Below are 108,123 nucleotides of genomic sequence, written 5' to 3' on the forward strand. Positions count from 1 at the left end.
CGTCGATGATGCCGGCCGCGCGGGCCTTCTTCGGATCGCTCAGTTTGCCTTCCAGCAGGAACGGCGCCGCGACCATCGCGCCCATCTTGCGCACGAGACGGGTGGTGCCGCCCGCGCCCGGGAAGATGCCGACCATGATCTCGGGCAGGCCGATCTTGGCCTTCGGATTGTCGGCGGCGAAGATGCGGTGGGTCGACAGCGGCAGTTCCAGCCCGATGCCAAGCGCGGTGCCCGGCAGCGCCGCGGCGATCGGCTTGCCCCCCTTCAGCGTCTTCGGGTCCATGCCCGCGCGCTCGATCTTGCGCAGGACCTTGTGCATCTGCATCACGCCCTCGAAGATCGCCTGCGCGCCGCCCTCGCGCATCTGCGCGATGACGTTCAGGTCCATGCCGCCGGCAAAGTCCTTCTTGCCCGAGGTGATGACGACGCCCTTCACGGCCGCGTCGGCCAGGGCCGTGTCGATGAAGCTGTCGAGAAGCGCAAAGCCCTCGAGGCTCATCACGTTCATCGACTTGCCGGGCACGTCCCAGGTGATGACGGCGACGCCGTCGGCACCGAGCTCGTAGGTGAAATCAGCCATTTCTCTCTCCCTTCGGCGCGAGGTCGCGGGGGCCCGCCCAATCGCTGCCGTCCTGATAGGTGAAGCGGGCCTTGCCGCCCGCGATGTGGAGTTGCATGTCGACGTCGGAATAGGTGGCGACCTCTTCGGTGGCCTTCGATCCGACGATCAGGAAGCGCGCGGGCGCATCGGAGCGGTTGACGAAACGGTGGCCGTTCGCCACCCCCGCCTTCCACGCCGCGCATTCGCCCGGGCGCATCACGGTCTCGCCCTCGTCCTCGACGAGGATCAGCTCGCCCTCGAGCACCATGCCGAACTCGTCCTCGTTCAGGTGCCAGTGCCGCAGCGAGGCCACGGCCCCCGGCTCGAGCGTGACGATGTTCACGCCGAACTGGGTCAGCCCGGCGAGATCGCCGAGCCGGATCGAGGAACGCCCCGCCATCTGCCCGGCGTAAGGCGCCGGGTAGAGCGAGCCGGTCTTCACCGGCGCCTTGGCAAGGTCGAGCTTCGGCATCAGACGCGCTCGATGATCGTGGCGGCGCCCATGCCGGACGCGATGCACAGCGTGGCAAGGCCGGTCGACAGGTCGCGCCGCTCGAGCTCGTCGAGCACCGTGCCGATGATGATCGCGCCGGTGGCGCCGAGCGGATGGCCAAGCGCCATCGCGCCGCCGTTGACGTTGACCTTGTCGGGCGAGACGTCGAAGGCCTGCATGAAGCGCAGAACCACCGCCGCGAAGGCCTCGTTCACCTCGAAGAGGTCGATGTCCTTGATCGACATGCCGCTCTCGCGCAGGATCTTCTCGGTCACCGGCACCGGGCCCGTGAGCATGATCGTCGGGTCGGTGCCGATCTTCGCCGTGGCGCGGATGCGCGCGCGCGGCTTCAGCCCGTGGGCGATGCCGAATTCCTTGTTGCCGATCAGCACGGCGCCCGCGCCATCGACGATGCCCGAGGAGTTGCCGGCATGGTGGATGTGGTTGACGTGGTCGAGATGCGGATATTTCAGCATCGCGACCTTGTCGAAGCCCGGCATCACCTCGCCCATGTCCTTGAACGAGGCCTTGAGCTTGCCGAGGTCTTCGAGCGTCGTGCCCGGGCGCATGTATTCGTCACGGTCGAGGATGGTGACGCCGTTCTGGTCCTTCACCGGCACGATGGATTTCGCGAACCGGTTCTCGGCCCAGGCCTCGGCGGCGCGGCGCTGGCTCTCGACGGCCAGCGCGTCGGCCTGCTCGCGGGTGAAGCCGTATTCGGTGGCGATGATGTCGGCCGAGATCCCCTGCGGCACGAAATAGGTCTTCATCGCCAGCGAGGGGTCGACGGCGATCGCGGCACCGTCCGAACCCATGGCGACGCGGCCCATCATCTCGACGCCGCCGGCGATATAGGCCTGGCCCGCGCCGCCCTTCACCTGGTTCGCGGCGAGGTTCACCGCCTCCATGCCCGAGGCGCAGAAGCGGTTGATCGCAAGGCCCGGGATCGATTCATCGAGATCCGACAGCAGCACCGCGGACCGCGCCAGGCAGCCGCCCTGCTCGCCGACCTGGGTGACGTTGCCCCAGATCACGTCCTCGACGGCATGGCCCTCGAGCCCGTTGCGTTCCTTGACCGCGTTCAGGAGCCGCGCCGACAGCGCGACCGAGGTCACCTCGTGCAGGCTGCCGTCCGGGCGGCCCTTGCCGCGCGGCGTGCGGCAGGCGTCATAGATATAGGCTTCGGTCATGGTTCCTCCTCAGGCCCGGTCCGCAGGGTTGCCGGGCATCATCTCGTAGGGGTGTTGCCAGCCGGGCAGGGCCGCGATGCGGTCGAGCCAGGCGGAAATCGCGGGGAAACGGTCGCGCTCGAACCCGAAGGGCTCGGGGTAATAGAGGTAGCCGCAGCAGGCGGTGTCGGCGAGGCTGGGGGCATTGCCCGCCATCCAGTCGCGGCCCTCGAGGTGCTGCTCGAGCGTCGTCAGCGCCGCCTGCACCCGGCCCGAGAGCCAGCGGATCGCCTCGGCCGGGCGCTTCTCCTCGGGCAGGAAGTTCATCAGGAAGCGCAGCGTGCCGAATTGCGAACTGCCCTTGTGGTTGTCCCAGAAGAGCCAGCGCAGGATCTCGTCGCGGTCGCCCGTCATCAGCTTGCCGCTGCGCTCGGCGACATGCAGCTGGATCACCGCAGATTGCGTCAGGGTGAGGCCGTCCTCGACGAAGACCGGCACCTCGCCCATCTCGTTCAGCGCCAGGAACTCGGGGCGTCGCGCGCCGCCATGGAAGAAATCGACCCAGACCGGGGTCCAGTCATAGTCCGCAAGGGCCATGGTCAGGGCAGCCTTGTAGGCGTTGCCCGATTCCCCGAAACAATACAGCGTGGCGGTCATCCGATCCCTCCCAAGATCATGGTCATATTGGCAATGAATTGACGTTCGCGTAAGTCCCCGGCCCCGGATGTGGCGCAACGTCACCAGGCCGGGACGCTGCGTCGGGACCGTCGCAGTGAGTATCTAGGCCAAGAAAAAGCGCAGGTCAGGCTTTCTTCAACAGGGTCTGCCACGCTGGTGGTGCGGTACAGGCGGGAGAGCCGATGACCGTCCAGGGAAAAGCCGCCCCGGTCGCGCCGAATGCCCTCAGCGTGGAACTGGACCGATTCCCGTGGCGGGGCGCACAGCCTGCCCCCTGGTGCTTTTCTTGGCCCGAATACGCACCTTCCGACCGTGCCGTGGGCGTGCACTCAGGCCTTGCGATCCTCGAGCTCGGCCTTGAACAGCCGCAGCCGCGCCGTCAGGTTCTCGTGATGGGTGACCGAGCCGAAATGCTCGAACAGGAACACCAGTGCCTCGTCGGGGGTCAGCCCCGCCTCGGCGGCGAAACGGTGCAGCACGCGATAGGCGTCATTCGTCAGCGAGACCGGAAAGCGGCGGGTCAGGCGCAGGCGCTTGGGCATCAGTCTTCCTCGGCTTGGTTCGAGACCACCACGGCGAGCCATTTCTCGCGCGTGGTATGTGCCGGCAGGGTGGGCAGTGTATCGAGCCATTCCAGACGCGACTCGATCCCGCCCTGATCCTGCGGGACGAAGGGGAAGTCGGGGTGCAGGCACCCCGCCATGAACTCGTAGGTGTCGCCGGTGCGCATGTAGAGCGGTGTGCCGCAGGCCCGACAGAAACCGCGGCAGGAGATGTTCGAGCTTGCCCATTCCGCGGCCTGCCCCTGCCAGCTCACGCGGTCGCCCGGCACCTCGTAGAGCGGCGCGAAGGCGTTGCCGGTCGCGCGCTGGCACATCCGGCAATGGCAGATCCCGGTGGCGCCCGGGCCTGCGGAAATCGTGAAGCGCACGGCGCCGCACTGGCAGCCGCCGCGGGCCTCTGGGTAATCGCGTGGGGTCGGGTGCATCGGCGCCTCCTGTCGCGGGCTCGCCCGAGCCTAGAGCGCGCCGTGCCCCGAGACCAGCCCCTTGCGGGGCCGGGGGGCAAGGTCCTATGTCAGGCCCAGGGGCCGCGCCGGCCCGGGGAGACAGGCAATGCGCAACGCGGCCCTGGTGCTGGGCATCATCGGCGGGCTGATCGCCCTGATCGTGGGCTTCTTCGGTTATGGCTACACCGAGGTGGTGCGCAGCCATGCCGAGGTCGGCGAGATGTTCGGCGAGGTGCAGAACCCCGAGCTGATCCGGCTGGCGAGCTTCCTCTCGCCGCTTCTGGCGATCGCCGGCGGCGCGATGGCGAAGATCCGCGCGCTCTGGGGCGGGGTGCTGATGCTTTTGGGCGGCGGGCTGATGTATTACGCCTTCGGCTTCGGCGTTTTCACCATGTTCCCGATCGGGTTCTGTCTGGTGGGCGGGCTGCTCGCGCTCGCCGCGGGCAAGCCGGATGAGCCGAAGGCGCATTTCTGAGAGAGCTTTTCAGGTGGGCGCGGCGGACCTCCGCGGCGCCCGGCGGCGTTCCTCTCAGAGGGGGCGCGTGGTGCTGCCCTCGTCGGTCACTGGCTGCCAGCCGGTCTTGCGACATGCCAGACATTGTTGAACCCGTCCCCGGTGACCTGGTTCGGCTTGCTGTCCTTTGCGAAAGTATACAACGGGCTTCCCTGATAGGCCCATTGCAGGGTCCCGTCCGACCGCCTGAAGATCGAGAACGCGCCCGACGCCTGGTCCGACGGCGCCGCCTTCAGCGGCGGCCACAACGCAGCGCAGCCTCCGTCGCAGACGGAATGATCCGTCGAATCCTTCGAAAACGTGTAGAGCGCCATCCCTTGCGCATTCGTCAGGATCTTCCCCTTGGCGCTGTCGGCAACGGTCGTCGGCTGCGCCAAGGCCGTCAGAGGCGCGGCGAGCGCAAGGGCCGCACCGATTATCAGATTCCGCATCATCCTCTCATCCTCCCCGATGAAATGAATCCTGCTGTGAACGGCATGAATCTGAGCTAGCTCGCCCGGCAGAAAGACAAGCCTGTTCACCGGAATGATACCGGAGCGATCGCCGCGAGAGTGGGGCAAGACGGCACATCCCAGGGGCGTCCCCCAAAATGCAAACGGCGCCCCTTGGGGCGCCGCTCGGATTTCCAGTCCGTCCGTTCTCAGAACTGCTCGGCCGCGAGGCTCATCACCGGGTCGGCGCCGCTTTCGATGCGGGCGAGGTGCATCGCGCAGGCGGGCAGCTGGCGGGCCATGTAGTAGCGGCCCGTGGCGATCTTGCCCTCGTAGAAGGCCTTGTCCGTGGCGCCGCCGTCGAGCGCGGCATAGGCCGCCTGCGCCATCCGGGTCCACATCAGGCCAAGGCAGACGTGCCCCATCAGATGCATGAAGTCATAGCTGCCCGAGAGCGCCGCGTTCGGGTTCTTCATGCCGTTCTGCATGAAGAACATCCCCGCCGCCTGCAGCTGCTTCGAGGCAGCCTTGAGCGCGTCGGTGAAGGGCTTCATCCGCTCGTCGCCGTCATGCGCCTTGCACTCGGCCTTGATCATCTCGAAGAAGGCCATGACGTGCTTGCCGCCGTCCTGCGCCAGCTTGCGACCGACGAGGTCAAGCGCCTGCACGCCGTTCGCACCCTCGTAGATCATCGTGATCCGGGCGTCGCGGGCGAATTGCGACATGCCCCATTCCTCGATGTAGCCGTGGCCGCCATAGACCTGCTGCGCCAGCACCGCGGTCTCGAAGCCCTTGTCGGTGAGGAAGCCCTTGATGACGGGCGTCATCAGCGAGATCAGCCCCTCGGCTTCGGCGTCGCCCGCCTTGTGGGCGCGGTCGATCAGATGCGCGCCCCAGAAGGTGAAGGCGCGGGCGCCCTCGAGGAAGGACTTCTGGTCCATCAGCGAGCGGCGGATGTCAGGGTGCACGATCAGCGGATCGGCGGGGCCGGTCGGGTTGGCGATGCCGGTCACGGCGCGGCCCTGCAGCCGGTCCTTGGCGTAGATCACCGCGTTCTGATAGGCGGCCTCGGCCACGGCATAGCCCTGCAGGCCGACGCCGAGACGGGCCTCGTTCATCATCGTGAACATCGCGCGCATGCCCTTGTGCAGGTCGCCGAGCAGCCAGCCGGTCGCGCCGTCATAGTTCATCACGCAGGTCGAGTTGCCGTGGATGCCCATCTTCTCCTCGATCTTGCCGACCGAGACCGCGTTGCGCGCGCCAAGCGAGCCATCGTCATTGACCAGGAACTTCGGCACGATGAAGAGCGAGATCCCCTTGGTGCCCTCGCCGCCGCCGGGCGCCTTGGCCAGAACCAGGTGGATGATGTTCTCGGCCATGTCATGGTCGCCCGCCGAGATGAAGATCTTCTGGCCGGTGATCTTGTAGGAGCCGTCGTCCTGCGGCTCGGCCTTGGTGCGCATCATGCCCAAATCGGTGCCGCAATGCGGCTCGGTCAGGTTCATCGTGCCGGTCCAGTCGCAGGACACCATCTTCGGCAGGTATTTCGCCTTCTGCTCGGCGGTGCCATGGGCGTGGATCGCCGAATAGGCACCATGCGTCAGGCCCTGATACATGTTGAAGGCCATGTTGGCCGAGACGAACATCTCGCCCACGGCGCAGTTCAGCACATAGGGCATGCCCTGGCCGCCAAAGTCCGGGTCACAGTCGAGCGCGGTCCAGCCGCCCTCCTTCATCGCCTCGAAGGCGGCCTTGAAACCCTTCGGCGTGTGCACCACGCCGTTTTCAAGCACGCAGCCCTCGCTGTCGCCCACGGCGTTCAGCGGCGCGAGAACCTCGGACGAGACCTTGGCCGCAGCGTCGAGCACGGCCTCGGTGAAGTCGCGCTCCATCTCCTCGTAGCCGGGGATCCCCGCTTCCGAGACCTTGAGGACCTCGTGCAGGACGAATTGCATGTCGCGGGTGTTGGCGGTGTAGCTCGGCATCTCTCTCTCCCAAATCTGCCTTACTCTGCGGCGGCCGCTTCCTCCGGACCTTCGTCGGCAAGCTGCTGGTCGCCCCAGGCAATCTGTTCGCTCAGTTCGGCAATCGCCTGACCAAGCTCGTCGCGCTGGCGTTGCATTTCATCGAGCCTCTGACGCGCCAGCTTCAGCGTCTCGGCCAGTTGCGTCTTCTGCTGATCCCCCATGTTGTAGAGGTCGAGCAGCTGACGGATGTCCTCGAGGCTGAACCCGAAACGCTTGCCGCGCAGAATCAGCTTCAGCCGGGCCCGGTCGCGCCGGGTGAACAGCCGCTTCTGGCCTTCGCGGATCGGGAACAGCAGTTCCTTTGCCTCGTAAAAGCGCAAGGTGCGCGGCGTCACGTCGAACGCATCGCACATCTCGCGAATCGTCATCACTTCATCACTCATTCGACCGCCCCTCGCGTTGTCCCTGCGTAATGCGACGCGGCAGATCGAATTTCCGCAACCACATTACAAGTGAAGTTGACGTTTGCGTCACTGTAACGTGGCGTCACGGTGACGCTGACGTAATGTCAGCAAAAAGCCCCACGGGAAAAAGCAATAATCTGTTGGCTGGAAACGACGTCGGGCGGCCGCTAGGGTCGCCCGGCGAACGGTTCGGCTGAACAGATCGAAGCGCTTTGGCGCTCAGGAATCAAGGGATTTCGCGACCTGGTCGCGCAGCTCGCGCAGATCGCCGATGGTCCCGGCAAGTTCGTCATACTGCTCTTGCAGCACCTTGAGCTGACGATCGGCCAGTTCGACCCAGACACGGCTTTGCTCTTCCGTGCCCTTCTTGTCGTAGATGTCGAGCCATTGCCGCAGCTCCTCGAGAGAGAAGCCGAAGCGGCGGCCACGCAGGATCAGCGTCATCCGCGCGACTTCGCGCGGCCCGTAGAAGCGGGCGCGGCCCTCCTTCTGCGGCGACAGCAATTCGATATACTCGTAATAGCGCAATGTGCGGGGCGTCACGTCGAAGCGGGCGCACATTTCCTTGAAGGTCAAAACATCAGGTTCGGGCATAGTGGTCTCCCCTGGCGCGGAAGCTAGCGCCTCGCCGGACGGGCTTCAACCGCGATTGCGCCCTTTCGTGACGCTGCGACCCGGGGGCGGCCGACTTGCGCGGCGGCGCGCGGCGAAGGATAGTCGGCGCAAACGGGAGGAACGGAGATGGCGCAGATGTCGGAAGACGAGGAAAAGCTCGCGCTGGCGCGACGCTTCATCGAGGCGATCCCGCACAGCCGGGCGCTGGCCATGCACCTCGAGGCGATCGGCGGCGGGCATGCGGTGATCTCGATGCCCTGGGACGAGCGGCTGGTGGGCGATCCGCGCACCGGGGTGATCCATGGCGGCGCGGTCTCGGCACTGATGGACACCTGCTGCGGCGCCGCGGTGATGAGCCACCCCGAGGCGCCCGCCGGCACCGCGACGATCGACCTGCGCATCGATTACATGCGCGCGGCGACGCCGCGCCAGCGCATCACCGCGCGCGCCGAGGTCTATCACATCACCCGCACCGTCGCCTTCCTGCGCGCCACCGCGCATGACGAGGAGGCGGGCCTGCCCGTCGCCACCGCGACCGGCGCCTTCACCGTCGAGCGCCCGAAGGGAGAGGCGAAATGACCCGCGCGAAACCGGAACCGATGCAGGTAGTCAAGCAGCGCCGCGACGCCGCGCTGCGTGCGCTCGTGTCGGGCGTGCCCTACATCCGCTTCCTCGGCATCGAGTTCGACCGCCGCGGCGACGAGATCACCGCGACGCTGCCCTTCGACGAGAAGCTGATCGGCAACCCGATGCTGCCCGCGCTGCACGGCGGGGTGACCGCGGCCTTCCTCGAGGTCACGGCGATCGTCGAGCTCAGCTGGGCGACGCTGTGGGAGGATGTCGAGACCGGGAGGATCGATCTGAGCGCGCCCGAGCCGGTGCTGCCGCGGCTGCCGAAGACGATCGACTTCACGGTGGATTACCTGCGCTCGGGTCTGCCGCGCGACGCCTATGCGCGGGCGCGGGTGAACCGCTCGGGCCGGCGCTATGCCTCGGTGCATGTCGAGGCCTGGCAGGACAACCGCACCCGTCTTTACGCGCAGGCCACCGGGCATTTCCTGATGCCCGAGCGGCCGCATGGCTGAGATCAGCCGCGCGCGGGTTCTGAAGATCGCCGCGCCGATCGTGCTGTCGAACGCCACCGTGCCGATCCTCGGCGCGGTCGACACCGGCGTGGTCGGGCAGATCGGCACGGCCGCCCCGATCGGTGCGGTGGGGATCGGTGCGGTGGTGCTGGCCTCGCTTTACTGGATCTTCGGCTTCCTGCGGATGGGCACGACCGGCCTTGTCGCGCAGGCGAAGGGCGAGGGGGACGCGGCCGAGGTCGCCGCCGGGCTGATGCGGGCGCTGATCATCGCCGGCCTCGCCGGGCTCGGCCTTGTCGCGCTGCAATGGCCGCTCTTTTGGGCGGCCTTCCGCATCGCGCCGGCCAGCCCCGAGGTCGAGGCGCTGGCGCGGCAATACCTGGGCGTGCGGATCTGGGGCGCGCCCGCGACGATCTCGCTTTACGCCATCACCGGCTGGCTGATCGCGCTCGAGCGCACGCGGGCGGTGCTGGCGCTGCAGCTGTGGATGAACGGGCTGAACATCGGGCTCGACCTTGCCTTCGTGCTGGGCCTTGGCTGGGGCGTGCGGGGCGTCGCGGCGGCGACGCTGATCGCCGAATGGTCGGGTGTGGCGCTGGCGCTCTGGCTGGCGCGGGGGGCCTTCGCGGCGGGGCTGTCCCGCGCGCTGGTGCTGGCCGCGGGCCCGCTGAAGCGGCTGGCGCGGGTCAATACCGACATCATGATCCGCTCGGTGCTGCTGCAGGCGAGCTTCGCCGCCTTCCTGTTCCTCGGCGCGGGGCAGGGGGATGTGACGCTCGCCGCAAATCAGGTTCTGGTGCAGTTCCTCGAGATCACCGCCTATGCGCTCGACGGCTTTGCCTTCGCCGCCGAAAGCCTCGTCGGGCAGGCGGTCGGCGCGCGGTCGCCCCTGCGGCTGCGCCGCGCGGCCCTGCTCAGCGGCGAATGGGCGGCAGGCGGTGCGCTGCTTCTGGGCGTGGTCTTCTTTCTCGCCGGTCCGGTCATCATCGACACCATGACCACGGCGCCCGAGGTGCGCGCGGCGGCACGGCTTTATCTGCCCTGGCTCGGCCTTGCGCCGCTGATCGGGGTGGCAAGCTGGATGCTCGACGGGATCTTCATCGGCGCGACGCTGACGCGCGAGATGCGCAACGCGATGGCGCTGTCGGTGCTGGTCTATGCCGCGGCGCTGGCGCTGTTGCTGCCCGCCTTCGGCAATCACGGGCTCTGGGCGGCGCTGATGGTGCTGAACCTCGCCCGCGGCACGACGATGGCGCGGCTTTACCCGCGGGCCGAGGCGCGGGCGGCGCCGGGGCAGGGGGGCGCTGCCCCCCTCTGACCTGCGGTCATTCACCCCCCCGGGATATTTGAGGCAATTGGAAGCAGACGAGCCTTTCGCTTCCAATCGCTCCAATGATCCTGCGGGGGTGCGGGAGCGCAAAGCCCCCGCGCGGTGCTTATCGCGCGCGCACCATGCCCATGATGTCGAGCGCGCCTTCGAGGATCGGCTGGGCGATGGCGCGGGCCTGCTCGGCGCCGGCGCCGAGGATCCGGTCGATCTCGGCCGGGTCGTTCATCAGCCGCGACATCTCCGACGAGATCGGCTCGAGCTTGGCGACGGCCAGATCGGCGAGGGCGGGCTTGAACGTGCCCCAGCCCTGACCGCCGAATTCCGCGATCACCGCCTCGGCGTTCCGGTTCGAAAGCGCCGCGTAGATGTTCACGAGGTTGCGCGCCTCGGGCCGCTCGGCCAGCCCCTCGAGGCTTTCGGGCAGCGGCGCGGGGTCGGTCACCGCCTTGCGGAACTTCTTCGCGATGGTGTCGGCATCGTCGGTCAGGTTGATCCGGCTGGCGTCCGAGGGATCGGATTTCGACATCTTCTTGGTGCCGTCGCGCAGGCTCATCACCCGCGTCGCGGTGCCCTCGATCAGCGGTTCGGGCATCGGGAAGAAGTCGGTCTTGTAATCGTGGTTGAACTTCGCCGCGATGTCGCGGGTCAGCTCGACGTGCTGCTTCTGGTCCTCGCCCACCGGCACCATCGTCGCGTGATAGACGAGGATGTCGGCCGCCATCAGCGCCGGATAGGCGAACAGGCCCAGCGACTGCTGTTCGGCGTTCTTGCCCTGGGTCTTGTCCTTCCACTGCGTCATGCGGTTCATCCAGCCCATCCGCGCGACACAGTTGAGAAGCCAGCCCATCTCGGCATGGGCCGAGACCTGGCTCTGGTTGAAGAGCACCGAGCGCGACGGATCGACGCCCGAGGCGATGAAGGCCGCCGCCGCCTCGCGGGTCTGCCGCTTCAGCGCTTCCGGTTCCTGCCAGACCGTGATCGCGTGAAGGTCGACGAGGCAATAGATCGTCTCGATCCCTTCGTCCTGCTTCTCGGCAAAGCGCTTGAGCGCGCCGAGATAGTTCCCGAGCGTCAGGTTCCCCGACGGCTGGATCCCCGAAAACACACGGGGCTTGAACTTGGCGTTGATGGCGGCAGGTTGATCGGTCATGGCAATGCTCCTCAGCCGGGCTGGAAATCGGCTGTGCGAGGGCTTATCGCTAAAGCGCGCGGGGCGTCAACCGGACCCGCCCGAGGGAGGCCTGATGGACCATCGCACGAACGAACACCCGCTGAACCCGCTGCCGCCGGTGGTCTGGCTTCTGGCGGGCCCGATCATCCTCGGCGAGATCCTGTTCGGGATCGGTCATGCCGGGGTGGCGGGGGATGCGGCGCTCGGCTGGCGGCTCGATGCGCTGCAGCGCTTTGCCTTCGACCCGGGCATCCTGCGCCAGATGATCGCGCAGAACGTCTGGCCCTGGCGACAGGTGGCGCGGATCGTCACCTATCCCTTCGTGCACGGCTCGCTCACCCATGCGGCGATGGTGCTGGTGTTCCTGCTGGCGCTTGGCAAGATGGTGGGCGAGATCTTCCGCGGTTGGGCGGTGGCGGCGGTGTTCTTCGGCGCCTCGATCGTCGGCGCGCTGGTCTATACCGCGGTGCCCTTCACCCAGGGCGCGCTCTATGGCGGCTATCCGGGCGCCTATGGGCTGATCGGGGCCTTCACCTGGCTCCTGTGGGTGCGGCTTGGCGCGGCGAATGCGAACCGCACGCGGGCCTTCTCGCTCATCGGCATGCTGATGGCGATCCAGCTGGTCTTTGCCGCGATCTTCGGCGGCACCTCGGACTGGATCGCCGAATTCGCGGGTTTTGCCGCGGGCTTCGGGCTGAGCTTCCTGGTCGCGCCGGGCGGCTGGCGCCACACGCTGGCGCGGCTGCGCAAGCGCTGAGATTGCGCGCCAGGGCCCGGGCAGGCGGGGCTCAGCCCCGCTTGCGCCGCAGCATCGCCTTGAGCTCGCCCGCGCCATAGGCGCCGATCAGCGCGCCAAGGCCGAAGTAGACGGCAATCCCCGAGCCGCACAGGATCGCGAGCGCTCCCCAGCGGGCGCCATGCGCGGCCAGCATCGGCGCCAGTGCGTCGGCGGTGAACCACAGCTGCACCCCCATCACCGCCGAGGCGAGGGCGATGCGCCAGAACCGGCGCCAGAAGCGGGCGTCCGGATGTGCCGCCGCGCCCATGTTGCGCGCCCCCCACCACAGCTGCGCGACCATCACCCAGCCCGAGACGGTGGTGGCGAGCGCCGCCGCCATGAAGCCCATCACCGGCATCATGCCGACGGCAAAGCCCGCGTTGGTGACCATCGAGAAGACCGCGTAATAGAACGGCCTGCGTGTGTCCTCGCGCGCGTAGAACAGCGGTTGCAGCACCTTTTGCAGCACGAAGGCCGGCAGGCCGAGGCCATAGGCGGCAAGGGCGAGGGCCGTCGCCGTGGTGTCCTCGGCCCGCCAGGCGCCGCGGTCGTAGAGCACCGAGATCAGCGGCGTCGCGATCACCACGAGGGCCACCGCGGCGGGCACGGTCAGGAACAGCGCGAATTCCGCGCCGCGCGAGAAGCTGTCGCGCGAGGCCGCCATGTCGCCCGCCCGCAGGTGGCGCGACAGCACCGGCAAGAGCACGGTGCCGATCGCGATGCCGACGACGCCGAGCGGCAGCTGATAGAGCCGGTCGGCATAGCTGAGCCAGGCGACCGCGCCCTCGGTGAAGGAGGCGACCTGACGCCCGACGAGCAGGTTCACCTGCACCACACCGCCCGCCAGCACCGCGGGGCCGGCGATGATCAGGAGCCGTTTCAGCTCGGGCGTTATCCGTGGTCGCCCGGGCCAGAGCGCAAAGCCAAGCCGCTGTGCCGAGACCCAGGTGAAGGCAAACTGCGCGACGCCCGTCACCGGCACAGTCCAGGCGAGCGTCAGGCCCATGTCCCAGCCGGCCTTGTCCGCCATCCACATCGCCACGATGAACATCAGGTTCATCAGCACCGGCACCAGCGAGGCCTCGGTGAAATGGCCAAAGGCGTTCAGCACGCCCGAGAGCAGCGCGACGAGCGAGATGAAGAGGATGTAGGAGAACCCGATCCGGCCATAGAGCACGGCGAGGGTGAACCGCTCGTCGCCGTGAAAGCCCGAGGCCATCGCCCAGACGAGCCAGGGCATGGCGAGCGTGCCGAGCACGGTGAACAGGATCAGCACCGCGGAAAGCCCCGAGAAGGCGTCCTGCGCAAAGCCCTTCGGGTCGTCGCCCGCCTCGAGCTTCTTTGCGAACATCGGCACGAAGGCCATGTTGAACGCGCCCTCGGCGAAGAAGCGGCGGAACATGTTCGGCAGCGAGAAGGAGACGAGGAAGGCCTCGGCCACCGGGCCCGAGCCCAGATAGGCGGCAATCATCATGTCGCGGACGAATCCCAGCAGGCGGGAGCCGAAGGTCCAGCCCCCCACCGTCAGGAATCCGCGCACCAGGCGGACCGGTTTCATGCCGTGGCAGCCCTTTCCGCGCCGCGCGCGATCGCCTCGCGCAGCTTCTTGTCCAGTGCCTCCTGCTTGGTCTTCGACAGCTTCAGCCCGAAGGTGTCCTTGACGTAGAAGCTGTCGACCACCTGCGCGCCATAGGTCGCGATCACCGCCGAGGCGATGTAGATGTTCGACGAGGCCAGCGCGCGGGTCAGGTCGTAAAGCAGCCCCGGCCGGTCGCGGGTGTCGACCTCGACGATGGTGTAGATGTCGGAACCCTCGTTGTCGAAGGTGATATGGGTCGGGAAGCGGAACTCGCGTTCGCGCTTCTTCACCTTGTCGCGGTCCTTCAGCGCGTCGCGGGCCACCACCTCGCCCTTCAGCGTGCGGTCGATCATCTTGCGCAGCCGCGGCAGGCGCGAGGCCTCGTAGGGGTGGCCCTCGGCGTCCTGCACCCAGAAGACGGCGGTCGCATAGCCGTCCTTCGAGGTATAGGTGCGCGCATCGACCACGTTCGCGCCGACAAGCGCCAGCGCGCCGGCAAGCCGCGAGAAGATGCCCGGATGGTCGGCCAGCGCAAAGGCCGCGCGGGTCGCGTCGTGATCGGGGTCGGGGTGCAGGTCGATGCGGATCTCGTCATCGCCGAGATCGCGCAGCAGTTCGGCGAAGATCACCTGGGTCTCGGTCGACAGCCCCTGCCAGTAGGGATCGTAATGCCGGCCCAGCTCGGTGCGCAGGTCCTTCGCGTCCCAGCCCGAGAGCGCCTCGCGCAGCGCACGCTTCGCCTCGCTCGAGCGCTGTTCGCGGTTCAGCGCCTCCATCCCGTGCTCGAGCGCGCGGGCTGTCTCGGAATAGAGCCGGCGCAGCAGCGTCGCCTTCCAGTTGTTCCACACCCCCGGCCCCACGCCGCGGATGTCGCATACGGTGAGCACGGTCAGCAGCTCGAGCCGGCGCTTCGACTTCACCATCTTGGCGAAGTCGCGGATCGTGCGCGGGTCCGACAGGTCGCGTTTCTGCGCCACGTCGGACATCAGCAGGTGATGCCGGATCAGCCATTCGACCGTCTCGCATTCCTCGGCGTTCAGGCCAAGCCGCGGCGCCACCTTGCGCGAGATCTGCGCGCCGAGGATCGAATGGTCCTCGGGCCGGCCCTTGCCGATGTCGTGGAGCAGCAGCGCCACATACATCACCCGCCGGTTGATCCCCTCCTTCAGGATGTGGGAGGACAGCGGCAGCTCCTCGACCAGCTCGCCGCGCTCGATCTGCGCGAGGGTCGAGATCACCTGGATCGTGTGTTCGTCCACGGTGTAGCTGTGATACATGTTGAACTGCATCATCGCCACGATCGGCTCGAACTCGGGGATGAAGGCGGACAGCACGCCGAGTTCGTTCATCCGCCGCAGCGAGCGTTCCGGGTTGCCGTGCTTGAGCAGCAGGTCGAGGAAGATCCGCGACGCCTCGCGGTTCTCGCGCAGCTTGTCGTCGAACAGGTCGAGATGCGCCGAGATCACCCGCATCGCGTCGGGGTGGATCAGCATCCCGGTGCGCAGCGCCTCCTCGAAGATCCGCAGAAGGTTCAGCGGATCGGCGAGGAAGGCGGCGCGGTCGCCGATATTGACCCGGCCGTTGTCATCGATGAGGGGCGCGATCAGCGGCTTGCGGCGCCGGAACAGGCGCTTGTAGATCGGCGGCACGCGCACATGCTGCGCCTCGAGCTTGGTCAGGAAGATGCGGGTGACCTCGCCCACCATCGTGGCGTGGCGGAAGTAGGTCTGCATGAACACCTCGACGCCGCGGCGCCCGGCGGTGTCGGCATAGCCCATGCGCCGCGCCACCTCGACCTGCATGTCGAAGGTGAGCTGGTCCGAGGCGCGCCCGGCGATCAGGTGCAGATGGCAGCGCACCGCCCAGAGGAAATCCTCGGCATCGCGGAAATGCTGGTATTCCTCGGCGGTGAAAACGCCCAGCGGCACCAGCTCGGCCGCCTTGTGCACGCCGTGGATGTATTTCGCGATCCAGTAGAGCGTCTGCAGATCGCGCAGCCCGCCCTTGCCCTCCTTGACGTTCGGCTCGAGCACATAGCGCTGCCCGCCCTGGCGTTTGTGGCGCTCGGCGCGCTCGGCCAGCTTCGCCTCGATGAACTCGGGCCCGGTCGAGCGGAACAGGTCGTTGCGCAGCGTCTCGGTCAGCTGCACGGCGAGGCCCTCGTCGCCGGCGACATGGCGCAGTTCCAGCAGTGCGGTGCGGATCGTCACATCCTCGCGGCCCAGATGCAGGCATTCGTCGATGCTGCGCGAGGCGTGCCCGACCTTCAGCTTCAGGTCCCACAGCATGTAGAGCATCGACTCGATCACGCTTTCCGCCCAGGGGGTGATCTTCCAGGGCGTCAGGAACAGCAGGTCGACATCCGAGGAGGGCGCCATCTCGGCGCGGCCATAGCCCCCCACGGCGAGCACCGAAAGCCGCTCGGCGTCGGACGGGCGGGGGTGGGGATGCAGTCGGCCGGTGGCGACATGCAGCGCCGCGCGCACGATGCCGTCGGTCATCTGGGCATAATGCAGGACGGTCTCGCGCGCAGAGCGGGGATGGCCGGCGAAATCGGCCTCGATCCAGGGCGTCGCCTCCTCGCGCGCGGCGGCGAGGAAGGCCACGGTCTCGGTGCGCAAGGTGCGCTCGTCGCGCGTCTCGGAGAGCGCCGCGTCGAGCGCGGGGATCAGGCGGTCGGGGCTCAGAAGCAAGGGCGCCCCGGCGGCTGCCGGGGCGGAGGTCGGAAGGTCGGTCACTTGGTCGCCATGTCCCGGGTGGGGCCTCTGCTGGAGGGGGCGGGGCCGGCTCAGAAGCCGGCGCCGCCGAAGGATCTCGGGGCCGGGTCGATCACCACGACCTGGTTGTTGCGGATCTCGGCCACGGCCAGACCGCGCTCGTTGCTGCCGTCGGGGCGCAGCCGGAAGATGCCGTTGACGCCGACGAAGCCCGCGGGCTGGGTCAGCGCATTGCGCGAGAGCGCGTCGGCATGGCCCGATTTGACCAGCGCGCCGATCGCCGCGATGCCGTCATAGGCAAGCCCGGCGATCGGATGCGGGGCGGAGCCGAAGGCGGTCTCGTAGCGCGCCTTGAAGCGGGTGTTCAGGTTCGGGTCCGGCAGCGCGAACCAGCCGCCCTGCAGCCCGGGCAGGGCGAGCGTGGCGGGCGGGATGTCCCAGCGGGTCAGGCCGATGAACTTGGTCTGCGCCGGATCGACGCCCTGCTGCGGCAGAAGCTGCGCCAGCAGCGGCAACGCGCCGGCGGTGTCGGCGGTCAGGAACAGCGCATCGACGCCACCGCCCTGCACCTTTGCGGCGATCTGCGGTGCGACATTCGTCACGTCCTGCTGCGAGAACGGGTAGGAGATCTGCCCGGCATTGCTCGCACCGCTGCGCGAGATTGCGGTCTGGATCGCCCGCGCGCCGATCTCTCCTGCGGTGGTCTGGTCGCTGACGGTCAGGATCCGCCGCTTGCCCTGCGCCGCGGCATAGCTGACCAGCCGGTTCGCGGTGTTCGGGAAGGTCGGGCCGAGCACGAAGACGTTGCCGCCGGCGATATCGGTGTTGTTCGAGAAGGACAGCACGTTCACGCCCCGGTCGGCAACGGCAAGGCCCGCGGCATTCGCCGCCTCGGCGAAGACCGGGCCGAGGATGATCTTCGCGCCGGCGTCGACGGCCTGGGTCGCGGCTTCGGCGGCCTGCGCCGGGCTGCCGCCGGTGTTGTAGACGCGCAGATCGATCTTCACCCCGTCGAGGTCGGAAATCGCCAGTTCCGCCGCCTGACGCAGCGATTTCGCCAGCGTCTCGTCGCCCGTCGCGCCCGAGCCGCCGGGCACCAGCAGCGCCACCGGCACCGCCTCGCCCGAGCTCAGCCGCGGTGCCGGCCCGCCGCTGGTGCCGGGCGTGCAGGCCGCGAGCCAGAGCGCCGAGAGCATCGCGCCGACCTTCAGCACGGGGTTGCGGGGGCTACGCAATTTCGCAAACATGTACGACCTCTGTTCCAACGGCAGGGGGACCACGGTCGAACCCTAAGCGTTTCGCCCCGTGAAGTAAACTTTGCAGCAGCGACGAAAGGTGCCGGCGATGGATCTGGAAGAGGAAGGCGGCGAAAGCCTGCCGGCGCGGGAACAGGGTGCGGGCGGACGGGCGCTGGTGCCGGGGCTGCATTTCATCGCGACGCCGATCGGGGCCGCGCGCGACATCACCCTGCGCGCCCTCGACATCTTGCGCGAGGCCGACGTGCTGGCGGCCGAGGATACCCGCACCCTGCGCCACCTGATGGAGATCCACGGCGTGCCGCTCGCCGGGCGAGCGGTCGTCGCCTATCACGACCACAGCGGCGAGGGCGCGCGGGCGCGGCTGTTGCGCGCGCTCGGCGAGGGGCGTTCGGTCGCCTATGCTTCCGAGGCGGGCACGCCGCTCGTCTCGGACCCGGGCTATCACCTCGGCCGCGCCGCGATCGAGGCGGGATATCCGGTCTATGCCGCCCCCGGTCCCTCGGCGGTGCTGGCGGCGCTGACGGTCTCGGGCCTGCCGACCGACCGCTTCCTCTTCGCGGGGTTTCCGCCGAGCAGCGGTTCCGCCCGCCGCAAGTGGCTGCGCGACTTCGCCGCCGTGCCGGCGACGCTGGTGTTCTACGAATCGCCGAAGCGCGTTGGGGAAATGTTAGGGGATCTGGTGACAGAATACGGACCAGATCGCGATGCCGCGGTCTGCCGCGAACTCACCAAGCGATTCGAGGAGGTGCGGCGCGGCACCCTTGCCACCCTCGCCGCTGACTATGCGGCGGTACCGGTGAAGGGGGAGATCGTGGTTCTCGTCGATCGCGCTGCCGAGCGCGTGGTCGGCGCGGAGGAGGTGGAAGCTGCGTTGCGGGAGCGTCTCGCACGCATGAGCGTCAAGGATGCGGCGGCCGAGGTGGCCGGCCTGCTGGGTCTGCCCCGGCGGGAGGTCTATCAGGCCGCGCTGGAGCTGGAGAAGGACAGATGAGCGGAGCGATGTCCTATCATGCCGGCCTTGCGGCCGAGCATCAGGTCGCCGATCACTACCGGCAGGCGGGGCGGCGGATCACCGCGCAGCGCTGGCGCGGCCACTATGGCGGCGAGATCGACCTGATCGCGCGCGAGGGCGACACGGTGATCTTCATCGAGGTGAAGCGGGCACAGACCCATGCCTGGGCGGCCGAGCGGCTGACGGTGCGGCAGATGCGTCGGATCTTCGTCTCGGCCGACGAATTCGTCGCGGGCGCGCCCGATTGCGCCAATCTCGACCGGCGCTTCGATGTGGCGCTGGTCGATGCCGAGGGGCGGATCGAGATTCTCGAGAACGCCTATCACTTCGACTGAGCCGATTGCATCGCGGTCACGGCCGGGGCATCAAGGGCGCAACGAAAGGGGGCGACATGGCCTTGAAAGTTGCGATCCAGATGGACCCGATCGGTGCGATCAACATCGACGCCGACAGCACCTTCCGGCTGGCCGAAGAGGCGCAGGCGCGGGGGCATGAGCTGTTCTATTACACGCCCGACAAGCTGATCTACCGCGAGGGCAGGGTGCTGGCCCGCGGCTGGCCTCTGACCGTGCGCCGCGAGAAGGGCAATCACTTCACCCTTGGCGCCGAGGCCGAGGTCGATCTGTCGGAGTTCGACGTGGTCTGGCTGCGCCAGGATCCGCCCTTCGACATGGGCTATATCACCACGACCCATATCCTCGAGCGCATTCACCCCGCGACGCTGGTCGTCAACGACCCGTTCTGGGTGCGCAACTCGCCCGAGAAGCTTCTGGTGCTGAACTTCCCGGACCTGACGCCGCCGACGCTGATCGCGCGCGACCTGGCCACGATCCGCGACTTCAAGGCGCGCCATGGCGACGTCATCCTGAAGCCGCTTTACGGCAATGGCGGTGCGGGCGTGTTCCGGCTCGATCCGAACGACCGCAATCTCGCCTCGCTGCACGAGCTGTTCACCGGCATCAGCCGCGAGCCGCTGATCGTGCAGAAATACGTGCCCGCCGTGGTCAAGGGCGACAAGCGCATCATCCTGGTCGATGGCGAGCCTGTCGGCGCGATCAACCGGGTGCCGGCCGAGGGCGAGACGCGCTCGAACATGCATGTCGGCGGGCGGCCCGAGCGGGTCGGCCTGACCGAGCGCGATCTCGAGATCTGCGCCCGCATCGGCCCGGTGCTGCGCGAGAAGGGTCAGGTCTTCGTCGGCATCGACGTGATCGGCGACTGGCTGACCGAGATCAACGTCACCTCGCCCACCGGCATCCAGGAACTCGAGCGGTTCGAGGGCACGAACATCGCCGAGAAGATCTGGCAGGTGATCGAGGCGAAGCGGGCAACGCGGTGAGCCTGCGGCTGCGGTTGCTCGGTCGCCTCGCGGGGCTGCTGGCAAAGCCGCAGATGGCGCGGGTGATCGACCCGGATCTGGCGCGGGGCGCGATGGAGCGCGGCGCGGTGCTGTTCTTCCGCATGCCGCCCTTCGTCGCCGCGCTGCCCCTGGTGCTGGGCGGGCGTCCGGCGCTCTCGGTGCGCTCCGGTCCCGCCGCCCGCGGGGCGCTTGTCCTGCATCTGCATGGCGGTGCCCATGTCGCGGGCGGGCCGCGCACGCATCTGGCGATGATGGCGCGATTTGCGCGACTGGCGGGCGTCGAGGTGATCCTGCCCGATCATCGCCTTGCGCCAGAACACCCGCACCCCGCCGCGCTGACCGATTCGCTTGCGGTCTGGGACGATCTGATCGCACGCGGCCATGCGCCGGGGCAGATCGTGCTCTCGGGGGACAGTGCGGGCGGCGGGCTGGCACTGTCGCTGCTGGCGCGGCTGTGCGCACGGGGCACGCCGCCGGCCGGGCTGATCGCCTTTTCGCCCTGGACCGACCTGACCGGTTCGGGGGCCTCGATCCGCGAGAATGCGGCGACCGACCCGATGCTGCCGGCCGAGCGGCTGGACGAGGTGGCGCGGCTGTACCTTGGCCCCCATGCCGCAAACGACCCCGATGCCTCGCCGCTGTTCGCGGCCTTCCCGGGCTGTCCGCCGGTGTTGCTGCACTGTTCGCAAAGCGAGATCCTGCGGGACGACAGCCTGCGCATGGCCGAGCGACTGCGCGGCTTCGGTGCCGAGGTCACGGTGCAGAGCTGGCCCGACGCGCTGCACGTGTGGCATTTCTTCGACGGCTGGGTGCCCGAGGCGCGCGCGGCGCTGAGCGATGCGGCGCGGGCGGCGCGGCGGATGCTCAGCCTGCCGGACCGGCAGTGAGGCGATAGCTGACGGCTTCCGCCAGATGCGGCAGGCGGACCCGGTCTGCCCCGTCGAGGTCGGCGATCGTGCGGGCGGTGCGCAGCACCCGGTGATAGCCGCGGGCGGTCAGCCCGAAGCGCTCGGCGACGCGGCCGAGAAGCGCGCGGCCCTCGGCGTCGGGGGCGGCGATCTCCTCCAGCAGCGCCCCCTCCGCCTCGGCATTCACCCGTACCCCGGGCACCTCGGCAAAGCGGCGCGCCTGCACCGCGCGCGCCGCCGCCACCCGGGCGGCCACCTCGGCCGAGCCCTCGCCCGCGGCGGGCAGCTCGAGCGCGCGCCAGTCGACCGCCGGCACCTCGATGCGCAGATCGAAACGGTCCATCAGCGGTCCCGAGATCCGGCCGAGGTACTCGGCGCCGCAGCCCGGCGCGCGGGCGCAGGCGCGGGCCGGGTCGCCCAGATGGCCGCAGCGGCAGGGGTTCGCCGCCGCGACCAGCAGGAAGCGGCAGGGATAGCGGACATGGGCATTGGCGCGCGCCACCACCACCTCGCCGGTCTCGACCGGCTGGCGCAGGGTCTCGAGGACGGCGCGCGGGAATTCCGGGAATTCGTCCATGAACAGCACGCCGTTATGGGCAAGGCTGACCTCGCCCGGCCGGGCGCCGCGGCCACCGCCGATCATCGCCGCCATCGAGGCGGTGTGATGCGGTTCGCGGAACGGCCGGCTGCGCGAGATGCCGCCGTCGCCAAGCAGCCCCGAAACCGAGTGGATCATCGAGGTCTCGAGCGCCTCGAGCGGCGTCAGATCGGGCAGGATGCCGGGCAGGCGGGCGGCGAGCATCGACTTGCCGGCGCCGGGCGGGCCGACCATCATCAGGTGGTGCCGCCCCGCCGCGGCGATCTCGAGCGCGCGTTTCGCCCGTTCCTGCCCCTTCACGTCGCGCAGATCGCGCGCCGCGGCGGGGGCGGTGACCTCGCCCGGGCGGGCCGGGGGCAGCGGTGCCTGCGTCGTCAGGTGGCGGATCGCGTCGTTCAGCGTGGCCGCCGCAAAGACCGGGGTCGCGGCGACCCAGGCGGCTTCGGCGCCACAGGCGGCGGGGCAGAGAAGCGCGCGGTCCTCCTCGGCCGCGGCCATCGCCGCGGGCAGCGCCCCGGTCACCGCCACCACCCGGCCGTCGAGCGACAGCTCGCCCAGCGAGACCAGCCCCTCGACCTCCTCGGGCGGCACGATGCCGATCGCAGCGAGCAGGCCAAGCGCGATCGGCAGGTCGAAATGCGAGCCCTCCTTCGGCAGGTCGGCGGGCGACAGGTTCACCGTGATCCGCCGCATCGGCAGCGCGATCGACAGCGCCGCCAGCGCTGCGCGCACCCGCTCGCGCGCCTCGCTCACCGCCTTGTCGGGCAGGCCGACGATCGAGAAGGCGGGCATGCCGGCGGCGAGCGCGCATTGCACCTCGACGAGTCGCGCCTCGACCCCCTCGAACGCCACCGTGTAGGTCGTCGCGACCATCGCCCCCTCCGCCAGATCGCTCCAGCCTCGCGCAGCATAGTTGCTGAAACGTTAACGATAACATCCCAATATTTCCTGGCCCTTCGTTGCGTCGAAAACCGCGCCCGGAAATCCTGCATGAAAGACTAAACTTTTTTGTGAGGAACCTTTCGCCGGGCGAGACATTGAGCCGGGGATGGGTCATAGTGTCGGGGCAGAGCACGCCGACAGTTGGGTGGGAGACCCGGGAGACTGGCCATGGCACTCGATGGAATGAACGACGAAACGCTGCCGCGGCAGGCCATGCGCGCGGAGTATCTCGACGCGGAGACCGAAGCGGAACTTGCCCGCGCCTGGCGTGACCGGCGCGACGAGCAGGCGCTGCATCGCCTTGTCACCGCCTACATGCGGCTTGCGATCTCGATGGCGTCGAAGTTCCGGCGCTATGGCGCGCCGATGAACGACCTGATCCAGGAAGCCTCGCTCGGGCTGATGAAGGCGGCCGACAAGTTCGACCCCGAACGCGGCGTGCGTTTCTCGACCTATGCGGTGTGGTGGATCAAGGCCTCGATCCAGGAATTCGTCATGCGCAACTGGTCGATGGTGCGCACCGGCTCGACCAGCTCGCAGAAGTCGCTGTTCTTCAACATGAAGCGCGTGCAGGCGCAGATCGAGCGCGAGGCCGATGCCGAGGGCGTCAGCCTCGACGGCGCACAGCTGCGCGAGCGGGTGGCGGCGGTGATCGGCGTGCCGCTCTCCGATGTCGAGATGATGGAGGGCCGGCTTTCGGGCTCGGACTTCTCGCTCAATGCGATGCAGTCGGGCGACGAGGACGGCCGCGAATGGGTCGACACGCTCGAGGACGACGGCGCAAGCCCGGAAGAGGCGGTGACCGAAAGCCATGACGGCGCGCTGATGCGCGGCTGGCTCGACGAGGCGATGGGGCGGCTGACGCCGCGCGAACGCTACATCGTCACCGAGCGGCGGCTGATCGACGAACCGCGCACGCTTGAAAGCCTGGGCGCCGAGCTCGGCCTCTCGAAGGAGAGAATCCGCCAGCTCGAGGCGCAGGCCTTCGGCAAGATGCGGAAAAGCCTTGAAGGTCACGGGCCGGAGGTTGCAAGTTTCTTCGCATGAAGACACTTGCCCTTTGCCTCGCCCTCCTGGCCGCGCCTGCCGCGGCCGAAGAGATTTCCGCCGACGCACTCGTTGCCCGCATCACGACCGATCCGCCGCAGGTCGCGGTGCTGGGCGAGGTGCATGACAATGCGCTTCACCACCGCACTCAGGCGGCGGCCGTGGCCGCGCTGAAACCCGCCGCGCTGGTGTTCGAGATGCTGAGCCCCGAACAGGCGGCGAAGGTCACGCCCGAGCTGCGCGCCGATCCGGTCGCGCTTGGCAAGGCGCTTGGCTGGGACGCTGCCGGCTGGCCCGATTTCGCGATCTACGCGCCGATCTTCGCGGCGGCCCCCGCGGCGAAGATCTATGGCGCGGCGCTGCCGCGTGACGAGGTGCGCCGCGCGATGACCGAGCCGCTGGCACAGGTCTTCCCGCAGGCGGCGCGCTTCGGCCTCGATCAGCCCTATCCGGCGGCGCTGCAGGCCGACCTGGAAGCCGAGACGCAGGCCGATCACTGCAATGCCCTGCCGGTCGAGATCCTGCCCGGCATGGTCGCGGCGCAGCGGCTGCGCGACGGCGCGTTCGCCGAGACGACGCTGCGCGCGCTGGCCGAGACCGGCGGGCCGGTCGCGCTGATCACCGGTTCGGGCCATGCCCGCACCGACCGCGCCGTGCCCGCACTGATCCGCATGGCCGCGCCCGAGGTGACGCTTCTCGCGCTTGGCCAGATCGAGGCGCCGGCCGAGGGAGCGCAGCCCTTCGATGTCTGGATCGTCACCCCGCCCGCCGACCGCGAAGACCCGTGCAAGGCCTTCCAATAGTTGCGCCCCCGCGACGGCGCGCCTAAAGCTGTGCGAAAGGCGGAGGGGACGATGCTCGCAGGCAAGCGGATACTTCTGATCATCGGCGGCGGCATCGCGGCCTTCAAGGTGCCCGAACTGATCCGGCTGTTGCGCGGGCAGGGGGCGGCGGTGACGCCGGTGCTGACCGCGGCCGGGGCGCAGTTCGTCACCCCGCTCACCGTCTCGACGCTGGCGGGCGAGGCGGCGCATACCGACCTCTTCGATCTGACGCACGAGGCCGAGATCGGCCATATCCAGCTCAGCCGTGCGGCCGATCTGGTCGTGGTGGTGCCGGCGACGGCCGATCTGATGGCGAAGATGGCGGCGGGGCTGGCGAATGACCTGGCCTCGACCCTGCTTCTGGCCACCGACAAGCGGGTGCTGATCGCGCCGGCGATGAACGTGCGGATGTGGAACCACCCCGCGACGCAGCGCAACATCGCGACGCTGCGGGCCGATGGCGTGCTTTTCGCCGGCCCGACCGAGGGCGACATGGCCTGCGGCGAATTCGGTCCGGGCCGGATGGTCGAGCCCGCCATGATCGTCGCGGCGATCGGCCAGGCGCTGGCCACCGGGCCGCTTTCGGGGCGGCATATCCTTGTGACCTCGGGCCCGACGCATGAGCCGATCGATCCGGTGCGCTACATTGCCAACCGCTCCTCGGGGGCGCAGGGAACGGCGCTCGCCGCGGCGCTGCGCGACCTTGGCGCGCGGGTGACCTTCGTCACCGGGCCCGCCACCGTGCCGCCGCCTTCGGGCGTCGAGGTGGTGCGGGTCGAGACCGCGCGCGAGATGCTGGCCGCCGTCGAGACCGCGCTGCCGGCCGAGGCCGCGGTCTTTGCCGCCGCCGTCGCCGACTGGCGGGTGGCGAACGAAAGCGGGCAGAAGATGAAGAAGGACGGCACCGGCCGCGCCCCCGCGCTCGAGTTCTCCGAGAACCCCGACATCCTCGCCACGATCTCGCGCCGCGCCGAGGGGCGGCCGCGCCTTGTCGTGGGCTTTGCCGCCGAGACCCATGACGTGCTGCGCCACGCCACCGAGAAACGCGCCCGCAAGGGCTGTGACTGGATCGTGGCGAATGACGTCAGCCCCGCCACCGGCATCATGGGCGGCAGCGAGAACGCGGTGACGATCATCGACGCCGCGGGCGCCGAAAGCTGGGAGCGGATGGGCAAGGACGCCGTCGCCCGGCGTCTGGCCGCCCGCATTGCCGCCGCGCTGAACGCCGGCTGAGACAGGGAAGGAACGACAGGTGACGCCGATCATCAAGGTGATGCGCGAGGACTGGGCCGATCCCGAGATCGCCCTGCCGCGTTACGAGACCCCGGGCTCGGCGGGGGCCGACATCCGCGCCAACCTGCAGCCTGACGACCGCACGCACGGCTTCACCCTTTATCCGCTGCAGCGCGCCGTGGTGCCCACCGGGCTGCTGGTCGAGATCCCCGAGGGGTTCGAGATGCAGATCCGTCCGCGCTCGGGCCTCGCGCTCAAGCATGGGATCAGCCTGCCGAACACGCCCGGCACCATCGACAGCGACTATCGCGGCCCGCTTGGCGTGCTGCTGATCAACCTCGGCCGCGAGCCCTACACCATCCACCATGGCGAGCGCATCGCCCAGGCGGTGATCGCCCCGGTGCTGCAGGCGCGCTATGAATTCGCCGAGGCGCTGAGCGAGACCGATCGCGGCGCGGGTGGCTTCGGCTCGACCGGCAGGCATTGATGACCGGCCTCGTGCTGCTGGCGGGCGTGATCGCGCTCGGCCTCGTGCTGCGGGTGCCGGGGCGGCTGATCCTCGCCGTGCTGGCGGCGCTCTGGGCGGCCTTCGTGCTGGCCCATCTGATCTTCGCCGAGGGGCATCCGCTGCGCGGTGCGGTCGGCGGCTCGCTTTCGGGCTGGCTGGGCCTTGGTGCTGCGGCCGCGGTGGTGCTGACCTATCGCGCCGGGCTGCGCTGGCTGCGCGCCCATGCGCAGCCGCTGCCGGAACCCGCGCCGCCGCTGCAGCAGGCCGCCGCACCGAAGCCCGGCGCGCTGAGCCCCGAAGAGCTTGAACGCTATGCCCGCCACATCTTCCTGCGCGAAGTGGGCGGCACCGGTCAGCGCCGGCTGAAGGCGGCGAAGGTGCTGGTGGTGGGGGCGGGCGGGCTTGGCTCGCCGGTGCTGCTGTATCTGGCCGCGGCGGGGGTGGGCACGATCGGCGTGGTCGATGACGACACCGTCTCGCTCTCGAACCTGCAGCGCCAGGTGATCCACCGCACGGCCGACATCGGCCGGCCCAAGGTCGCCTCGGCGCGCGACGCGATGCTGGCGCTGAACCCCGACATCGAGGTGCGCACCCACCCCCTGCGCCTGACCGAGGCCGAGGCCGGGGCGCTGATCGCGGACTATGACCTGATCCTCGACGGCTCCGACAATTTCGAGACCCGCCATCTCGTCAATCGCGCCTGCGTCGCCGCCGGCAAGCCGCTTTTGTCGGGCGCGATCGCGCAATGGGAGGGGCAGCTGAGCCTCTTCGACCCGGCCCGCGGCGCGCCCTGCCTTGCCTGCGTCTTTCCGGTGATTCCGGCCGCGGGGCTCGCGCCCAGCTGTGCCGAGGCGGGGGTGGTCGGCGCGCTGCCGGGCGTGATCGGCACGATGATGGCGAGCGAGGCCATCAAGGAAATCACCGGCGCCGGGCAAGGCCTGCGCGGGCGGCTGCTTATCCACGATGCGCTCTGGGGGGAAAGCCGGCAGATCGTGGTGAAACGGCGCAACGACTGCCCGGTTTGCGGGGCGCGGCATGGTGCCCCGCTGGACACCCCGGCGTCCGGCGCATAGCTTTGGCCGCAGTTTTGTCCTGCGGAGTTTCCTCGCAATGAAAGTCGCTTTTCTCCTCGCCACCCTTCTGGCCGCAGTTCCGGCCTTTGCCGAACTGCCCGACCTTGGCGGCAGGTCCGTCACCGTGGTCACGGAGAACACCTATCCGCCGCTGCAATTCCTCGACAAGGAAGGCGTCGCTGTCGGCTGGGAATATGACGCGATGAACGAGATCGCGCGGCGGCTGAACATGCAGGTCGACTATCAACATTCGAGCTGGGACGCGATGATCCCGGCAATCTCCTCGGGTCAGTTCGACATCGGCATGGATGGCATCACCATCCGCGACGACCGCAAGGAATCGGTGGATTTCTCGACCCCCTACATGCGGTCCGAGATGATCATGCTGGTGCGCGGCGACGAGACCCGCTTCACCGACGCGAAGAGCTTTGCCGCCGATCCGAAGCTGCTGATGGCGGCGCAGCCCGGCACCACCCCCTTCTACGTCGGCGTCTACGAGGTGCTCGACGGCAACGAGGCGAACCCGCGCATCAAGATGTTCGAGACCTTCGGCGCCGGGCTCGAGGCGCTGAAGGCGGGCGATGTGGACCTCGTGCTGACCGACAGCGCCGCGGGCGAGGCCTATGCCGCCGCCTCGAACGGCACGCTGAAGATCGTCGGCGGCCGGCTCGGCTCCGAGGATTTCGGCTTCATCTTTCCGAAGGGATCCGAGCTGATCGCCCCGGTCGATGCCGCGATCACGGAAATGAAGTCCGACGGCACCTTCGCGAGGCTGACAAAGAAGTGGTTCGTTGACACCAAGCTCGGGGAATGAGGCGCGACGAAGGCCGTGACTTTCCCTGGTGGCTCGTGGCGCTCGTCGCCGCGGGCCTTGTCGTGGCGGTGACGGTGGCGCGCGACCCGGTCTATGCGCGCATCCTTGTCACGCTGTCGCGCGGCATCGGCCTCACCCTCGCGGTGACGGTCACGGCCTTCCTGGGCGCGATGGTGCTTGGCCTCGCGCTCGCCGTCGCCTCGCTCTCGCGTCACCTCTGGCTGCGGCAACTGGCGCGGCTTTATGTCGAGGTGATGCGCGGCGTGCCGATCATCGTGCTGCTCCTCTACGTCGCCTTCGCGCTGGTGCCGCTGGGCGTCGCCGGCTGGAACGCGCTTGGCCTGCCCGAGGTGCAGACCCGCGCCGTGCCGCTGATCGCGCGGGCGGTCCTTGCCCTGATCCTTGCCTATGCCGCCTTTCTGGCCGAGATCTTCCGCGCCGGCATCCTCTCGGTCGCCGAGGGCCAGATCGAGGCCGCCTCGGCGCTCGGCCTCGGCCCCTGGCTGCGCTTTCGCCTGATCGTCTGGCCGCAGGCGCTGCGCACCATCCTGCCGCCGCTCGGGAATGATTTCATCGCCATGGTCAAGGACAGCTCGCTCGTCTCGGTGCTGGGCGTGGCCGACATCACCCAGCTCGGCAAGGTCGCGGCCTCGGGAAATTTTCGCTACCTCGAGACCTACAACATGGTGGCGCTGCTCTACCTCGCGATGACGGTCACCCTGTCTTTGGCCCTGCGCCGGCTCGAGACCCGGCTGCGCGGGCGCGGCACGACGCGCTGAAAGGCGCCTCCGGCCCTTTCCCTTCGTGCTCCGCGCGCCTAGCTTGAGCGCAAAGGAGACATGCGATGACCAATCCGCTTCTGGCCGGCTGGACCGGCCCGTTCGAGCTTCCCCCCTTCGCCGAGATCCGCGACGAGGACTTCGCCCCCGCCTTCGAGGCGGCGCTGACCGAGGCACGCGCGAATATCGCGACGATCGCCGAAAATCCCGAGGCGCCGAGCTTTGCCAACACGATCGAGGCGATGGAACTGGCCGAGGGGCTGCTCGACCGGGTGGCGGGGGTGTTCTACAACCTCGCCGGCGCCGACAGCACGCCCGCGCGCGAGGCGCTGATGCGCGATCTGGCGCCGAAGATGGCGGGTTTCGCCTCCGAGGTGACGATGAACCGCCCGCTCTTCGCCCGCGTTGCGGCGCTGTGGGAGGGGCGCGAGGGGCTTGCGCTGACGGCCGAGCAGGCCCGGGTGCTGGAGCTTTATTACAAGATGTTCATCCGCTCGGGTGCGGCGCTCGAGGGCGAGGCCGCGGCGCGGATGAGTGCGGTGAAGGAGCGGCTGGCGGTGCTCTCGACCGCCTTTTCGCAGAACCTGCTCGCCGATGAGCGCGACTGGTTCCGCCCGCTTGCCGAGGAAGACCTCGAGGGCCTGCCCGAGTTCGTCGTCGAGGCGGCGCGCGAGGCCGGGCGTGAGCGCGGCGCCGAGGGGCCGGTGCTGACCCTCAACCGCTCGCTCATCGTGCCCTTCCTGCAGTTCAGCCCGCGCCGCGAGCTGCGCGAGATCGCCTATGAGGCCTGGACCGCGCGCGGCGCGAATGGCGGGCCGACCGACAACCGCGCGAACGCGGCCGAGATCCTGGCATTGCGCGAGGAACGCGCCAGGCTTCTCGGCTATCCGAGCTTTGCCGCCTACAAGCTCGAACCCGAGATGGCGAAGACGCCCGAACATGTGCGCGACCTGCTGATGCGGGTCTGGGCGCCGGCGAAGGCGCGCGCCGAGGCCGATGGCGAGATTCTCGCCCGGATGATGCATGCCGATGGTCTGAACGGCGCGCTCGAGCCCTGGGACTGGCGCTATTACTCGGAGAAGCGCCGCGTCGCCGAACATGATTTCGACGAGGCCGCGCTGAAACCCTATCTCTCGCTCGAGGCGATGATCGGCGCGGTCTTCGACTGTGCGCACCGGCTTTTCGGCCTCGAATTCCGCGAGCTCGACGGCCCGTTCTACCACCCCGACGTGCGGGGCTGGGAGGTGACGCGCAACGGCCACCACGTGGCGGTTTTCCTCGGCGATTATTTCGCCCGCGGCTCGAAGCGCTCGGGCGCGTGGTGCTCGGCGCTGCGCAGCCAGAAGAAGCTCGGCGGCGAGACCCATCCGATCGTCGTCAACGTGTGCAACTTCACCAAGGGGTCGCCGGCGCTCCTGAGCCACGACGACGCGCGCACGCTGTTCCACGAATTCGGCCATGCGCTGCACCAGATGCTGAGTGACGTGACCTATCAGTTCGTCTCGGGCACCTCGGTCGCGCGCGATTTCGTCGAGCTGCCGAGCCAGCTGAACGAGCATTGGCTCGACGTGCCGGAGGTGCTCGAGAAACACGCGCGCCACTGGCAGACGGGCGAGCCGATGCCGAAGGCGCTGCGCGACAAGCTCTTGGCAGCGGGCACCTACGATCAGGGCTTCTCGACCGTCGAATACATCGCCTCGGCGCTCGTTGACCTTGAATTCCATGATGGCGCGGCGCCCGCCGATCCGATGGCGAAACAGGCCGAGGTGCTGGCCGCGATCGGGCTGCCGCATGCGATCCGGATGCGCCACGCGACGCCGCATTTCAGCCATGTGTTCTCGGGCGACGGCTATTCCTCGGGCTATTACAGCTACATGTGGTCCGAGGTGATGGACGCCGACGCCTTCGCGGCCTTCGAGGAGACCGGCAATCCCTTCGATCCGGCGACGGCGAAGCGGCTCGAGGCCTGCATCCTGTCGAAGGGCGGCTCGCGCCCGGCCGACGAGGAATGGCTCGATTTCCGCGGCAAGATGCCCGGGGTCGAGGCGCTGCTGAAGGGGAGGGGGCTTCTGGACGCGGCCTGAGCGCCGCGTCCGCCGTTGTATCCCATTCTTCTTCGGGGAAATACCTCGGGGGCGTCGATCGGGGCGCCATTGGGTCAAACCCCGATCGGCGCGGGGCAGCGCCCCCGGGCGCCTGCCCCTGGTGGGCTCCCCTCAGCGCCGCTTGTCGCGCAGCCAGGGGTCCATGTGGATGATCACGTCGGCCTGCGGATAAGCCTCGATGATCGCGCGCTTCAGGCTGGCGGCGATCTCGTGCGCGGCCATCAGCGACTGTTCGGGGTCGAGCTCGATGTGCAGCTGCACGAAGAGCTTCGCCCCGGCGGTGCGGGTCTTCAGGTCGTGGAAACCATGCACGCCCGGCCAGATCTGCGCGATCTCGGCGATGCCCTCGACCACCTCATGCGGGGCCGAGCGGTCCATCAGCGCGTGCCAGCCCTCGACGCCGATCTTCGCCGCGCCGCGCAGCATGATCAGCGCGGCGAGGATCGCCACCACGCTGTCGACCCGCGACCAGCCGAACTGCGCCGACAGGATCAGCGCGAGAATCGCGCCGAGCGTCGGCATCAGGTCGCCCACGTAATGCAGCATGTCGGCGGCGACGACCTTGTTGCCGGTGCGCCTGGCCACCCGCGCCTGCCAGCCGACGAGGGCGAGCGTCACCACGGCCGAGATCGACATCACCACGATGCCCGCGCCTTCCTCGGCCAGCTCGTGCGGCGCGGGCGTCACCAGCCGGTGACCCGCGGCCCACAGGATCGCGCAGCCCGAGCCGAAGACGAAGACCGCCTGACCGAGCGAGGTCAGATCCTCGACCGAGGTATGGCCGAAGGCATGGTCCTCGTCGGCGGGGCGGGCGGCATAGACGATGGCGCCAAGCCCGGCGAGCGAGATCAGCAGGTCCATCGAGCTGTCGGCCAGCGAGGCGGCGATCGACAACGCCCCCGTCGCCCACAGCGCCCAGAGCTTGAGTAGTACGAGCGTTGTCGCGACGCCGACCGAGGCGAGCCCGGCCGAGAGGTTCAGGCGTTGCTGATCTTCACTATAGGACATGGCGCAGGGTCCTGAGTCGTTTCCGGGCCCCGTCCGTATCGCGTCAGGGCAGGCTAGTCACGGATTTCCTTGGGGTCGACGCCCCAGATCCTGGTCTTCTGCACCCAGCCGTCGGCATCGCCGGCACTGATCTCGCACCAGTCAAGCGTGCAATCGCCAAGCTTGGCGATGGCGCCGCTTTCGGCGAGGGCCACCACGGCGGATTTCTCGTCGCCGCGGGCGTGAAGCTCGGTCATGTCTTCCTCAACGATCACCGTGCGCACGCCCGACAGCATCGCGTAATGCACCCAGCCCCCGGCGCCGTCGCGGTCTTCGACCCGGCGCCAGTGGCCGAACTCGGCGGTGATCCGCAGCGGCATGCCGGCATGCTTGAACACCCAGTCGATGCGGTGGCTGAGCGAGGGGCCGCGGCGGGCGTTGCCCTCCGAGCCCTTGAGCGAGACATAGCGCGGCAGCGGCAGGTTGGTGACCGGGCCGCGCCCGCTTTGCGCCGCGACGGCGAGCGAGACGTCGAGATCCGAGGGCGGGGGAGAATCGTCTTCCTCCTCCTGCGCCAGTGCCGCGCCCGTCAGCGCCAGCACCAGTGCCACCGCAATCATCGTGCCTTTGCCTGCCCGCATCGTCCTGCCCACCCGGGACGCCCCGCCGCATCGGTTTCGACGCAACGGCCGCGCAATAAAATTGCGCTAACATCCACTTTTATGCCATATCTGCTCTCTCGGGGCCTTGTGCCTTGCCCCGTTGAAGGCCACTTTGCACCCAAGCAAAGGCGTTTGGAAGAGAGGAGAGTCCAGTCATGCCCGCACCGCGACTGACTGTTGTCGTGACGCGACGGTTGCCCGAGGTCGTCGAGACCCGGATGAAGGAGTTGTTCGACGTCGAGCTGCGCGAGAGCGATGCGCCGATGACCCGCGACGAGCTGGTCGAGGCGATGATGCGCGCCGATGTCCTCGTTCCGACCCTGAGCGACACGATCGACGCCAACATGCTGGCCCGCGCCAGCGCCGGCCAGAAGCTGAAACTGATCGCGAACTATGGCGCCGGGGTCGACCACATCGACGTCGCCTCGGCCCGGCAGCGCGGCGTCCTGGTCTCGAACACCCCGGGCGTGGTGACCGAGGACACCGCCGACGTGGTGATGGCGCTGATCCTGTCGGTCACCCGGCGCCTGCCCGAGGGCTTCCACGCGATGCAGTCGGCCAGCTGGGAGGGCTGGTCGCCGAATGCGTTCCTCGGCGGACGGATCGGCGGCAAGCGGCTTGGCATCCTCGGCATGGGGCGGATCGGCCAGGCAGTGGCCAAGCGCGCCCGCGCCTTCGGCATGCAGATCCACTATCACAACCGCCGCCGCCTGCGCCCCGAGATCGAGGCGCCGCTCGAGGCGACCTGGTGGGAAAGCCTCGACCAGATGGTGGCGCGGATGGATGTGATCTCGGTCAACTGCCCGCACACGCCCTCGACCTTCCACCTGCTGAACGCGCGCCGGCTGAAGATGCTGAAACCGACGGCGGTGGTGGTGAACACCTCGCGCGGCGAGGTGATCGACGAGAACGCGCTGGTGCGCGGGCTGAAGGCGGGCGAGATCGCCGGCGCCGGGCTCGACGTCTTCGAGCATGGCGTCGAGGTCAATCCCGAGCTGCGCAACCTGCCGAACGTGGTGCTGCTGCCGCACATGGGCTCGGCCACGGTCGAGGGCCGCGCCGAGATGGGCGAGAAGGTCATCATCAACATCAAGACCTTCGCCGACGGGCACCGGCCGCCGGATCTGGTCGTGCCGGGCGTGGTGTGAGGTGAGAACGGGCCCGGAGCATCGCTCCGGGCCCGTGTCCTTTCGGTCCGTCGTGGGGATCAGCCTGCGGGATCAGCCCTTGTATTCGGGCATCGCGGTCAGTTCTTCCTCGGTCGCCGCGACATGCAGCGTCATCTCGCCGCCGTCGGTCGCGGGCTTCACCTCGATCTGCGCGGGCGAGAGCGCCACCGGCTTCGCGCCGATGCCAAGCACGCCGCCCACGTCGACGATCACCTTCTCGGTCGTGCCATCGGCGCCGGCGACGACATCGCTCACCTCGCCCAGCTTGGCGTCACCGATGCCGTAGACTGGCTTGCCGGTCAGCACGTCGGCGCTCAGCGCGGTGATGTCGGTCACCGGCAGGCTGCCGGCCGCGTTGCGGGCCTCGGTGGTGCCGGGCTCGACCGCCGCATAGGCCGGCGCGGCCTCGAGCGCGGCGCGGTCGCCCTGCATCACCACGAAGAAGCGCCCCGCCGTCGCCGCGTCGGGCACCAGGTGCAGCGCCTCCATGTTCACCGCCACCGTCTTCTCGCCGATGCCGAGGAAGCCGCCCACGTCAACGAGCGCCGCCTCGATGTCGCCCGCCGGGTCGATCACCAGGTCGCTCACCTCGCCCACATCTTCCCAGTCGTCGGCGGGTTTCTCCAGCGCGGCCTCGGTGCCGGTCAGGGTCTTCGCCGCATAGACGCGCTTGCCGACGAGGTCCGAGGCCTTCACCCCGGCGCCGACCCGGTCGAAGAAGACCTGCGGCGCGGTCTCGGTGCCGGTCGCGGCCGGAACCGTCTGTGCCGCCAGCGGCAGCGCCAGCATCATGCCCATGGCGGTGGTGAGAAGGACTTTCTTCATGACTGTCTCCCTTTCATCATGGCCCGGGACGTCTCGCCCCGTCTGAGCCCTCTCAACCCGGGCCGCGCCGCAGGGGTTTCGCCGCGGGCGATCAACACTCCTTGACCGCGCCCGGCGGAACCCCGCGCCGCCCCGTGCGTTCGCGCGCGGGCCGCGCCGACATGTCGCTTTTCGCCCGCAAGCGTCGGGTGGAACGCCCCGAGCCTGCGTCAAACTGTCAGAACTGAGGGCAGGACCTCTAAGGAATCGCCCATGAAAACCCATGTCAAAGCTCTGGTCGTCGGCGGTGGCGCCGTTGGCGTGTCGATTGCCTATCATCTGGCGAAGGCCGGCTGGGAGACGATGCTGGTCGAACGCGACGAGCTCACCTCGGGCTCGACCTGGCACGCCGCCGGCCTGCTGCCGCTCTTCAACATGAGCTACGCCACCACCCATATCCACAAGTACTCGGTCGACTTCTACAAGACGCTCGAGGCGGAAACCGGGCTGAACGCGGGCTTTGCCATCGTCGGCAACCTGCGCATGGCGCAGACCCAGGAGCGCATGGACGAATACATGCTCTACTCCTCGGTCGCCGAGACCGCGGGCGTCTATCACGAGTTTCTCAGCCCGAAGGAGATGAAGGAGCGCTGGCCGCTGATGCGCTGCGACGACCTCGTGGGCGCGCTCTTCCATCCGCAGGACGGCTACATCAACCCCGCCGACGTGACCCAGGCGATGGCCAAGGGCGCACGTCAGCGCGGCGTCGAGATCAACCGCAAGCTGCAGGTGAACAGCTATTTCTGGACCGGCGACGAATGGATCGTCACGCTCGAGAAGATGGTCGAGAAGGGCGGCATGCTGGTCGGCTCGGGCGAACTCGTCGAGGTGCGGGCCGAGCATGTGGTGACCGCGACCGGCAACCATGCGCAGCGCACCGCGCGGCTTCTGGGCATCAAGATCCCGGCGATTCCGGTCGAGCACCAGTATGTCGTGACCGAGCCCGATCCGGCGCTGGTCGCCTGGCGCGCCGCGGGCAACCCCGAGCACCCGGTGCTGCGCGATTCCGACGCGCTGTGGTATGTGCGCGAGGAGCGCGGCGGCTGGATCCTCGGCCCCTACGAGCGCAAGGCGCCGGCGCGCTTCCTCTATGACGTGCCGGAAAGCTTCCGCGCCGACCTGTTCCAGCTCGATCTCGAGCGGATCGAGAACGAATACATGTCCTTCATCCACCGTCTGCCGTCCTCCGAGACGGTGGGGCTCAAGGACGATTTCAACGGCCCGATCTGCTACACCCCCGATGGCAACCCGCTGGTCGGCCCGGCGCCGGGTCTGCGCAACATGTGGCTGGCCGAGGGCTTCAGCTTCGGCATCACCGCCGCGGGCGGCACCGGCCATTACCTCGCCCAGCTGATGACCCAGGGCGAGGCCGAGATCGACATGGCGAGTCTCGACCCGAAGCGCTACGGCAGCTGGATGACCACCGAATATGCCGCGCGCAAGAACGAGGAGTGCTATGAGCACGTCTTCATCCTGCACCACCCCGACGAGGAGCGCGAGGCCTGCCGGCCGCTGCGCACCGCGCCGAACTATGACGCGCAGAAGGCGCTTGGTGCGCAGTTTGGCCAGGTGAACGGCTGGGAACGGCCGAACTACTATGGCCCGCTCGACGCGCCGGCAAGCTTCGACCACGACGCCCGCAGCTTCCGTCGCGGCGGCTGGTGGCAATATGCCAGGGCCGAGGCCACGGCGCTGCGCGAGACCGCCGGCCTGATCGACGCCACCGCCTTCACCAAGCACCTCGTGCGCGGCCCGGGCGCTACCGCCTTCCTCGACGCCTTCACCTGCAACAAGCTGCCGAAGGTCGGGCGCATCAACCTGACCTATGCGCTGACCGAGGCCGGCACCACCCGCACCGAATACACCATCGTGCGGCTGGCGGAGAACGAATACTACCTCGTCTCGGCGGGCGCCTGGACCGCCTATGACGCCGACTTCCTGATGAAATCGGCCGAGGATTTCATCGCGGCCGGCGGCGGTCATCTCGACATCCACGACGTCACCACGCAATGGGGCGTCTTCGCGATCGCCGGCCCGAATGCCCGCGCGATCCTGAACGAGGTGGTGAAGGACGCGACGCCCGAGACGGTGCTGTCGAACAAGCGCTTCCCCTGGCTCAGCTGGCGCAACATCGAGCTTGGCATGTGCCCGGTGCGCGCGGTGCGCGTGGCCTATACCGGCGAGCTCGGCTGGGAACTCCACCACCCGATCGAGATGAGCCGCTACCTGTGGAACCTGCTGCTCGAGGCGGGCGAGAAGCACGGGCTGAAGCTGGTCGGGGCGCGGGCGCAGAACTGGCTGCGCCAGGAAAAGAGCTATCGCGCCTTCGGCACCGAGCTTGGCCGCGACGCGACGCCGCTTGAGGCCGGTCTCGACCGCTTCGTCGACCTCGAGAAAGAGTTCCACGGCAAGGCGGCGATGCTCGACACGGGCATCCGGGCGAAATGCGTGACGCTGCTGATCGACGGGCCCGAGGATGCCGATCCCTGGGGCAAGGAAGCGCTCCTGCTCGACGGCGAGAAGGTCGGGCGCCTGACGTCGGGTGGCTATTCGGTCGTCTTCGGCAAGTCGATCGGCATGGGCTATGTCCGCCCCGATCTGGCCGAGCCGGGCACGAAGCTGAAGGTGAAGATGCGTCTGCAGGAATGGGATGCGGTGGTGGCCGAGGACAGCCCGCACGACCCGTCGAACAGCCGCATCCGCGTCGACGGCTGAACCTTGGGGCGGGGGCGCGGCCCCCGCCTTCGGTCGGGCCTGCCCCTCCCTCTTTCTTCTTGCCAGAAATACCTCGGGGGGAGGCCCGTCAGGGCCGGGGGGCAGCGCCCCCCGTCTTCTGTTGCCGTTTCTTTCTCAGGACTGCCGGCGGGCGGAAAGCCAGCGCGACCAGCTCTCGGGCGAGCCGCCGAAGGCGTTGATGTCGACATTGCCGCCCACGCCCGGCACCACACCGGTGCCGGTGTATTGCCAGAACGACCAGTCCTCGCCCGGATAGCGCTCGGACGGGTGCGCGGCGACGGTGCGCAGCCAGAACTCGGCCCCCTGCATCTGGCCGAGGTCATTGTCGGCGTAGAAGTCGGGCGTGGTGTAGATCACCGGCAGCGTGCCGTAATGTTTGTTCAGGATATTGACGAATCGCGCCATCTCGCTGCGCACGGTCTGCGGGTCCGGCTGGCGCTTGCACGAGGACTGGTGGTTCCACTCGATGTCGAGCACGGGCGGCAGGTCGCCCGGCACATGCGGCACGTTCTGCATGAACCACTTCGCCTGCTCCTCGGGGGTGCGGCAGAAGTAGTAGAAGTGATAGGCGCCGACCGGCACCCCCGCAGCGCGCGCCTGCGGGGCGTTGGCGGAGAAGCCCGGGTCGATGTGGTCGCCGCCCTCGGTCGCCTTCAGCCAGGCGAAGCTGACACCGGCATTGCGCGCGGTCGACCAGTCGATCATCCCCTGATAGCGCGCCGCGTCGATGCCGTGCACCGAGTAGAGCGCCGGCACCAGACCGTCCCATTCATGCGGCGAGGTATCGCCGAAGCGCGAGGGCAGGCCCGAGGCGCTGAACGCCGCCGCATTCAGCTTGTCGGGTGCCATCAGCCGGCCCCGGCTCGGCGCGCTGTCGCGCCCGCCACCACAGGCGGTCAGCGCCACGGCCGACACGCCCATCATCATCCACGCAAGATACTGCCCCATCTGCGCCTCCTTTGTTTTTTGACAGAGTCGCGCAAAAACGCCCGGCTGTCACGGGGGCAGCCGGGCGGGGTCAGCGGATTTTTGCGCGACGGTGCTCAGTTGCCGCGGCCGAAGTCTGCCGTGGTCAGCACGCCGTCACGGTTGCGGTCGCGCATGGCGAACCAGACATCGGTGCCGGCGATGAATTCATCGCGGGTGATGGTGCCATCCCGATTCGCGTCGAACATGCGCAACCCGTCCTCGGCCGGGCGGGTCAGGCCTTGGCCCACGGCGCCCTGCTGCCGGCCCGGCCCCATGCCCTGGCCGTTGCCGGGTCCCTTGCCGGGGCCACGGCCGGCCGGCGGGGTCATGCCGTCGGGCATCTGGTGGCCCGGGCCCATGCCGGCCTCAAGCTGCGCCAGCTTGTGCTCGTCCATGCCCTTGATCTCCTCCTCCGAGTAGCTGCCGTTGCTGTCGGTGTCGAACATGTCGAAGATGTTGCCGCGCTGCTCGCGGGCCTCGGCAAGGGAGACCTCACCGTTTCCGTCAAGATCCCACTGCGTCATGAACTGCTCGCCGGGGGTGACGGTCTGAGCCTGTGCCGCGCCGGCAAGAAGGGCGAGAGCGGCGGTAAGGGAGAGAAGGCGTTGCATGATCTGCGTCCTTTCATCAATCGCTTGCCTGAAAAACGCGAGGGCCCGCAACTTCCGTCGCGGGCCCGTCGATTTTCCGGGGAAGGGGGCTCAGGCCTTGGCGGCGAGCTCGTCCCAGCAGCCAAGCGCATGGCCCGCATACATCACGCCCGGGCCACCCCCCATCTGGATCGCCATCGCCAGCACGTCGCCCAGCTCCTCGCGGGTGGCGCCGGCTTTCATCAGCGCTTCGGTGTGGAACATGATGCACGGCTCGCAGCGCAGCACCACGGCCATGCCGAGGGCGACGAATTCCTTCGTCTTGAGGTCGAGCTCGCCATTGTCCTTCACCGCCTTCGACAGCGTGCCGAAGCCCTGCATCGCGTCGGGGATGAGCTTGCTCATCACCCGCAGCTCGCCGCGCATGTCGTCGATTTTCACCTTGTAGCTCATGGGGTTCTCCTGTTCACGTTCTGGCGTGCAGGTGCCATGGCCGCGGGTGGGCGGCCTTGATTTGCATCAATCATCTGCGAATTTCGGAATGTGTTGCCGTCTGACGCCGCGTCGCAGCAGAGGCCACGGCGCAGCGGTCAGAGGCGGCGGCGCTCAGCGCCGCGCGAGGCGGTGGAAGAGATGGGTGAAGGCCGCGGCGCCGACCACCGGCACCACCAGGTTCAGCACCGGGATCGACAGCGGCAGCGCCATCAGCGCGCCGGTCGCCCAGACGGTGGCGCGATTGCGCTCGTAGAGCGCGCGGGCCGCCCCGCGATCCATCCGCCGCAGCGAGGCCATCTGGAAATACTCGCGCCCGAGCAGATAGCCGTTCATCCCGAAGAACAGCAGCGGCGCGAAGGGGATGACGAAGGGATAGATCATCAGCGCCAGAAGGTTCGCGACGATGATGACGCCGAAGAAGCGCAGGGTGTCGCCCAGCCCCTCGAGGAAGCTCAGCTGCCGCACCTCGGGCAGGCTCGGGTAATGCTCCTTCTCCACCAGCTCGGCCACGTCCTCGAGGAAGAAGCCGGTGAAGGCCGAGGCGACGGGCACCATCAGGAACATCGAGGCGAACATCATCAGCCCGAGCGTCGCCCAGTCGGCGGCGGTGCGCAGCCAGGTGACGGTGCCGATCCAGGGCAGGGTGATGGTGTCGGGCAGCACCCAGCCCATCACCCAAAGCAGCGCGAAATAGAGCGCGACGAAAAGGCCGAGCGACAGGGCCACGCCCAAGCCCACGATCTTCAGGGCGCCGGGGCGGAACAGATCCTCCCAGCCCCGCAGGAAGACGGAAACGATCATGCGGAAACCCAGGTGACGGCGGTGGCAAGGTCGGGGCGGGGGCGTTCGGGGGGGGCGACGGTCCCGGTGCCGATATGGACATAGCCCGCGACCCATTCGCCGGGGGCGAGGTCGAGGGCGGGGCCGGCAAAGCCCAGATCATGCGCGACCCAGCCGGTGAGCCAGCCCGCGCCCCAGCCCGCGGCGAGCGCCGCATTCACCAGGCTGACACCCAGGGCACCGACCGAAAGCGTCTGCTCGATCGCGGGCACCTTGTCGGTCGGGCGCGGCACGGCAATGATCGCGATGCAGAGCGGGCTTTGCGCGAATTGCCCGACGCCCTTCGCGGCGTCGCGTTCGGGGATCGCATGGGCCTCGGCATAGCTGCCGGCGGCGGCGGCAAGCCGCTCGAGTGCAGGACGTTCGAGCACGATCAGCCGCCAGGGTTCGAGCTTGCCGTGATCGGGCACGCGCAGCCCGGCGGTCAGGATCTCGGTCAGCGCGGCGCGGTCGGGGGCGGGCGCCAGCAGCGTCTTCGGCGGCCGCGAGCGGCGGGTGAGCAGGAAGCGCAGCGCCTCCTCGTTGCGCGTGGCGGGATTGACGGTGCCCGGGGCGATGTCCATCGCGGATCTCCTTCTGCTGTTTCCCCATATCGGCGCGGAAAACGTCGATTGCAACGCTGCGGCGGACTTTTCCGCGCGCGTCTGGGCGGTTAGGAAGGGGCATGACCGATCTTGCCCATCTTGCCGTGCCCGGCACGGAAATCGCCCTGCGGGTGACGCCCAAGGCCTCGCGCAACGCGATCGTCGCGGCGGAAGACGGGCTGCGCGCCTATGTCACCGTCGCGCCCGAGGACGGCAAGGCGAATGCGGCGGTGGCAAAGCTGCTGGCCAAGGCGCTGGGCGTCGCCAAGACCCGCCTCACCCTCGTGCGCGGGCAGACCGCGCGCGACAAGGTGTTCCGGCTCGACTGAGGCGCAAGGGGGCAGCGCCCCCTTACTTCTTGTCGGTCTTCTCGGTCGCGCGCAGCCGGTAGACGCCTTCAGGCAGGTTCAGCGCCGCGGCAAGCTCGCGCAGCTGGGCATGCGAGAAGACGATCCGGTGCACCGCCTCGGTCTGGTCGTCGACCTGCTCGAGCACCACGCAATCCTCGAAGGACTGGATGGTGATGTCTTCCTGCAGGTAGTCGCGCGGATCGTCGCCCTCGTCGACGAGGGTGATCACGGTGGCGTCGAATTCGTGCTCGATGGTGAACATGGGATCATGCTAGCGCGCCGCGCCGCGGCGGGGAAGGGCAAACATTTCGGTGAGGGTGCGGCATGGGCTTTGCGCGCGCGGCGGCGGTGGCTAAGGTGGCACGGTTGGCGTGCCATGTGGCACGCCCCTCGGGCCCTGATCATGCTGCATTCCCTTGGCCGTCCGCTGGCGGTCCTTCTCGCGATCCTCACCCTGGCGGCCTGCGAGGCGCCGCAGCCCGTCGGCACGCGCCCGGCGCCGGTCGCCTCGGTCGCCGCGGTGGTGCCGCCGCGGCTGACCGCCCGCGAGGCGGCCACGAATTTCATCTCCGTGGCCGAGGCGATGGAGCCGCGAATCGAGGCGGAATGCCGTGCCCGCACCCATGGCACCCGCGATTGCGATTATCGCATCATGGTCGACGATCGCCCCGACCGTTCGCCCAATGCCTTCCAGACGGTGGACAAGTCGGGCCATCCGGTCGTCGCCTTCAACCTCGCGCTGGTCGCCGAGGCGCGCAATGCCGACGAGCTGGCCTTCGTCATGGGCCACGAGGCGGCGCATCACATCCTTGGCCACCTGCAATCGAAGAGCGAGGATGCCGCGGCGGGGGCGATGATCATGGGGGTGCTGGCGGCCGCCTCGGGCGCCGACGCGACGCAGATTTCCCACGCGCAGGACATCGGCGCCACGGTCGGCAGCCGGGCCTATTCCAAGGATTACGAGCTGCAGGCCGACCGGCTTGGCACGATCATCACCTGGGACGCGGGCTATGACCCGCTGAACGGGGCGCAGTTCTTCGCCCGCATCCCCGATCCCGGCGACGTGTTCCTGGGCTCGCATCCGGCGAATGCCTTGCGCATCGACGTGGTGCGCGCGACCGTGGCCGAGCTGCGCAGCGGCCGGATCTGAACCACTTGCGGGCGGGGCAGGAGGCTTGATCTGAATCATGGCGCCGCGCGGGGCTTTCCCGCACCGTCCGGACACTCCAGCCGGAAAGGAAAGGCCCATGTTCGGATTGAAGACTCTCAACCGCCACGCCGCTCTGGTGAACCGCATGGCCCAGGTTCTGGGCGTCGACCTGACCGAGGCGATGGGCAGGGGCAAACTCTCCGGCGAGGACTGGCGCGAGGCGGTGGTGCGCTGCACCGGCTGCACGGCGCCCGAGGCCTGCACGGTCTGGCTGTCCGAACGCCCTGCCCCCGAGGATGCCGAGGGGGTCGCGGCTGCGGCTGCCCCGCATTACTGCAACAACCGGCTGATGCTGGCGCGCCTGCGCGACGCGATCGCGCAGGACGACGGGGCCGCCTGCGCGGCCGAGTGAGCGGAGGGTCCGATGGGCATTCAGGGAGGGCTCGATCTGCATTTCTGGATCACCCGCGGCATGGCCCGCCGGATGGGGGTGAACCTGAACGCGGCGATGCAGGAGGGGCGGCTGAGCCAGGCCGATCTGGCGCGCATGGTCGAGAGGTGTCGCGATTGCCCGGGCGCGCAGGGCTGTCTCGATTTCCTGTCGGAACGCGATGGCCCGGCCGCGCCGGTGCCCGACTGGTGCTGCCACACCGCGGTGCTGGGCCGGCTGCGCGCCGGGCGCTGAGCGCTCAGCGGTTAAGCCGGCCGAACCAGTCGAGATCGGCGATCGAGACCGCGCCCGACAGGATCACCGCCGCGATCGCGGCCCAGATCGGCACGGCGATCAGCGTGGTAACCTTTGCCTTGCGGCCGATCTGCGCATCGGCCGGGGCCGAGGGGGGCGTGCCGGGAACGATCTCGCCCGCCTCCTCCTGGCTGCGGAAGCGCACGGGCAGCACCACGAAGAACACCATGAACCAGATCACGGCGAAAAGCACGATGCCGCCCGTGAGGTTCATCAGATCTGTTCCAGTTCGATCAGGCAGCCGTTGAAGTCCTTCGGATGCAGGAACAGCACGGGTTTGCCATGCGCGCCGATCTTCGGCTCGCCGGTGCCCAGGACGCGCGCGCCGGTGGCCTTCAGCGTGTCGCGCGCGGCGAGGATGTCCTCGACCTCGAAGCACATGTGGTGGATGCCGCCCGAGGGGTTCTTGTCGAGGAAGCCCTGGATCGGGGAATTCTCGCCGAGCGGATAGAGCAGCTCGATCTTGGTGTTCGGCAGTTCGATGAACACCACGGTGACGCCGTGGTCGGGTTCGTCCTGCGGCGGGTTCACCTTCGCGCCGAGGGTGTCACGGTATTTCGCCGCCGCCGCCTCGAGGTCGGGCACGGCAATGGCGACATGGTTCAGACGTCCGATCATGGCTTCCTCCGTTCGGTTTCCTTGGGCATAGGGGCGCCCGCGGCTTCATGCAAGCGTCGCGTGGCGGACTTAACCGGCCGTTAGGCGAAATCGGCTCTAGTGGGCGGGACCGCGATTCCTTGCCCGGGGATGACGCCGATGCCCGACACCATGAGCCCCTGCCTGCCCGCCGGCCCGCCAAGCTGGGCGCGCCCGCTGTTCGGGCTGACCGTGCTGGTGGTCGAGGACAGCCGCTTCGCCTCCGAGGCGCTGCGCCTGATGTGCGTGCGCTCGGGCGCGCGGATCCGTCGCGCCGATTGCCTGCGGGCGGCGCGGCGTCATCTGCAGACCTATCGCCCGGCGGTGCTGATCGTCGACATCGGCTTGCCCGACGGCTCGGGGGCCGAGCTGATCGCCGAGGCGAAGGCGCTGCCCGTGCCGGTGCCGGCGGTGCTGGGACTGTCGGGCGATCCCGCCCGCGCAACCGAGGCGCTGCGCGCCGGCGCGGACGCCTTCTTGCCGAAACCTGTGGAAAGTCTGGCGCTGTTCCAGCAGGCCGTGCTGTCGGTGCTGCCCAGCGAGGTGCGCGGCACGGTGCTGCCGCAGGGCGGAGAGGACACCGTCACCCCCGATCCGCTGGCCTTGCGCGACGATCTCAGCCACGCGGCCGAGGTGCTGGCCGCGCGCCGCGACGCCGCGGCGACCGGCTATGTCGCGCAATTCGTCGCGGGGATCGCGCGGGCGACCCATGACGAGGATCTCGAGACCGCGGCCGAGGCCGTGGCGCGGCAGCGGCCCTCGCGCGCGGCAGTGTCGCGCCTGTGCGGCATCGTGCAGGCGCGGCTCGACCGCGCCGCGGTGTTCTAGACCCTCAGCCAGGCAGGGTTGCCAGCATGGGGTCCGAACTCACCCGCACCAGCCGGGTCAGATCGGACAGGCGCTCGCGCTGCCGCCCCTCGGCGTCGAAATTCGACGGGTCGAGCCAGGCCTCGAAGGCCGCAAGCAGCGCCGGCCAGTCGCCATCGGTCGCGGCGAACCAGGCGGTGTCGCGGTTGCGGCCCTTGACGATCGTCGCCTGGCGGAAGGTGCCCTCGTAGCTCAGCCCCAGCCGTTCGGCCGCGCGGCGCGAGGGCAGGTTGAGCGCGTCGCATTTCCACTCGAAGCGGCGATAGCCCGAGCCGAAGGCCCAGCTCATCAACAGCACCATTGCCTCGGTCGCGGCGCGGCTGCGCTGCAATTGCGGCGACAGGCAGATATGGCCCAGCTCGATCGTGCCGATCGCCGGGGCGATGCGCAGGAAGGACATGACGCCGCCGGGCGCGCCGGTCTCGCGGTCGATCACGGTGAAGAAATACGGGTCCGGCAGCGCCGCCATGTCCTTGACCCAGCGGATATAGCCCACTTCCGAAGGGAAGGGGCCATAGGGCAGGTAATCCCAGATCGCATCATCGGCCGCATTCGCGCGAAAGAGCGCGTGGGCGTGGCGTTCCTCCAGCCGCTCGAGCCGGGCATAGCGGCCCTCGAGCAGCGTGGCATCGGGGGCGGGCGGTGCCACCCAGTCCGGCAGCGGCGTGCCAAAGTCCTTCGTCGCCATCATATCCCCCCGCGTTCGATGTCCTTCGCGGCCACGCTAGCCTGCCGCGCCGGCCTCCGCAATTGCCGCCAAAGGGTGCGAATGGCTCCCGATTGCTGCCGCAATCGGACGCGAAACAGGGCAGACAGCCAGAGGAGCCGCCCATGAAGGATCACGCCATCCGCCTGTTCACCGACGAAAGCCTGATCCGGGCGACGCACTGGGCGGTTTTCACCCTTGGCGCGCTGAGCCTGACGGTCTCGGTCGCCGGCACGCTCTACAGCGCCTTCTTCGCCTGAGATCAGGCGAGGAAGCGCGGATCGGCGCCGATGTCGAGCCCCGGGAAGATCGACTTTTCCAGGACGTCCACCGGCACGCCATACATGCCCCGCAGCGCCCAGCCGGCATAGGCGCGGATGTCCGCCGTGGGCATCAGGTCGCGCCCGGCGTAGAGGTCGGCATCCGCCAGCCCCGGCCACTTGCCATAGACCTTGCGCCCCTTCAGCGCGCCCCCCGCCATCAGCATCGCGCCGCCGGTGCCGTGATCGGTGCCCTTGGTGCCGTTTTGCCGCGCGGTGCGGCCGAATTCCGTCATGCCGAGCACCAGCGTCTTGTCCCAGACCGGGCCGAGCTGCTGCTTCAGCGTGGTGACCATCGCGGCAAGCTGCGTCGCCGGGCCGCGGATCGCGGCCTCCTGACCGCGGTGCGTATCCCAGCCATTGAGCGAGAAGGCCGCAATCCGGGTTTCACCGCGCAGCCGGCTTGCGGCGAATTCGGCGAGCGAGGCGGCCGCGCCGGCCGCGCCCTTCGGCGGTGCGGGCGTTCCGGGGGCGGCCATGCCGCCCGCCGGCATCTGCGCCATCGCCGGGTCGGCCATCGCCTCGGGGCTGTCGGGATCGGCCATGCCGTCATCGGCGGTCTTGCCGCCATCGGTGATCTGCACCGCTGCGCTGGCCGCCTGCCGGAACAGCGGGTCGTCGTGATAGATCATGTCGAGCAGCGTCCGCCCCTGCGAGGACAGGATCAGCGAGGCATCGGGCGCCCAGGACAGCGTCGGCGCGGTGCCCGACAGCACCTTCAGCTCGTCATCGCCGACGGAATAGGCGGTCTCGGCCCGCGCGCCGGGCATCTGCTGCAACAGCCGGTTCAACCAGCCGTCGCGCACCATCGACAGCGGCACGTCCATGCCGGTGCCGGCCTCGAGCATGTCCTGCCCGTCGAAATGGCTGCGCTTGTCGCGGTAGGGGGTGGAGACGGCATGGGCAAAGCCGAGCTCGCCGGTCTTCCACAAGGGCATCAGCTCGACCATCGCCGGGTGCAGCGCGAAGAAGCCGTCAAGATCGGTCGCCCCCTTGTCGGGGCCGACCGGGAAATCGGGGCGCAGCTGCGCGAGCAGCGGGTCGCCATAGGGCTGCACGATATCAAGCCCGTCCATCGCGCCGCGCAAGATGATGACGACAAGGCGCTGTTCGCCCGGCACCGCGGCCAGGGTGACCGAGCTCATGAACGGGTGGGCGGCGGCAGAACAGCCGGCAATGGCCGCGCCCTGCAGGAAGAAGCGACGGGAAATCATGGTGTTATCTCCTGTTCATCTCGGCAGAGGCGAGCACGAGGGCGGTGGCCTCGGCGCGGCTTTCGGACCGTGGCACGGCCTGGGCGACGAGCTCGCTCAGGCGCGGGCCAAGCGCGGTGCGGGCGAACTCGGCCGGTTCGGGCAGTTTCGCCTGCAGCCCCGCGGGGGTCTTCAGCGCCCAGTTGATCCGGGAGGCGAGCTGCTGCGGCGAGACCCATTCCTCGGCCTCTTCCGGCCAGCCGTTCGGCGCCGGCGCGCTGAGCCATCCCTGACCCATCTCGCGCAGCGAGCGGAACGCGTGGCGGCGGATCTGCACGCCGTTGAAGGCCATCACCGCAGCCCCGTCGAAGCCCATGGCCCGGTACCCGGTGGCGATGTAGTCGAAGGGCTGGCGCACCTTGGGGAAGGTCGGAAGCTGTGCCTCGGGGTGGGTCAGCAGCACCTCGTAGACCGGCATCAGCTCCCCCTTCGCGCCGAGATAGGCCTCGGCCATCGCGCCGGTCAGGGCCTTGTGCGGCTCGGGGCCGACGAAATGCACGGCGAGCTTGGTGGCGATGTGGCGGCTGGTGTCGGGGTGCAGGGCGAGCGCGGTCAGCACCTGCTCGATATCCGCAAGCTTGGCCGGGTCGCCGCCATAGGCGCGGCCGAGCACGGTTTCCGCGCCGGGTTCGGCGAAATCCGGGGCGAAGATCGTACCCTGATCGTCCATCACCCGCAGCCCGGTCAGGAGCTCGGCCAGCTGGCGCACGTCGTCCTGGGTATAGCTGCCTCCGACGCCGAGCGTGTGCAGCTCCATCAGTTCGCGCGCGAGGTTCTCGTTCAGACCGAGCTTGAGGTCGGGGCGCTTGCGGGCGCGCTTCGAATCGGGCCCGAAGGAGGCGACCTGATCGAGATAGATCAGCATCATCGGATGCAGCGTCGAGGCGCGCAGCAGCGCCGGGAAGCTGCCGGTGATCTCGGGGCGCAGGGCCTCGACATGGGCGATGGCGAGCGGCATTTCCGGGACGCGTTTCGCGCGCACGGTGAAGTGGTTGCGCCAGAAGGCATGCAGGCGCTCGCGCATCCCCGTCGGGTCCTCGACGGCGCGGGCAAGGGCGCGCTGCAGGCCGCCGAGATTGCTGGCGTCCATCGCTTGGCGCTGGCGCTTGAAGGCTTCGGTGGCGCCGGGCTCGTTCAGCGCCTCGGCCTTGCGCAGGCGCAGGAACTCGTCGCGCATTTGCAGCGCCTCCTGCGTCGTCAGCCCGGGCCAGCGCTGTGCCATCAGGTCGGGGCCGCGCAGGGCCGCCAGGATCTCGTCGGGAGAGGCCGGGGGCGCCTGCCGGGGCGAGAGCCCGAAGCCGAACCGCACCGGCGCCAGGGTCGAGAACTGCATCACCACCTCCGGGGCTGTTTCCCCCGATTGCGCCAGAAACGGGGGCAAAAGGAAAGGGCGCCGGGGATCAACCCGGCGCCCTTCCGCTCAATCCGGCGTGAGTTGCGCGAGAAAGCGCCTCAGGCCTCTTTCGGCAGCACGCGCAGCCGCAGTTCGCGCAGCTGCTCGTTGGTGGGCAGGCTCGGTGCCCCCATCATCAGGTCCTCGGCGCGCTGGTTCATCGGGAACATGATGACCTCGCGGATGTTCGACTCGTCGGCCAGCAGCATCACCGCACGGTCGATGCCCATGGCGCAGCCACCGTGGGGCGGCGCGCCGAACTTGAAGGCCTTCGCCATGCCGCCGAAGCGCTTGTCGACCTCGGAGGCGGGATAGCCCGCGATCTCGAAGGCCTTGTACATGATCTCGAGGTCATGGTTGCGGATCGCGCCCGAGATCAGCTCGTAGCCGTTGCAGGCGAGGTCGTACTGATAGCCGAGCACCTTGAGCGGGTCGCCCTGCAGCGCCTCGAGACCGCCCTGCGGCATCGAGAAGGGGTTGTGCGAGAAGTCGATCTTGCCGTCATCGGTCTTCTCGTACATCGGGAAGTCGACGATCCAGCAGAAGCGGAACACGCCTTCCTCGGTCAGGCCGAGCTCGCGGCCGATCTCGTTGCGGGCCTTGCCGGCGACCGCCTCGAACTGCTCGGCCTTGCCGCCGAGGAAGAACACCGCGTCGCCCTCGTTCAGCTCGAGCTGGGTGCGGATCGACTCGGTGCGCTCGGCGCCAAGGGCCTTGGCGATCGGGCCGGCGGCCTCCATCGTGCCGTCCTCGGCCTTGCGCCAGAAGATATAGCCCATGCCCGGCAGGCCGTTCGCCTGGGCGAAGGCGTTCATCCGGTCACAGAACTTGCGGCTGCCGCCGGTCGGCGCGGGAATCGCGCGGATCTCGGTGCCCTCGTTCTCGAGCAGCTTGGCGAAGATGCCGAAGCCCGAGTCGCGGAACTGGGCGCTGACATCGGCCATCTTGATCGGGTTGCGCAGGTCGGGCTTGTCCGAGCCGTACCACAGCAGCGCGTCCTTGTAGGCGATCTTCGGCCAGACCGGGTCGACGGTCTTGCCGGTGCCGAATTCCTCGAACATGCCCTGCACCACCGGCTGCACCGTGGCGAAGACGTCTTCCTGCTCGATGAAGCTCATCTCGATGTCGAGCTGATAGAAGTCGGTGGGCGAGCGGTCGGCGCGCGGGTCCTCGTCGCGGAAGCAGGGCGCGATCTGGAAGTAGCGGTCGAAGCCCGCCACCATGATCAGCTGCTTGAACTGCTGCGGCGCCTGCGGCAGGGCGTAGAACTTGCCGGGGTGCAGACGCGAGGGCACCAGGAAGTCGCGCGCGCCCTCGGGCGACGAGGCGGTGATGATCGGGGTCTGGAACTCGTTGAAGCCCGCGTCCCACATCCGGTTGCGAAGCGAGCGCACGACGTTCGAGCGCAGGATCATCTTCTGGTGCAGGCTGTCGCGGCGCAAATCGAGGAAGCGATAGGCGAGGCGGGTTTCCTCGGGGTAGTCCTGATCGCCGAAGACCGGCAGCGGCAGCTCGTCGGCGGCGCCGAGGACTTCCATCTCGCGGGCATAGACCTCGATCTCGCCGGTCGGGATCTTCGGGTTGATCAGCTCGGGCGCGCGCGGCTTCACCGTGCCGTCGATGCGGATCACCCATTCGGCGCGCACCTTCTCGAGCGCGGCGAAGGCGGGGCTGTCGCCGTCGCAGATGATCTGGGTGATGCCGTAGTGGTCGCGCAGGTCGATGAACAGCACGCCCCCGTGATCTCGCACCCGGTGCACCCAGCCCGAGAGACGGACGGTTTCGCCGGCATTGGCGGCGGTGAGCGCGGCGCAGGTATGGCTGCGATAGGCGTGCATGGGGCTCCCCTTTCAACGGGCATGGCGGATTTGGGCCCGATCAACCGCGAAGGCGCGGCAAAGTCAAGCGATAGGGTGGGGTGGGGCCCGCCCGAAGCCGCCGGCGCGGCGGCTGTTCAGGCGATCGTGAGAAACGGCGCGAGGATTTTTCGCAATCGAGCGGCAATCGCCCAATTGAGGCCTCATTTTCGCGTGATCAGAAACGAAGCCCGCCGATGAGACCCGCTGCGGCGGGGCAAGAAACAGATCCGGTGTTCGAGAGTTCGTTGCCATGATGCAAAGCCCCGCCCTGCGCCTTGCGGGACTCATCGCCCTCCTTGCCGTTGCGCTGATCGCGCTGCGCTTCGGTCCCGCGCTTCCGTCGCGCGACCTGATGGCGCTGTGGCTGGCGGCGAAGGCCGTTGCCGCGGGCGATCCGGGATCGGTCTATCCGCCGCTTTCGCCGCTGTTCGAGATGCGCCCGCCGCTGGCGTGGTTTGCACAGGCACGCGATCTCGGCCGGCCGGGGGAGGTCTATCCCTATCTCTATCCGCCGCTCTGGGCCTGGCTCCTGGCACCGGTGACGCGCTGGCTCGATTTTGGGGCGGTCGTGGCGGGGGCCTTCCTGCTCAACAGCCTGCTGCTGCTGGCGGCGCCGCTCGTCGGGCTTCGCTTCGCGCTTGGCGCGCAGGGGGCGCGGCAGGGGGCAGACACGGGGGCGGTGCTGGCGGCGGGACTTGCGCTGCTGCTGCTGACCCGGATCGGACCGGTCGCGCTGTTGCAGGGGCAGCCGCAGATCGCGGTGGCCTTCCTCGTCCTGCTCGGGCTCGAGCGTGACCGCAATGGGCATCCGCTGGCAGGCGGTGTCGCCATGGGGCTGGCGATTGCACTCAAGCTCAGCCCGTTGCCGCTCGCGCTGATCTGGCTCGTGGCGGGGCGCTGGCGTGCCTTCGGTGCGGCTGCGGTGACGGGGGGCGTGCTGGGGCTCGCCTCGCTGGCGCTGGCCGGCTGGGCGCCGCATGCGCAGTTCCTGGCCGAGCTGCGTGCGATCGATCACACCATGCTGGTGAGTTCCGCGGCCTATTCGCTGGATCTCCTCGTTGCGGTTCTTGGCTGGGACGCCGGGGGACAACTGATCCCCTCGCTGCCCGCGGAGATCACCGACCCGGCCATCGTCGGGGCGTTCGCCGCGCCGGAGCTGGGATGGCTTGTCCTGCCCAAGCCCCCGCTTTACGGCCTTGCGCAGCGGGTCATCCTGATTGTTCTCGTTCTCGGCACGGGGCTTGCGCTGCGCCGCCTCGACGATCCGGCGCGCCGCGCCGCGCTCTGGGGTGCGGCGATGACCGCGATCGCCTTCTTCGGGCCGATCGGCTGGGCCTATTACTACATCGCGCCCGCAGCGCTGGCGCCGGTCGTGCTGCAGTGCCTGCCGCGACGGGGCTGGATCTGGCTTGGCTTGGCGCTCGTCCTGCTGGGCGAGCCCGTCGGCATGGTGCTGAGCGCGGGCGCGCCGGGCCTGGTGCCGGTCGCCAACCTCACCGGAATCGGCGTGCTCTTCCTCGGTTCGCTCGTTGCCGCCTGCACGCCAATGCGCGCCGACCGCCTTTCACCCTTGCGCCGCGCGCGGGTCTGACTATAACGCCCATCAATTTGCGCGGGGCCTGCCGGCCCCGTTTCGCTGCTGAAAACCTGTCGCAAAAAAGGGGTCGTCCATGCCGAAGAGAACCGACATCAAGTCCATCCTCATCATCGGCGCAGGCCCCATCGTGATCGGCCAGGCCTGCGAGTTCGATTACTCGGGCGCCCAGGCCTGCAAGGCGCTGCGCGAAGAGGGCTACCGGGTGATCCTGGTGAACTCGAACCCGGCGACGATCATGACCGACCCGGAGATGGCCGACGCCACCTATATCGAGCCGATCACCCCCGAGGTCGTGGCGAAGATCATCGAGAAGGAACGCCCCGACGCGATCTTGCCGACGATGGGCGGGCAGACCGGCCTGAACACCGCGCTCGCCCTTGCCGACATGGGCGTTCTGGAGAAGTTCGACGTCGAGCTGATCGGTGCGAACCGCGACGCCATCGAGATGGCCGAGGATCGCAAGCTGTTCCGCGAGGCGATGGACCGCATCGGCCTGGAAAACCCCAAGGCCACGATCATCACCGCGCCGAAGCTTGAGAACGGGCATTTCGACATCAACGCCGGCGTGCAGCAGGCGCTGGCCGAGCTCGAGCACATCGGCCTGCCGGCGATCATCCGCCCTGCCTTCACCCTTGGCGGCACCGGCGGCGGCGTCGCCTACAACCGTGACGACTTCATCGAGATCTGCCACTCGGGCCTCGATGCCTCGCCGGTGGCGCAGATCCTCGTCGACGAATCCCTTCTGGGCTGGAAGGAATACGAGATGGAGGTCGTCCGCGACAAGGCGGACAACGCGATCATCGTCTGCGCCATCGAGAACGTCGACCCGATGGGCGTGCACACCGGCGATTCGATCACCGTCGCCCCGGCGCTGACGCTGACCGACAAGGAATACCAGATCATGCGCAACGGCTCGATCGCCGTGCTGCGCGAGATCGGCGTCGAGACCGGTGGCTCGAACGTGCAATGGGCGATCAATCCGAAGGACGGCCGCATGGTCGTGATCGAGATGAACCCGCGCGTGTCGCGCTCCTCCGCGCTCGCCTCGAAGGCCACCGGCTTCCCGATCGCCAAGATCGCGGCGAAGCTGGCCATCGGCTATACCCTCGACGAGCTCGACAACGACATCACCAAGGTGACGCCGGCCAGCTTCGAGCCGACGATCGACTATGTCGTGACCAAGATCCCGCGCTTCGCCTTCGAGAAGTTCCCGGGCGCCAAACCCGACCTGACCACCGCGATGAAATCGGTGGGCGAGGCGATGGCGATCGGCCGCACCTTCCACGAATCGGTGCAGAAGGCGCTCGCGTCGCTGGAGACCGGGCTGTCGGGCTTCGACGAGATCGAGATCCCCGGCGCGCCCGACACGGCCGCGGTGGTCAAGGCGCTGTCGCACCAGACCCCGGACCGGATCCGGATCATCGCCCAGGCGATGCGCCACGGCCTGAGCGACGACGAGATCCAGGCGGCGACCAGCTATGACCCCTGGTTCCTCGCCCGCATCCGCGAGATCGTCGATGCCGAGGCCGAGATCCGCAAATCGGGCCTGCCGCTGACCGAGGAAGGTCTGCGCAAGCTGAAGATGATGGGCTTCACCGACAAGCGTCTTGCGAAGCTCACCGGCCGCGACGAGGCGCAGGTGCGCCGCGCCCGCCGCAACCTCGGCGTCAAGGCGGTGTTCAAGCGCATCGACACCTGCGCCGCCGAGTTCGAGGCCCAGACCCCCTACATGTATTCGACCTACGAAGCCCCGGCGATGGGCGATGTCGAATGCGAGGCGCGGCCGTCCGATCGCAAGAAGGTGGTGATCCTCGGCGGCGGCCCGAACCGCATCGGCCAGGGCATCGAGTTCGACTATTGCTGCTGCCATGCCTGCTTCTCGCTCAGCAAGGCCGGCTACGAGACGATCATGGTCAACTGCAACCCCGAGACCGTGTCGACCGACTACGACACCTCGGATCGTCTGTATTTCGAGCCGCTGACCCTCGAATCGGTGCTGGAAATCCTGCGCGTCGAGCAGGAGAACGGTACGCTGCATGGCGTGATCGTGCAGTTCGGCGGCCAGACGCCCTTGAAGCTCGCGAATGCGCTCGAGGCCGAAGGCATCCCGATCCTCGGCACCACGCCCGACGCGATCGACCTGGCCGAGGACCGCGAGCGCTTCCAGCATCTGCTGAACGAGCTGGGTCTCAAGCAGCCGGTGAACGGCATCGCCCATTCGGCGGCCGAGGCCTTCGAGATCGCCGGCCGCGTCGGCTATCCGCTGGTGATCCGCCCGTCCTACGTTCTGGGCGGCCGCGCGATGGAGATCGTGCGCGACCTCGAACAGCTCAAGCGCTACATCACCACCGCGGTGGTGGTCTCGGGCGACAGCCCGGTGCTGCTCGACAGCTACCTCTCGGGCGCGATCGAGATGGACGTCGACGCGCTTTCGGATGGCGAGACCGTGCATGTCGCGGGCATCATGCAGCACATCGAGGAAGCCGGCGTCCACTCGGGCGACTCCGCCTGCTCGCTGCCGCCCTATTCGCTCTCTCCCGAGCTGATCGAGGAAGTGAAGCGCCAGACCGTGCTGATGGCCAAGGGGCTGAACGTCGTCGGCCTGATGAACGTGCAGTTCGCGATCAAGGACGGGGTGATCTACGTTCTCGAGGTGAACCCGCGCGCCTCGCGCACCGTGCCCTTCGTCGCCAAGGCGACCGACTCGGCCATCGCCTCGATCGCGGCACGGCTGATGGCGGGCGAGCCGATGTCGGCCTTCCCGCACCGCGCGCCCTATCCGGCAGGCGTGGGCCCGGAAACGCCGATCCCGCTGGCCGATTCGCTGACGCTGGCCGACCCGATCACGCCGTGGTTCTCGGTGAAGGAGGCGGTGCTGCCCTTCGCCCGCTTCCCGGGCGTCGACACCCTGCTCGGGCCGGAAATGCGCTCGACCGGCGAGGTCATGGGCTGGGACCGCAACTTCCCGCGCGCCTTCCTCAAGGCGCAGCTCGGCGCCGGCACCAAGCTGCCCGAAAGTGGCCGCGTGTTCCTGTCGATCAAGGATGCCGACAAGTCGGACGAGCTGGCCCAGGCGATGCGCGATCTGATCGGCATGGGCTTCACCATCGTCGCGACCCGCGGCACCAATGCCTGGCTGCAGGAGAAGGGCGTCGCCTCCGAGCTGGTGAACAAGGTCTACGAGCGCCGGCCGAACATCGTCGACCGGCTGAAGGACGGCGAGATCGCGCTGGTGATGAACACCACCGAGGGCACGCAGTCGATCTCGGACAGCCGCTCGATCCGCGCCGTGGCGCTGCACGACCACATCCCCTACTTCACCACGGCTGCGGCCTCGATCGCGGCGGTGGCGGCGATGAAGAGCCGGGCCGAGGGGGACATCGTCGTTCGCCCGCTGCAGGCGTAAGCCGCGCGGCACCGACAAGACGCGAAAGGCGGCCCTCGGGCCGCCTTTTTCCTGCGCTCAGATGAAGGGAACCAGCGGCACGCTGTCGCCGCAGGCGGCAAGCGTCAGCACCAGGGCCAGCAGAAGAACCGTTCGCATCGCATCCTCCTTTTGCAACGGTCCCAGCCTACGCCCCGCGGCCGGTTCGGTCGATGGGGTTCCGCCGCGGCCGATCGGCGCGTGCCGGGCTGGCCTTCGGCGGGGATTTCGGCGACGAAGGGGCGCCGGGAGCTGCCGGCGGGAACCATCGGCAGGGGGGGCGGTTCGGGGGATGGCGCTGACGGGCCTCTTTCTTGCGGCACTGGTCGCGGCGACGCTGATCCCGGCGCAATCCGAGGCGGTGCTGACCGGGCTGATCCTTGCAGGCGGCCACCCGGTTTCGCTGCTGCTGCTGGTGGCGACGGCGGGCAATGTCCTGGGCGCCGCGATCAACTGGGCGCTTGGCCGCTTCCTGATCCGCCATGCCGGCCGGCGCTGGTTTCCGGTCTCGGGCGTGGCGCTCGGCCGGGCGACGGGCTGGTATCGCCGCTGGGGGCACTGGAGCCTGCTCGGCGCCTGGCTGCCGATCGTCGGCGATCCGCTGACCTTTGCCGCCGGCGTGATGCGCGAGCCGCTGTGGCGCTTTCTCGTGATCGTGACGGCGGCAAAGGGCGGCCGCTATGCCGTGCTTGCCTGGGCCGTGCTAAGGGTGCAGGCATCGGTCTAGCAGGAGACGGGCGATGCGCGCAAAGACGGCGGCGAGGACGGGAAGCTGGCGCGTCTTGCCGGCGGGGATCTGGGCGCTCGGCTTCGTGTCGATGCTGATGGATGTCTCGTCCGAGATGATCCACGCGCTCCTGCCGATCTATCTGACCGCGGGGCTTGGCGCGAGCGCGCTCGCAGTCGGCGTGATCGAGGGCATCGCAGAGGCGACGGCGGCGATCACCAAGGTCTTCTCCGGCGCGCTGTCGGACCGGATCGGCCGGCGCAAGGAGCTTGCGGCGCTTGGCTATGGTCTGGCCGCGCTGACCAAGCCGGTGTTTCCGCTCGCCTCCTCGCTCGGCTGGGTGGTTGCGGCGCGGTTCGTCGACCGGGTCGGCAAGGGCATCCGCGGTGCCCCGCGCGACGCGCTGATCGCAGATCTGACGCCCGAGGGGCTGCGCGGCGCGGCCTTCGGGCTGCGCCAGTCGCTCGACACCGTCGGCGCCTTCATCGGCCCGCTGGCGGCGATCGGGCTGATGGCGCTCTTCGCGGATGATTTCAGCAAGGTGTTCTGGGTGGCGGTGATCCCGGCCTTCCTGGCGCTTGCGCTGATCCTGACTGCGGTGCACGAGCCGCCCCGGCAGGACCGGCGCCCGCCGCGCAACCCGCTGTCGCGCGCCGAGCTGGCGCAGCTGCCGCCCGGCTACTGGGCGGCGGTGGCGGTCTCGGCGGTCTTCACCCTGGCGCGGTTCAGCGAGGCCTTCCTGATCCTGCGCGCCGCCGAGGCGGGGCTTGCCGCGGCGCTGGTGCCGCTGGTGCTGGTCGGGATGAACCTCGTCTATGCGCTGGCGGCTTATCCCGTGGGGGCGCTGTCGGACCGCATCGGCCGGCGCGGCCTGCTGGTCGCGGGGCTGGCGCTGCTGATCCTTGCCGATCTCGTGCTGGCGCTCGGCCCCGGGCTGTGGGGCGTCGCGGTCGGTGTGCTGATCTGGGGGTTGCACATGGGCGCGACGCAGGGGCTGCTGTCGGCACTTGTCGCCGATGCCGCGCCGGCGCCGCTGCGCGGCACCGCCTTTGGCCTTTTCAACCTTGTCACCGGCGGTGCGCTGCTGCTGGCAAGCGTGATCGCCGGGGCGCTGTGGGAAGGGATCGGCGCACAGGCGACCTTCCTGACGGGGGCGCTGTTTGCCGCGCTGGCGCTGGCGGGGGTGCTGTGGCTCGGCCGGGGCAAGGGCGGGGCTGCGCATCGTTGACCGAGGCAGGGACCCGTTTCGGCATGCGGTTTGCGCCGCGGCGCGCACGATGGGCCAGTCTTGACGGCCGCTCATTCCCGCTTGCAACGAGTGCGCATCACGTCGATGGCGGGGTGCCGGCTTGCGCAGCGCTTTCGGGGGCGGCGGCGTGCAGCCCGACCGGCTGCGGATCCCGCGACAAGTCTGTCCTGTCTCGGGAATTCTTGGCTCCGGCGGTAGGGATCGAACCTACGACCAATTGATTAACAGTCAACTGCTCTACCGCTGAGCTACGCCGGAACACGGTATCTGTCATGCGTGCATCCCTGACAGGGGGATCTGGCTCCGGCGGTAGGGATCGAACCTACGACCAATTGATTAACAGTCAACTGCTCTACCGCTGAGCTACGCCGGAACACGCGCCGTTCTATAAAGGCCGCGTGACACTGGCGCAAGGGGGACATGCGCGTTTTTTGCCGTTTCCGTCAGCGCCGTGCAAAGCGCGCTGAAGGGGACAAGGCACCGTCCGGCGACACGTCATTTTGTGACGTCATTTCAACGAGATGCGCAAAGACGTTGCGGGCGGCGGCGGACATCAGGGCGGCGGGCGTATCGGTGTAGATCGCCGCGGTCAGCGCCGCAACCGTCGCCGGCCCGGCCTCGAGCGCGGCAAGGATCTGCGCGCTGCGGTCGCGCCGGTGCGCGGCGAGCGCGCTCAGGCGCGGGGCCGTCGCCTCGACCGGCGCACCATGGCCCGGGTAGAACACCCGCCACTCGCGCGCCGCGAGGCGCTCGAGCGAGCGGAAATAGTCGCCCAGATCGCCATCGGGCGGCGAGATCAGCGTCGAGGCCCAGCCCATCACATGGTCGCCCGAGAACAGCGCATCGCCCCAGGCAAAGCTGAGGTGGTTGCAGAAATGCCCGGGCGTGTGCAGCGCCGTCACCTGCCAGTCGCCGGCGCCGATCTCCTCGCCATCGGTCAGCGTCACATCGGGGCGGAAGGCGCGATCGACGCCCTCGCCGCCGCCGGCCAGCCCCTCGGCCGCCAGCCGCGCCATCACCTCGGAACGGCCGGCCTCGGGCGGGCCGAAGGCATGGACCTTCGCGCCGGTTGCCTCGGCGAGCAGGCGCGCGCCCGGGGAATGGTCGAGATGGGCATGGGTGACGAGGATCGCCGCCACCCGCTCGCCCAGATCTAGCCCGTCGAGAATCGCGCGCAGATGGCCCGCATCGGCCGGGCCCGGGTCGATCACCGCCACCGCCCCGGTGCCGAGCACATAGCTGCAGGTGCCGTCGCGCGTCATCGGCGAGGGGTTCGGCGCCACGATCCGCCGCAGCCCCGCCTCGAGCCGTTCCATCGCCATCTTCCGCTTCCTCTCTGCCGTCCGTCCGGCTAGGGTTCTGCCATGAAATTCGACTGGCTCAAACAGATCATGCCGCGCGGGCTTTACGGGCGGGCCGCGCTGATCCTGATTTTGCCGGTGGTCACCATCCAGCTTGTCGTCTCGGTGGTCTTCATCCAGCGCCATTTCGAGCGGGTGACGCGGCAGATGACAGCCTCGATGCTGCGCGAGATCGCGCTGGTCGTCGACCGGGTCGAGGCGGCGCCGTCGCTGGCCGCGGCGCAGGCGGTGATCGGCGATCTGGCCGAACCGCTGGGGTTGCAGGTCGAGTTGCCGGCGAAAGATCCGGAAGACCAGATCACCTCCGACCAGCGCCCCTTCACCGACCTGACCGGCATCGTGGTGATCGACACGATCCGGGCGGGCGTCGCCGATCTGCGCGCGATCGACCTGAGCGAGGGCTCGCGCGTCAAGCTCCTGGTCGACACCCCCTGGGGGGTGGAGCGGATCACCTTCCAGCGTGCCTGGGTCTCGGCCTCGAACCCGCATCAGCTGCTGGTGCTGATGGTCGTGGTGTCGCTGCTGATGACGGTGATCGCCTTCATCTTCCTGCGCAATCAGCTGCGCCCGATCCAGCGGTTGGCGCGCGCGGCCGATGCCTTCGGCAAGGGGCAGGTGGTGCCCTATCATCCGTCCGGCGCCACCGAGGTGCGCACCGCGGGCGCGGCTTTCGTCGACATGCGCGCCCGCATCATCCGGCAGATCGAGCAGCGCACGCTGATGCTGTCGGGGATCAGCCACGACCTGCGCACGCCGCTGACCCGGCTGCGGCTGGGGCTGTCGATGCTGCCCGAGGATGACGAGACCCGCGACGAGATCGCCGCGATGGAGCGCGACGTGGCCGAGATGGGCAAGCTTGTCGATGCCTTCCTCGATTTCGCGCGCGAGGGGGCGACGGCGGGCGAGCCCGAGCGGATCGACCCCTGCCGGCTGGTCGCGCGGGTGGTCGAGGATGCCGAACGCGCCGGGCAGCAGGTGGCGCTGACTGCCTGTCCGGGCCCCGGTCAGGTCGAGATCACCGCCCGCCCCGACGCGATCCGCCGCGCGCTCGAGAACCTGATCGGCAACGGCGTGCGCTATGGCACGCGCGCCGAGGTCTCGGTCGTGCTGTCGCCGAAGGCGGTGCGGATCCTCGTCGAGGACGACGGCCCCGGTATCCCGCCCGAGCGACGCGAGGAGGCCTTGCGCCCCTTCGCCCGGCTCGACCCGTCGCGCAATCAGGACCGCGGGCCGGGGGTGGGGCTCGGGCTGTCGATCGCTGCCGACGTGATGCGCCGCCACGGCGGCAGCCTGCGGCTTGGCGAGAGCGCGCGGCTTGGCGGGCTGTGCGCCGAACTGGTGCTGCCGCGCTGATCCCCGCTGCCGATCCGGGCTTGCCCCGGCGCCGGCCTGCCTGCAATGTAAAGGAGACGTGACGCGGTCCGCCGGTGCGCTGGTTGAAGCGGGCCTGCCTCACCCCTAGATATGGTCAAACCGGGAAGGGCCGGGGCTGCCGCAGGGGCGGGGCCGGTGCCCTTTCGCCAAAGAGGAATGATGATGACCGAGACCCTCTCGACCACCTATCCCGTCCTGCCGCTGCGCGACATCGTGGTGTTTCCGCACATGATCGTCCCGCTGTTCGTCGGCCGGGAGAAATCCGTCCGGGCGCTCGAGGCGGTGATGGCGGATGATCGCCAGATCCTGCTTGCGAGCCAGATCGACCCGGCGGTGGACGAGCCCACGACGGAGGGGATCTTCCGCACCGGCGTGCTGGCCAATGTCCTGCAACTGCTCAAGCTGCCCGACGGCACCGTGAAGGTGCTCGTCGAGGGGCGCACCCGCGTGCGCATCGCGGACTTCCTGCCCAATGACGCCTATTTCGAGGCCGAGGCCGAGGTGCTCGAAGAGACCGAGGGCGACACCGAGACGATCCGCGCGCTGCTGCGTTCGGTCGCCGAGGAATTCGAGCGCTACGCGAAGATCAAGAAGAACATCCCCGAGGAGGCGCTGGCCGCCGTTGCCGAGACGCAGGAGGCCGACAAGCTGGCCGATCTCGTCGCCGGCCATCTCGGGCTCGAGGTGAAGGCCAAGCAGGAGCTGCTCGAGACGCTCGACGTCAGCACGCGGCTCGAGAAGGTCTATGGCCTGATGCAGGGCGAGGTTTCCGTCCTGCAGGTCGAGAAGAAGATCAAGTCGCGCGTCAAGTCGCAGATGGAGAAGACCCAGCGGGAATATTACCTGAATGAGCAGATGAAGGCCATTCAGCGCGAGCTGGGCGACGGCGAGGAAGGCCAGAACGAGCTCAACGAGCTCGAGGAGAAGATCCGCGCCACGAAGTTCTCCAAGGAGGCCCGCGAAAAGGCCGAGGGCGAGCTGAAGAAGCTGAAGTCGATGTCGCCGATGTCGGCCGAGGCGACGGTGGTGCGCAACTATCTCGACTGGCTGCTGAGCCTGCCGTGGGGCGTGAAGAGCCGGGTGAAGAAGGATCTCGCCGCCGCCGAGAAGGTGCTCGACGCCGATCACTATGGCCTCGAGAAGGTCAAGGAGCGGATCGTCGAATACCTCGCCGTGCAGGCGCGGTCTGACAAGCTGAAGGGGCCGATCCTGTGCCTCGTCGGCCCGCCCGGCGTCGGCAAGACCTCGCTCGGCCGCTCGGTCGCCAAGGCGACGGGGCGCGAGTTCATCCGCATCTCGCTTGGCGGCGTGCGCGACGAGAGCGAGATCCGCGGTCACCGGCGCACCTATATCGGCTCGATGCCCGGCAAGATCATCCAGGCGCTGAAGAAGGCGAAGACCACGAACCCGCTCATCCTGCTCGACGAGATCGACAAGATGGGGCAGGACTTCCGTGGCGATCCGGCTTCGGCGATGCTCGAGGTGCTGGATCCGGAACAGAACGGCACCTTCGTCGACCACTATCTCGAGGTCGAGTATGACCTGTCCAACGTGATGTTCATCACCACGGCGAACAGCTACAACATGCCCGAACCGCTGATGGACCGGATGGAGATCATCCCGCTCTCGGGCTACACCGAGGACGAGAAGATCGAGATTGCGCGCCAGCACCTTGTCGACAAGGAGACGAAGGCGAACGGGCTGAAGAAGACCGAGTTCACCGTCACCGACGAGGCGCTGCGCGACATCGTGCGCTATTACACCCGCGAGGCGGGGGTGCGCTCGCTCGAACGCGCCATCGCCAAGCTGGCGCGCAAGGCGGTGACCGAGATCCTGAAGTCGAAGGGCACGGTCAAATCCGTCACCGTCGATGGCGCGAAGCTCGAGGATTACCTCGGCGTGAAGCGTTTCCGCTATGGTCTGGCCGAGAAGGAAGACCAGGTCGGCGTGGTGACCGGGCTTGCCTGGACCTCGGTCGGGGGCGATCTGCTGCAGATCGAGGCGCTGAAGCTGCCCGGCAAGGGGCGGATGAAGACCACCGGCAAGCTCGGGGATGTGATGAAGGAATCGATCGAGGCGGCGTCGAGCTACGTGCGCTCGATCGCGCCCGAGCTTGGCATCAAGCCGACGAAGTTCGAGAAGGTCGACATCCACGTCCACGTTCCCGAGGGTGCGACGCCGAAGGACGGGCCGAGCGCGGGCATTGCGATGGTCACCTCGATCGTCTCGGTGCTGACCGGCATTGCGGTGCACAAGGACATCGCGATGACCGGCGAGGTGACGCTGCGCGGCAATGTGCTGCCGATCGGCGGTCTCAAGGAGAAGCTGCTTGCCGCGCTGCGCGGCGGCATCAAGACCGTGCTGATCCCCGAGGAGAACGAGAAGGACCTGATCGACATCCCCGAGAACGTGAAAGAGGGGCTGACGATCATCCCGGTCAGCCATGTGCGCGAGGTGTTGCCGCGTGCGCTGGTGCGGATGCCCGAGCCGATCGAATGGGACGAGGAGGCCGAGGAGGCCGCTGCTGCGGCTGCGGCCCTTGCTGCCCGCGAAGGTCAGGTGGCCACCGCGCATTGAGCGCGGGCCTGCCCCCGGAAAAAGGAGAACGCGCCCCGCGAGGGGCGCGTTTTCGTTTCAGCCGGATCCGAACGAGGCGATCCGATCAGAGCGATCAGCTGCCGGAACCGCCGGTCGAGCTGCTCGACGAGCCGCCGGCGGCGACGGCGATCGCGAGCAGCAGGACGGCGGGCACGACCAGCGCCGGGTTGCTGGTCGACGGCGCGGCGACGACCACGGGTTCGGCTTCGATCACGGGCTTTTCGTAACCGCCGGCAAACGCCGCGGGAGCAGCGAAAGACAGCGCGGCAGCCGTCAGAAACAGTTTGCGCATCGGAACTCCTTGATGGCTATGTCTGGTAGTTCCTCAAGCCTGCGGGCAACTTTCCCCCCGGTCAAGAATTCATGCCGCGGCCGCAAGAAAAAATTGCCGATGCCATGCTGCGTCAGCACTGGTTCGGCGTATTTTTGCACCGTAGTCTTATTCCGAATCAGTTGCGAGAGGCGCAGATGACCAGTTCCATGATGCAAGATCTTGTCGAGGACGACGCGCAGGCCGAAATGGCGGCGGACGAGGCCGATTCGGCACAGGCGGAGGACGCCGGTGCAAGCCTCGTGGTCCGCAAGAAGGACTTCGTCGAGCGCGTCGCGCTTGCCGCCGGGGTGAAGAAGGGCAAGGTGCGCGATGTCACCGAAGCCGTGCTGCAGGTTCTGGGCGAGGCGCTGGCCAATGGCGAAAGCCTGGCCATTCCGCCGCTTGGCAAGCTGCGCGTGACCAAGCAGGCCGGCAAGGACGGCGATCTGCTGCAGATCAAGCTGAAGCGGATCGAAGCCGGTGGCAAGAAGGGCGAAAAAACCGACGAGGCCCCTCTTGCAGAGGCCGAGGAGTGACGCTAGAAGCCACTCCACCGGGCGATTAGCTCAGCGGTAGAGCGCTTCGTTCACATCGAAGATGTCAGCGGTTCAAATCCGTTATCGCCCACCAGAATTCTCCGGCCCCCGCGTGGGGCCGGTTTCCGTTTCAGGACCCCGCCGCTGCGTCGCAGCCGGCGGGGTCTTGCATTCTGGGGTTCCTGCACGCTCTGGCTTGATTCATGCGATAACTGGTTATAATTTTTTACCAGTGGAGGAGATCGCATGGATATGCCGGTGCCAGCCGCGCGCGTGCTCGCGCGCAAGCAAGAGATCGTGGCGCGGCTGCGCGCGGTGCTGCCCGCCGATTCTGTGATCGACGACCCGGCCGAGACGCGCGCCTATGAATGCGATGCGCTCTCGGCCTGGCGCTGTGCGCCGCTCGCGGTGGTGCTTCCGCGCACGACGGCCGAGGTGGCGGCGGTGTTGCGGGTCTGCACCGCGGAGGGGGTGCCGGTGGTGCCGCGCGGCGCCGGCACCTCGCTGGCGGGGGGCGCCATGCCCACGGCCGATTCCGTGGTGCTGGGGCTCGCGCGGATGACCCGGGTGCTCGAGGTCGATTTCGAGAACCGCTTCATCCGGGTCGAGGCCGGGCGCACGAACCTGTCGGTCACCGCGGCGATCGAGGGCGAGGGCTGGTTCTATGCCCCCGATCCCTCGAGCCAGCTTGCCTGCGCCATCGCCGGCAACATCGCGATGAATTCGGGCGGCGCGCATTGCCTGAAATACGGGGTGACGACGAACAACCTGCTCGGCGTCACCCTGGTCACCGGTGCGGGCGAGGTGATCGAGCTGGGCGGTCCCTTCTGCGATGCCGCGGGGCTTGATCTGCTTGGTGTCGTGTGCGGCTCGGAAGGGCAGCTGGGCGTCGTCACCGAGGCGGTGCTGCGCATCCTGCCGAAACCCGAGGGCGCGCGGCCGGTGCTGATCGGCTTTGCCGCGAACGAGATCGCCGGCGCCTGTGTCGCCGACATCATCCGCGCCGGCATCCTGCCCGTGGCGATCGAGTTCATGGATCGCCCCTGCATCGAGGCGACCGAGGCCTTCTGCGCCGCGGGTTATCCCGACTGCGAGGCGCTGCTGATCGTCGAATGCGAGGGCAGCCCGGACGAGATCGCCGAGCAGCTGGGCCTGATCCGCGAGATCGCCCTGCGCCACGATCCGGTCGAGTTCCGCGAGGCGCGCGATGCCGAGGAGGCGCGGCGGATCTGGCTTGGCCGCAAGTCGGCCTTCGGCGCGATGGGGCAGAAGGGCGATTACATCTGCCTTGACGGCACGATCCCGGTGAGCGCGCTGCCCGAGGTGCTGCGCGGCATCGCGGCGCTTGGTCGCGACTTCGGGCTCGAGGTGGCGAATGTGTTCCACGCGGGCGACGGCAACATGCACCCGCTGATTCTCTATGATGCCAACGCTCCGGGCGAGCAGGAGCGGGCCGAGGCCCTGGGGGCGGAGATCCTGAAGCTGTGCGTGGCGGCGGGCGGCTGTCTGACCGGCGAGCATGGCGTGGGCGTCGAGAAGCGCGACCTGATGGGGGTGCAGTTCACCGCCGCCGATCTGGAGGCGCAGATGCGGGTGAAGGATGTCTTCGATCCGCCCTGGCTGTTGAACCCGGCCAAGGTGTTTCCGCTCGCTGCAAGTGCCGGGCGGCGCGCGGGCGGGGCGTCCCGGGGCGCTGCCCCGGACCCCGAGGTATTTGGGCCAAGATGAAAGCAGGGGCGATGCGGGTCGAAAGCGAGGCGGAGCTGGTCGAGGCGGTGCGGGGCGCGCGCGCGCCCTTGCGCGTGGTGGGCGGCGGCACGCGGGGCGAGGTCGGGGCCGGGGCGCGGCTCGAGGTCGCGATCTCGGGCGTCCGGCTTTACGAGCCCGGGGCGCTGACGCTGATCGCCGGGGCGGGCACGCCGCTTTCCGAGATCGAGGCCGCGGTGGCCGCCGAGGGGCAGCGCCTGCCCTTCGAGCCGCCCCGCTGGGGGGCGCTTCTGGGCCTTGCGGGGGAGAGCACGATTGGCGGGGTCGCCGCCGCGAATGTCTCGGGGCCGCGGCGGGTTCAGGCCGGGGCCTGCCGCGACAGCCTGATCGGGCTGCGTTTCGTCGATGGTGCGGGCATTGCGGTGCAGGCCGGCGGGCGGGTGATGAAGAACGTCACAGGCTATGATCTGGTCAAGCTGCTGGCGGGCAGTGGCGGTCGGCTCGGGGTGTTGAGCGAGGTGGCCTTCAAGCTGCTGCCGGCGGCGCCTGCCCAGGCGACGGTGCGGGCCGAGGTGCCGCTTTCCGAGGCCGGGCGGGTGCTGGCCGCGGCGCTGGCCTCGCCCTTCGATGTGTCGGGGGCGGGCTGGCTGCCGGGGCAGGGGGCGGTGGTGCGCCTCGAGGGGCTGGCGGGATCGGTCGAGTATCGCGCCGGGCGGCTGGCGGCATTGCTTGCGCCCTGGGGGGCGCGGATCGAGCGCGAGGGCTCGGCCGCGATCTGGCGCGATCTGGCCGAGGTGCAGCCCTTCCATGGCCGCACGGGTGACATCTGGCGGTTTTCGGTGAAGCCCTCCGAGGCGGCGGCGATCGCGGCGCGGCTGGACGGCGAGGTGGTGCTCGACTGGGGTGGCGGGCTGATCTGGGCGCTGCTGCCCGAGGGCACGGATGCCCGGGCGCGCGCTGCGCCCTATACCGGCCACGCCACCTGCCTGCGCGGTCGCGCGCCCCGCGCAGAGCCCGAGGCGCCCGCCGTCGCCGCGCTGAGCCGCGCGCTGCGGGCGCGTTTCGATCCGCGCGGCATTCTCGATCCGGAAAGGGCCGGCTGATGCAGACCTCCTTCACCCCTGAGCAGCTGGCCGACCCGGGCATCGCACGCGCGAACGAGATCCTGCGCGCCTGCGTGCACTGCGGCTTCTGCACCGCCACCTGCCCGACCTATCAGGTGCTGGGCGACGAGCTCGACAGTCCGCGCGGCCGGATCTATCTGATCAAGGAGATGCTGGAGAGCGGCCGGCCGGCGGATGCGAAGACCGCGCGCCACATCGACCGCTGCCTCGGCTGCCTTGCCTGCATGACGACCTGCCCCTCGGGCGTGCATTACATGCATCTGGTCGACCATGCCCGCGCCCATGTCGAGCGCACCTTCCGCCGGCCCTGGCACGAGCGTGCGCTGCGCTTCGTGCTGGCGAAGCTCGTGCCCTATCCGGGCCGCTTCCGGCTGGCGCTGCACGCGGCGCGGCTGGCCCGGCCGTTCGCCCGCCATCTGCCCGATGCGCGGTTGCGCGCGATGCTCGAGATGGCGCCCGCGCGCCTGCCGCGGCCAAGCCCGAACGACCGCCCGCAGGTCTTTGCCGCCGAAGGGACGCGGCGCTTTCGCGTGGCGCTGCAGATCGGCTGCGCGCAGCGCGCGCTTGACACCGACATCAACGACGCGACCATCCGCCTGCTGCGCCGGATCGGCTGCGAGGTGGTGGTGCCGCGCGGGCTGGGCTGCTGCGGGGCGCTCAGCCATCACATGGGCCGGGCGGGCGAGGCCCATGCGCAGGCGGCGGCGAACATCCGCGCCTATGGCGCCGCCGGGCCGCTTGACGCGATCATCATCAACACCTCGGGTTGCGGCACGACGGTGAAGGATTACGGCCACATGTTCCGGGGCGATCCGCTGGCGGCAGAGGCGGGGCAGGTCGCGGGCCTTGCCTGCGACGTGACCGAGTTCCTGGCCCGTGCCGGCCTGCCTCAGGGCGCGCCGAAGGGGCTGCGCGTCGCCTATCACGCCGCCTGTTCTTTGCAGCACGGCCAGCAGGTGAAGACCGCGCCGAAGGATCTGTTGCGCGCGGCGGGCTTCGAGGTGGTCGAGCCGCTCGACAGCCATCTGTGCTGTGGCTCGGCCGGCACCTACAACCTGCTGCAGCCCGAGATCTCGGCCGAGCTGAAGCGGCGCAAGGTCGCCACGCTTGAGGCGCAGGCGCCGCAGGTGATCGCCGCGGGCAACATCGGCTGCATGCTGCAGATCGGCTCGGGCACCGAGGTGCCGGTGGTGCACACGGTTGAGCTGCTTGACTGGGCGACGGGCGGGCCCTGCCCGCGCGCACTCTCGAAAACGCCATAATCTCGCCGCAGGGGGCGCCTAGCACTTGGACTTGTTCCCAGCCCTTTCACGGAGGCCCGATGCACCGCCTTGCCAGAGCCTTTGCCGTCTTTGCCCTGCTTGCCGGGCCGGCTGCGGCTTTCGAGAGCGGGCTGAAGCTGCTGGCGACCGGGGCGGAGAGCCGGGGCTGGGAGGCCGTGGGGCGGCTTGACCTTGGCCGGGGCAGTTTCTGCACTGGCACGCTGATCGCGCCCGACCTCGTGCTCACCGCGGCGCATTGCCTCTACGATCACCGCTCGGGGCAGATGATCCCGGCCCAGCAGATCGAGTTCCGCGCCGGCTGGCGCAATGGCCGGGCGGTCGCCTATCGCGGCGCGCGCCGTGCGATGGCGCATCCGTCCTATCTCTATCAGGGGCCCGACCGGTTCGACCGTGTCGCCTGGGATCTTGCCCTCGTGCAGCTTGACGCGCCGATCCGGCTGCCGCAGGTGCAGCCCTTCGCGCTCGACCGCGCGCCGGGCGAGGGGGATCAGGTCGGTGTCGTCTCCTATGCCCATGACCGGGCCGAAGCGCCGGCGCTGCAGTCGATCTGCGAGGTGCTCAAGCGCGAGGCGGGGGTGGTGCTGATGAACTGCGCCGCCGATTTCGGCTCCTCGGGCGCGCCGGTCTTTGCCATGCGCGAGGGCGAACCGCGCATCGTCTCGATCGTCTCGGCCAAGGCCGAGCTGCGGCAGGAGCCGGTCTCGCTCGGTGCGCTGGTCGACGGGGTCAGCGATCTCGAAGAGGCGATGGCGCGCCGCGATACCGCCCCCGCGACGCAGGAAACCCGCACCAGCGGGGCGAAGTTCGTCCGCCCCTGAGGGGGCCGGATTTTGCCGCAACGCCCCGCGCGCAGGCCTTGAAACGCGCTGTTCTCCTTCCCAGATTGCCACCACCGGGGTGCCATGACGGGCCCCGGCGAACCCCATGCCCGGCCCCGTCGGGGCGGGCGCAACGACATCGCTCATGTGAGGATGACCCATGCGTACCTTTGATTTTTCGCCGCTTTACCGTGCCACCGTCGGCTTTGACCGCGTCGCCGACATGATGGATCGGGTGCTTGCCGCCGATGTGGCGCAGCCGACCTACCCGCCCTACAACATCGAGAAGACCGACGAGAACGCCTATCGCATCTCCGTCGCCGTCGCGGGCTTCGGCTCGGACGAGTTGAGCGTCGAGCTGCGCGAGGGCGCGCTGATCGTCGCCGGTCGCAAGGCCGAGGAGGCGGGCGAGACCACTTTCCTGCATCGCGGCATCGCCACCCGCGCCTTCGAGCGCCGCTTCGCGCTCGCTGACCACATGAAGGTCACCGGCGCCTCGCATGCCGATGGCATGCTGCACATCGACCTTGTCCGCGAGGTGCCCGAGGCGCTGAAGCCGCGCCGGATCGAGATCGCGGGCCCGGCGACCGTCGAGGCGAAACGTGTCGAGACGGTCGAGGCAAAGCCGCTGAACGCCTGATCGCCTGACCCGGATGAACGGGACGGGGCGCGGGGGAGACCCTCCGCGCCCCGTTTCGTGTCAGCCCGCGCCCAGATCGTCGCGGCTGACCGCCACCGTCTTCAGGATCGCGTGGCAGGCGACGCCCGGCGCAAGGCCAAGCGCGGTGACCGAGCGTTGCGTCAGCCGGGCAAGCACCGCCTCGCGTCCCATCCGCAGCCGCACGAAAGCGCGCCCGCCGGGTTCGGGCTCGATCCGCTCGACGATGCCGGGCAGGATGTTCAGCGCCGACAGCCCCTCGGGGCGCGCGCGCGACAGGATCACGTCCGAGGCATGGAGCCGCAGCCGCAGCCGGGTGCCGGGCGCGCCCGGGCTCTCGGCCACCCAGACCGGCCCGGCGTCGGTGTCAAGCCGCACGAGCCCGTCGGGCGCGGTCTCGCCCACGGTGGCGACGAGCACCGTGCCGGCCTCGGCCCCGCCAAGGTGCGGGGCCAGCGCGGGGTCCGAGAACACCTCGGCCGCGGGGCCGGCGGCCAGCACCCGGCCGGCATCGAGCAGCACCACGGTCGAGGCGAGCCGCGCCACCTCGCCGATCGCGTGGCTGACGTAGAGAACGGGCAGCCCAGCGTCGCGCAGCCGCTCGATGAAGGGCAGGATCTCCTCGCGCCGCGCGGCGTCAAGCGCGGCGAGCGGCTCGTCCATCAGCAAGAGCCGCGGTTTCGACAGCAGCGCCCGCCCGATCGAGACGCGGGCCTTCTCGCCCCCCGACAGCGCGCCGGGCAGGCGCTCGAGCAGCGCGCCGATGCCGAGCATCTCGATCACCTGATCGAAGCCCGGCCCGGGCGCGGCCTTCAGCGCGAAGCGGGCGCCATAGAGCAGGTTCGACCGCACCGAGAGATGCGGGAACAACCGCGGTTCCTGAAAGACATAGCCGACCCGGCGCCGGCGCGCGGGCAGGTTCACCCCGCGCTCTGTGTCCAGCAGCACCTCGCCCTGCGCCACGACCCGGCCCCGCGTCGGGCGGAAGAGGCCCGCGACGGCGTTGATGACGGTGGTCTTGCCCGCGCCGGAGGCTCCGAAAAGTGCGGTGACGCCGGCAGGCGCGGCGAAGGCGACATCGACGGCGAAGCTGCCGAAATCGTGGCTAAGTGACACTTCCAGCATCACGCGCCCCCGATCCGTTTCGCCACCCGCCGCGCCACCCCTTCCGAGATCAGCACCGCGCCAAGCGCCACCACGACCGAGACCCCGGCCAGCCGCGCCGCCTGCAACTCGCCGCCCGGGATCTGCAGGAAGGCATAGATCGCCGAGGGCAGGGTCTGGGTCTGGCCCGGGATGTTTGACACGAAGGTGATGGTGGCGCCGAACTCGCCCATGGCCTTGGCAAAGGCGAGGATCGCGCCGGCCAGCACCCCGGGCAGGATCAGCGGCAGGGTGACGGTGGCGAAGACCGCGATCCGCGGGGCGCCGAGCGTCGCCGCCGCCTGTTCCAGTTTCGGATCGACCGCCTCGATGGCGAGCCGGATCGCCCGCACCATCAGCGGAAAGCCCATCACCGCGGCCGCGAGCGCCGCGCCGGTCCAGCGGAAGGCGAAGACGAGGCCGAAGACGTCATAGAGAAAGCCGCCGATCGGCCCCTTGCGGCCGAAGCTCAGCAGCAGCGCATAGCCCGTCACCACCGGCGGCAGGATCAGCGGCAGATGCACCAGCGCATTGAGCAGCCACAGCCCGGGCAGCCGGCTGCGGGCGAGCAGCAGCGCCACGCCGATGCCGAACGGCAGCGAGGCCGCCACGGCGACCGTGGCGACCTTCAGCGACAGCAGAACCGCCGTCCATTCTTCCGGGCTGAGAAAGCTCACCGGCTCATTTCACCTCGAAGCCCTGGGCCTCGAAGATCGCGACGGCCTTGGGCGTGCCGAGGTAGTCGAGGAAGGCCTTCGCCTCGGCGGGCGCCGGGCCGTCCTTGATCAGCGCGACAGGATAGGTGATCGGCTTGTGGCTGTCTTCGGGGAAGGTGGCGACGACATGCACCTTCGGTTCGGCCGCGGCATCGGTCTTGTAGACGATGCCATAGGGCGCCTCGCCGGTCGCGACGAGGGCAAGCGCCGCGCGCACGTTGTCGGCCTGCGCCACCTGCGGCTCGACCTTGTCCCACAGGCCCATGAAGGTCAGCGCGGCCTTGCCATACTGGCCCGCCGGCACGGAATCCACCAGCGCCATGGCCAGCTTGTGATCGCCGAGCACCTCGGGCAGCTTGGGCAGATCGACCGGCGCCTCGCTGTCCGAGACCAGCACCAGCGTGTTGCCGAGCAGGTCCTTGCGGCTGTCGGGCAGCACCATGCCGGCCTTCTCGACATCGTCCATCCAGGCGACCGAGGCCGAGATGAACATGTCAGCGGGTGCGCCGGCGTCGATCTGCTTCGCCAGCGCGGAACTCCCGGCATAGGAGATCACCGGCTTGGTGCCGGTCTCGGCGGTGAACTCGGTGGCGATCTCGTCCAGCGCGGTCTTCATCGAGGCGGCGGCGAAGATCACCGGATCGGCAGCAAGAACAGGGGTCGCGCCGGCCAGCAGCAGGCCGAGGGCGAGGGATGCGAGACGCATGGGGACCTCCGGGTCGCGTTATGTTTGCGCGACCATAACCACCGCTCGCGGCTGGCGGCAAGCGTTATTTCTCATCGGGAATATCCCTTTCCTGGGCCTCTGCCGCGCCGTCGCGCAGCCGTGCGCCGATCGCCGCAATCTCGCCCGCGCCGTCCGCAAGAAGTCGGGCGAGCAGGGCGCGATATTCGGCCAGAACCGCCTGACCCGTGGCAGTCAGCTGCGCGCCGCCACCGTGCGCGCCGCCGCGCGCACTCAGCACCAGGGGCTCGGCAAAGGCGTCGTTCATCTCCTCGACCAGAGACCAGGCACGCTTGTAGCTCATCCCCATCCGCCGCCCGGCGGCCGAGATCGAGCCCTCCTCGGAGATCGCCTGAAGCAGGTCGGCCTTGCCCGGCCCGAAGACCAGCTTGCCGTAATAAAGCCGCAGCGTGGCGCGTGTCAGGTCCATGGGCTCCTCCTGTGTCCATCCTGTCGCGTTCGGCCCGTGCAGGCAAGCCGCCCCCTTGCACCGCGCGGCGGCATCGGTCAGCCTCGCCGGGCTGGGGGAGGAAACCATGCGCATGACCATCGTCTTTCTGCTGGCCGCCTATGTGCTGAGCCAGTTCTACCGGGTGTTCCTGGCGGTGCTGACGCCGGTTCTGGGGGCGGATCTCGGGATCAGCGCCGAAGAGCTGGCGCTGGCGCTCGGCTTCTGGTTCGCGGCTTTCGCGGCGATGCAGATCCCGGTGGGCACCGCGCTCGACCGTTTCGGGCCGCGGATGACGACGGCGCTGCTTCTGGGCCTTGGCGGCGCCGGCGGCGCGGCGCTCTTCGCCACGGCGCAGGGGGCGGTGCAGATCCATCTGGCGATGGCGCTTCTGGGGTTCGGCTGCTCGCCGGTGCTGATGGCCGGCTATTACGTCGTCGCCCATGCCTTCCGCCCGGCGCTGTTCTCGATCCTGGCCGCGGCGCTTCTGGGCGGCGGCAGTCTGGGCAACATCCTCGGCGCGGCGCCGATGGCGGCGGCGGTCGAGGCCTGGGGCTGGCGCGCGGTGATGTGGGGGCTGATGGCGGCGACGCTGGTCGTCGCGGCGGGGCTCGCGATCTTTGCGCGCGACCCGGCACGCGAGGGCGGCCATGACGCCCGCCGCGGCTCGCTTCTCGACGTGCTGCGCAATCCGGGCTTCCTGCTGATCCTGCCGCTTGCCTTCACCAACAATGCCGCCTCGGCCGGCATCCGCGGCCTCTGGGCCGGGCCCTGGGCGGGCGAGGTGCATGGCGCCGATGCGCTGACCATCGGCCATGTCACGCTGGCGATGAGCCTTGCCATGGTGCTGGGCAATTTCGTCTACGGGCCGGCCGACCGCATCCTTGGCAGCCACAAGCGCGTGGTTCTGGTGGGCAACCTGTGCCTGTGCCTGGCGCTCGCCGTGCTGGTCGCGATGCCCGGGATGTCGCTGGTCGGCGGCGCCGTGGCGCTGGCCGCGGTGGGGTTCTTCGGCAGCTCCTACCCGGTGCTGATGGCGCATGGCCGCGCCTTCTTCCCGGCGCATCTGGTCGGGCGGGGCATGACGGTGCTGAACCTGATGTCGATCGGCGGCATCGCGGTGGCGCAATTCGGCACCGCGCCGCTGTTCCGCGCGGCCTCGGCCGGGGGCGATGTGACCTTCGCCTATGGCATGCTGTTCCTGTTCTTCCTCGTGCCGCTGGTGCTCTCGCTTGCCTTCTATCTCTTCGCGGCAGACAAGCCCGTGGCACTCGACTAGAAAGACCGCATGAAGACGTCCCTTCCCGACCCGATCGAGGTCATCGCACCGAACCTGAAACGCCGCCTGTCGGGGGTCACCGCCACCATCGCGCGGCTGGTGCCGGTGCAGGCGCGGATGATCGGCATCGTCACCACCGGCCCGGGCCTGCCCGCCGCGCTGCCGCATGTGCCCGTCTGGCGCCTGCCGCTGCTGCCGCGCCGGCGCCGGGTCTGGCACGCGCGGCGCAACACCGAGATGCTGCTGGGGCTGGCGCTGAAACGCCTCTTCGGGATGGAGCTGAAACTTCTCTTCACCTCGGCCAGCCAGCGCCGCCACACCGGCTATACGAAATGGCTGATCGGGCAGATGGACGACGTCGTCGCCACCTCGTCGCGCACTGCGGCCTATCTCGAGCGCCCGGCGCATGTGATCTTGCACGGCATCGACACCCAGGGCTTCACCCCGCCGCGCAGCCGCGCCGCGCTGCGCGCCCGGCTCGGCCTGCCCGAGGGGGTGCTGGTCGGCTGCTATGGCCGGATCCGCGCGCAGAAGGGCACCGATGCCTTCGTCGGCGCGATGCTGTCGCTGCTGCCGACCCGGCCCGGCGTCACCGCCCTGGTGATGGGCCGCGCGACCGAGGGGCAGGGGGCCTTCCTCGACGGGCTGAAGGCGAAGGTGAAGGAGGCAGGGCTGGAAAACCGCATCCTTTTCCCGCCCGAGGTCACCGTCGACCGGATGGCTGACTGGTATCGCGTGCTGGACCTCTACGTCGCGCCGCAGCGGTGGGAGGGCTTCGGCCTGACCCCGCTCGAGGCGATGGCCTGCGGCGTGCCGGTGGTGGCGACCCGCGTCGGCGCCTTCGAGGAGATCGTGACGCCGGAGACCGGCGCGCTGGTCGATCCGGACGACATCCCGGCGCTGGCCGCCGCCTGCGCGCCCTTCCTCGACGATGCCGCCCGCCGCGCGGCGGCGGCCGAGGCCGCCCGCGCCCATGTCGAGGCGCGCTTCCGCATCGAGACCGAGGCCGCGGCGCTGGTCGCGCTCTATCGCGACCTGCTGGCATGACCCGGCTCGGCTTCCTTCTCGCCCGCACCCTGCGCCGCGAGGCGCCGCTTGCCGCGCTGTCGGTGCCGCAGGCGGCGCTGCTGGCCGCGCTTGCCGGCCGTTCGGTGGCGCTTGTCGGCAATGCGCGCTCGCTCGCCGGGACGCAGCACGGCGCGGCGATCGACGGACATGACCTCGTGGTGCGGATCAACCGCGCGCCGATGCCCGCGGCGCAAAGCCACGGCACCCGCACCGACTGGCTGGCGCTCGCGACCGCGCTGCCGGCCGCCGACCGCGCCCGTCTGCATCCCGGCCGCTATCTGTGGATGAGCCACAAGCGCAAGCGGCTCGACTGGGAAACGGCGACGAGCCCGGGGTTCTACCTGCATCCGCGCGCCGACTATGCCGGGCTGAAGGCACGGCTGGACGCGCAACCGACGACCGGGGCGATGCTGATCGAGCTTTTCGCGCGCTCGGAGCTGTCGCGCCTCACCCTCTTCGGCTTCGACTTCTTCGCCTCGCTCTCGCTCTCCGGCCGGCGCACGGCCGAGCAGGTGCCGCATGACTTTTCCGCCGAGGCGCGATTTGTCGCGGATCTGATGGCGCGGGATTCGCGCATCAGCCGCGTGATTTGAGCGCAAATCGCTTCCCAAGCCATCGCTTTTCCGATATGGCCTGCCTGCTTTGAGCATGGAGGTCCCAAGATGGGCTATAAAGTCGTCGTCGCGGGCGCCACGGGCAATGTGGGCCGCGAAATGCTGAACATTCTCGCCGAGCGCGAGTTTCCTGCTGATGAGGTTGTCGCTCTGGCTTCGCGCCGGAGCCTTGGCACTGAGGTCAGCTACGGCGACAAAACCCTGAAGACCAAAGACATCGAAGGCTTCGACTTCACGGGCTATGACATCGCGCTCTTTGCCATCGGCTCGGAGCCGACGAAGAAGTATGCGCCGATCGCCGCCTCGCAGGGCTGCGTGGTGATCGACAACTCGTCGCTCTACCGCTACGACCCGGAGATCCCGCTGGTGGTTCCGGAAGTGAACCCGGAAGCGGTCGAGATGTACAAGAACAAGAACATCATCGCGAACCCGAACTGCTCGACCGCGCAGCTCGTCGTTGCGCTGAAGCCGCTGCATGACCGCGCCAAGATCAAGCGCGTCGTCGTCGCGACCTATCAGTCGGTCTCGGGCGCGGGCAAGGAAGGCATGGACGAGCTCTGGGATCAGACCAAGGCCGTCTACAACCCGACCTCGGACGTGCCGCCGAAGAAGTTCACCAAGGAGATCGCCTTCAACGTGATCCCGCACATCGACGTCTTCATGGAAGACGGCTCGACCAAGGAAGAGTGGAAGATGGTCGCGGAGACGAAGAAGATCGTCGATCCGAAGATCAAGCTGACCGCGACCTGCGTGCGCGTGCCGGTCTTCGTCGGCCATTCGGAAGCGGTGAACATCGAGTTCGAGGAGTTCCTCGACGAGGACGAGGCGCGCGACATCCTGCGCGAGGCGCCCGGTGTCATGGTGATCGACAAGCGCGAGAACGGTGGCTACATCACGCCGAAGGAATGCGTGGGCGACTATGCCACCTTCATCTCGCGCATCCGCCAGGACAGCACGATCGACAACGGCATCAACCTGTGGTGCGTGTCGGACAACCTGCGCAAGGGCGCGGCGCTGAACGCAGTGCAGATCGCCGAAACCCTCGGCAATCGTTGCCTGAAGAAGGGGTGAGCCGCGGTCGGGGTGCCATGCACCCCGATCAAACGCTCCGGTGGAGCGTTTGAAGCGGCGAACGCCCGGAGCGCAAGCGAGGGCCGGGTGCCTTTGGCGAACGCCCGGAGCGCAAGCGCAGGGCCGGTCCTTCCTCTCCATCCTCTGACCTGAACGTGAGGGCGCCGTGACACGGCGCCCTCTTGCTTTTGCACTGCCCCCCGGCGACCCTGCGCGGGAAAGTCGGAGGAGTTTCCATGCGTTCCCTTTTCATCGCGCTTCTTGCATCCACCGCCCCCGCGGCGCTCTTCGCGGCCCCGGTCGCACTGCCCGCCACCGTCACCGCCGTCACCCTTTTCCCCGAGGGGGCGCAGGTCACCCGCACCGTCGCGGTGCCCGCGGGCGGCGAGATCCTGGTGCCGAACCTGCCCGACGGCACCGATCCGGCCGGGCTGCGCGTCACCGGAACGGGGCTTGCGATCGGCGCCGTCACGCTGATCGACGAGCGCCAGCCCGCGGCCGAGGATGTCGTCTCGCCCGCCCTCGCCGCGGCGCGGGCGAAGGTCGCCGACCTGACCGAGGCGCTGGCGGCAAAGCAGGACGGCATTGCCCAGATCCGCGCCAAGGCAGAGGCGGCGCGGGCGAAGGTCGAGTTCCTCAAGGGGCTCGACACCGCGAACACCGCGCCCGCCGATATCGCCAAGCTTGCCCAGACCGTGGCCGAGGGCGTGCTGGCCGCGAATGGCGAGGCGATCGCCGCCGAGGCCGAGGTTCGCCGCGCCGAAGTGGCGCTGCAACCGGACCGTGACGCGCTCGAGACCGCGCAAAAGGCGCTTGCGGCGCTCGAGCACCCCGAGAAGGGCAGCGATTCCCTGCTGGTCACCGCCACGGGGGCGGGCACGCTGACGATCACCACCTTCGTGCAGGGGGCCGGCTGGACGCCGAGCTATGACCTGCGCCTGGACGGCACGGCGGGCCGGCTTGCCATCGACCGCTTCGTCTCGGTCCGGCAGGCGACGGGCGAGGACTGGACCGGGGTCGATCTGACGCTGTCGACCGCGCGCCCCTCGGACCGCACCGATCCGTCCGAGCTCTGGCCGCAGCTTCTGCGCATCGGGCCGGAACAGCCGGTGGGGGGGATGGCCAAGTCCGCGATGCGCGAGGCCGACAGCTTCGCGATGCCGGTGGCCGAGGCCGCGCCGATGCCGATGACGCTTGCGATGCAGGGCGAGACGGTGACCTATCGCTATGCGACGCCCGTCGACATCCGCGACGGGGTCGAGAACCTGCGCCTTGGCCTCGATACGCTCGAACGCCCGGCGAAGGTGCTGGCCGAGGCGGTGCCGGCACGCGACGACACCGCCTATCGCGTGGCCGAGGGCACCAACACCGGGGTCGAGGCGCTGCTGCCGGGCCCGGCGACGCTCTTCGTCGACGGCGCGGTCGTGGGCACCGCCGAGATGCCCGCGGTGGCGGCCGGCGCGCCGTTCCGCTTCGGCTTCGGGGCGATCGACGGGCTGCGGCTGAAGCGCCTTGTCCCCGAGGCGAACGAGGGCGACCGCGGTCTGATCTCGAAATCGAACGAGCGGCGCGAGGTGGCGCAGATCTCGGTCGAGAACCTGAGCGGCCGCGACTGGCCGGTGCGGCTGATCGATCAGGTGCCCTATTCCGAGCAGGAGGACCTGAAGATCGACTGGACCGCCACGCCGGCCCCCACGGCGACCGACTGGACCGACAAGCGCGGCCTGCTCGCCTGGGAGTTCGACCTTGCCGCCGGCAAGACCCAGGCGGTGAAACTGGAAACCACGATCCGCTGGCCGGCCGATCAGGTTCTGCAATGACATGAAAAGGGGCAGCCCTGCGGCTGCCCCTTCCTGTTCCGTCCCGGTGCCGGCCCTTGCGGGCGGCGCCGTCAGATCTGTTCGAAGGCCCCGGTCTCGGGGTTGAACTGCTCGAGCCCGCCCGAGCCGATCTCGTGCCACAGCCCGTGCAGCGTCATGTTGCCCGCCTCGATCGCGGCGCGCACGAAGGGGAAGGTCATCAGGTTCTCAAGGCTGGTGATCACCCCCTGCTTCTCGAGTGCCTCGATCTGCGTTTCCTCGGGCAGCTCCTTCACCTCTTCATAGGCGGGGCGCAGCAGGTTCAGCCAGGTGCCGACGAAGGAGGTCTTTTCCTCCAGCTCGGGCGCGTGGCCGGTGCACATCGCATGGCAGCCGTGTACGCCGCCGCATTGCGAATGGCCCAGCACGATCAGATGCGCGACCTTGAGCGAGGTCACCGCATATTCGACCGCGGCCGAGGTGCCGTGGTGATCGCCATCCGGGTTGTAGGGCGGCACCAGGTTCGCGATGTTGCGGTGGCTGAAGAACTCGCCCGAGTCGGCGCCGAAGATCGAGGTCACGTGGACCCGCGAGTCGCAGCAGGCGATGATCATCGCTCGCGGGCGCTGGCCTTCATCGGCGAGGCGGCGATACCAGGAGCGGTTTTCCGTGTAGGTGGTCGCTTTCCAGCCATGATAGCGGCTGACCAGATACGAAGGCAGAGGCCGAACGTGTTCCTTCATCGTGATCCCCATTGATTGCAGGCACTAGATAGGCCGAGCCGCGTGCAAGTGCGAGGAAATTTTCGCGACCGTCATTCTTTGGCCAAGGTCTCAACGTTTTCTTGAGGCATCCGTGCCAGTCTGGTGGCCAGGGAGGCAGCGCGCGACGCGAGGCGGCGCAATGTGGGAAGGAGGATGGCTGTGGGAACCGTGTCCAGTATCCGGATCGAGGAGGGCGTGCGTGTCGATCCCGACCGCGTGCTGAGGCTGGCGGCTCGGCTCGGCCGGATCGACGCCGCGCATCTGATCTCGGCCACACGGCAGGATCTGATCGAGCAATTCGCCCGCATCGAGCTGGCGGTCGGGCAGGGTGATGCCGGGCAGGCGGCCTGGACCGCGGTCGAGGTCGAGCGGCTGGCCGATCAGGTCGGGATGATCGGGCTCGCGCGCGTGGCGCGCGATCTGCAGGACTGCTGCGCCCGCGACGACCGTCCGGCGCTCGAGGCCGTGACCGCGCGGCTGATCCGCATCGGCGAGCGTTCGCTTTCGGCGATGGGTGTGCTGGCCGGACGCCGCGGCTGAGCCTCGCCCGATCGTGATGCAGGGCCGGGGGTTGCGGCTGCCGGTCGGGGCGCTACCCTTGCGGCGCGGGGCGGCGGCGCTCCGCCTGTCCGGAGACCGAGATGACCGACGCGCCCTTTTCTGACCACCCCGAGATGCGTTTTGCCCCCGCTGATGCCGCGGCCCTGCCGCTGTGGCTGGTGGAAAGCGGCGCCGAGCTGCCCGCGGATCTGAGCCCGGCGCAGCGGGCCTTCGCGCAGGCGCAGGGCTTCGACGGGGCCGCGGGCACGCTGTGCCTGCTGCCAGGCGCTTCGGGCGCGCTCGAGGGGGCGCTTTTCGGCTGGGGCAGTGCCGCGAAACGCCGCCGTGGCCGCTTCCCGCTCGCCCGTGCCGCGGCCGCGCTTCCCGCCGGTGCCTGGCGGCTGGCGACCGATCTGCTCGAGGCCGAGACCGAGGTGCTTGGCTGGTTGTTCGAGGGCTATCGCTTTGGCCGCTATGCGCCGGCGAAGGTGCCCGGCGCGCGGCTTGTCTGCCCGGCGGGCGTCGATGCCGCGCGGCTCGAGGCGATTGCGGCGGGCGAGGCGCTGACCCGCGATCTGATCAACACGCCGCCGAATGACATGGGGCCCGACGAGCTCGAAGCCGCGGTGCGGGCGCTGGCCGGTCGCCACGGCGCGACGGTGAGCGTGATCGCCGGCGATGACCTTCTGGCGCAGGGCTATCCGCTCATTCACGCCGTCGGCCGGGCCAGTCCGCGCGCGCCGCGGCTGATCGAGCTGAGCTGGGGCAGCGAGGGGCCGGAGCTTGCGCTCGTCGGCAAGGGCGTGTGCTTCGACACCGGCGGGCTGAACCTGAAGCCCGGCTCGTCGATGGGGCTGATGAAGAAGGACATGGGGGGCGCGGCCACCGTGCTCGGCCTTGCCGCGATGATCATGGCGCTGGCGCTGCCCTTGCGGCTGCGCGTGCTGATCCCGGCGGTCGAGAATGCGGTCTCGGGCGCCGCCTTCCGGCCGCAGGACATCTACACCTCGCGCAAGGGGCTGACGGTCGAGATCAACAACACCGACGCCGAGGGGCGGCTGGTGCTGGCCGATGCGCTGGCCGCGGCCGACGAGGCCTGCCCGGACCTGATCCTGTGCATGGCGACGCTGACCGGCGCCGCCCGCGTGGCGCTTGGCCCCGAAGTGCCGCCCTTCTACACCGATGACGACGCCCTTGCCGCGGCGCTGGCCGGGGCGGCGGGGGCGGTCGCCGACCCGCTCTGGCGGATGCCGCTGTGGGAGCCCTACGAGACGCTGATCGAGCCCGGCATCGCCGATCTCGACAATGCGCCCTCGGGTGGCATGGCGGGCTCGATCACCGCCGCGCTGTTCCTGCGCCGCTTTGTGACCGAGACCGAGCGGTTCGCCCATTTCGACATCTACGGCTGGCAGCCCGCAGCGGCGCCCGGCCGGCCGAAGGGCGCGGTCGGGCAGGGCGCGCGGGCGATCCTTGCCGCGCTGCCCGGGGTGCTCGGGCTGTGAGTGACCGGCGCCTCACCCCGTTCTCGGGCCGCATCGCGCTTGAAACCCTGCGCGGGCAGGTGGCGGCCGAGGCCTTCACCGAGGGCGAGCCCGCCCGCGTTATCCTGCCGGTGGTCGATCTGAGCCCCGCGCCCGGCGCGCTGCGCGACCGTCAGCTGATCTTCGGCGCCGCGGTCACGGTGATCGAGCGGCGCGGGGCGGCGGCCTTCGTGCAGGCCGCGGCGGACGGCTATTGCGGCTGGGTTCCCGCGGTGGCGTTCGGCGCGCCCGCGCGGCCGACCCATGTCGTCAGCGCCGCCGCGACCCATGTCTATCGCGAAGCCTCGATCAAGCGCGGCGAGGTGATGTCGCTCAGCCTTGGCGCGCGGCTTGCGGTGCTCGACGAAGACGCGAAATTCCTGCGCATCGCCGAGGGATACGTGCCGCGTCCGCATCTGCGCCCGCTCGACCCGCCCGAGACCGACCCGGTCGCGGTGGCCGAGCGGCTGCTGGGCACGCCCTATCTGTGGGGCGGCAATTCGCGCGAGGGGATCGACTGTTCGGGCCTCGTGCAGGTCGCGCTTGCCCTGTGTGGGCGCGTCTGTCCGGCGGATTCCGACCAGCAGAGCCGCGCCTTCGGCGATTTCCTGCCCGCGGGCACGGTACCGCAGCGGGGTGACCTGTTCTTCTGGAAGGGGCATGTCGCCATGGCCTGCGACGGCGAGCGGCTGATCCACGCGAACGGCCACACGATGAGCGTGGCGCATGAGGGCATTGCCGCCTGTCTGGCGCGGATCGAGGCGGCGGGCGACGGGCCCTTCCTCGGGCTGAAGCGGCCCGGCGCCTAGTCGACCGGGCGGATCAGCTTGCGTTCAAGCACGCGCAGCACGGTCGCCAGATCCTGCCCGCGCTTGAGCACCTGCCCGTCCATGCCGATCACCGCATACATGCCCTGCCGGTTGCGCAGGGCGGGGCGCTTCTCGATGCGGAAGAGCGGATTCTCGGCCGCGCGGCGGAAGACCGCGAAGATCGCGACGTCGCGCAGGAAGCTCATGCCATAGTCGCGCCATTCGCCGGCCGCGACCATCCGGCCGTAAAGGGTGAGAATCGCGCCAAGCTCCTGCCGATCGAAGGCGATCTGCCGCGGGGCAGAGGGCTGGGCGGGAAAGGGGGTGGGCGACTGGACCGTCATGACAAAAGGGTGACACCGCGGCGGCGGCAAATCAAGCCCGCGCGGCGGTGCGGGCGCCATGAAATCGCCGTGAAATGGCCCGCAAAAGACCCGCTTTGCCGCCGCATTCCGCCGCGATCGCGGTGGAGGATCAGCGCAGCGGAAAACGCTGCCTCCCGGGGATGCGGTCGAAAGCCCCCACCCAGTTCGCGCCCCCGGGAGGCTTTCCGCGCCACGGAATGCAAAAACCCCGCCCGAAAGGGCGGGGTTTTGTCGTCAGGACGCTGCGCCGGGGCTCAGCCGCAATCGATGTTGAAGATCTTGCCGGTCTGGTCGAGACGGAACACGATGCGCTGCGGGTTGTATTCCTGCGGCTCGAGCCCGCGCCATTCGACGACATTGATCGGACGCGAGATGCCGAGCGTCGGGATCACCGAGCCGGGCTGGCCAAGCGCCGAGACGTAATCGGCGGCGTGGCAGGTGTCGGGCTCGCGCTGCTCGAGCGCGCCCTCGGTGACCTTCGGCGTCAGGTGCGGCGTCGGCATCGGCTCGGCCGGCTCCTCCCGGGTCGTGGTCTGGCAGGCGGCGAGGAGCACCGCGCAGGTGGCTATGACGGAAATTCGGAACAACATGTCGCACCCATTGCTTGCGTTGACGGGCAGATTGGCTCAGTTTGCCCTCTCTATACAGCGAGGAAACGCCGATGAGAACCCGTGCCGCAGTGGCTGTTGCCCCCGGAAAACCGCTTGAAATCATGGAAGTGAACCTGGAAGGCCCGAAGAAGGGCGAGGTTCTGGTCGAAATCAAGGCAACGGGCATCTGCCACACCGACGAATTCACGTTGTCGGGAGCGGATCCCGAGGGAATCTTCCCGGCGATTCTCGGCCATGAGGGCGCGGGTGTGGTGCTCGAGGTCGGCGAGGGCGTGACGACGCTGAAGCCGGGCGATCACGTGATTCCGCTCTACACCCCGGAATGCCGCGAATGCCCGTCCTGCCTCAGCCGCAAGACGAACCTGTGCACCGCGATCCGCTCGACCCAGGGGCAGGGGCTGCTGCCCGACGGCACCACGCGCTTCTCGATGCTCGATGGCACGCCGATCCATCACTACATGGGCTGCTCGACCTTCGCCAACCACACCGTGGTGCCCGAGATCGCGCTCGCCAAGATCCGCGACGACGCGCCCTTCGACAAGGTGTGCTATGTCGGCTGCGGCGTCACCACCGGCATCGGCGCGGTGCTGAACACCGCGAAGGTCGAGATCGGTGCGAAGGCGGTGGTCTTCGGTCTGGGCGGCATCGGCCTGAACGTCATCCAGGGCCTGAAGATGGCCGGCGCCGACATGATCATCGGCGTCGATCTGAACGACGACAAGGAAGAGTGGGGCCGTCGCTTCGGGATGACGCATTTCGTCAATCCGAAGAAGATCGAGGGCGGCATCGTGCAGCATATCGTCAACCTGACGAAGACCCCCTTCGACCAGATCGGCGGCGCCGATTACAGCTTCGACTGCACCGGCAATGTGCAGGTGATGCGCGATGCGCTCGAATGCACGCATCGCGGCTGGGGCGTGTCGGTGGTGATCGGCGTGGCGCCGGCGGGGGCCGAGATCCAGACCCGGCCGTTCCAGCTGGTGACCGGGCGTGTCTGGAAGGGCACCGCCTTTGGCGGCGCGCGCGGGCGCACCGATGTGCCGGGCATCGTCGACTGGTACATGAACGGCAAGATCGAGATCGACTCGATGATCACCCACACCCTGCCGCTCGAACGCATCAACGAGGCCTTCGATCTGATGCACAAGGGCGAGTCGATCCGTTCGGTGGTGATCTACTGAGGCCGGCCGGGGGCCTTGCCCCCGGCCCCCCAGAGCCTTTCCGCCAGGAAAGATCAGCCGCCCAGATAGGCCCGCAAGGCCGGCGGCGGGCTGTCGAGCAGCGGCGCGGTCGGCTGCGGTGGCAGTGCCCGGCCCTCTGCCACGAGGATCGTCTCGGGGCAGAGGCTGCGGGCATCGGCCGGGTCGTGGCTGACCATCAGCACCGTCGTGCCCTGGGCCGAGGCGATCGTGGCGACGAGGGCGAGCATCTCGGCCTTGAGCGCGGGCCCAAGCGCCGCGAAGGGTTCATCGAGCAGCAGGAGCGGGCGGTCGCGCAGCAGCGTGCGGGCAAGGGCGACACGGCTTTGCTGCCCGCCCGAGAGCTCGGCGGGCTTGCGCCGGGCCATGCCGTCAAGCCCAACTTGCGCGAGGGCCTCTTCGATCCGGGTGTGCTCGGCCCGGCCGAGGCGGAGCTTCGGGTCGAGGCCGAGGCCGATGTTCTGTTCGACGCTCAGATGCGGGAAGAGGTTCTGGTCCTGAAACAGGATCGAGAGCGGCCGCGCGCCCGGGGCAAGGCGGGTGATGTCGGTGCCAGACCACAGGATCCGGCCGCGCGCCGGGGCGAGGAAGCCCGCGATCGCGGCGAGCAGCGTCGACTTGCCCGCGCCCGACGGCCCCATCACCGCGACGCGCGCGCCCCTGGTCACCGTCAGGTCGGCGCTCAGGCGGAAGTCGCCCTGTTCCAGCAGAAGGTCATCGAGGGTCAGCATGGCGTCCGATCCGATCGAGCGCCCAGAAGAGCGCGAAGGTGAGGCCCATCAGCAGGCAGGCGGCGCCGGCGGCCTGATCCATCCGGTAGCTGCCCATCAGCGCGTAAAGCGCAAGAGGCAGGGTCTGGGTGCGGCCGTCGGAGAAGAGGGTGATGACGCCGAGATCGCCCATCGAGAAGGCGGCGGCGATCCCCGCGGCAAAGCCGAGCGGCCGCGCGAGGCGGGGCAGGGTCAGCAGCCGCAGCCGCGCGAGGCCCGTCAGGTTCAGCGCGGCGGCCAGCCGGTCATAATCGGCCTGAAGGCTGCGCACCTCGGGCAGCAGCAGGCGCAGCGCGAAGGGCAGGCTCATCGCGGCATTGACGATCAGCGTGACCGGCAGGGTGAGGGCGGTGGGGCTGACGACGGGGCGCGCGAGGAGGAAAAGCCCGGTGCCGAGGACGAGGGGCGAGGCCGCCATCGGCAGCATCGCCGCCGCCTCGGCCCAGCGGGCGCGGGGGGCGGCAAGGGAAAGCGGCAGGGCGAGGGCGAGGGTGAGAACCGTCGAGCCCGCGGCAAGCGCGAGCGAGGTCGCGGCGGCGTGCCAGACCGAGGGCGGCAGGTCCGTGAGCGCCGGCAGCCCGCGCAGGGCGATCGCGCCGAGGGGGGCGATCAGGAAGGCCGCGGCAAGGGTGATCGCCACGCCGTCCTTGATCCGGCGCAGGCCCGGGGCGGGCAGGGGGGCGCCCGGCCGGTCGAGCCCGGCGCCGAAGCCCGCGGGCAGGGTGAAGCGCGCGGCGAGTGCGAGCGCGGCAAGCGCCAGCGCCACCTGCACGAGGGCGAGCGCCGCCGCCCGCCCGAGATCGGCGTCGAAGCGGAAGGCCTGATAGATCGCCAGCTCGACCGTCGTCGCCCGCGGTCCGCCGCCCAGCACCAGCGCCACGGCGAAGGAACTGAGGCAGACGAGGAAGATGGCGAGCGCCGCGCCGGGCAGCACCGCGCGCAGCATCGGCCGCTCGAGATGGCGCGTCACCTCGGCCGGGCCGAGGCCGAGGCTGGCGGCCAGCCGCAGCCGCTCGGACGGGATCGCCTGCCAGCCGTGCAGCACCATCCGCGTGGCGAGCGGCAGGTTGAAGAAGACATGGGCGAGGATCACCCCATGCGCGCCATAGGCGCTGAGCGTGGGCAGGCCGAGCGCGGCAAGCGCGGCGTTCAGCGCGCCGCGCCGGCCGAAGACCGCGATCAGCCCGAGGATCGCGACGATCGAGGGCAGCAGGAAGGGCGCGCCCATCAGCGCAATGAGCGCCTCGCGCCCCGGGAAACGGCGCCGGTAGAGCGCGCGGGCAACCGGCACCGCAAGCAGGCACGACAGCAGCGCCGACAGCGCCGCCTGCCACAGCGTGAACCACAGCGCCGCCCCGTCGGCCCGCGTCAGCGCCGACAGCCCCCCGGCCCGGCCGATCACCGCGGCCAGGGGGGCGAGCACCAGCGCCGCGGCAAGCACCGCCGCCAGCGCCGCCGGAAGGGCGCGCGCGGGGCTCACTTGCCGAAGGCCGCCCGCCATTCCTCGAGCGCCGGGCCGCGCAGCGCCTCGGCCTCGGTCTCGGAGAAGAACAGGCTCTTTTCCGGCCGCGGCAGGGTCTCGAAGCCCTCGGGCAGGAAGCCCGGCTTGATGATCGCGGGATAGGACCAGTTCGCGGTGGCGATCATGCCCTGGAACGCGTCCGACAGCAGGTAGTCCATGAATTTCTGCGCGAGCACGGGCTGTTTCGAGGTCTTCAGCTGCGCCGCCACCTCGGTGAAGAAATAATGCCCCTCGGGGAAGATCGCGGCGACCTTGGTGTCGTCGTTCTCGGCGATGCGGTGATAGGCGGGCGAGGTGGTGAAGCTGAGCACCATGTCGACCTCGCCATCGGTGAAGAGGCCATAGGCGGTGGACCAGTCCTGGGTGACGGTCAGCACCTTGGGGGCGAGCTTTTCCCAGGCTTCGCCGGCCTTCTCGCCATAGACCGCCTTGACCCAGAGCAGGAGGGCGAGCCCCGAGATCGCCGAGCGCGGATCCTCGATCGCGATCTTGTAGGCATCGGTGGGCGCGTCGAGCAGCTCCTGGAACGACTTCGGCGGGGTCTTCAGCTTCGTCCTGTCATAGACGAAGGCGGTCTCGCTCCAGTCGAAGGGCAGGAAGATGTCGTCGGTCCAGGCGATCGGCAGGGTCAGGCGGCCGACATCCTCGCCATGCGGCGCGAAGAGGCCGGTGGCGCGGGCGCGGGCCATGACATCGGTGTTCAGCCCGATCGCGACATCGGCTGCGGTCTTGTCGCCCTCGAGCAGGATCCGCGGCAGCACGTCGCCCGCCACGAAGCGCAGATCGCAGCCGCAGTCTTTCTCGAAGCCCGCCTCGATCGCGGGGCCCGGGCCCCATTCCGAGGTGAAATAGTCGGGCGCATAGACAGTGAGGACGGGCTTGTCTTCGGCGATCGCGGGGCTCGCCGCGATCAGACATGCCGCCAGCATCAGAGGTTTCTTCATCGGTCTCTCCAATGGCGTGACGGACGGGGTCAGGCCGGGAGAGTGCCCGGATACCTTCCCTCCGCCGGTCTTAACCGGTTCAGGTTCAACGGGTTCGCTTGCGCATCTCAGCCGGGCCTTTCGGGCCCGGGCACCCCGAGGTGGGGCGCAGGATAGGGCCGCGCAGGGGCGATGCAAGGAAAATCGCGGCAGGAGCGCGTGCCTCGGGCGGCGCCTCCGGCGGAGGTATCTTCGCCAGGAAGAAACGGCGGGCTTTCATCTTGCCCGAAATACCTCGGGGGGCTCCGCAGGAGCGGGGGCAGCGCCCCCTCCGTCCGCCGGGCCAGGCAGGACCTGCCCGAGGCGCAGACCGCGAGCGCCGGTCAGAGTGCGGCGGCGTAGCGCGCGAAATTGTCGAGGATCGCCTGCCAGCCGGCGCGCTGCATCTCGACCGGGTTTTCGGTTTCCGCGTCGAAGGTGGTGGTGACGCGGGTGCCGCCGCCGATCGCCTCGAAGGTGGTCACGGCGCGCCGCCCGTCGGACAGGGTGAAGGCGATGCGCCGCTCGGGCTCGACGATGTCGAAGACCGCCTCGAGGTCGAAGCCGAAACTGCCGTCCTTCGCCTCCATCCGGGCGAGGTATCTGCCGCCCGGGCGCAGGTCGACCTCGGCCCGCGGGCAGTGCCAGTCGGGCGAGGCGAAGTTCCAGCGCGGGATATGGGCGGGGTCGGTCCAGGCGCGCCAGGTGGTGCAGGGCGTGGCGGCGATGGTGGCGGCGATCGTGACCTGCGCGGCTGCCATGGCGGGCTCCTCCTGTGCCGGGAAAGTGTCGCAGGCGGCTGGCGTTGCGTCAATTGGCTGTAAGGAGCACCGGGGCTCGCCGCGCGCATCGCCGCACTTTCCAGTTTATCGACACGCCGCCATGCCTTAGGAGAAAGGCAAAGGGGAGGCCCGCGATGAGCTACAACACCTTCGGACACATGTTCCGCGTCACCACATGGGGCGAAAGCCACGGGCCCGCACTTGGCGCCACGGTCGACGGCTGCCCGCCCGGCATCGAGATCTCGGAAGAGTTCATCCAGGTCTTCCTCGACCGCCGCCGTCCGGGCCAGTCGAAGATGACGACGCAGCGGCAGGAACCCGACCGGGTGAAGATCCTCTCGGGCACCTTCGAGGGGCGCACCACCGGCACACCGATCCAGCTGATGATCGAGAACACCGATCAGCGCAGCAAGGATTACGGCGAGATCGCCCGGCAGTTCCGCCCGGGCCACGCCGACCTTGCCTATCACCAGAAATACGGCATCCGCGATTATCGCGGCGGCGGCCGCTCGAGCGCGCGGGAAACCGCGGCGCGGGTCGCGGCGGGGGGCGTCGCGCAGGCGGTGCTGAAGGCGCTGGTGCCCGGTGTGCGGATCACCGGCTACATGGTACAGATGGGGGTGAAGCACATCAGCCGCGAGCGCTTCGACCGCGACGAGATCCTGCGCAACCCGTTCTTCATCCCCGATGCGGCGGTCGTTGACGAATGGGCCGATTACCTCGAGGCGGTGCGCAAGAACCAGAATTCGGTCGGCGCGATGATCGAGGTGGTGGCCGAGGGCTGCCCGCCCGGGCTCGGCGCGCCGATCTATGCCAAGATGGACAGCGATCTGGCCGCGGCGATGATGTCGATCAACGCGGTCAAGGCGGTCGAGATCGGCGAGGGCATGGCGGCGGCGGGGCTCACCGGCGCCGAGAATGCCGACGAGATCCGCATGGGGCCCTCGGGCCCGGTCTACGAGACCAACCACGCTGGCGGCATCCTCGGCGGCATCACCACCGGCCAGCCGATCGTGCTGCGCTTCTCGGTCAAGCCGACTTCCTCGATCCTGACGCCGCGCCGCTCGATCGACGTTGCCGGCAACGAGGTCGAGGTCATCACCAAGGGCCGCCACGACCCCTGCGTCGGCATTCGCGCGGTGCCGGTGGCCGAGGCGATGATGGCCTGTGTCATCCTCGATCACCTGCTGCTGGATCGCGGCCAGACCGGCGGCACCCGCGGCCGGATCGGCTGAGCCGCTCACGGCGGCGCGATCGGCTCCCTTGCTCCGGCCGGAGCGGAGGGGCTATGCTGGGGGGCCCGCAAGGTCGCGGGCAGGGGGCAAGATGGCGCAGACAGAGACGAAACCGGCGATCCGCAAGGGGCGCAAGTTCGACCAGGTGCTCGAGGGGGCGCGCAAGATCTTTCTGCGCGACGGTTTCGAGGGCGCCTCGGTCGACGATATCGCGCGCGAGGCGGGGGTGTCGAAGGCCACGCTCTACAGCTATTTCCCCGACAAGAAGCTGCTGTTTCTCGAGGTGGCGCGGGGCGAATGCGCGCGCCAGGCCGACGAGGCGGGGGAACAGCTTGCCACCGGGGCGGCACCGCGCGAGGTGCTGGGCTTCGCCGGCGGCCGGATCGTCGAGTTCATGTCGTCGGATTTCGGCTTCGGCTTCTTCCGGATCTGCGTCGCCGAGGGCGACCGCTTTCCGCAGCTGAAGCAGGGGTTCTACGAGGCCGGGCCGATGCTGCTGCACAACCGGCTGGTCGCCTATCTGAAGGGCGCGGTCGAACGTGGCGAGCTGGCGATCGAGGATTTCGACCTTGCCGCCGATCAGTTCATCGAGCTGTGCAAGGCCGACATCCACGCCCGGCTGCTCTTCGAGGGGAGCTGCTGCTGCACCGCGCATCACATCAAGCGCACCGTCGACGGCGCGGTCGAGATGTTCCTTGCCCGCTATGGCGTGAAGGGCTGAGGCGCGCGGGCCTCAGGCCTTGTCGCGCACCATCAGGTGGTTGCCCTGGCCCTGCTTCACCTCGAAGCGGCCGGTCCTGCGCAGCAGATCCGACAGTTTCGCGCAGCCATAGGTGCGGGTGTCGAAATCCGGGTTCGCCTGGGTGATGAACTGGCCGATCTGGCCGAGCGAATACCAGTCCTCCTCGAGCCCGATCCGCTTCATCGCCGCGACGACGAGCGGGATCGCCTGCGGCGGCGCGAGCTTGCCCGAGGCGGTCGGCGCCGGAGCGGTGGGCATCGCCGTCGACGGGGTCGAGGGCTGCGCCTCAGAGCCGGTCTCGACCATCGGGGCCGGGGCCTCCTCGGCGCCGAGGTTCTCGACATAGATGAAGCGCTTGCAGGCGTTGCGGAAGGCCTCGGGGGTCTTCTTCTCGCCGATGCCATAGACATCGAGCCCCTGCTCGCGGATGCGCGAGGCGAGGCGGGTGAAGTCGCTGTCCGAGGAGACCAGCACGAAACCGTCGAAGAGGCCCGAGTGCAGGAAGTCCATCGCCGCGATGACGAGGCCGATGTCGGAGGCGTTCTTGCCCTTGGTATTGGCGAATTGCTGGTCGGCGACGAGGCCGAGCGAATTCACCTTCTTCGCCCAGCCGGCCAGGCGCTGCGCCGACCAGTCGCCATAGATGCGCCGCACCGAGGCCTCGCCGAGGCCGGCGATCTCCTCGAAGATCGCTTCGGCATGGGCGCAGGGGATGTTGTCGGCGTCGATCAGGACGCACAGGCGGGGCGCGCGGGGCTGGGTCATGGGGTCTCCTTTGACGGCGAGCCTATGCCATCCGCGGCACGTGCACCACGGCAAAAGAAAACGCGCCCCGGAGGGCGCGTTTCGTGTCGTCCTTGCGGTGAGCTCAGTGCTTGCCCTTGTGGGGCGCCCAGATCCGCTTGTTGGTGAGGTAGAGCAGAACCGTCAGCAGGCCGAGCATGAGCACGGCGGTGAAGCCCATGTCCTTGCGCGCCATCATCTTCGGCTCGGCCGTCCACATCAGGAAGGTCGCGACGTCTTCCGACATCTGCTCGACCGTCGCCGGGGTGCCGTCCTCGTAGGTGACGATGTCATCCGAGAGCGGCGGCGGCATCTTGATCCAGCCGGTCGAGAAGATGTGGTTCTCGTAGAAGGTGTTGCCGGCCTCTTCCTTGTCCGCACCGGTGAAGCCGTTCAGCAGGGCGTGGATGTATTCCGGGCCGCCGATGCCGTTGAACAGCTGGTTGATGCCGGTGCCGTAGGGGCCGTGGAAGCCCGCGCGGGCCTTCGCCATCAGGCTCAGGTCCGGGCCCATGCCGTCGCCGGTCCGGGTCGGGAAGAAGTCGGTGTCCTTGCGCGGACGCTCTTCCTGGGTGTCGGCGTCGACGATCGGGTCGAGTTCGGCCGCATAGTCACGCACCCATTGCGGGTCCATCTGCGGGCCGCCCTCGTCGGCGAGCGAGCGGATCGGAACGAATTTCAGGCCGTGGCAGGCCGAGCAGACCTCCCGGTAGACCTGGAAGCCACGGCGCAGCTGCTGCTGGTCGAAGCGGCCGAAGGGGCCCTCGAAGGAGAAGGCGAAGTCCTTGACGCCGCCGGCCTCGCTCGCAGCCACCGCACCCGTGCTCAGCACGAGCGCGGAAAGGGCCGAGATCAGAAGTTTTTTCATGATGTACGGTCCTTGTCCTTACTCGGCCGGAGTGCCGTAGTGGTTGTTGAAGTCCTCTTCGATCGTCGCCGGCATCGGCGCCGGTTTCTCGACCAGGCCGAGCAGCGGCAGGATCACGAAGAAGTAGGCGAACCAGTAGGTCGCGCCGATCAGCGAGATGTAGGGATAGATCCCGTCGGTCGGCATCGCGCCCACCCACATCAGCACCACGAAGTCGATCGCGAGCAGCCAGAACCACCATTTGAACACCGGACGGAACTGGCCCGAACGGATGCGCGAGGTGTCGAGCCAGGGCGCCAGCGCCATCGCGATGATCGCGCCGAACATGGCGAGCACGCCGAAGAACTTCGCGTCGACGATGCCGAAGGTGATCCAGTGCACGAACTGCACGGCCCAGACGTCGGCGGTGAAGGCGCGCAGGATCGCGTAGAACGGCAGGAAGTACCATTCCGGAACGATATGCGCAGGCGTCGCGAGCGGGTTCGCCTCGATGTAGTTGTCGGGGTGGCCGAGGTAGTTCGGCATGAAGCCGACGACGGCGAAGAAGATGGTGACGATCAGGGCCAGCGCGAACAGGTCCTTGATCACGAAATAGGGCCAGAAGGGCAGGGTGTCCTTCTTCGCGTCTTCCTTCGAGGTGCGACGCACTTCGACGCCCGTCGGGTTGTTGTTGCCGGTGGTGTGGAAGGCCCAGATATGGACGATCACCAGCCCGGCGATGACGAAGGGCAGCAGGTAGTGCAGCGAGAAGAAGCGGTTCAGCGTCGCGTTGTCGACGGCCGGCCCGCCCAGCAGCCAAGCCTGGATCGACGGCCCGATGCCCGGGATCGCGCCGAACAGGCCGGTGATGACGGTGGCGCCCCAGAAGGACATCTGGCCCCAGGGCAGCACGTAGCCCATGAAGGCGGTGCCCATCATCAGCAGGTAGATGATCATGCCGACGATCCAGGTCACTTCGCGCGGGGCCTTGTACGAGCCGTAGTAGAGGCCGCGGAAGATGTGGATGTAGACGGCGAAGAAGAACAGCGAGGCGCCGTTCGCATGCGCGTAGCGGATCGCGTAGCCGCCGTTCACGTCGCGCATGATGTGCTCGACCGAGGCAAAGGCCAGCGAGACGTGGGGGGTGTAGTGCATCACCAGCACAACGCCGGTGCCGATCTGCAGCGCCAGGCAGAAGGCGAGGACGATGCCCCAGATCCACCACCAGTTGAGGTTCTTCGGCGTCGGGATCATGATCGTGTCATAGATCAGCGCCACGACGGGCAGACGCTCGTGCAGCCACTTCTCGACGCCCGTCTTGGGCTCGTAATGGTCGTGCGGAATTCCAGCCATGTTCCTGTCCCTTTGCCCTTAGCCGAGCTTGATCGTGGTGTCGTCGGTGAAGGCCGCGACCGGGATGTCCAGGTTGCGCGGCGCCGGGCCCTTGCGGATGCGGCCGGCCGAATCGTAATGCGAGCCGTGGCACGGGCAGAACCAGCCGCCGAAGTCGCCCGCATTGCCGAGCGGCACGCAGCCGAGGTGGGTGCACACGCCCATCATCACCAGCCACTCGCCGGTGTCCTCGCCCGAGAAGGGCGGCAGAGAGCGGTTCTGGTCCGAGGCGTCAGCGCCCGGCTTGTTCGCGTTCTCGGCCGTGGTGTCGGTCAGCGTCGCGACGTCGACCGAACGGGCGAGATCGATGTCTTCCTGGGTGCGGCGACGGATGAACACCGGCTTGCCGCGCCATTTCACGGTCAGCTGGGTGCCCGTCTCGACGCCCGAGACATCGACGTAGATCGAAGCCATGGCCTTCACGTCGGCCGAGGCGTTCATCTGGTTGATCAGCGGCCAGACGGCCATGCCGGTCACCACCGCGCCGGTTCCGGCGGTGGCATAGTAGAGGAAATCCCTCCGGGTGCCTGCGTCTTCTGCGTGGGACACGAATTCTTCTCCCTTCCCGGGCCTGGGATCAGGCCGATGCGACTTGCCGGGCCGCACGTGACGTGCCGCCGAACATGCGTTTCGTTTAGCAATCACGATGTTGTCAGTCCAGCGAACATTCTTGTCCCCGTGGGGCGAAATGCCGCAGGATCCTTGCCCTTGCCGGCCTTTCGGGCCGCGCCACGGCCTGCGCGCCGGCTGGTAGCGCTCACGTCTCGGGGCGGGGGCTGGCGCGGCTCAGTCGGGGGCGAGCATGTAGCCCAGGCCCCGCACCGTCTGCAGATAGCGCGGTTCGCGCGGGTCGGGCTCGATCTTGCGGCGCAGCCGGGTGATCTGCACGTCGACGGCGCGGTCGCCCGCGCCCTCCTCGGTCGCCGCCTGACGGTCGCGGCCCAGCTCGTCGATCAGGTCGGCGCGGCTGACCACCTCGCCCGCGTGGGCGGCGAAGATCCGCATCAGCGCCATCTCGGTCGCGGTCAGCCGCACCGGGCTTTCGCCCTGCCACAGCTCGCCGCGGTCCTGGTCATAGCGCAGCGGGCCGAGCGTCAGGTATTTCGGCCCGGCCTGCACCTCGGAGGGCACGCGGCGCAGGATCGCGTTGATCCGCAGCAAGAGCTCCTTCGGCTCGAAGGGCTTCGGCAGGTAGTCATCCGCCCCGGCCTCGAGCCCCTCGATCCGCTCGCGGGTCTCGCCGCGCGCCGTCAGCAGCAGGATCGGCGTCGCCACCCGGCGCGCGCGCAGATCGCGCGTCAGGCTCAGCCCGTCCTCGCCCGGCATCATCACGTCGAGCACGATCATGTTGAACTCGAGCCCGGCCAGCAGCCGCCGCGCATGCGCCGCATCGCGCGCCGCGGTGACAAGAAAGCCGTTTCGGATCAGGAACTTCTGCAGAAGGCCACGGATCCGCTCGTCATCGTCGACGATCAGCAGGTGGGGAATTTGCGCGGCGCCCGGCATCAGCTGTCATCCTTCAGCATCTGGTAGTGGCGGCGCATCTCGGGGTCCATCATCGCCTCGAGCACCTGGCGGAAGCCGGCGACGGCCTGCGGCCCGGCGGTGCGATAGGCGCCGCGCATCCGCTCGCGCTGCGCCCCCGACAGCTCGCGTTCCAGTGCCTCGCCCGTCGCGGTCAGGTGCAGGTGACGCGCGCGCTTGTCCTTGCGCCCGACCCGGCTTTCGACGAGCCCGTCGTCGATCAGCGTGCGCAGCACCCGGTTCAGCGACTGCTTGGTCACACCGAGCACCGAGAGCAGCGTCGTCACCGTCAGCCCGGGCTCGCGGTTGATGAAATGGATCGCGCGGTGATGCGCCCGGCCATAGCCGTGCTTGTCGAGAATCCGGTCGGGATCGGCGGTGAAGCCGCGATAGGCGAAGAACATCGCCTCGATCCCCTTGCGCAACTGCTCGTCGGTCAGAAACAGCAGGGTCTCGCCGCCCTGGGTGCTGCTGTCGGCCATCGGTCTTCCTCGCTTTTTCGCGACTTTATGTCAGTGTTGTTGACTTTCCAAGAATGAATTGTTAGCCGGACACACAATCTGCGCAACATTATGATTCGAAAGTGTCGCTGTGCGCAACTTGTGTAAAAACAACCCGAGGGAGACCAGTATGGCCGGGGCTTATGACGATCGCGATGGATGGATCTGGATGGACGGCACGCTCGTCCCCTGGCGCGAGGCGCAGGTCCATGTCCTGACCCATGCGCTGCACTATGCCTCCTCGGTGTTCGAGGGCGAGCGCTGCTATGGCGGGCGGATCTTCAAGGGGGTGGAACATTCGCACCGCCTGCGCCGCTCGGCCGAGCTTCTCGACATGGAGATCCCCTGGACGGTGGACGAGATCGAGGCGGCAAAATACGCGATGCTGAAGGCGAATGGCTGGACCGATGCCTATGTGCGGGCCGTGGCCTGGCGCGGGGCGGGGGACGACATGGGCGTCTCGGCCCGGCGCAACCCGGTGCGGCTTGCGGTGGCGGGCTGGGAGTGGGGCGCCTATTACGGCGACGCCAAGATGAAGGGCGCGCAGCTCGACATCTCGAAATGGTGCCGGCCCGATCCGCGCACGATCCCCTGCGAGGCAAAGGCGGCGGGGCTGTACATGATCTGCACCATGTCCAAGCACGCGGCCGAGGCGAAGGGCTGCTCGGACGCGCTGATGATGGATTACCGCGGCTATGTGGCCGAGGCGACGGGGGCGAACGTCTTCTTCGTGAAGGACGGCGAGGTGCACACGCCGCTGCCGGATTGCTTCCTCAACGGTCTCACCCGGCAGACGGTGATCGGGCTGTTGCGCGAAAAGGGCATTGCCGTGCACGAACGCCACATCAGCCCGACCGAGATGGCCGGCTTCGAGCAATGCTGGCTGACCGGCACGGCCGCCGAGGTGACCCCGGTCGCACGGATCGGCGACTTCCGATTCGAGGTCGGCGCGCTCGCGCGGGAGATGGTGCGCAGCTACGAGGCACTGGTCCGGGCCTGATCGGGCCCGTCCCCGAACGGCGCGCCCCCGGGGCGCGCCGGCACGGTGCGGTTCAGGCCTCGGCCCGTTCCTCGAGGTCGATGCGCAGGAATTCCTGCACCTTGCGCGCGCCGCGCTCTGCAGGGCGCTGGTTCAGCTCGAGAACCGCGGGATGGACCCCTTCCTTGCGGGCAAGGTCGAGGAAGTGCTTCACGCGGGCCCCTTCGGCCTTCGGTGCCGCACGGTCGATGATGTGACGGGTCATGGCAGCCTCCTTCTGATGCTTGCGCGCAACCCTAGCACGAAAAACCGCCGGTTTCGACCGGACCTTCCGCCGCAGTGCGGCGGCTCGGCGGGGATCGGCGCAGGGGCTCAGCCCGGCGGCGTCATCGCCTTGCGCTGCTTGCGTCGTTCGAGACCCAGCTGATGCTCGCGCCAGATGATCAGCACCCCCGCCGCGATCACGATGGCCGAGCCCGCAAGCGTGCTGGCCGAGGGGACCTCGGCAAAGACGGCATAGCCGATCACCAGCGCGAAGAGCATCGAGGCATAGTCGAAGGGCGCGACGACCGAGGCATCGGCAAAGCGATAGGCCGAGGTCATCAGGATCTGCGCGATCCCGCCGAGCAGCCCGGCCCCGATCAGCAGTGCCGCCTCGGTGGGTGAGGGCACGACCCAGCCGAAGGGGAGCGTCAGCAGCGACAGTGCCGTCGCGGTGAAGGAGAACCAGAACACGATCGCCGAGGTGCGCTCGGACCCCACCAGCCGGCGGATCTGGATCTGGGCGAGCGCCGCACAGGCCGCGCCGGCAAGCGCAAGCCCGGCGCCAAGCGCCTCGGTGCCGCCGGCGCCGGCGCCGAACTGCGGCCAGAGCACGATCAGCACCCCGGCAAGCCCCATCACCACCGCCGAGATCCGCACGAGGCGGACCTGCTCGCCGAGGAACAGCGCGGCGAAGACGACGACGAGGATCGGTGTCGCATAGCCGATCGCCGTCGCCTCGGGCAGTGGCAGGAAGGCCAGCGCGGCAAAGCCGAGCCCCATCGCCGTGGTGCCGATCACGCCGCGCCAGACATGACCGAGCGGGCTTTGCACCCGCAGCCCGCCCGAGAGCTCGTGGGTGACGGCAAGCCAGACGAGGATCGGCACGATGCCGAAGGCCGAGCGGAAGAACACCGCCTCGCCCGGCGGCACATGCGGCGCGACGGCCTTGATCATTGCCTGCATCACCACGAAGCCGATGACGGCACCAAGTTTCAGGGCAATGCCCTTGGCGGGGGAGGGGGAGGTCTCGATCATCGGCCTCACCTATCGCGCGGGGCGGGGCCGGCAAGGGGAGAAAGCCGGGCCAGGGCCCAGCGGGCGGCATCGGCGACGGCCGGGTCGGCGTCATCCACCAGCCGGGCGGCCACCGCGGCGAGTGTCGGTGCAGCCGAATTGCCGATCGCGTAGAGCACGTTGCGCACCATCCGGTCGCGGCCGATGCGCTTGATCGGCGAGCCGGCGAAGCGGGCACGGAAGGCCGCGTCGTCGAGCGTGGCGAGCTCGGCGAGCAGGGGCGCCTCGGCCTCGCGCGCGGCATAGCCGATCTCGCGCGCCGCGGCGGCGAACTTGTTCCAGGGGCAGGCGGCCAGGCAATCGTCGCAGCCATAGATCCGGTTGCCGAGCATCGGACGCAGTTCGGCATCAATCGGGCCGCGATGCTCGATCGTCAGGTAGGAGATGCAGCGCCGCGCATCGAGCCGGTAGGGCGCGGGAAAGGCGCCGGTCGGGCAGGCGTCGAGGCAGGCGGTGCAGCGCCCGCAATGGCTGACCTCGGGGGCGTCGGGCGGGAGCGGCAAGGTGGTGAAGATCGCGCCAAGGAAGAACCAGCTGCCCAGATCGCGGGCAAGCAGGTTGGTGTGCTTGCCCTGCCAGCCGAGCCCCGCCGCCTGCGCGAGCGGCTTTTCCATCACCGGCGCGGTGTCGACGAAGACCTTGATCTCGGCGGTCTCGCCCTGGCGCTTGGCCTCTTCGATCAGCCAGCGGCCGACCCGTTTCAGCCGGCGCTTGACCAGGTCATGATAATCCTTGCCCTGGGCATAGACGCTGATCGCGCCGTGCTCGCGCGCCTCCAGCATGGCGCGCGGGTCCTCGGCCGGGGTGTAGGGCTCGGCCAGCATCACCACCGCCCGCGCCTCGGGCCAGAGCGCAGCGGGGTTGCCGCGCCATTCGATCCGCTCGGCCATCCAGCCCATCTGCCCGTGCATGTCGGCGGCGACGAAGGTCTTCAGCCGAGCCATTGCCTCAGGGATCGCGTCGGGGGTGGTCACCCGCGCCTTCGCGAAACCCTCGGCCCGGGCGGTCTCGATCAGGCGGCGCTTCAGCTCGTCCACGTCGGTCTCCGTGATGCCGGGCGGGGGCGAGCCCCCTCTCGCACTCAGAAATCGAGTTCGGCGTATTGCGGGGCGGGCGGCATGCCCGGCAGCTGGTCGGCCAGGAGCGAGCGGAAGGCCGGGCGCGACTTGATCTTCGCATACCAGTCCTTGACCACATCCGAGCGGTTCCAGTCGACATCCGAGATGTAATCGAGACAGCTCAGATGCGCGGCGGCGGTGAAATCGGCCAGCGTCATCGCATCGCCTGCAAGCCAGCGCCGCTGGTCGAGCAGCCAGCTCATGTAGTCGATGTGGAACTTGATCGCCGACAGCCCTTCCTTGACGGTCTTGCTGTCGGGATAGCCCTTCTTCATCACCTTCTTCCAGACCCGCTCGCCCATCACCTTGCGGGTGACTTCCTGGTTGAACTTGTCGTCGAACCAGCCGCAGAGCCGTCGCACCTCATAGCGGCCCTCGGGGTCGCGCGGCAGCAGCGGCGGCGTGGGCACCGTTTCCTCGATATATTCGCAGATCGCCTGGCTTTCCGACATCATCCGGTTGTCGAGGCGCAGCACCGGCACCTTGCCGGCCGGGTTGCGGCGCAGGAAATCGGGGCTCGGCTCCCAGTAGCGCTCCTCGATCAGCTCGACCTCGATCTTCTTCTCGGCGAGGGTCAGGCGCACCTTGCGGCAAAAGGGCGAGAGCGCGACGTGGTACAGGCGGTTCATGGACACGGCCCCGGTTGGTGTTTTCCCCGTGATAGCGGCCGGGGCCGGGGCGTTCAATGCTCTGCGGGCGTCTTTGCGCGACGGGGCCGGCGCGGGCGGCGGGCGGGGGCGGCCTCGGAGGCCGCGCGCAGCAGGTCAAGCAGCCAGTCGGGATCTTCCCAGAGGTCGGGTTCGATCCGCCAATAGGGCTGCGCGCCACGCACCGGCGGTTCGGCCGGCGGGCGTTCGGGGAGGAGGTCGAGCAGCGGCTCGAGCGCGGGCAGCCGGCGCAGATAGAGCGCGTCGTTGAACAGATATCCCGCGGGCTTTTCACCGAGATAAAGCCCGAAGCCGCCGAACATCGGGCGCGAGTGCACGCGGCCCTGCAACTGCTCGCGCAAGAACAGCTCGAGATCGGGGGAGACCGGCATCAGAGACTGTGCCGGGCGCGCAGCGCGGCCTGGATCGTGCCGTCGTCGAGATAGTCGAGCTCGCCGCCGATCGGCACGCCCTGCGCGAGGCCGGTGACGGCGGTGCCGCTCTCCTCGAGCGCCTCGGCGATGTAATGGGCGGTGGTCTGGCCCTCGACCGTGGCGTTGAGCGCGACGATCACCTCGCGCAGGCCCTCGGCGCGGACCCGTTCGATCAGCCGCGGGATGCCGAGCTCCTCGGGCCCGACCGCGTCAAGCGCGCTCAGCAGCCCGCCCAGCACGTGATAGCGGCCCTTGAAGGCGTGGCCGCGTTCCATCGCCCAGAGGTCGGCCACATCCTCGACGACGCAGATCTCGCCCGTCGCGCGGGCCGGATCGGCGCAGATCTCGCACAGCCCGCCGAGCGAGATATTGCCGCACATGGGGCAATCCTGCGCGGTCTCGGCCACATGCGCCATGGCGCGGGCGAGCGGCTCCATCAGCTGCGTGCGGCGGCGGATCAGTTGCAGGACGGCACGGCGGGCCGAGCGGGGGCCAAGCCCCGGCAGCCGCGCCATCAGCGCGATCAGCGCCTCGATCTCGTCCTGCGCGCCGGCCATCTTACACGGGCGGCAGGTTCATGTCGGCGGGCAGGCCCATCTCGGTCAGCAGCTTGCGCTGTTCGTCCTGGGCGCGGGCCGCGGCGCGGGCCTGGGCATCCTTGATCGCGGCGAGGATCAGGTCCTCGACCACTTCCTTTTCCGAGGCGACGAGGATCGAGGGGTCGATCGACAGGCCGGTGAGTTCGCCCTTGGCGGTGGCGCGCGCCTGCACGAGGCCCGCACCCGCCTCGCCCACCACGACGATGCGACCAAGATCTTCCTGGAGCGTCATCATCCGCTCCTGCATCTCCTTCGCGGCCTTCATCATCTTGGCCATGTCGCCGAGCTGGCCCAGTCCCTTGAACATCGTCATTCCCCGCTATGAGTGTCTGTCACAGATACGCAGCCCGACCGGGCGGAACAAGGGGGACGTCAGCCGTCCTCGAACGGGTCCCATTCGTCCTCGACCTCGGGCAGGGCCTCGGCGGCCTGTTCCTGGGCGAGGTCGGCAGCGAGCTTGATGTCGTCGAAGACGGCGCCCGGGAAGGCCGCGAGGATCGCCTGCACCACCGGGTTCGTCTCGCGCGCCTCGGCCTCGGCGGCGCGGCGGCCGGCGTCGCGGACCTCGGCGATGGTGGGCGCGCCGCCCTCCGACACCACCGAGACGCCCCAGCGGGCGCCGGTCCAGCCCTGCAGCCGGGCGGCGAGGGTGGCCGCGAGGTCGCGCGGCGCCGCGGGGGTGGGCTCGAACTCGATCCGGCCGGGGGCATAGCGCACGAGCCGCAGGCAGGTCTCGACCTCGACCAGCAGCTTCACGTCCCGCATCCGCTGGATCAGCTCGACCACGTCCTCGAACCGGGCAAAGCGGGCAAGCGCACCGGCGGCGGGGGCGGCGGCAAGGGCCACCGCGGCGCCCGAGGGGGCGCGGCCGACCGGCGCCCCACCGAGCATCGCGCGGGTGGTCGCGGCGGCCAGCGCCGCGGGACCGTGCACCGGACCGCCACCCGGGGCGGGGCCGCGCCCGGCCGGCGCCGGGGCGCCGGGGCCGGACTGGATCTTGCGCATCAGCGTTTCCGGGTCGGGCAGGTCGGCCACATGGGTCATGCGAATGAGCGCCATCTCGGCCGCCATCATCGCGTTCGGCGCGGCCGAGACCTCCTCGATCGCCTTCAGCAGCATCTGCCACAGCCGCGAGAGCACCCGCATCGGGATCGCCGCCGCCATCGCCTGGCCGCGGGTGCGTTCCTCGGGCGGCACGGTCGGGTCATCGGCGGCCTCGGGGGTGATCTTGATGACCGAGACCCAATGGGTGATCTCGGCCAGATCGCGCAGCACCGCCATCGGATCGGCACCATCGGCATATTGCCCGGCCAGCTCGGTCAGGGCGCCCGCCGCATCGCCCTTCAGCACCATGTCGAAAAGGTCGAGCACGCGGGCGCGGTCGGCCAGACCCAGCATCGCGCGTACCTGCTCGGCCGTGGTCTCGCCCGCGCCATGGGCGATCGCCTGATCGAGGAGCGACATCGCATCGCGCACCGAGCCCTCGGCCGCGCGGGTGATGAGCGCCAGCGCGTCACCCGCGATCTCGGCGTTTTCCTTCGCCGCGACGCCCGCCAGATGCGCCATCATCACCTCGGGCTCGATCCGCTTCAGATCGAAGCGCTGGCAACGGCTGAGCACGGTGACCGGCACCTTGCGGATCTCGGTCGTGGCGAAGATGAACTTCACATGCGCCGGCGGTTCCTCGAGCGTCTTCAGAAGCGCGTTGAAGGCCGAGGTCGACAGCATGTGCACCTCGTCGATGATGTAGACCTTGTAGCGCGCCGAGGCGGCCCGGTAATGCACCGATTCGATGATCTCGCGGATGTCGCCCACCCCGGTGCGCGAGGCCGCGTCCATCTCCATCACGTCGACATGGCGGCCCTCGGCGATCGCCCGGCAATGCTCGCACACGCCGCAGGGCTCGGTGGTCGGGCCGCCGCTGCCGTCGGCACCGATGCAGTTCAGCCCCTTGGCGATGATCCGCGCGGTGGTCGTCTTGCCGACCCCGCGCACGCCGGTCATGATGAAGGCATGGGCGATGCGGTCGGAGGCGAAGGCGTTCTTCAGCGTGCGCACCATCGCCTCCTGACCGATCAGATCGGCGAAGGTGGCGGGGCGATACTTGCGGGCAAGGACCTGATAGCCGGTCGCGGGCGTGTCGGACATGAGTGCTCCTCTCGTCGGCGCGCAGTCTAGTCGCGGGGCGGGCCGAGTCAAACCGATGAGGGGGCGTCTCGGGCGGGGCCGGACGCACCGGTGCTACGCTGGGCGCGAGAGGTGCCGTTGCGCCCTAGGCTTCCGGCCAGGCGGTTTGCGGCCAGTCGCGATCATATTCCGCAAGAACAGGGTCGGTTGCGCGGCCAAGAGCTGCCCAGCGGCGCAAGGATGGGTGCTCGAGATGCTTTCGCACATAGGTACGGGCCTGCGTGCTCACCGGAAGATCATGGCCCGCAATCCGCATCGCGACGGGGGCGAAGAAGGCATCTGCCGCGCAATAGCTGCCGAAGAGCCAGCCATCAGCCTGCGACCACAGGCGCTCGATCCGGTCCAGATCCGCCTGCACCCCGGCGGGCACCGGCACATCGCGGTAGGCCGTGTGCAGGTTCATCGCGCAATGGGAGCGCAAGGCGGTGAAACCGGAATGCATCTCCGCCGCCATCGACCGCGCCGCCGCGCGCAGTTTCGGCTCGACCGGCCAATGCCCCGCGTCGGGGTGACGGCTGGCCAGTTCCTCGGCAAGGGCGAGGCTGTCCCAGATCACCGTATCGCCGAGTTTCGCCGCGGGCACGGTTCTTGCCGGCGAGAAATCGGCCAGCACGCGCGCGAAGTCCTCCGTGTAGAGCGGCGCATGGACGGTTTCGACCGGCAGGCCGAATGCGTCAAACAACAACCAGCCGCGCAGGCTCCAGCTCGAGTAGCAACGCTCGCCGATGGCCAATGTCCACGTCATCATCATCTCCCCGGCCGCGCACGGATCTCTTGCTAGCCAAACGCAGATGGCCGGTCAACGACGCAAGGTCGGGCGCATGGACCTGCCGCCTCAGCGCCCGGTGATGCCCTCGATCGGCGCCGGCGGGACGGGCTGCGTGACATAGGCGGAAGGCCGGCGCTCGTAGAAGGAGTTCCCGCCGGCGGTCAGCACGTAATTCATGTTGTCGTAATGATAGCTGCGGTTCGCGGTGTGGAAGAACATCGCGTTGCCGATCAGCGGGTGGCGCTCGCCGCGCAGCACGGATTGTGCCGCCTCGCGCACATTGGTCTTCTCCTTCATGCGCTTGGTCATGATGCCCGGGGCGAACTGGCCGCGCTGGCGCACCACGCCGCAGACCGAATTCGGGTATTTCCCCGACTCGACGCGGTTCATCACCACGCTGCCGACGGCGACCATGCCGTCGCGGCTCGAGCGGTTCGATTCGAAATACATCGCCCGTTCCATGCAATCGAGCGGCGTGTGTCCGCAGCTTGCCAATGCGCCCAGTGCGGCGGCAAGGACAAGGGTGCCGCGCATGCCCGGTGTGACGAATGCCATGATGTGCCTGCTTCTTTGTCCGGGGCGTTTCGCCCTCGTTGGCGGCAAGAATACCAGAGCGCGCGAGTCGCGCCAAGGGATGCGGGCCGGGAGTGGCGGTGCGTCGCGCGGTCAGGGGCGGTCACAGGCCCGGCAGGTCGATCATCACCGCGGCATGGTCGCTGGCATGGGGCCGATGCTGCCCGACGCCCGAAAGACGCGCGCTGGTGTCGCGCCGCGCCTCGCGGCCCAGTCCCGCGCGCAGGATCACGGGCACCGCCTGCGGAAAGGCGTGCGCAAGGGCGGGCGAGGCCAGCAGGACGTCAGGGCAATCGTAGCGCCCGGAATGCACGTCGAAATAGGTCCAGCGCTCGGGTTCGGGCAGGCGCTCCATCAGGTTGACGGTGAAGCCGTTCTCCAAGGGCGCAATGGCGCGCTCGGCACCGGGCAGGGCGCCGTGCGGCTCGTTCAGATCGCCGACGATCAGCCACAGCCCCGCTGCGGGCGCCTCGAAATAGCGCGCGATCAGACGCCGCACCGCCAGGGCCTCAAGCCGGCGCGTGGTCCAGGCGGTGGCGACATCGGGGTAGGGCGACTTGAAATGGCACAGGAACAGGGTGAGCTGCCCCGCCGTCGCCATCAGGCAGTCGCGGCGGAAGACTGGGGCGAGCGGGTCGACGCCCAGCGGCGGCGCGATGTCGAAGTCATCGAGCGTCAGCGCGGCATGGCTGCGCAGCTCGTCGAGCGGCCGGCGCGACAGCAGCGCAAGATCAAGGCCGCGGCCGTCATTGCCGGGCAGGCAGATCCGCTCGGGATAGGGGCGCAGGCCGGTGGGGAGCATGTGGCGTTGATAGAAATGCTCGAGCGTCGCGAGGTCATAGACCTCCTGCAGCGCCAGAAGATCGGCGTCGATCTTTGCCAACACCTCGGCCGACAGGCGCCGGTCGATCGCGTCAAGGCCCGTCTCCTCGGGATCGTCGCTGTCCCATGCCCCGTGCAGCTGCGGCCCGTCTGCGGATTTCAGCAGTTTCAGGTTCTGAAGGTTGAAGGTCGCGATGCGCATGATGGGGCAAGCATCGCACCGCCCCCGCGCCGAGGCAAAGGCTGAATCGCCACGCGGAGCCCTGAAGGGCTGTCGTCTTGGCTGCGGTGAAGGGGAGGGGTGAGAGGCTGGACATCGACCCAAGCGGGGCTCGTTGCGGCTGCTTCCTTCCGGACCTGACCGGGTTGGCGAGGCGCTCGCCCGCGCCAACCTCTCAAGCGGTCATATAGGCAAGCCGTTCCGGATTCGCAACCCCGGCCTTGCACGGAACGAAGGGCTTTGGCGGAATGCGAAAGGGCGCCCGCATGGGGCGCCCTTCGGGTGCGGGGGGCGGGCGCGGCTCAGCCGAGCGCGGCGTCGCAGCGCTTGCAGGTGTGGGCATGCGCATGGGTGCCGACGTCGGGCAGGATCTTCCAGCAGCGCTGGCATTTCTCGCCCTCGGGGAGCAGGACTTTAGAGCCAATTCCTTCGACGTTAGGTCCAAATGGGGTGCCGTCATCATTCACCGGGCGCCCAAGCTCCAGAGCAACCTCTGAAACAATCAGTAGTTCGGCAAGATCGACCGATTGCAACAATCTGTACTGCTCAGGTTCCGGCGCACGAATGAGAATTTTCGCTTCAAGAGATGACCCGATGTGCTTTTCTGTGCGGGCGATTTCCATCATCGCATTCGCATTGGTGCGAACTTTGCGCAGGAACGCCATTTTCGCGCCGAGCGCCTCGTCCTTCCAGTCGGCGGGCGTCGCCGGGAAGTCCTGCAGATGGACCGAGCCATCCTCGGACGGGAAGCGGGTGAGCCAGACGTCCTCCATGGTGAAAGGCAGGATCGGTGCGAGCCAGGTGCTGAGCCGGAAGAACAGCAGGTCCATCACCGTGCGCACCGCGCGCCGGCGCAGGCTGTCGGGCGCATCGCAGTAAAGCGCATCCTTGCGCACGTCGAACCAGAAGGCCGAGAGGTCGACGGTGCAGAAGTTGAACAGCACCTGGAACACGCCCGAGAAGTTGAAGGCGCGGTAGTTGGCATGCACCTCGGCATCGAGCTCGGCCAGACGGTGGAGCATCCAGCGTTCGAGCTCGGGCATCTCGGCAACCGCCACGCGCTCGGCCTCGTCAAAGCCCGCGAGCGCGCCCAGCATGAAGCGCAGCGTGTTGCGCAGGCGGCGATAGCTGTCCGCGGTGCCCTTCAGGATCTTCGGCCCGATGCGCTGGTCGGCGGTATAGTCGGTCTGCGCCACCCACAGCCGCAGGATGTCGGCGCCGTATTCGTCGATCACCTCCTGCGGGGCGACGGTGTTGCCGATCGACTTGGACATCTTCATGCCCTTCTCGTCGAGCGTGAAACCATGCGTCACCACGTTGCGATAGGGCGCGCGGCCGATCGTGGCCGAGCCCTGCAGCAGCGAGGAGTGGAACCAGCCGCGGTGCTGGTCGGTGCCCTCCATGTAGACATCGGCGATGCCGTCCCTGGTGCCGTCCGCGCGGTCGCGCAGCACGAAGGCATGCGTCGACCCGCTATCGAACCACACGTCGAGCACGTCATAGACCTGTTCATAATCCGACGGATCGACGATGCCCGCGAGCACCTTTTCCTTGAAACCTTGCACATACCAGACATCGGCGCCGTCCACCTCGAAGGCGGCGGCGATCCGGGCGTTGACCTCGGCATTGCGCAGCAGGAAGTCGGCGTCGGTCGGCTTCGCGCCCTTCCTGGTGAAGCAGGTGAGCGGCACGCCCCAGGCGCGCTGACGCGACAGAACCCAGTCCGGCCGGTGCTCGATCATCGAATGCAGGCGGTTGCGGCCGGAGACCGGGGTGAACTTCACCAGCTCCTCGATCGAGCGCAGGGCACGGGTGCGGATGGTGTCGCCATAGCTGCCCATGCCGTCGTCGAGTTTGTGGTCGATCGCGGCGAACCACTGCGGCGTGTTGCGATAGATCACCGGCGCCTTCGAGCGCCAGGAATGCGGGTAGGAGTGCTTGATCTTGCCCTTCGCCAGCAGCGCACCCGCCCAGGCGAGCTGCTTGATGTTCGACACGTTCGCCGGGCCTTCCTTGCCGTCCTGGTCGAGGATCGCCTGACCGCCGAAGATCGGCAGGTCGGCGCGGTACGATCCGTCGGCCTCGACGTTGTAGGTCATCGGCAGCTTGAACTTCACGCCGAGCTGATAGTCGTCGTCGCCATGCGAGGGCGCGGTGTGGACAAAGCCGGTGCCGGCGTCCTCGGTGACGTGATCGCCGGGCAGCATCGGCACGTCATAATCCCACTCGCCCTGCGCCTCCTCGAGCCCGGCATAGGGGTGCTTCAGCACCACGCCCTCGAACTCGGAGGTCGCGACGTCGCGCAGCCGGGTGAAGCCCGTCACCTTCGCCGCGGTCATCACGCTTTCGGCCAGCGCATCGGCCAGCACCAGAAGCTCGCCCGCGACGGCGGTCGATTTCTCGTCGACGGTGTCGACGCGATACATCCCGTAGGCGATGCCCGGGCCATAGGCCACGGCACGGTTCTGCGGGATCGTCCAGGGGGTCGTCGTCCAGATCACGATCTTCGCGCCGTCAAGGCCTGCGGCCGGCGTGAAGCGAACCCAGATCGTGTGGCTGGTATGGTCGTGATACTCGACCTCGGCCTCGGCGAGCGCGGTCTTCTCGACCGGCGACCACATCACCGGCTTCGAGCCCTGATAGAGCGTGCCGTTCATCAGGAATTTCATGAATTCCTCGGCGATCACCGCCTCGGCATGGAAATCCATCGTCAGGTAGGGATCGGCCCAGTTCCCGGTCACGCCGAGGCGCTTGAACTCCTCGCGCTGCACGGTGACCCAGTTCTCGGCGAACTTGCGGCATTCCTGGCGGAAGGTGACGGTGTCGACGTCGTCCTTGTTCAGCCCCTTGGCGCGATACTGCTCCTCGATCTTCCATTCGATCGGCAGGCCGTGGCAGTCCCAGCCCGGGACATAGCGGCTGTCGTGGCCCATCATCTGGTGGCTGCGCACGATGATGTCCTTGATCGTCTTGTTCAGCGCATGGCCGATGTGCAGATGGCCGTTCGCGTAGGGCGGGCCGTCATGCAGCACGAAGGCGGGGCGGGCGTCGCCGCGGCCCTTTTCGCGCAGCTGGTCGTAGATCGCCAGACGCTCCCAGCGGGCCAGCCATTCGGGCTCGCGCGCGGGCAGGCCGGCGCGCATCTGGAATTCGGTTTCGGGCAGGAAGACGGTGTCGCGATAGTCGACGGTGGTTTCGGGCGTGTCAGCGCACATCGGAAGAATATCCTCGGCTTGAAGGAAGAGGGGCGCGCAGCCCGCGCCCGTGGCTTGCAGCAGTCCCGGCCACCCTGACGCGTCAGAGCGCCGGGCCGGTAATTCGACGGATGATGTGCGCAAGCCAGGTCATGGCGCGCCTTATAGGCGGCGCGCGCGCGCGCGGCAAGCGCCGGATGGGGGGCGCTGCCCCCTCTTGGCTGCGCCAATTCACCCCCGAGGTATTTCGGGCAAGGCGAAAGCGTAAGGGGGCTTTTGCTTGCAATTGCCTCAAATCTCCCGGGGGGGCGAAGCCCGAGGGGGCCGCGCGCCCTTTGCCCGGCCTTTTCCTTGCCCGGCCGATGGCCTAGGGTGGCGCCGATCTGCGGAGGGGGCCGATGAGCGACGAGACGGGGATGCCGAAAGCCGAAGACATCACGGCGATGTTCACGCGCGCGGGCGGGGACTATCTCTTTGCCCGCTGGGGGCGGCCGGTGGTGCCGGTGG

The 108,123-nt window shown here is 68.8% G+C and carries 111 protein-coding genes, 3 tRNA genes, 1 other RNA gene and 1 riboswitch (2 of these 116 cut by a window edge); of the genes, 51 read left to right on the top strand and 64 right to left on the bottom strand.

Annotation, left to right across the window (positions count from 1 at the left end; translation table 11 throughout):
- The 6 genes from DYS74_RS05815 to DYS74_RS05840 form a co-directional block, all read right to left on the bottom strand.
- On the bottom strand, positions 1 to 580 hold the beginning of the coding sequence (locus DYS74_RS05815; RefSeq protein WP_121531839.1) for a 3-hydroxyacyl-CoA dehydrogenase NAD-binding domain-containing protein. 1,610 nt of this gene lie to the left of the window's left edge; only the first 580 of its 2,190 coding nucleotides appear in the window; it begins with the start codon at positions 578 to 580; its stop codon lies off the left edge, out of view.
- The gene (locus DYS74_RS05820) at positions 573 to 1,073 is read right to left on the bottom strand and encodes a cupin domain-containing protein (RefSeq protein ID WP_121531841.1); all 501 of its coding nucleotides are present in this window, start codon (positions 1,071 to 1,073) and stop codon (positions 573 to 575) included. The genes DYS74_RS05815 and DYS74_RS05820 overlap by 8 nt, the downstream gene beginning before the upstream one ends.
- Positions 1,073 to 2,284, bottom strand: a complete 1,212-nt coding sequence (locus tag DYS74_RS05825; RefSeq protein ID WP_121531843.1) for an acetyl-CoA C-acetyltransferase — start codon at positions 2,282 to 2,284, stop codon at positions 1,073 to 1,075. Before DYS74_RS05825 ends, DYS74_RS05820 begins: the two co-directional genes overlap by 1 nt.
- Positions 2,285 to 2,293: 9 nt before the next feature.
- Positions 2,294 to 2,920, bottom strand: coding sequence for a glutathione S-transferase family protein (locus DYS74_RS05830; protein ID WP_121531845.1), 627 nt, complete (start codon positions 2,918 to 2,920; stop codon positions 2,294 to 2,296).
- A gap of 350 nt (positions 2,921 to 3,270) precedes the next feature.
- Positions 3,271 to 3,483, bottom strand: a complete 213-nt coding sequence (locus DYS74_RS05835; protein ID WP_113899791.1) for a hypothetical protein — start codon at positions 3,481 to 3,483, stop codon at positions 3,271 to 3,273.
- On the bottom strand, positions 3,483 to 3,929 hold the full coding sequence (locus DYS74_RS05840; protein ID WP_121531847.1) for a GFA family protein: 447 nt from the start codon (positions 3,927 to 3,929) through the stop codon (positions 3,483 to 3,485). Before DYS74_RS05840 ends, DYS74_RS05835 begins: the two co-directional genes overlap by 1 nt.
- Positions 3,930 to 4,056: 127 nt before the next feature.
- Here DYS74_RS05840 and DYS74_RS05845 point away from each other — a divergent pair, with 127 nt between their 5' ends.
- On the top strand, positions 4,057 to 4,425 hold the full coding sequence (locus DYS74_RS05845) for a hypothetical protein (RefSeq protein ID WP_121531849.1): 369 nt from the start codon (positions 4,057 to 4,059) through the stop codon (positions 4,423 to 4,425).
- Between the two features lie 86 nt (positions 4,426 to 4,511).
- On the opposite strand, the gene DYS74_RS05850 is transcribed toward DYS74_RS05845, so the two are convergent.
- The 4 genes from DYS74_RS05850 to DYS74_RS05865 form a co-directional block, all read right to left on the bottom strand.
- Positions 4,512 to 4,898, bottom strand: a complete 387-nt coding sequence (locus DYS74_RS05850; RefSeq protein ID WP_220668827.1) for a COG4315 family predicted lipoprotein — start codon at positions 4,896 to 4,898, stop codon at positions 4,512 to 4,514.
- A gap of 206 nt (positions 4,899 to 5,104) precedes the next feature.
- Entirely contained in the window at positions 5,105 to 6,880 is a 1,776-nt protein-coding gene (locus DYS74_RS05855) for an acyl-CoA dehydrogenase C-terminal domain-containing protein (protein WP_121531851.1), read from the bottom strand.
- Positions 6,881 to 6,900: 20 nt separating this feature from the next.
- On the bottom strand, positions 6,901 to 7,305 hold the full coding sequence (locus DYS74_RS05860) for a MerR family transcriptional regulator (protein ID WP_113899786.1): 405 nt from the start codon (positions 7,303 to 7,305) through the stop codon (positions 6,901 to 6,903).
- A gap of 240 nt (positions 7,306 to 7,545) precedes the next feature.
- A complete protein-coding gene (locus DYS74_RS05865; protein WP_121531853.1) occupies positions 7,546 to 7,920 on the bottom strand; it encodes a MerR family transcriptional regulator in 375 nt (124 codons plus the stop codon).
- 156 nt (positions 7,921 to 8,076) lie between these two features.
- On the opposite strand from DYS74_RS05865, the gene DYS74_RS05870 reads away from it, so the two are divergent.
- Genes DYS74_RS05870 through DYS74_RS05880 form a run of 3 tightly spaced genes read left to right on the top strand, consistent with a single transcriptional unit; the run spans position 8,077 to position 10,344 of the window.
- A complete protein-coding gene (locus DYS74_RS05870; RefSeq protein WP_121532052.1) occupies positions 8,077 to 8,520 on the top strand; it encodes a PaaI family thioesterase in 444 nt (147 codons plus the stop codon).
- Positions 8,517 to 9,026 carry a PaaI family thioesterase gene (locus DYS74_RS05875; protein ID WP_121531855.1) on the top strand — a complete coding sequence of 170 codons (510 nt, stop codon included), beginning with the start codon at positions 8,517 to 8,519 and terminating at the stop codon, positions 9,024 to 9,026. The genes DYS74_RS05870 and DYS74_RS05875 overlap by 4 nt, the downstream gene beginning before the upstream one ends.
- The gene (locus tag DYS74_RS05880; protein ID WP_121531857.1) at positions 9,019 to 10,344 is read left to right on the top strand and encodes an MATE family efflux transporter; all 1,326 of its coding nucleotides are present in this window, start codon (positions 9,019 to 9,021) and stop codon (positions 10,342 to 10,344) included. Before DYS74_RS05875 ends, DYS74_RS05880 begins: the two co-directional genes overlap by 8 nt.
- Before the next feature lie 118 nt (positions 10,345 to 10,462).
- Here the strand turns inward: DYS74_RS05880 and trpS are convergent, their stop codons facing one another.
- Positions 10,463 to 11,506: a tryptophan--tRNA ligase gene (gene trpS / locus DYS74_RS05885; RefSeq protein WP_121531859.1), complete on the bottom strand. Its 1,044-nt coding sequence runs from the start codon at positions 11,504 to 11,506 to the stop codon at positions 10,463 to 10,465.
- A 94-nt stretch (positions 11,507 to 11,600) separates the two neighbouring features.
- Here trpS and DYS74_RS05890 point away from each other — a divergent pair, with 94 nt between their 5' ends.
- The gene (locus DYS74_RS05890; protein WP_121531861.1) at positions 11,601 to 12,284 is read left to right on the top strand and encodes a rhomboid family intramembrane serine protease; all 684 of its coding nucleotides are present in this window, start codon (positions 11,601 to 11,603) and stop codon (positions 12,282 to 12,284) included.
- A 31-nt stretch (positions 12,285 to 12,315) separates the two neighbouring features.
- Here DYS74_RS05890 and murJ read toward each other — a convergent pair whose 3' ends face one another.
- From murJ to DYS74_RS05905, 3 genes are all read right to left on the bottom strand, one after another.
- The gene (gene murJ, locus DYS74_RS05895; RefSeq protein ID WP_121531863.1) at positions 12,316 to 13,863 is read right to left on the bottom strand and encodes a murein biosynthesis integral membrane protein MurJ; all 1,548 of its coding nucleotides are present in this window, start codon (positions 13,861 to 13,863) and stop codon (positions 12,316 to 12,318) included.
- Positions 13,860 to 16,571 carry a [protein-PII] uridylyltransferase gene (locus DYS74_RS05900; protein ID WP_394342940.1) on the bottom strand — a complete coding sequence of 904 codons (2,712 nt, stop codon included), beginning with the start codon at positions 16,569 to 16,571 and terminating at the stop codon, positions 13,860 to 13,862. The genes murJ and DYS74_RS05900 overlap by 4 nt, the downstream gene beginning before the upstream one ends.
- A gap of 101 nt (positions 16,572 to 16,672) precedes the next feature.
- Positions 16,673 to 17,848 (bottom strand): penicillin-binding protein activator, encoded by a 1,176-nt coding sequence (locus DYS74_RS05905; protein WP_121531867.1) that lies wholly within the window; start codon positions 17,846 to 17,848, stop codon positions 16,673 to 16,675.
- 97 nt (positions 17,849 to 17,945) lie between these two features.
- Here DYS74_RS05905 and rsmI point away from each other — a divergent pair, with 97 nt between their 5' ends.
- The 4 genes from rsmI to DYS74_RS05925 are packed head-to-tail and all read left to right on the top strand — an operon-like array spanning position 17,946 to position 21,119.
- A complete protein-coding gene (rsmI, locus tag DYS74_RS05910; RefSeq protein WP_121531869.1) occupies positions 17,946 to 18,851 on the top strand; it encodes a 16S rRNA (cytidine(1402)-2'-O)-methyltransferase in 906 nt (301 codons plus the stop codon).
- Positions 18,848 to 19,207: a YraN family protein gene (locus DYS74_RS05915; RefSeq protein WP_121531871.1), complete on the top strand. Its 360-nt coding sequence runs from the start codon at positions 18,848 to 18,850 to the stop codon at positions 19,205 to 19,207. The genes rsmI and DYS74_RS05915 overlap by 4 nt, the downstream gene beginning before the upstream one ends.
- Before the next feature lie 56 nt (positions 19,208 to 19,263).
- Positions 19,264 to 20,211 (top strand): glutathione synthase, encoded by a 948-nt coding sequence (gshB, locus tag DYS74_RS05920; RefSeq protein ID WP_121531873.1) that lies wholly within the window; start codon positions 19,264 to 19,266, stop codon positions 20,209 to 20,211.
- A complete protein-coding gene (locus tag DYS74_RS05925) occupies positions 20,208 to 21,119 on the top strand; it encodes an alpha/beta hydrolase (RefSeq protein WP_121531875.1) in 912 nt (303 codons plus the stop codon). Before gshB ends, DYS74_RS05925 begins: the two co-directional genes overlap by 4 nt.
- Here DYS74_RS05925 and DYS74_RS05930 read toward each other — a convergent pair.
- Positions 21,097 to 22,611 carry a YifB family Mg chelatase-like AAA ATPase gene (locus DYS74_RS05930; protein ID WP_121531877.1) on the bottom strand — a complete coding sequence of 505 codons (1,515 nt, stop codon included), beginning with the start codon at positions 22,609 to 22,611 and terminating at the stop codon, positions 21,097 to 21,099. The two genes, DYS74_RS05925 and DYS74_RS05930, sit on opposite strands and share 23 nt — an antisense overlap.
- Positions 22,612 to 22,848: 237 nt before the next feature.
- On the opposite strand from DYS74_RS05930, the gene DYS74_RS05935 reads away from it, so the two are divergent.
- From DYS74_RS05935 to DYS74_RS05970, 8 genes are all read left to right on the top strand, one after another.
- Positions 22,849 to 23,727: an RNA polymerase factor sigma-32 gene (locus DYS74_RS05935; RefSeq protein WP_121531879.1), complete on the top strand. Its 879-nt coding sequence runs from the start codon at positions 22,849 to 22,851 to the stop codon at positions 23,725 to 23,727.
- On the top strand, positions 23,724 to 24,530 hold the full coding sequence (locus DYS74_RS05940; protein WP_121531880.1) for a ChaN family lipoprotein: 807 nt from the start codon (positions 23,724 to 23,726) through the stop codon (positions 24,528 to 24,530). The genes DYS74_RS05935 and DYS74_RS05940 overlap by 4 nt, the downstream gene beginning before the upstream one ends.
- A 51-nt stretch (positions 24,531 to 24,581) precedes the next feature.
- On the top strand, positions 24,582 to 25,784 hold the full coding sequence (gene coaBC / locus DYS74_RS05945; protein WP_121531882.1) for a bifunctional phosphopantothenoylcysteine decarboxylase/phosphopantothenate--cysteine ligase CoaBC: 1,203 nt from the start codon (positions 24,582 to 24,584) through the stop codon (positions 25,782 to 25,784).
- A 19-nt stretch (positions 25,785 to 25,803) separates the two neighbouring features.
- Positions 25,804 to 26,271 (top strand): dUTP diphosphatase, encoded by a 468-nt coding sequence (gene dut, locus DYS74_RS05950; protein ID WP_183077464.1) that lies wholly within the window; start codon positions 25,804 to 25,806, stop codon positions 26,269 to 26,271.
- Positions 26,271 to 27,365: a HesA/MoeB/ThiF family protein gene (locus DYS74_RS05955; protein WP_121531884.1), complete on the top strand. Its 1,095-nt coding sequence runs from the start codon at positions 26,271 to 26,273 to the stop codon at positions 27,363 to 27,365. The genes dut and DYS74_RS05955 overlap by 1 nt, the downstream gene beginning before the upstream one ends.
- A gap of 37 nt (positions 27,366 to 27,402) precedes the next feature.
- Positions 27,403 to 28,179 carry a transporter substrate-binding domain-containing protein gene (locus DYS74_RS05960; protein ID WP_121531886.1) on the top strand — a complete coding sequence of 259 codons (777 nt, stop codon included), beginning with the start codon at positions 27,403 to 27,405 and terminating at the stop codon, positions 28,177 to 28,179.
- Positions 28,176 to 28,958 carry an amino acid ABC transporter permease gene (locus tag DYS74_RS05965; protein WP_121531888.1) on the top strand — a complete coding sequence of 261 codons (783 nt, stop codon included), beginning with the start codon at positions 28,176 to 28,178 and terminating at the stop codon, positions 28,956 to 28,958. The genes DYS74_RS05960 and DYS74_RS05965 overlap by 4 nt, the downstream gene beginning before the upstream one ends.
- A 65-nt stretch (positions 28,959 to 29,023) precedes the next feature.
- Positions 29,024 to 31,042, top strand: coding sequence for a M3 family metallopeptidase (locus DYS74_RS05970; protein WP_121531890.1), 2,019 nt, complete (start codon positions 29,024 to 29,026; stop codon positions 31,040 to 31,042).
- A gap of 132 nt (positions 31,043 to 31,174) precedes the next feature.
- Here DYS74_RS05970 and DYS74_RS05975 read toward each other — a convergent pair whose 3' ends face one another.
- Both DYS74_RS05975 and DYS74_RS05980 read right to left on the bottom strand, forming a co-directional pair.
- On the bottom strand, positions 31,175 to 32,071 hold the full coding sequence (locus DYS74_RS05975) for a cation diffusion facilitator family transporter (RefSeq protein ID WP_121531892.1): 897 nt from the start codon (positions 32,069 to 32,071) through the stop codon (positions 31,175 to 31,177).
- A 53-nt stretch (positions 32,072 to 32,124) separates the two neighbouring features.
- Entirely contained in the window at positions 32,125 to 32,691 is a 567-nt protein-coding gene (locus DYS74_RS05980; RefSeq protein WP_183077465.1) for an SH3 domain-containing protein, read from the bottom strand.
- A 176-nt stretch (positions 32,692 to 32,867) separates the two neighbouring features.
- On the opposite strand from DYS74_RS05980, the gene DYS74_RS05985 reads away from it, so the two are divergent.
- On the top strand, positions 32,868 to 33,860 hold the full coding sequence (locus DYS74_RS05985) for a 2-hydroxyacid dehydrogenase (protein WP_121531893.1): 993 nt from the start codon (positions 32,868 to 32,870) through the stop codon (positions 33,858 to 33,860).
- Between the two features lie 72 nt (positions 33,861 to 33,932).
- On the opposite strand, the gene DYS74_RS05990 is transcribed toward DYS74_RS05985, so the two are convergent.
- Positions 33,933 to 34,706, bottom strand: coding sequence for a PRC-barrel domain-containing protein (locus DYS74_RS05990; protein WP_183077466.1), 774 nt, complete (start codon positions 34,704 to 34,706; stop codon positions 33,933 to 33,935).
- A 252-nt stretch (positions 34,707 to 34,958) separates the two neighbouring features.
- Between DYS74_RS05990 and DYS74_RS05995 the strand changes: the two genes are divergently transcribed.
- Positions 34,959 to 37,460, top strand: coding sequence for a GcvT family protein (locus DYS74_RS05995; protein ID WP_121531897.1), 2,502 nt, complete (start codon positions 34,959 to 34,961; stop codon positions 37,458 to 37,460).
- A gap of 135 nt (positions 37,461 to 37,595) precedes the next feature.
- Here the strand turns inward: DYS74_RS05995 and DYS74_RS06000 are convergent, their stop codons facing one another.
- From DYS74_RS06000 to DYS74_RS06020, 5 genes are all read right to left on the bottom strand, one after another.
- The gene (locus DYS74_RS06000; protein ID WP_121531899.1) at positions 37,596 to 38,429 is read right to left on the bottom strand and encodes a GH25 family lysozyme; all 834 of its coding nucleotides are present in this window, start codon (positions 38,427 to 38,429) and stop codon (positions 37,596 to 37,598) included.
- A gap of 95 nt (positions 38,430 to 38,524) precedes the next feature.
- Positions 38,525 to 39,061 carry a hypothetical protein gene (locus DYS74_RS06005; protein WP_121531901.1) on the bottom strand — a complete coding sequence of 179 codons (537 nt, stop codon included), beginning with the start codon at positions 39,059 to 39,061 and terminating at the stop codon, positions 38,525 to 38,527.
- 90 nt (positions 39,062 to 39,151) lie between these two features.
- The gene (locus DYS74_RS06010) at positions 39,152 to 39,493 is read right to left on the bottom strand and encodes a carboxymuconolactone decarboxylase family protein (RefSeq protein WP_113899760.1); all 342 of its coding nucleotides are present in this window, start codon (positions 39,491 to 39,493) and stop codon (positions 39,152 to 39,154) included.
- Between the two features lie 153 nt (positions 39,494 to 39,646).
- Complete coding sequence (locus tag DYS74_RS06015; protein ID WP_121531903.1) at positions 39,647 to 40,336, bottom strand: EI24 domain-containing protein; 690 nt, start codon at positions 40,334 to 40,336, stop codon at positions 39,647 to 39,649.
- The gene (locus DYS74_RS06020) at positions 40,333 to 40,938 is read right to left on the bottom strand and encodes a nitroreductase family protein (protein WP_121531905.1); all 606 of its coding nucleotides are present in this window, start codon (positions 40,936 to 40,938) and stop codon (positions 40,333 to 40,335) included. The genes DYS74_RS06015 and DYS74_RS06020 overlap by 4 nt, the downstream gene beginning before the upstream one ends.
- Before the next feature lie 101 nt (positions 40,939 to 41,039).
- Here DYS74_RS06020 and DYS74_RS06025 point away from each other — a divergent pair, with 101 nt between their 5' ends.
- Positions 41,040 to 41,288: a DUF167 domain-containing protein gene (locus DYS74_RS06025; RefSeq protein ID WP_121531907.1), complete on the top strand. Its 249-nt coding sequence runs from the start codon at positions 41,040 to 41,042 to the stop codon at positions 41,286 to 41,288.
- Positions 41,289 to 41,310: 22 nt separating this feature from the next.
- Here the strand turns inward: DYS74_RS06025 and DYS74_RS06030 are convergent, their stop codons facing one another.
- Positions 41,311 to 41,571: a hypothetical protein gene (locus DYS74_RS06030; protein WP_121531909.1), complete on the bottom strand. Its 261-nt coding sequence runs from the start codon at positions 41,569 to 41,571 to the stop codon at positions 41,311 to 41,313.
- A gap of 141 nt (positions 41,572 to 41,712) precedes the next feature.
- Here DYS74_RS06030 and DYS74_RS06035 point away from each other — a divergent pair, with 141 nt between their 5' ends.
- The 3 genes from DYS74_RS06035 to DYS74_RS06045 all read left to right on the top strand — a co-directional run bounded on the left by DYS74_RS06035 (position 41,713) and on the right by DYS74_RS06045 (position 43,144).
- Positions 41,713 to 42,459 carry a M48 family metallopeptidase gene (locus tag DYS74_RS06035; RefSeq protein ID WP_121532058.1) on the top strand — a complete coding sequence of 249 codons (747 nt, stop codon included), beginning with the start codon at positions 41,713 to 41,715 and terminating at the stop codon, positions 42,457 to 42,459.
- A gap of 97 nt (positions 42,460 to 42,556) precedes the next feature.
- Positions 42,557 to 42,871: a DUF6455 family protein gene (locus DYS74_RS18605; RefSeq protein WP_183077467.1), complete on the top strand. Its 315-nt coding sequence runs from the start codon at positions 42,557 to 42,559 to the stop codon at positions 42,869 to 42,871.
- A 12-nt stretch (positions 42,872 to 42,883) separates the two neighbouring features.
- Positions 42,884 to 43,144, top strand: coding sequence for a DUF6455 family protein (locus DYS74_RS06045; protein WP_121531911.1), 261 nt, complete (start codon positions 42,884 to 42,886; stop codon positions 43,142 to 43,144).
- Between the two features lie 4 nt (positions 43,145 to 43,148).
- On the opposite strand, the gene DYS74_RS06050 is transcribed toward DYS74_RS06045, so the two are convergent.
- Together DYS74_RS06050 and mce are read right to left on the bottom strand one after the other, a co-directional pair.
- The gene (locus DYS74_RS06050; RefSeq protein WP_121531913.1) at positions 43,149 to 43,418 is read right to left on the bottom strand and encodes a DUF1467 family protein; all 270 of its coding nucleotides are present in this window, start codon (positions 43,416 to 43,418) and stop codon (positions 43,149 to 43,151) included.
- Positions 43,418 to 43,822, bottom strand: coding sequence for a methylmalonyl-CoA epimerase (gene mce, locus DYS74_RS06055; protein WP_121531915.1), 405 nt, complete (start codon positions 43,820 to 43,822; stop codon positions 43,418 to 43,420). The genes DYS74_RS06050 and mce overlap by 1 nt, the downstream gene beginning before the upstream one ends.
- A gap of 138 nt (positions 43,823 to 43,960) precedes the next feature.
- Here mce and DYS74_RS06060 point away from each other — a divergent pair, with 138 nt between their 5' ends.
- Entirely contained in the window at positions 43,961 to 44,668 is a 708-nt protein-coding gene (locus tag DYS74_RS06060) for a response regulator (protein WP_121532060.1), read from the top strand.
- A gap of 4 nt (positions 44,669 to 44,672) precedes the next feature.
- Here the strand turns inward: DYS74_RS06060 and DYS74_RS06065 are convergent, their stop codons facing one another.
- The gene (locus DYS74_RS06065) at positions 44,673 to 45,398 is read right to left on the bottom strand and encodes a GNAT family N-acetyltransferase (protein WP_121531917.1); all 726 of its coding nucleotides are present in this window, start codon (positions 45,396 to 45,398) and stop codon (positions 44,673 to 44,675) included.
- Between the two features lie 140 nt (positions 45,399 to 45,538).
- Between DYS74_RS06065 and DYS74_RS19030 the strand changes: the two genes are divergently transcribed.
- The gene (locus DYS74_RS19030; RefSeq protein ID WP_281272452.1) at positions 45,539 to 45,673 is read left to right on the top strand and encodes a hypothetical protein; all 135 of its coding nucleotides are present in this window, start codon (positions 45,539 to 45,541) and stop codon (positions 45,671 to 45,673) included.
- 2 nt (positions 45,674 to 45,675) lie between these two features.
- Here DYS74_RS19030 and DYS74_RS06070 read toward each other — a convergent pair whose 3' ends face one another.
- From DYS74_RS06070 to aspS, 3 genes are all read right to left on the bottom strand, one after another.
- Positions 45,676 to 46,947: a DUF1501 domain-containing protein gene (locus DYS74_RS06070; RefSeq protein ID WP_121531919.1), complete on the bottom strand. Its 1,272-nt coding sequence runs from the start codon at positions 46,945 to 46,947 to the stop codon at positions 45,676 to 45,678.
- A gap of 4 nt (positions 46,948 to 46,951) precedes the next feature.
- On the bottom strand, positions 46,952 to 48,319 hold the full coding sequence (locus DYS74_RS06075) for a DUF1800 domain-containing protein (RefSeq protein ID WP_121531921.1): 1,368 nt from the start codon (positions 48,317 to 48,319) through the stop codon (positions 46,952 to 46,954).
- 119 nt (positions 48,320 to 48,438) lie between these two features.
- Positions 48,439 to 50,217, bottom strand: a complete 1,779-nt coding sequence (gene aspS / locus DYS74_RS06080; protein ID WP_121531923.1) for an aspartate--tRNA ligase — start codon at positions 50,215 to 50,217, stop codon at positions 48,439 to 48,441.
- Positions 50,218 to 50,488: 271 nt separating this feature from the next.
- Between aspS and DYS74_RS06085 the strand changes: the two genes are divergently transcribed.
- The 4 genes from DYS74_RS06085 to DYS74_RS06100 all read left to right on the top strand — a co-directional run bounded on the left by DYS74_RS06085 (position 50,489) and on the right by DYS74_RS06100 (position 57,214).
- Positions 50,489 to 51,829, top strand: a complete 1,341-nt coding sequence (locus tag DYS74_RS06085) for a glycosyltransferase family 87 protein (RefSeq protein WP_121531925.1) — start codon at positions 50,489 to 50,491, stop codon at positions 51,827 to 51,829.
- Positions 51,830 to 51,908: 79 nt separating this feature from the next.
- Entirely contained in the window at positions 51,909 to 55,241 is a 3,333-nt protein-coding gene (carB, locus tag DYS74_RS06090) for a carbamoyl-phosphate synthase large subunit (RefSeq protein ID WP_121531927.1), read from the top strand.
- Between the two features lie 310 nt (positions 55,242 to 55,551).
- A complete protein-coding gene (locus tag DYS74_RS06095) occupies positions 55,552 to 55,986 on the top strand; it encodes a YqaA family protein (protein WP_121531929.1) in 435 nt (144 codons plus the stop codon).
- Between the two features lie 13 nt (positions 55,987 to 55,999).
- Entirely contained in the window at positions 56,000 to 57,214 is a 1,215-nt protein-coding gene (locus DYS74_RS06100) for an MFS transporter (RefSeq protein ID WP_121531931.1), read from the top strand.
- A 204-nt stretch (positions 57,215 to 57,418) separates the two neighbouring features.
- Here DYS74_RS06100 and DYS74_RS06105 read toward each other — a convergent pair.
- From DYS74_RS06105 to DYS74_RS06115, 3 genes are all read right to left on the bottom strand, one after another.
- Positions 57,419 to 57,493, bottom strand: a tRNA-Asn gene (locus DYS74_RS06105).
- 40 nt (positions 57,494 to 57,533) lie between these two features.
- Positions 57,534 to 57,608: transfer RNA gene (locus DYS74_RS06110), tRNA-Asn, on the bottom strand.
- A 70-nt stretch (positions 57,609 to 57,678) separates the two neighbouring features.
- Positions 57,679 to 58,551 (bottom strand): MBL fold metallo-hydrolase, encoded by an 873-nt coding sequence (locus tag DYS74_RS06115; RefSeq protein ID WP_121532062.1) that lies wholly within the window; start codon positions 58,549 to 58,551, stop codon positions 57,679 to 57,681.
- 48 nt (positions 58,552 to 58,599) lie between these two features.
- On the opposite strand from DYS74_RS06115, the gene DYS74_RS06120 reads away from it, so the two are divergent.
- Both DYS74_RS06120 and lon read left to right on the top strand, forming a co-directional pair.
- On the top strand, positions 58,600 to 59,949 hold the full coding sequence (locus tag DYS74_RS06120; protein ID WP_121531933.1) for an ATP-binding protein: 1,350 nt from the start codon (positions 58,600 to 58,602) through the stop codon (positions 59,947 to 59,949).
- 183 nt (positions 59,950 to 60,132) lie between these two features.
- Entirely contained in the window at positions 60,133 to 62,547 is a 2,415-nt protein-coding gene (lon, locus tag DYS74_RS06125; protein ID WP_121532064.1) for an endopeptidase La, read from the top strand.
- Between the two features lie 94 nt (positions 62,548 to 62,641).
- Here the strand turns inward: lon and DYS74_RS06130 are convergent, their stop codons facing one another.
- Entirely contained in the window at positions 62,642 to 62,860 is a 219-nt protein-coding gene (locus DYS74_RS06130) for a hypothetical protein (RefSeq protein ID WP_121531935.1), read from the bottom strand.
- Between the two features lie 71 nt (positions 62,861 to 62,931).
- On the opposite strand from DYS74_RS06130, the gene DYS74_RS06135 reads away from it, so the two are divergent.
- From DYS74_RS06135 to DYS74_RS06165, 7 genes are all read left to right on the top strand, one after another.
- Positions 62,932 to 63,417, top strand: a complete 486-nt coding sequence (locus DYS74_RS06135; RefSeq protein WP_121531937.1) for an HU family DNA-binding protein — start codon at positions 62,932 to 62,934, stop codon at positions 63,415 to 63,417.
- Positions 63,418 to 63,436: 19 nt separating this feature from the next.
- Positions 63,437 to 63,511, top strand: a tRNA-Val gene (locus DYS74_RS06140).
- 152 nt (positions 63,512 to 63,663) lie between these two features.
- Positions 63,664 to 65,145, top strand: a complete 1,482-nt coding sequence (locus DYS74_RS06145; RefSeq protein ID WP_121531939.1) for an FAD-linked oxidase C-terminal domain-containing protein — start codon at positions 63,664 to 63,666, stop codon at positions 65,143 to 65,145.
- A gap of 11 nt (positions 65,146 to 65,156) precedes the next feature.
- Positions 65,157 to 66,227, top strand: coding sequence for an FAD-binding protein (locus DYS74_RS06150; RefSeq protein ID WP_121531941.1), 1,071 nt, complete (start codon positions 65,157 to 65,159; stop codon positions 66,225 to 66,227).
- The gene (gene glcF / locus DYS74_RS06155) at positions 66,227 to 67,510 is read left to right on the top strand and encodes a glycolate oxidase subunit GlcF (protein ID WP_121531943.1); all 1,284 of its coding nucleotides are present in this window, start codon (positions 66,227 to 66,229) and stop codon (positions 67,508 to 67,510) included. The genes DYS74_RS06150 and glcF overlap by 1 nt, the downstream gene beginning before the upstream one ends.
- A gap of 59 nt (positions 67,511 to 67,569) precedes the next feature.
- A complete protein-coding gene (locus tag DYS74_RS06160; protein WP_121531945.1) occupies positions 67,570 to 68,349 on the top strand; it encodes a trypsin-like serine peptidase in 780 nt (259 codons plus the stop codon).
- 160 nt (positions 68,350 to 68,509) lie between these two features.
- Positions 68,510 to 68,989 (top strand): Hsp20 family protein, encoded by a 480-nt coding sequence (locus DYS74_RS06165; RefSeq protein WP_121531947.1) that lies wholly within the window; start codon positions 68,510 to 68,512, stop codon positions 68,987 to 68,989.
- A 60-nt stretch (positions 68,990 to 69,049) separates the two neighbouring features.
- On the opposite strand, the gene modC is transcribed toward DYS74_RS06165, so the two are convergent.
- From modC to DYS74_RS06185, 4 genes are all read right to left on the bottom strand, one after another.
- Entirely contained in the window at positions 69,050 to 70,135 is a 1,086-nt protein-coding gene (modC, locus tag DYS74_RS06170; RefSeq protein WP_121531949.1) for a molybdenum ABC transporter ATP-binding protein, read from the bottom strand.
- The gene (gene modB, locus DYS74_RS06175) at positions 70,132 to 70,827 is read right to left on the bottom strand and encodes a molybdate ABC transporter permease subunit (RefSeq protein WP_121531951.1); all 696 of its coding nucleotides are present in this window, start codon (positions 70,825 to 70,827) and stop codon (positions 70,132 to 70,134) included. Before modB ends, modC begins: the two co-directional genes overlap by 4 nt.
- Before the next feature lie 4 nt (positions 70,828 to 70,831).
- On the bottom strand, positions 70,832 to 71,572 hold the full coding sequence (modA, locus tag DYS74_RS06180) for a molybdate ABC transporter substrate-binding protein (RefSeq protein WP_121531952.1): 741 nt from the start codon (positions 71,570 to 71,572) through the stop codon (positions 70,832 to 70,834).
- A gap of 64 nt (positions 71,573 to 71,636) precedes the next feature.
- Positions 71,637 to 72,020 carry a winged helix-turn-helix domain-containing protein gene (locus DYS74_RS06185; protein ID WP_121531954.1) on the bottom strand — a complete coding sequence of 128 codons (384 nt, stop codon included), beginning with the start codon at positions 72,018 to 72,020 and terminating at the stop codon, positions 71,637 to 71,639.
- A gap of 106 nt (positions 72,021 to 72,126) precedes the next feature.
- Here DYS74_RS06185 and DYS74_RS06190 point away from each other — a divergent pair, with 106 nt between their 5' ends.
- The 5 genes from DYS74_RS06190 (at position 72,127) to DYS74_RS06210 (ending at position 77,890) form a co-directional block, all read left to right on the top strand.
- Positions 72,127 to 73,317, top strand: coding sequence for an MFS transporter (locus tag DYS74_RS06190; RefSeq protein ID WP_121531956.1), 1,191 nt, complete (start codon positions 72,127 to 72,129; stop codon positions 73,315 to 73,317).
- Positions 73,318 to 73,326: 9 nt separating this feature from the next.
- Positions 73,327 to 74,364, top strand: a complete 1,038-nt coding sequence (locus DYS74_RS06195) for a glycosyltransferase family 4 protein (RefSeq protein WP_121531958.1) — start codon at positions 73,327 to 73,329, stop codon at positions 74,362 to 74,364.
- Positions 74,361 to 74,978, top strand: coding sequence for a glycosyltransferase family 29 protein (locus DYS74_RS06200; protein ID WP_121531959.1), 618 nt, complete (start codon positions 74,361 to 74,363; stop codon positions 74,976 to 74,978). Before DYS74_RS06195 ends, DYS74_RS06200 begins: the two co-directional genes overlap by 4 nt.
- A gap of 69 nt (positions 74,979 to 75,047) precedes the next feature.
- Positions 75,048 to 76,070, top strand: a complete 1,023-nt coding sequence (locus tag DYS74_RS06205) for an aspartate-semialdehyde dehydrogenase (RefSeq protein ID WP_121531961.1) — start codon at positions 75,048 to 75,050, stop codon at positions 76,068 to 76,070.
- Positions 76,071 to 76,306: 236 nt separating this feature from the next.
- Complete coding sequence (locus tag DYS74_RS06210; RefSeq protein ID WP_121531962.1) at positions 76,307 to 77,890, top strand: DUF4139 domain-containing protein; 1,584 nt, start codon at positions 76,307 to 76,309, stop codon at positions 77,888 to 77,890.
- A 71-nt stretch (positions 77,891 to 77,961) separates the two neighbouring features.
- On the opposite strand, the gene DYS74_RS06215 is transcribed toward DYS74_RS06210, so the two are convergent.
- The gene (locus DYS74_RS06215; protein ID WP_121531964.1) at positions 77,962 to 78,612 is read right to left on the bottom strand and encodes a carbonic anhydrase; all 651 of its coding nucleotides are present in this window, start codon (positions 78,610 to 78,612) and stop codon (positions 77,962 to 77,964) included.
- A 174-nt stretch (positions 78,613 to 78,786) separates the two neighbouring features.
- Here DYS74_RS06215 and DYS74_RS06220 point away from each other — a divergent pair, with 174 nt between their 5' ends.
- The 3 genes from DYS74_RS06220 to DYS74_RS06230 all read left to right on the top strand — a co-directional run bounded on the left by DYS74_RS06220 (position 78,787) and on the right by DYS74_RS06230 (position 81,502).
- Positions 78,787 to 79,173 carry a hypothetical protein gene (locus tag DYS74_RS06220; protein ID WP_147435461.1) on the top strand — a complete coding sequence of 129 codons (387 nt, stop codon included), beginning with the start codon at positions 78,787 to 78,789 and terminating at the stop codon, positions 79,171 to 79,173.
- Between the two features lie 101 nt (positions 79,174 to 79,274).
- Entirely contained in the window at positions 79,275 to 80,675 is a 1,401-nt protein-coding gene (locus tag DYS74_RS06225) for a leucyl aminopeptidase family protein (protein ID WP_245965206.1), read from the top strand.
- On the top strand, positions 80,672 to 81,502 hold the full coding sequence (locus DYS74_RS06230) for a C40 family peptidase (RefSeq protein ID WP_121531968.1): 831 nt from the start codon (positions 80,672 to 80,674) through the stop codon (positions 81,500 to 81,502). Before DYS74_RS06225 ends, DYS74_RS06230 begins: the two co-directional genes overlap by 4 nt.
- Here DYS74_RS06230 and DYS74_RS06235 read toward each other — a convergent pair.
- Both DYS74_RS06235 and DYS74_RS06240 read right to left on the bottom strand, forming a co-directional pair.
- Positions 81,499 to 81,846: a DUF2794 domain-containing protein gene (locus DYS74_RS06235; RefSeq protein ID WP_121531970.1), complete on the bottom strand. Its 348-nt coding sequence runs from the start codon at positions 81,844 to 81,846 to the stop codon at positions 81,499 to 81,501. The two genes, DYS74_RS06230 and DYS74_RS06235, sit on opposite strands and share 4 nt — an antisense overlap.
- Before the next feature lie 275 nt (positions 81,847 to 82,121).
- Positions 82,122 to 82,457, bottom strand: coding sequence for a hypothetical protein (locus DYS74_RS06240; protein ID WP_121531972.1), 336 nt, complete (start codon positions 82,455 to 82,457; stop codon positions 82,122 to 82,124).
- A 71-nt stretch (positions 82,458 to 82,528) separates the two neighbouring features.
- Between DYS74_RS06240 and DYS74_RS06245 the strand changes: the two genes are divergently transcribed.
- Positions 82,529 to 83,659: an S-(hydroxymethyl)glutathione dehydrogenase/class III alcohol dehydrogenase gene (locus DYS74_RS06245; RefSeq protein ID WP_121531974.1), complete on the top strand. Its 1,131-nt coding sequence runs from the start codon at positions 82,529 to 82,531 to the stop codon at positions 83,657 to 83,659.
- 53 nt (positions 83,660 to 83,712) lie between these two features.
- On the opposite strand, the gene thiQ is transcribed toward DYS74_RS06245, so the two are convergent.
- The 4 genes from thiQ to DYS74_RS06265 form a co-directional block, all read right to left on the bottom strand.
- Positions 83,713 to 84,408 carry a thiamine ABC transporter ATP-binding protein gene (gene thiQ / locus DYS74_RS06250; protein WP_121531976.1) on the bottom strand — a complete coding sequence of 232 codons (696 nt, stop codon included), beginning with the start codon at positions 84,406 to 84,408 and terminating at the stop codon, positions 83,713 to 83,715.
- On the bottom strand, positions 84,392 to 85,948 hold the full coding sequence (locus DYS74_RS06255) for an ABC transporter permease subunit (protein WP_121531978.1): 1,557 nt from the start codon (positions 85,946 to 85,948) through the stop codon (positions 84,392 to 84,394). The genes thiQ and DYS74_RS06255 overlap by 17 nt, the downstream gene beginning before the upstream one ends.
- Positions 85,924 to 86,913, bottom strand: a complete 990-nt coding sequence (locus tag DYS74_RS06260) for a thiamine ABC transporter substrate-binding protein (RefSeq protein ID WP_121531980.1) — start codon at positions 86,911 to 86,913, stop codon at positions 85,924 to 85,926. Before DYS74_RS06260 ends, DYS74_RS06255 begins: the two co-directional genes overlap by 25 nt.
- Positions 86,914 to 86,952: 39 nt before the next feature.
- Positions 86,953 to 87,061: riboswitch (TPP riboswitch) on the bottom strand.
- Positions 87,062 to 87,275: 214 nt separating this feature from the next.
- Complete coding sequence (locus DYS74_RS06265; RefSeq protein ID WP_121531982.1) at positions 87,276 to 87,692, bottom strand: SRPBCC family protein; 417 nt, start codon at positions 87,690 to 87,692, stop codon at positions 87,276 to 87,278.
- Positions 87,693 to 87,847: 155 nt separating this feature from the next.
- Here DYS74_RS06265 and aroC point away from each other — a divergent pair, with 155 nt between their 5' ends.
- Together aroC and DYS74_RS06275 are read left to right on the top strand one after the other, a co-directional pair.
- Complete coding sequence (aroC, locus tag DYS74_RS06270; RefSeq protein WP_121531984.1) at positions 87,848 to 88,948, top strand: chorismate synthase; 1,101 nt, start codon at positions 87,848 to 87,850, stop codon at positions 88,946 to 88,948.
- Between the two features lie 91 nt (positions 88,949 to 89,039).
- Positions 89,040 to 89,669, top strand: coding sequence for a TetR/AcrR family transcriptional regulator (locus tag DYS74_RS06275; RefSeq protein ID WP_121531986.1), 630 nt, complete (start codon positions 89,040 to 89,042; stop codon positions 89,667 to 89,669).
- A 12-nt stretch (positions 89,670 to 89,681) separates the two neighbouring features.
- Here DYS74_RS06275 and DYS74_RS06280 read toward each other — a convergent pair whose 3' ends face one another.
- The 6 genes from DYS74_RS06280 to DYS74_RS06305 all read right to left on the bottom strand — a co-directional run bounded on the left by DYS74_RS06280 (position 89,682) and on the right by DYS74_RS06305 (position 94,718).
- The gene (locus DYS74_RS06280) at positions 89,682 to 90,455 is read right to left on the bottom strand and encodes an NYN domain-containing protein (RefSeq protein WP_121531988.1); all 774 of its coding nucleotides are present in this window, start codon (positions 90,453 to 90,455) and stop codon (positions 89,682 to 89,684) included.
- 103 nt (positions 90,456 to 90,558) lie between these two features.
- Positions 90,559 to 91,344 (bottom strand): cytochrome c1, encoded by a 786-nt coding sequence (locus tag DYS74_RS06285; RefSeq protein WP_121531990.1) that lies wholly within the window; start codon positions 91,342 to 91,344, stop codon positions 90,559 to 90,561.
- Positions 91,345 to 91,359: 15 nt separating this feature from the next.
- Entirely contained in the window at positions 91,360 to 92,673 is a 1,314-nt protein-coding gene (petB, locus tag DYS74_RS06290; protein WP_121531992.1) for a cytochrome b, read from the bottom strand.
- Between the two features lie 18 nt (positions 92,674 to 92,691).
- Positions 92,692 to 93,261, bottom strand: coding sequence for a ubiquinol-cytochrome c reductase iron-sulfur subunit (petA, locus tag DYS74_RS06295; protein WP_121531994.1), 570 nt, complete (start codon positions 93,259 to 93,261; stop codon positions 92,692 to 92,694).
- A 237-nt stretch (positions 93,262 to 93,498) separates the two neighbouring features.
- Positions 93,499 to 94,218: a response regulator gene (locus DYS74_RS06300; protein WP_121531996.1), complete on the bottom strand. Its 720-nt coding sequence runs from the start codon at positions 94,216 to 94,218 to the stop codon at positions 93,499 to 93,501.
- On the bottom strand, positions 94,218 to 94,718 hold the full coding sequence (locus DYS74_RS06305; RefSeq protein WP_121531998.1) for a MarR family winged helix-turn-helix transcriptional regulator: 501 nt from the start codon (positions 94,716 to 94,718) through the stop codon (positions 94,218 to 94,220). Before DYS74_RS06305 ends, DYS74_RS06300 begins: the two co-directional genes overlap by 1 nt.
- Positions 94,719 to 94,866: 148 nt before the next feature.
- Between DYS74_RS06305 and DYS74_RS06310 the strand changes: the two genes are divergently transcribed.
- Positions 94,867 to 95,736, top strand: coding sequence for a branched-chain amino acid aminotransferase (locus DYS74_RS06310; protein ID WP_121532000.1), 870 nt, complete (start codon positions 94,867 to 94,869; stop codon positions 95,734 to 95,736).
- A gap of 52 nt (positions 95,737 to 95,788) precedes the next feature.
- On the opposite strand, the gene DYS74_RS06315 is transcribed toward DYS74_RS06310, so the two are convergent.
- The 13 genes from DYS74_RS06315 to ileS all read right to left on the bottom strand — a co-directional run bounded on the left by DYS74_RS06315 (position 95,789) and on the right by ileS (position 107,637).
- Positions 95,789 to 95,980 (bottom strand): hypothetical protein, encoded by a 192-nt coding sequence (locus DYS74_RS06315; RefSeq protein WP_121532002.1) that lies wholly within the window; start codon positions 95,978 to 95,980, stop codon positions 95,789 to 95,791.
- A 107-nt stretch (positions 95,981 to 96,087) separates the two neighbouring features.
- On the bottom strand, positions 96,088 to 97,014 hold the full coding sequence (locus tag DYS74_RS06320) for a DMT family transporter (RefSeq protein ID WP_121532004.1): 927 nt from the start codon (positions 97,012 to 97,014) through the stop codon (positions 96,088 to 96,090).
- A 5-nt stretch (positions 97,015 to 97,019) separates the two neighbouring features.
- Positions 97,020 to 98,081 (bottom strand): tRNA epoxyqueuosine(34) reductase QueG, encoded by a 1,062-nt coding sequence (gene queG, locus DYS74_RS06325; RefSeq protein ID WP_121532068.1) that lies wholly within the window; start codon positions 98,079 to 98,081, stop codon positions 97,020 to 97,022.
- Positions 98,082 to 98,134: 53 nt separating this feature from the next.
- Positions 98,135 to 98,800, bottom strand: a complete 666-nt coding sequence (fzlA, locus tag DYS74_RS06330; RefSeq protein ID WP_121532006.1) for an FtsZ-binding protein FzlA — start codon at positions 98,798 to 98,800, stop codon at positions 98,135 to 98,137.
- A 53-nt stretch (positions 98,801 to 98,853) separates the two neighbouring features.
- The gene (locus DYS74_RS06335) at positions 98,854 to 99,210 is read right to left on the bottom strand and encodes a TfoX/Sxy family protein (protein ID WP_121532008.1); all 357 of its coding nucleotides are present in this window, start codon (positions 99,208 to 99,210) and stop codon (positions 98,854 to 98,856) included.
- Positions 99,210 to 99,809 carry a recombination mediator RecR gene (recR, locus tag DYS74_RS06340; protein WP_121532010.1) on the bottom strand — a complete coding sequence of 200 codons (600 nt, stop codon included), beginning with the start codon at positions 99,807 to 99,809 and terminating at the stop codon, positions 99,210 to 99,212. The genes DYS74_RS06335 and recR overlap by 1 nt, the downstream gene beginning before the upstream one ends.
- A 1-nt stretch (position 99,810) precedes the next feature.
- The gene (locus tag DYS74_RS06345; protein ID WP_113899691.1) at positions 99,811 to 100,158 is read right to left on the bottom strand and encodes a YbaB/EbfC family nucleoid-associated protein; all 348 of its coding nucleotides are present in this window, start codon (positions 100,156 to 100,158) and stop codon (positions 99,811 to 99,813) included.
- 65 nt (positions 100,159 to 100,223) lie between these two features.
- Positions 100,224 to 101,999, bottom strand: a complete 1,776-nt coding sequence (locus DYS74_RS06350; protein ID WP_121532012.1) for a DNA polymerase III subunit gamma/tau — start codon at positions 101,997 to 101,999, stop codon at positions 100,224 to 100,226.
- A gap of 124 nt (positions 102,000 to 102,123) precedes the next feature.
- The gene (locus DYS74_RS06355) at positions 102,124 to 102,789 is read right to left on the bottom strand and encodes a glutathione S-transferase family protein (RefSeq protein WP_245965208.1); all 666 of its coding nucleotides are present in this window, start codon (positions 102,787 to 102,789) and stop codon (positions 102,124 to 102,126) included.
- A gap of 84 nt (positions 102,790 to 102,873) precedes the next feature.
- Positions 102,874 to 103,362, bottom strand: coding sequence for a cell wall hydrolase (locus DYS74_RS06360; protein ID WP_245965209.1), 489 nt, complete (start codon positions 103,360 to 103,362; stop codon positions 102,874 to 102,876).
- A gap of 121 nt (positions 103,363 to 103,483) precedes the next feature.
- A complete protein-coding gene (locus tag DYS74_RS06365) occupies positions 103,484 to 104,404 on the bottom strand; it encodes an endonuclease/exonuclease/phosphatase family protein (RefSeq protein ID WP_121532014.1) in 921 nt (306 codons plus the stop codon).
- 97 nt (positions 104,405 to 104,501) lie between these two features.
- An RNA gene (gene ffs, locus DYS74_RS06370) (signal recognition particle sRNA small type) lies at positions 104,502 to 104,600 on the bottom strand.
- Between the two features lie 124 nt (positions 104,601 to 104,724).
- Positions 104,725 to 107,637, bottom strand: coding sequence for an isoleucine--tRNA ligase (gene ileS, locus DYS74_RS06375; protein ID WP_121532016.1), 2,913 nt, complete (start codon positions 107,635 to 107,637; stop codon positions 104,725 to 104,727).
- A gap of 377 nt (positions 107,638 to 108,014) precedes the next feature.
- Here ileS and DYS74_RS06380 point away from each other — a divergent pair, with 377 nt between their 5' ends.
- Positions 108,015 to 108,123: the start of a hypothetical protein gene (locus DYS74_RS06380; RefSeq protein ID WP_245965210.1), read on the top strand. The gene runs 551 nt beyond the window's last position; 109 of the gene's 660 nt are visible here — the first part of the coding sequence; the start codon lies at positions 108,015 to 108,017; the stop codon falls past the right edge of the window.

The organism is Paenirhodobacter hankyongi (genome assembly GCF_003664585.1).
In the GTDB taxonomy this organism is placed as follows: domain Bacteria; phylum Pseudomonadota; class Alphaproteobacteria; order Rhodobacterales; family Rhodobacteraceae; genus Rhodobacter; species Rhodobacter hankyongi.

Excerpts from the sequence above, each read along its gene's own strand:
- DYS74_RS05820 (WP_121531841.1), bottom strand. The coding sequence starts at position 1,073 with ATGCCGAAGCTCGACCTTGCCAAGGCGCCGGTGAAGACCGGCTCGCTC.
- DYS74_RS05825 (WP_121531843.1), bottom strand. The coding sequence starts at position 2,284 with ATGACCGAAGCCTATATCTATGACGCCTGCCGCACGCCGCGCGGCAAG.
- DYS74_RS05830 (WP_121531845.1), bottom strand. The coding sequence starts at position 2,920 with ATGACCGCCACGCTGTATTGTTTCGGGGAATCGGGCAACGCCTACAAG.
- DYS74_RS05835 (WP_113899791.1), bottom strand. The coding sequence starts at position 3,483 with ATGCCCAAGCGCCTGCGCCTGACCCGCCGCTTTCCGGTCTCGCTGACG.
- DYS74_RS05840 (WP_121531847.1), bottom strand. The coding sequence starts at position 3,929 with ATGCACCCGACCCCACGCGATTACCCAGAGGCCCGCGGCGGCTGCCAG.
- DYS74_RS05845 (WP_121531849.1), top strand. The coding sequence starts at position 4,057 with ATGCGCAACGCGGCCCTGGTGCTGGGCATCATCGGCGGGCTGATCGCC.
- DYS74_RS05850 (WP_220668827.1), bottom strand. The coding sequence starts at position 4,898 with ATGATGCGGAATCTGATAATCGGTGCGGCCCTTGCGCTCGCCGCGCCT.
- DYS74_RS05855 (WP_121531851.1), bottom strand. The coding sequence starts at position 6,880 with ATGCCGAGCTACACCGCCAACACCCGCGACATGCAATTCGTCCTGCAC.
- DYS74_RS05860 (WP_113899786.1), bottom strand. The coding sequence starts at position 7,305 with ATGAGTGATGAAGTGATGACGATTCGCGAGATGTGCGATGCGTTCGAC.
- DYS74_RS05865 (WP_121531853.1), bottom strand. The coding sequence starts at position 7,920 with ATGCCCGAACCTGATGTTTTGACCTTCAAGGAAATGTGCGCCCGCTTC.
- DYS74_RS05870 (WP_121532052.1), top strand. The coding sequence starts at position 8,077 with ATGTCGGAAGACGAGGAAAAGCTCGCGCTGGCGCGACGCTTCATCGAG.
- DYS74_RS05875 (WP_121531855.1), top strand. The coding sequence starts at position 8,517 with ATGACCCGCGCGAAACCGGAACCGATGCAGGTAGTCAAGCAGCGCCGC.
- DYS74_RS05880 (WP_121531857.1), top strand. The coding sequence starts at position 9,019 with ATGGCTGAGATCAGCCGCGCGCGGGTTCTGAAGATCGCCGCGCCGATC.
- trpS (WP_121531859.1), bottom strand. The coding sequence starts at position 11,506 with ATGACCGATCAACCTGCCGCCATCAACGCCAAGTTCAAGCCCCGTGTG.
- DYS74_RS05890 (WP_121531861.1), top strand. The coding sequence starts at position 11,601 with ATGGACCATCGCACGAACGAACACCCGCTGAACCCGCTGCCGCCGGTG.
- murJ (WP_121531863.1), bottom strand. The coding sequence starts at position 13,863 with ATGAAACCGGTCCGCCTGGTGCGCGGATTCCTGACGGTGGGGGGCTGG.
- DYS74_RS05905 (WP_121531867.1), bottom strand. The coding sequence starts at position 17,848 with ATGTTTGCGAAATTGCGTAGCCCCCGCAACCCCGTGCTGAAGGTCGGC.
- rsmI (WP_121531869.1), top strand. The coding sequence starts at position 17,946 with ATGGATCTGGAAGAGGAAGGCGGCGAAAGCCTGCCGGCGCGGGAACAG.
- DYS74_RS05915 (WP_121531871.1), top strand. The coding sequence starts at position 18,848 with ATGAGCGGAGCGATGTCCTATCATGCCGGCCTTGCGGCCGAGCATCAG.
- gshB (WP_121531873.1), top strand. The coding sequence starts at position 19,264 with ATGGCCTTGAAAGTTGCGATCCAGATGGACCCGATCGGTGCGATCAAC.
- DYS74_RS05930 (WP_121531877.1), bottom strand. The coding sequence starts at position 22,611 with ATGGTCGCGACGACCTACACGGTGGCGTTCGAGGGGGTCGAGGCGCGA.
- DYS74_RS05935 (WP_121531879.1), top strand. The coding sequence starts at position 22,849 with ATGGCACTCGATGGAATGAACGACGAAACGCTGCCGCGGCAGGCCATG.
- DYS74_RS05940 (WP_121531880.1), top strand. The coding sequence starts at position 23,724 with ATGAAGACACTTGCCCTTTGCCTCGCCCTCCTGGCCGCGCCTGCCGCG.
- coaBC (WP_121531882.1), top strand. The coding sequence starts at position 24,582 with ATGCTCGCAGGCAAGCGGATACTTCTGATCATCGGCGGCGGCATCGCG.
- DYS74_RS05955 (WP_121531884.1), top strand. The coding sequence starts at position 26,271 with ATGACCGGCCTCGTGCTGCTGGCGGGCGTGATCGCGCTCGGCCTCGTG.
- DYS74_RS05960 (WP_121531886.1), top strand. The coding sequence starts at position 27,403 with ATGAAAGTCGCTTTTCTCCTCGCCACCCTTCTGGCCGCAGTTCCGGCC.
- DYS74_RS05965 (WP_121531888.1), top strand. The coding sequence starts at position 28,176 with ATGAGGCGCGACGAAGGCCGTGACTTTCCCTGGTGGCTCGTGGCGCTC.
- DYS74_RS05970 (WP_121531890.1), top strand. The coding sequence starts at position 29,024 with ATGACCAATCCGCTTCTGGCCGGCTGGACCGGCCCGTTCGAGCTTCCC.
- DYS74_RS05975 (WP_121531892.1), bottom strand. The coding sequence starts at position 32,071 with ATGTCCTATAGTGAAGATCAGCAACGCCTGAACCTCTCGGCCGGGCTC.
- DYS74_RS05980 (WP_183077465.1), bottom strand. The coding sequence starts at position 32,691 with ATGCGGGCAGGCAAAGGCACGATGATTGCGGTGGCACTGGTGCTGGCG.
- DYS74_RS05985 (WP_121531893.1), top strand. The coding sequence starts at position 32,868 with ATGCCCGCACCGCGACTGACTGTTGTCGTGACGCGACGGTTGCCCGAG.
- DYS74_RS05990 (WP_183077466.1), bottom strand. The coding sequence starts at position 34,706 with ATGAAGAAAGTCCTTCTCACCACCGCCATGGGCATGATGCTGGCGCTG.
- DYS74_RS05995 (WP_121531897.1), top strand. The coding sequence starts at position 34,959 with ATGAAAACCCATGTCAAAGCTCTGGTCGTCGGCGGTGGCGCCGTTGGC.
- DYS74_RS06000 (WP_121531899.1), bottom strand. The coding sequence starts at position 38,429 with ATGGGGCAGTATCTTGCGTGGATGATGATGGGCGTGTCGGCCGTGGCG.
- DYS74_RS06005 (WP_121531901.1), bottom strand. The coding sequence starts at position 39,061 with ATGCAACGCCTTCTCTCCCTTACCGCCGCTCTCGCCCTTCTTGCCGGC.
- DYS74_RS06010 (WP_113899760.1), bottom strand. The coding sequence starts at position 39,493 with ATGAGCTACAAGGTGAAAATCGACGACATGCGCGGCGAGCTGCGGGTG.
- DYS74_RS06015 (WP_121531903.1), bottom strand. The coding sequence starts at position 40,336 with ATGATCGTTTCCGTCTTCCTGCGGGGCTGGGAGGATCTGTTCCGCCCC.
- DYS74_RS06020 (WP_121531905.1), bottom strand. The coding sequence starts at position 40,938 with ATGGACATCGCCCCGGGCACCGTCAATCCCGCCACGCGCAACGAGGAG.
- DYS74_RS06025 (WP_121531907.1), top strand. The coding sequence starts at position 41,040 with ATGACCGATCTTGCCCATCTTGCCGTGCCCGGCACGGAAATCGCCCTG.
- DYS74_RS06030 (WP_121531909.1), bottom strand. The coding sequence starts at position 41,571 with ATGTTCACCATCGAGCACGAATTCGACGCCACCGTGATCACCCTCGTC.
- DYS74_RS06035 (WP_121532058.1), top strand. The coding sequence starts at position 41,713 with ATGCTGCATTCCCTTGGCCGTCCGCTGGCGGTCCTTCTCGCGATCCTC.
- DYS74_RS18605 (WP_183077467.1), top strand. The coding sequence starts at position 42,557 with ATGTTCGGATTGAAGACTCTCAACCGCCACGCCGCTCTGGTGAACCGC.
- DYS74_RS06045 (WP_121531911.1), top strand. The coding sequence starts at position 42,884 with ATGGGCATTCAGGGAGGGCTCGATCTGCATTTCTGGATCACCCGCGGC.
- DYS74_RS06050 (WP_121531913.1), bottom strand. The coding sequence starts at position 43,418 with ATGAACCTCACGGGCGGCATCGTGCTTTTCGCCGTGATCTGGTTCATG.
- mce (WP_121531915.1), bottom strand. The coding sequence starts at position 43,822 with ATGATCGGACGTCTGAACCATGTCGCCATTGCCGTGCCCGACCTCGAG.
- DYS74_RS06060 (WP_121532060.1), top strand. The coding sequence starts at position 43,961 with ATGCCCGACACCATGAGCCCCTGCCTGCCCGCCGGCCCGCCAAGCTGG.
- DYS74_RS06065 (WP_121531917.1), bottom strand. The coding sequence starts at position 45,398 with ATGATGGCGACGAAGGACTTTGGCACGCCGCTGCCGGACTGGGTGGCA.
- DYS74_RS19030 (WP_281272452.1), top strand. The coding sequence starts at position 45,539 with ATGAAGGATCACGCCATCCGCCTGTTCACCGACGAAAGCCTGATCCGG.
- DYS74_RS06070 (WP_121531919.1), bottom strand. The coding sequence starts at position 46,947 with ATGATTTCCCGTCGCTTCTTCCTGCAGGGCGCGGCCATTGCCGGCTGT.
- DYS74_RS06075 (WP_121531921.1), bottom strand. The coding sequence starts at position 48,319 with ATGCAGTTCTCGACCCTGGCGCCGGTGCGGTTCGGCTTCGGGCTCTCG.
- aspS (WP_121531923.1), bottom strand. The coding sequence starts at position 50,217 with ATGCACGCCTATCGCAGCCATACCTGCGCCGCGCTCACCGCCGCCAAT.
- DYS74_RS06085 (WP_121531925.1), top strand. The coding sequence starts at position 50,489 with ATGATGCAAAGCCCCGCCCTGCGCCTTGCGGGACTCATCGCCCTCCTT.
- carB (WP_121531927.1), top strand. The coding sequence starts at position 51,909 with ATGCCGAAGAGAACCGACATCAAGTCCATCCTCATCATCGGCGCAGGC.
- DYS74_RS06095 (WP_121531929.1), top strand. The coding sequence starts at position 55,552 with ATGGCGCTGACGGGCCTCTTTCTTGCGGCACTGGTCGCGGCGACGCTG.
- DYS74_RS06100 (WP_121531931.1), top strand. The coding sequence starts at position 56,000 with ATGCGCGCAAAGACGGCGGCGAGGACGGGAAGCTGGCGCGTCTTGCCG.
- DYS74_RS06115 (WP_121532062.1), bottom strand. The coding sequence starts at position 58,551 with ATGGAACGGCTCGAGGCGGGGCTGCGGCGGATCGTGGCGCCGAACCCC.
- DYS74_RS06120 (WP_121531933.1), top strand. The coding sequence starts at position 58,600 with ATGAAATTCGACTGGCTCAAACAGATCATGCCGCGCGGGCTTTACGGG.
- lon (WP_121532064.1), top strand. The coding sequence starts at position 60,133 with ATGACCGAGACCCTCTCGACCACCTATCCCGTCCTGCCGCTGCGCGAC.
- DYS74_RS06130 (WP_121531935.1), bottom strand. The coding sequence starts at position 62,860 with ATGCGCAAACTGTTTCTGACGGCTGCCGCGCTGTCTTTCGCTGCTCCC.
- DYS74_RS06135 (WP_121531937.1), top strand. The coding sequence starts at position 62,932 with ATGCCGCGGCCGCAAGAAAAAATTGCCGATGCCATGCTGCGTCAGCAC.
- DYS74_RS06145 (WP_121531939.1), top strand. The coding sequence starts at position 63,664 with ATGGATATGCCGGTGCCAGCCGCGCGCGTGCTCGCGCGCAAGCAAGAG.
- DYS74_RS06150 (WP_121531941.1), top strand. The coding sequence starts at position 65,157 with ATGCGGGTCGAAAGCGAGGCGGAGCTGGTCGAGGCGGTGCGGGGCGCG.
- glcF (WP_121531943.1), top strand. The coding sequence starts at position 66,227 with ATGCAGACCTCCTTCACCCCTGAGCAGCTGGCCGACCCGGGCATCGCA.
- DYS74_RS06160 (WP_121531945.1), top strand. The coding sequence starts at position 67,570 with ATGCACCGCCTTGCCAGAGCCTTTGCCGTCTTTGCCCTGCTTGCCGGG.
- DYS74_RS06165 (WP_121531947.1), top strand. The coding sequence starts at position 68,510 with ATGCGTACCTTTGATTTTTCGCCGCTTTACCGTGCCACCGTCGGCTTT.
- modA (WP_121531952.1), bottom strand. The coding sequence starts at position 71,572 with ATGCGTCTCGCATCCCTCGCCCTCGGCCTGCTGCTGGCCGGCGCGACC.
- DYS74_RS06185 (WP_121531954.1), bottom strand. The coding sequence starts at position 72,020 with ATGGACCTGACACGCGCCACGCTGCGGCTTTATTACGGCAAGCTGGTC.
- DYS74_RS06190 (WP_121531956.1), top strand. The coding sequence starts at position 72,127 with ATGCGCATGACCATCGTCTTTCTGCTGGCCGCCTATGTGCTGAGCCAG.
- DYS74_RS06195 (WP_121531958.1), top strand. The coding sequence starts at position 73,327 with ATGAAGACGTCCCTTCCCGACCCGATCGAGGTCATCGCACCGAACCTG.
- DYS74_RS06200 (WP_121531959.1), top strand. The coding sequence starts at position 74,361 with ATGACCCGGCTCGGCTTCCTTCTCGCCCGCACCCTGCGCCGCGAGGCG.
- DYS74_RS06205 (WP_121531961.1), top strand. The coding sequence starts at position 75,048 with ATGGGCTATAAAGTCGTCGTCGCGGGCGCCACGGGCAATGTGGGCCGC.
- DYS74_RS06210 (WP_121531962.1), top strand. The coding sequence starts at position 76,307 with ATGCGTTCCCTTTTCATCGCGCTTCTTGCATCCACCGCCCCCGCGGCG.
- DYS74_RS06215 (WP_121531964.1), bottom strand. The coding sequence starts at position 78,612 with ATGAAGGAACACGTTCGGCCTCTGCCTTCGTATCTGGTCAGCCGCTAT.
- DYS74_RS06220 (WP_147435461.1), top strand. The coding sequence starts at position 78,787 with ATGGCTGTGGGAACCGTGTCCAGTATCCGGATCGAGGAGGGCGTGCGT.
- DYS74_RS06225 (WP_245965206.1), top strand. The coding sequence starts at position 79,275 with ATGACCGACGCGCCCTTTTCTGACCACCCCGAGATGCGTTTTGCCCCC.
- DYS74_RS06235 (WP_121531970.1), bottom strand. The coding sequence starts at position 81,846 with ATGACGGTCCAGTCGCCCACCCCCTTTCCCGCCCAGCCCTCTGCCCCG.
- DYS74_RS06240 (WP_121531972.1), bottom strand. The coding sequence starts at position 82,457 with ATGTTGTTCCGAATTTCCGTCATAGCCACCTGCGCGGTGCTCCTCGCC.
- DYS74_RS06245 (WP_121531974.1), top strand. The coding sequence starts at position 82,529 with ATGAGAACCCGTGCCGCAGTGGCTGTTGCCCCCGGAAAACCGCTTGAA.
- thiQ (WP_121531976.1), bottom strand. The coding sequence starts at position 84,408 with ATGCTGACCCTCGATGACCTTCTGCTGGAACAGGGCGACTTCCGCCTG.
- DYS74_RS06255 (WP_121531978.1), bottom strand. The coding sequence starts at position 85,948 with ATGGCGGGCGGCCTTCGGCAAGTGAGCCCCGCGCGCGCCCTTCCGGCG.
- DYS74_RS06260 (WP_121531980.1), bottom strand. The coding sequence starts at position 86,913 with ATGAAGAAACCTCTGATGCTGGCGGCATGTCTGATCGCGGCGAGCCCC.
- DYS74_RS06265 (WP_121531982.1), bottom strand. The coding sequence starts at position 87,692 with ATGGCAGCCGCGCAGGTCACGATCGCCGCCACCATCGCCGCCACGCCC.
- aroC (WP_121531984.1), top strand. The coding sequence starts at position 87,848 with ATGAGCTACAACACCTTCGGACACATGTTCCGCGTCACCACATGGGGC.
- DYS74_RS06275 (WP_121531986.1), top strand. The coding sequence starts at position 89,040 with ATGGCGCAGACAGAGACGAAACCGGCGATCCGCAAGGGGCGCAAGTTC.
- DYS74_RS06280 (WP_121531988.1), bottom strand. The coding sequence starts at position 90,455 with ATGACCCAGCCCCGCGCGCCCCGCCTGTGCGTCCTGATCGACGCCGAC.
- petB (WP_121531992.1), bottom strand. The coding sequence starts at position 92,673 with ATGGCTGGAATTCCGCACGACCATTACGAGCCCAAGACGGGCGTCGAG.
- DYS74_RS06300 (WP_121531996.1), bottom strand. The coding sequence starts at position 94,218 with ATGCCGGGCGCCGCGCAAATTCCCCACCTGCTGATCGTCGACGATGAC.
- DYS74_RS06305 (WP_121531998.1), bottom strand. The coding sequence starts at position 94,718 with ATGGCCGACAGCAGCACCCAGGGCGGCGAGACCCTGCTGTTTCTGACC.
- DYS74_RS06310 (WP_121532000.1), top strand. The coding sequence starts at position 94,867 with ATGGCCGGGGCTTATGACGATCGCGATGGATGGATCTGGATGGACGGC.
- DYS74_RS06315 (WP_121532002.1), bottom strand. The coding sequence starts at position 95,980 with ATGACCCGTCACATCATCGACCGTGCGGCACCGAAGGCCGAAGGGGCC.
- DYS74_RS06320 (WP_121532004.1), bottom strand. The coding sequence starts at position 97,014 with ATGATCGAGACCTCCCCCTCCCCCGCCAAGGGCATTGCCCTGAAACTT.
- fzlA (WP_121532006.1), bottom strand. The coding sequence starts at position 98,800 with ATGAACCGCCTGTACCACGTCGCGCTCTCGCCCTTTTGCCGCAAGGTG.
- DYS74_RS06335 (WP_121532008.1), bottom strand. The coding sequence starts at position 99,210 with ATGCCGGTCTCCCCCGATCTCGAGCTGTTCTTGCGCGAGCAGTTGCAG.
- recR (WP_121532010.1), bottom strand. The coding sequence starts at position 99,809 with ATGGCCGGCGCGCAGGACGAGATCGAGGCGCTGATCGCGCTGATGGCG.
- DYS74_RS06345 (WP_113899691.1), bottom strand. The coding sequence starts at position 100,158 with ATGTTCAAGGGACTGGGCCAGCTCGGCGACATGGCCAAGATGATGAAG.
- DYS74_RS06350 (WP_121532012.1), bottom strand. The coding sequence starts at position 101,999 with ATGTCCGACACGCCCGCGACCGGCTATCAGGTCCTTGCCCGCAAGTAT.
- DYS74_RS06355 (WP_245965208.1), bottom strand. The coding sequence starts at position 102,789 with ATGATGATGACGTGGACATTGGCCATCGGCGAGCGTTGCTACTCGAGC.
- DYS74_RS06360 (WP_245965209.1), bottom strand. The coding sequence starts at position 103,362 with ATGGCATTCGTCACACCGGGCATGCGCGGCACCCTTGTCCTTGCCGCC.
- DYS74_RS06365 (WP_121532014.1), bottom strand. The coding sequence starts at position 104,404 with ATGCGCATCGCGACCTTCAACCTTCAGAACCTGAAACTGCTGAAATCC.
- ileS (WP_121532016.1), bottom strand. The coding sequence starts at position 107,637 with ATGTGCGCTGACACGCCCGAAACCACCGTCGACTATCGCGACACCGTC.